Raw genomic sequence first — 115,343 nt, forward strand, 5'->3', positions numbered from 1 at the left:
ACACTTCCTGGTTGTTTTTTAATGAGAAAAAGAATAACCAGACAAGCGGAAACAATTGAAAGACGGCAACCATGATTAGGATAAGGTAAAGCAGGCTATATCCCATTTTCTTAGCTGCCCCAGAACCGGAATGATTTACTTTTCTGTTAAGCTGGCTTGGAGTGCTTGATATCATGAAATATTCCCTCCTTATGAGTATTGGATCGTTTCTTTTGTAGCAGTCAATTTCCGAATGATCCAAGTGACCACAAGACAGATAATAAGCAGGAAGAAACCAATTGCACTGCCATATCCAAAGTTATAGGATTTGAAAGCTTCGATGTACATATACGAGGCCATAACCTCACTTGCTCCATTCGGTCCGCCGCCTGTCATTACATAGATCAGATCAAAATACTTGAGTGAACCAACCACGGATAGAACGATGGTTACTTTAATCACTTCCATAATGAGAGGAAGCTTAATTTTCCAAGCAATCTGCATGGCATTCGCACCATCGATCTTGGCTGCTTCTTCAAGCGAAGTCGGAATATTTTTTAGTGCAGAGTAGTAAATAAGAATGTAGAATCCTGCATACTGCCAAATAATTGGGATAAAGATCGCAAAGAGAACGAGTGACGGTTCTGCAAGCCATGCAGGGGGATCGCTTACGCCTAAAGAAACTAGAAAACTATTAATAATCCCATTCGTTGGGTTATACATTCGAAGCCAAAGCTGCGCAATCGCTACAGAAGAGAGCAGCATAGGAATTAAATAGATTTTACGAAACAAATTTGCCCCTTTAATGCGTGCGGAAACGACCATTGCAACAATTAAATAGAGTATGAGACTAAGACCGGAGAAGACGGCAAGAAGCAGAGAGTGCCAGGCACTGTTCCAGAACTTGCTGTCCTGTATCAAGGCTTGATAATTATCGAGACCGATGAATTTCATAGCTCCAATTCCATTCCATTCATTCAGTCCATAGTAACCTGTTAGTAGAATAGGAATATAGACAATGCCTAGAATCAATAACAGGGATGGTAACACATAAAGCGCAATGACTTTCTTATTCGACATCACTTGATCCATAGATGATGACCCCTTTCCGTAGTGTATAAACACTTCACAGCCTCGTTACCGAGACTGTGAAGTGTTTTGTTTATGCGAAGTTCTTGGTGTTACTTGCTGCCGGAAAGTACTTTGTCATGCTCTGCTGCAAATGTTTCAGGAGTGATGGCTTTTCCGAATAAGGCTTGAATCTGATTTAGATGTGTTTCAGCCGCATTAGCCTGCATCTGAACATCCGCATACAAAGTGATGCTAGTTGCCTGGTTCATTTCGTTAAATAGATCGATGTAAAGCTGTGGAAGGGTAAGGGAAGCTGTGTCTACTTTAGTTGCCGGGATTACCCCTGCACCTGTCACGGACTGTTCTCCCCATTTGCTAACAAAATATTCAGTGAACTTTTTGGCTTCGTCTTTTACTTTGGAATCCTCAGAGACGAATAGTCCTACTCCAGGTCCTCCAACCCAGCTGTTAATATCTCCTTTTCCGCCTTCTGCTTCAGGGAACTTAAAGAACCCAACACTGTCACGGAATTCTTGAGGGATATCTTCGTTTGTAGTAAAGTTTGGAAGCTCCCAGGTGCTCATGACATACATAGCTGCTTTGCCGTTTAAGAATTCGGATTTGGCTTCTTCATTAGAGAGACCGTTAAATCCTTTAATAAAAGCATTGCTGTCCACGAGCGACTGAACCTCAGTTGCTGCTTTCATCAGTCCTTCATCTGCAAATGACCCTTTTCCGTTAATTGCTGAAGCTAGAGCTTCCTGTCCTGCAAAACGTTCAGCAAGGAACATGTAGATCAGTGATCCAGTCCAGCGGTCTTTGTTGCCAAGCGCAATCGGAGCTACTCCGTTGCTAGTTAACGTAGATATGATTTGTTTTAACTCTTCATAGGTTTGCGGGATTTCTAGACCATATTGTTCAAAGATCGCTTTATTATAAAATACGGGCGTAATATTAAACTCTAAAGGAAGACCATAGGTTTTACCGTCTATGGCAAAGGCTTCCGTTGTTCCTTCAACAAATTTATCTTTAAGTTCACCCTGCAAAAGATCATCAATCGGCGTAAAGAGACCGCCTTCTACGTAAGGTGTCATAAAACCAGCCGCCCAGGTTACCCCGACATCCGGCAATTCATTAGAAGCGGACAGAACCTTAAGTTTATTCTTATATTGTTCGTTATCCAGCACCTCTGTTTTGATGGTTACATTCGGATGTTCATTCTGATATTCCTCAATAATTTGATTAACAATTTTATTCTGTCCTGCCGAAACGCCTTCAGGCCATAGATGCATAAATGTCACTGTCGTTTTATCACCTTCTTGTGAACCTCCGGCTGATCCTGATCCGCCGCCGCTGCAACCAGCAGCTACAAGCATAAGACATAACGAAAGAATAAGTGTGACCCACTTTGTGTTAGGTTTAGTCATATGTACATCCCCCTTGTTATGGATTACTTCGTCGGTTTGAAACCGCTTAACTGAATTGTAGCAAAGTTATTGTAAGCGCATAACGGAAGAGGTTTTAGAACAAGTACCACTTTTATTGGATCTTTTCACCGATATTGTCTATTACTTGTCTGCGGTATTTTGCGGGACTTGTATTTTCAGATGATTTAAATACTTTTACAAAATACTTCGAAGTTTGGTAACCGACTTGTTCGGAAATCTCCGCAATGGAAAGCCTTGTCCCTGCAAGTAATTCTTTAGCACGTTGGATTCTTTTCCGGGTCAGATAATTACTGAATGTAAGCCCGGTTTGTTCTTTAAATAGTACACTTAGATAACTGGAGTTCATATGAAGGACCAAGGAAAGATCACGCAAAGAAACAGGTTCATGAAGGTGCTGATCTAAATATTGAATTGCTTCTTTGATTGGTTCGCTGTACAGACGGTCTTCTTGGGCTGTCTCAATGAGTTTTGCATCAACCAGGCGCTTCATTTGTTCAATCTGATCAAAATCGTTATTCCGTTTCAGTGCGAGTTCAACCGCCGCAATTAACTTCTTTTTATCAATCGGCTTGAGTAAATACTCGACTACCCCGTACCGTAATGCTCTTTGGGCATAATCGAATTCTGCATGTCCTGAGATGACAATCACAGAAGGATGATGAGGTGAGTCTCCCAGTTGTTCAATAAGCTCAAGACCACTGATTTCCGGCATCCTTATATCTGTAATAATGAGCTGTGCTTTGTAAGAGGAGAGCCAGTCCAGCGCTTCAACTGCACTGGATGAGGTGATGATTTCGTGATGACCCGAAGACCATATTTCCAGCGTTTTTCGAATTCCTTCCCTGGTTCTTGGTTCATCATCTACAACGAGTATCGTTTTCATCAAATGAATCCCTCCCTGTTTTCATTTGGCAGAGTCAGCGTAATTGTGGTGCCTTTTCCTTTTGTACTCTCTATGTGTATTTCACTCCGCTCGGACCCATAACATAACTTAAGTCTGCCGTATACATTGGCTAGTCCAATGCCTTTCCCTTTTGCAGAAGTGGAGAATCCCTCCTTCATCGCCATATATAAATCAGTAACTTGATCTTGGTCCATGCCAGGGCCCGTATCTGTCACGCTGATCATGGTGTAGCCAGGTTTAATAGAGGGGGTTACTCTAATCTCGATGTTTCCTGGCTCAATTTGTTGTTCAATGCCGTGGAGTATTGCATTTTCTACGAGCGGCTGAACCAGCAGCTTTGGTATAGGTATCGCCTTCAGGGAAGGGTCACAACTTATATTCCAGAAGAGCCTGTCTCCCATTCGTATGTCCATAATAGTGAGATAACGTTCTGCATGAGTTAGTTCATCTTCGATGGTTACCCAGTCATCTTCCTCATTCTTAGTGATGACATAGCGAAATAGACCCGACATGGCGACAACGGAATCTGCTAATTCTTCTTCCCCTTTTTCATCGAGGGCCCAGTAGAATGCCTCTAATGTATTAAAAAGAAAATGGGGATTAATTTGAGCTTGGAGTGCTTTCAGTTCTGTACGGCTTTGTAAGATTTCCTTTTGATAGACAACCTCGACTAGTTCATTCATCGTTTCCACCATCTGATTATACGAATTGCTGAGTTCTATAATTTCTAGTGTGGATGAGCTTGCAGCCTCACTTGGCTGCAGTGTACCAAACTTGGCAGATCCTCGCATCGCTTTGATCACTTTCAGAATCGGTTTCGTAATTAGCGTGGATAAAATAAAGCTGAGAATGACAAACAGCAGGGCACCTCCAATGCCAGAAAATACAATTACGGTCCGCAGCACGCTGATTCCTTCTGCCATATAATTAGAGGGGGATAAAATAGTAAGATTCCAACCTGTTTTTTCGGAATGTTTATTTACTAAAATATAAGATTCACCATTAATCTGAACTGACGTTTGATTACTGTTCTTTGACACGATAGATTCTACCTCAGGATTACCAGGAGAAATGGATTTTCCGTTCTGATCATACAGACTTATGATCTCCAAATTTTTATTACTCGCATGACTGCTGTCGTCTAGTTGAAAGTAGTCTTTATCTATCCGTACGACAAGGTAACCCGCTTTAGTAAAGGATTGCTGAATCAGACGAATATTGCGAACGGCTATTACACTATGGGCATCATTAGGGTCAATCCCAAACCACACGAGGCGTCCTTGAGCTTCATCTGCCTTGTCTACTACCTCTCTTGCTACACGCTCGCTCAGTAAAACATCATCAAGCGGCAGCAATCTTCGGTAATCATTGGTGTAAATTTCGATGGACCGAATAGAGGTCGCATAAGCTTCTAGTTTACGAACTTCTTCCTGCAGATACTGTCTTTCCTTGAAACCTAGTTTCTCCCCAGCCAATTCTTGTCCCAACCATCGCTGAATGGAAGCATCTGTAGCGACCTGAGAAGTCCAAGTATCGATCTGGCTGAGCAGAACGTCCAGTCTTCCTGCAGCCTGAACCGCGGTTTGCTGAATATGACTTTCTGCATTATTTCGTAAGAGGACGGAGACCTGGTTATACATAAGGAGTCCGACAGAGCCGAGTACTAACATCATGACACACATGGAGCCGATAAAAATTTGATTGCGGAGTGTATTCATTTTCTTGGCAGGGAACATATTTCTCGTCCTTCCTTCTGCAGATGAGTTGTAAGTGCTTACAAAAATGTAGGCTTATCATATCTTGTTGTGACCTTAGAGACAATTCAAATATTAAGCGGTTCATCTTAGGGAAACAATAGTCTAGGACTTCCCTGCTTGAAAAGGAAAAGTGGTGGATGGAAAGGGTAACTAAAGCGGCGAAAACAACGGAAACAACGAAAACAACGAAAACAGTGAAAACAATCTATATAACGATCATAATGAACATAGCGAAATAACGAATATATCGGAAATAACGAAAAATCAAAACATCAAAACATCAAAACATCAAAACACCAAAACACTTCAAGCCTTCAAAAATGATACCATCAACGAAAAGACCCCAAACTTATGCAGGGGTCTTGTTCATTCTATGTAATCAGGATAACGGACTAGCTATATCAGCACAGCTAGACCATCTAAATATTATAAAACTGTTTTGTGTTCTTATAAAACAGTTCTGCCGCGATTTCAAGCTTAACCCCAGTGACATCACACCAGGCACGAATCACGTCTTTTACCATCCGGGGATGGGTTTTATGAGCGGCAAAAGGCCCCTCAAAAGGCCATGGACCATCGGTCTCTGCCATGATTTGTTCATGCGGATATTTGCTTGCCAGATCCTGAATTTCTTTTTCATACACAAGATCCGGTGTAAACGAAATATAATACCCATTCTCGGCCATTCTGCGGATGGTATCATCGGACCCTTTAAACCAGTGGAAATGGGCTTTTTTTACTTGATGCTTCTCCAGTAAATCACAAGCGATATCTGCATCCTCATACACGGCATGGAGAATAATTGGCTTATTATGCTTCTTAGCAAACATAATAAACTGCTCCAGCATGGAGATATAAGGGTCCATATCAAAAGGCTGTCCTGCTTTCTCCGCTTCTAACCTTGAATAGTAGGGAAGTCCAACCTCCCCAACAGCGATCATGGAATCCGTGTGATTCTCCATCCAATCCAGCAGTTCATTCAGCTGCTCTGGACTTGGAATGGGTTGCTCTGGATGATATCCATAGGCTGGATAGATTATATCAGGCGCAGCTGCAGCAGCTCTCTCTATTTTTTGGCAAGAGGCGAGCTGGGTTGATACCGCAATTAGGGCTTTCACTCCATTGGGAGCAAGAGACAACCGCAGCGGCTGTATATCATCCTCATACTGATCGAGGTGAATATGTGCATCAATAACCGGACATCCAAAATCTTCGGCTTGCTGCAAGTGTTCTTCACCTCCTTGTCTAGATTACAATGAGCGGCTTCGTTCTTTTTCCGCACGTAACCAGCCTGACATCTGTCTCTTTAATGCAAGAAAGTCAGGGTTTTCGGTAATTTCTTCTTGTCTTGGTCTCGCAAAAGGAACCTGAATCTCATGAAGAACGGTGGCAGGCCGGCTGGAAAATACATAAATTCGATCAGACAGTAGTAACGCTTCTTCAATATTATGAGTAATAAAAAGCACCGATCGGCGGTACTGTTCCCATATACCGAGCAGCCATTCCTGCATCTCGCTTCTTGTGAGCGCATCGAGCGCACTAAACGGCTCATCGAGCAGCATGAGCTCCTGAGGACTCAGCAGCGCGCGTACAAAAGCGGCCCTCTGCTGCATCCCGCCAGAGAGCATATGGGGATAGGCATGTTCGAAACCTTCAAGGCCTGCTTGTCTAATCCAGTGGAGGATCTCATCTTCATTAAGCTTCCCGCTCTTAGCAGCATGCTTTTGAGGAGCGACCTCACTAGAAAGCTTAATATTATCTAAGATTGTACGCCAAGGAAAAAGGGCCGGTTGCTGGGGCATATAGCTGATATGCCCTCGTTCTCCTGTTACCACTTCTCCATTCATATGAATACTTCCTGCCCCGGGAGCAAGAAGACCGCCAATAATTTGGAATAGAGAGCTCTTGCCGCTGCCGGAAGGACCGACAATAGAGACGAATTCTCCCTTCTGAACCGTAAGAGAAATATCGTTAAGGACCTGGAGATTTTTCTTCTTCTCTCGGAAGGAGAGAGCGATCTCTCTGGCTTCTAGAGCGGGTACATTCATATGCAGTTATCTCCTTTCCACTCCGAAATGAATTGTTCATTTGCTGAAACTGCTTCAGAAATCGTATTTAAATATTATTTCGTATCTGCTCCTCGCCAGCGGACAAGTATTTTCTCCAGCAGAGCGATCATCGCAAATAAGACCAGACTTAAGAGGACGATAATTGCCATCGCAACAAACACGCGGTCGGTACGATAGGCAGACTTTTGGAGCATCATATAATAACCGATGCCTCGATCGGTTCCAATCCATTCCGCAATGACAGCACCCATTACGCTGTAGGTAGCGGCAATTTTCACGCCGGAAAAGACCGATGGAAGGGCATGGGGTACTTCTAATTTTCGAAAAATTTGCGCTTTACTTGCTCCAGCCATTCGCATGTAGTTCATCATTCCCCGATCGGTCTGCGTCAGTCCATCCATGGTAGATACGGCAACAGGGAAGAAGCAAACCAGCGTAATGACAATGATTTTCGGAAGCAGCCCAAAGCCAAACCAGATCATGAGCAGAGGAGCCAGAGCGATCGTCGGTATATTTTGACTGAGAATAAGCAGCGGATATAAGGCCGATTTCAAGAACGGGACCAAATGGAGCAGCATCGCTGTAAGAAGGCCGACACCCGTACCAATGAAGAATCCAAGTAAAGTCAGCTGCACCGTAGCCCAGGTATGCTGGGTGAGACTTGCAGCCTCTGCAATCGCTTCTTTTGTAATATCAGCCGGGCTCGGCAGGATCCACTTCTCAATATGAAAAAGCGGCACGGCAATTTGCCACACCGCTAAGAAGAGGATGACTGCCATAAGAGGCGGCCATACGCTTTTCCACCAAGAACTCATGGGCGATATTTCTCCGTAAGACCTTCCATACTGATTCCGCCAGGATAATGAGCGATTTTAATCTGAGAGATTACACTCGGACTGCCTGCTTCAATCAGTACTTCATGCATTTGACGGACCAGCTCAAGCAGCTCTGGAAGTTCTCCTTCGAGTGTGGTCTCGAGCGGATTGACCTGGTATGTAAGTCCGGACTGCTGAATAACTTCAATGGCCTTGTCTACATAAGGAATGGAATCTTCTCCATTTGGTGTTTTCGGTATGACCTGAATGCTGAGTAGTGTTTTTGCCAAGATGAATCACCTTCTCTTTCTTCACAAGTAGGAAACAACCCAATTATTCAGTTGGTAAAAATTCATTTGTGTACGCTTTTTCTACTTCCAGCGGTTGATCGAGAAGCCCGTGCTCTACCATCCAATCGGAGTAGTTCTGCCATACTTCTGCTTTTTGCTCACCCCAGCGAGAAGCATCATCCTGATATTTAGGACTCAGCCATTTCTGACTGGCCAGCACTAGATCTTTATCGAGATCGGGCACAGCAGCGCTTAGAATACCGGCTGCCTCTTCTGGATGTTCGATCGCATACTCATAACCTTTCGTAGTTGCACGCATAAATGCTTTTACAAGTTCCGGGTCTTCGTTAATCGTCTTTTCATTCGAGATCAGAACCGGTGTATAGTAATCAAGCTTTTCAGAGTAATCTTTGACATAGAACATATCAATAGCCTCACCGCGCAGTTCCGCTTCAATTCCAGTCCAGCCATAGAAGATCCATGCAAAATCAATATCACGCTTGATCGCTGTGAAGAAATCGGCATCGCCCATGTTCACGTTTTTGACCTTATCTACGTCGCCGCCTTCGAGACCCATGATCGTATCAAGAACGGCAGAATCGATCGGAGAACCCCAGCCGCCATAAGTTTTGCCTTCAAAATCTTTAGGTGACTTGATGTTCCGATCAGCAGGAGCAGCAAAGCCGGATGTATTGTGCTGGATTACCGCTGCGATAGACACAATAGGGACTCCTTGGGTACGAGCCTGAGTGACACCTTCCTGATAACTTACTCCAAAAGGCACTTCACCAGAAGCGACCATGGTATCTGCACCCGCTTGTCCAGGCTGAATAATCTCAACATGTAATCCTTCTTCTTTGTAAAATCCTTGATCTACCGCCGCATAAAGACCGGTATGATTCGTGTTTGGGGTCCAATCTAGGACGACCTTAATATCGCGGAGTGATTCACCCTCTGTGTTTTCTCCTGCCCCGCTTTGTGCTCCCGAGCTGCCATTGCCGGCATTACCACAGGCGGTAACAATGGTAAGCATAGCAAGCAGCAAGAACATACCTAACTTTTTCTGCAATGTTTCCCTCTCCTTTAGATATCTTAGATGTCTTTAGAATGCACCTGAAAGCTACCTTTTCATCATAAAAAAAGCATCCCAGATCGGGATGCTCTTGTACGTAAGGGAATGGGTATACTTCTTCATGTAATAGTAAGCCCAAAAATATATTTCTCCATTCCTACGCTGGCATTATCCAGATCAGGTTACAGGGTACGTATCTGCACGTATTTCACGGATACTATCTCAGCCGGCTTCACCAGCACCCCTTGAGTACATTATAAAGTTAAGGTGTTACAACCATGTATTATAGTCTTATATCAGAGGCGTGTCCAGATGATAAGACAGAGCAGGGGGTAACGTCTAGGCTAATAGATAGAGAAAACATAAATTCCAAAATTATAATTTTTGTTATAATATGTATTTATAGGATATTGAAATTTCGTTCGTTTATTCAAATATAAACATGGGAGCTGTTTACGTGATTGATAAAAAAGTGTTTATTGCAGTGGCACTTTCTCTTATCTTACTTTCAGGGTCTACACTACCATTATTCTCAGAGTCTGTAGAACAACTTATTGAACGATCTGACTCATCAGATGTTGAATTTGATGAAGGTTCAATAGCTCCGCTAACTCTATTAACAGATGAGACAGGCACATTTTCTAATGGTGAACGTAAGACTACATTTACTTATGTTCAAGGATACGATTTAAGATTTAACGTTGAAAATACAGAAGGAGCTGCTTTTAATTGGACTTTAATTGACCAAGATCAGCGTATTATTAGGTCCGGAAAAGTGGCGGAAGGCAAATCCTATCTTGAAACAATTTCTTCCCTAGAAGATGAACATACTCTGAGAAGTGGTATTTATACTGTGTCGATGATAAGTATAGACGGTACAAACAGTAACTATAAGGTATCTGCGAGTGCACTTCATTAATTGGTTCACATCGAAGGAATAAAGAGGTTGCGAATCGGGGAAAGCTACATTATAATTATGCCAACTGAAAATCGGTTACAATGCCAGTGAAGAGATTCCAACTCGGAGGTATTTTCGTTAAGGGAAGATGGACTTTCCCTAAGTTAATCGGCACCGCCCGTTATCGCGGAACCAAAGTGATTGAAATGTACACAGAGCCGTGTTCATTTCAATAAATTGGGTGGCACCGCGAGCATATCGAGCGCTCCTCGTCCCCAGGGATGAGGGCGCTCTTTGTCTTTTTTTATAAAAATAACGACAGGGATGTGAGCGGTGTGCTGGATATAAACTGGATACGAGAGCATGCAAACGAGGTGGAGGAAGCTGCAAGACTGAAGAATATGAGCCTTTCGATAAAAGAGCTTATAGACACGGATGATAGAAGAAGAGAACTCATAACTAAAGTAGAGAAACTGCGCGGGCAGCGAAATAAAGGATCGCAAAAAGTCGGTCAGCTTATGAAAGAAGGAAGAAAAGAAGAAGCAGAGCAGCTAAGGGGCGAGATTAGGGAGCTTGGCGGCAGTATTGAACAATGGGACAAGGAATTGTCTGAGACGGAGAAAGAGTATGAAAGGCAGATGCTATTCGTTCCAAATATCGTCTCGAAGGACACCCCAATTGGGAAGTCGGATGAAGATAATGTACTTGTGCGCCAAGTAGGTGAAGTAACAGTAAGGGATTTTGTCATCAAGGATCATATCCAGCTAGGGGAACTGCATGATCTGTTTGATGTCCCTCGCGGCGTGAAAGTCAGCGGTTCGAGAAGTTATTATTTAAAAGGAGACGGCGTATTACTACACCGAGCCGTTCAGCAGCTGGCACTGGATATCGTGATGAAGCACGGATTTATGCCGATGGATGTACCGATTATGGTACGCGAAGAGGCTCTCATCAATACCGGTTTCTTTCCTACCGGACGCGATCAGACCTATGCGCTCGAGGAAGAGGATAAGTTCCTTGTCGGCACTTCGGAAGTTCCGCTGATCTCGTATTACGCAGGGGAAGTGGTCGATGTAACAGAGCCGATTCGCCTGGCTGCGGTATCGACGAGCTTCCGCAGCGAGGTGGGGTCGGCCGGACGGGATGTCAGAGGACTATACCGTGTTCATCAGTTTGCTAAAGTGGAAATGGTGGTTCTAACCGAAGCAAATGACGAGGTGTCGGAGAGAGTTCATCAGGAGATTACAAGTTATGCCGAACAGCTGCTAGAGGCGCTAGAGCTGCCATACCGAGTCATGGCTGTCTGTACGGGGGACATGTCGCAGAAAACGTACAAACAATATGATATTGAGACCTGGATGCCAAGCAGGCAAGCTTATGGGGAAACCCATTCGTCGTCGAACTTACATGACTTTCAAGCACGGCGTTCGAACATTCGTTACCGGGATCAGGATGGGCAATTAAAATACGTGCATACGCTGAACAATACAGCAGCAGCCTCGCCAAGAATTCTAATACCGCTGCTGGAGAATCATCAGCTGGAGGATGGCAGCATCTATATTCCGAAGGCGCTTCGCCCTTATATGGGGGGCAGAGAGATCATTACCTGTACCGCAGTGCAAGGGTAAAATACGGTTCAACTTTCGAGAGACGGGTACACTATAGTAACAGTTATTTTTACTATAATTACAAACTTCGCTCTTGAAAGGAGACAAATACAATGAGTAAAACAGATCTTGAACGTGCAATTATAGCGGACATAGAAAATAATCATTTTGGTTCCTTGGCTACCGTAGAGGGAGGAAAACCGAAACTAAGATACATGGCTGTTTTTAATGATGGTCTAAATATTCATATGGCAACAAACCGCTGCACTCATAAGGTGGAGGAACTGGAGGATAACCCGAATGTGAGCCTGCTGATGGGTTATGAAGCCGGAGGCACCAAAGACATCCTTGAGATTGAAGGAACCGCAAGTGTAACGAAGGACGAAAGTCTGCGTAAGAAACTGTGGAATGATGAGTTTAGTAAATGGTTTAGCGGACCGGAAGATCCGAACTATGTCATTTTGGATATTACCCCAAACCGGATTGAATATACAGGACAAGGGCAAGAAAAACAGGTATGGGAAGCATAAGTATCACATGACCTTTACAGCCTGATGTCAGAAGAGAAGGAAGGGCGATCGCATAGATCGTTCTTCTTTCTTTTTTGTATAAAAAGCCTCCCTCAGAGTTGTTATTTTAGTTAAAATTACACTTTTATACCAGTAATAAATAGTTTAGAATATCTGTCAGAAGTATATTATTTCCAGTAGTATTGGAATGAAAATTTGGAGGGGTTCTTTTGAGATCACGTAAACCATTATTAGCAGGTCTGACTACCGCTGCTCTACTGTTTCAATTATTCGCCATCCCAGGACAACCTGTCTCTGCTGCAGATGCAGCCAAAGTAAAACTTCGTATTCTGGAGACAACGGATATCCACGTGAATCTGCTCGATTATGATTACTACAGTGATCAGGAAATTGAAACGTATGGTTTGGCAAGAACCGCTACTCTTATTAAAAAAGCTCGGAGTGAAGCGACCAATAGTCTTTTGTTTGATAATGGTGATCTTATTCAAGGCAATCCGCTCGGTGATTATGTAGCCAAAGTGAAGCCGCTAAAGGGTGCTGAGGTCCATCCTGTATATAAAGCGATGAATCTGCTGGATTATGATGCAGCAACGCTTGGGAACCATGAGTTCAACTATGGTCTTGATTTCTTGAATCAAACGCTGAAAGGCGCTGAATTTCCTTATGTGAATGCCAATATTTATAAAGATGACGGCGATCAGGATGAAAGCAACGACGTGAACTATTTTAAACCTTATGAAATTATGGAGAAGAAAGTAAAAGATGAATCGGGTAAGGAACATACATTGAAAATAGGCGTGATTGGACTTGTTACTCCGCAGATCATGCAGTGGGACAGTTCTTCCCTTACGGGTAAAGTTATTGCGAAAGACATTGTAAAGACAGCGGCGAAGTTTGTACCTGAAATGAAAGCAAAAGGGGCAGATCTGATCGTGGCCCTTGCTCATACCGGTTATGATCAGAATCCGCCGGCAGATATGGCAGAGAATGCAGTTCTTCCGCTGAGTGAAGTGGATGGTATTGATGCCATTTTGTTCGGACATGCCCATAAGATTTTCCCGGGAAGTGCATTTGCAGATCAAAAGGGCGTAAATCTTGAAAAAGGGACGATTAATGGTGTTGCCGCTGTAGAACCTGGTGCTTGGGGAGATAACCTTGGGGTTATTGATTTACAGCTGGAGCAGGCAAATGGAAAATGGAAAGTAGTAGATTCCAAATCCGTATCAAGCCCAATTTACGATGCAGCAAACAAAAAGGCATTTGTCGAAGCAGATAAAGAGATCGTAGCTGCTATATCGGATGAGCATAAAGCGACAGTGGATTATGTACGCGGGCCGGTAGGAACGACAACGGCGCCGATCACGAGCTATTTTGCGCTTGTTCAAGATGACCCTTCCATTCAGATTGTAACGAATGCACAGAAATGGTATATCGAAAACAAACTGAAAGGCACTAAATATGAAGGTACTCCGGTTTTGTCTGCAGGTGCGCCTTTTAAAGCAGGCGGCCGTATGGGAGCAGATTACTACACCGATATTCCTACTGGAACGATTGCGATAAAGAATGTAGCCGATCTCTATGTGTACCCAAATACACTTCATGCCGTTGAAGTAAACGGAGCAGAGATTAAAGAATGGCTCGAATGGTCTGCAGGACAGTTCAATCAGATTGATCCGAATAAGTCAGGGGAACAAGAGCTGGTTAATCTTGATTTTCCGACGTATAACTTCGACGTTATTGACGGCGTAACCTACGAGATTGATGTAACTCAGCCGAGTAAATATGATGCCAAAGGAAATGTAGTGAATGCTTCAGCGAGCCGCATCAAGAACCTTCAGTTTGAAGGGAAAGCAATCGACTTGCAGAAGAAATTTATCGTAGCAACAAATAACTACCGTGCCGGATCTTCCAAACTTGCGAATCCAGATGGAAAGCGAATTGTCCTTGCTGCTCCCGATGAGAGCCGCCAAGTCATCATTGATTACATTACCGAGAACAAAACGATTAATCCATCTGCCGATGGAAACTGGTCCTTCGCAGCAGTAAGCGGAAACCCGGAAGTTATTTTTAACACAGCAACAGAAGCGAAAAAATTAGTGGAATCCGATCCAGAGCTGAGTAAAGTGATGACGTATCTTGGTGAAGGAAAAGATGGATTTGGTAAATATGCATTGAATCTGGCAAGTGATAAAGCGGCTGCACCAGCACCAGAACCGAATCCAGCACCAACGCCAACGCCAACGCCGACACCAACACCAACACCGGAAAAACCAGCGACCCCAGTACAACCGTCTAAGCCGGAGAAGCCGTCCAAACCGGAAGCAAGCAAAGACAAAGTACATGTGGTGAAAAAAGGGGATAACCTCTACCGTATTGGCTTAAAATATGGTGTTGATTGGAAAACGATTGTAAAAGCAAACCAGATTAGCGATGTATATACACTGCAAGTAGGCCAAAAATTGATCATTCCCGCATCCTAATGGATAACTGATTTTGATTATTGCTAGAGTTGATTAAAGCCTTGCCCTCTGTCCGAGTGATTCGGCGGGGCAAGGCTTTTTTAGATTGGGGCGGATAACGGGGGAAGTCTAGTATTCTACACAGGTAAGAAAGATGATGAATATAAAAGTTCTAAGTTACTAAGTCGTTTTACGTCAGGGTCGTTACATATATGCCAAGCGGTGTACTTGCGCTGCCCGCCGTCATATATTTGAAGGAGTAGGAGCTTGCGCCTGGCGGAACAGTGACATCGGCAATGGGACTGGCCTGTGTGTTATTACGAAGAAGGGGTATACCGTAGGTTTTACCATCAATGAGTGCTGCCCCGGCAAATGCTCCACCGCGCGGGTTCACCCGAATACGAATTACAGCATCCTGGTTCGTCTCATTCAGAATCGGAATATTTACTTGATAGATGGCTCCGAATTGTCCCCGATTGGTCATGGATGCCGGCAGCGTGCTGCTGTCCGCAGTGAAGAGCAGGTCGGCTGGCAGTTCTCCCGTTAGCTTCGTGCCCGCACAGGTACGGTAGTTAGCGCTTTGTCCAACACGATATAGAGGGGTAGTTGCGTCTGTTTCAGAAAAAGTCCAGCTGCCGCGAGGGTGGGCTTGGGGGGCAGGCCGAGGTGGGATCGGAGCGGACGTAATCTCGCGAAGATCTTTATCTTCTACTTTGGAGACTACGGTTCGTATCTCGTAATTCTGTCCGCCTTTGCCGCTCGCGTGTTCTACCGTGAATTCGTAGATAAACCCTGCAAGCACGTCATCTTCAACTATGAACTCCTCAATAAGCGCAACTCCTCTGCCAAATTTATAAGGGTCTACGGGCTTAATGCGATCGAGAGTGCCGCCTACACATGACTTCGCAAGACATTGACCGACATCAATAATCCAGTGACCTGTGGAGGGACTTAGCTTCAGATCTCTTTCGATATGACGAACCTCGATTTGCTCCTCATCCTTGTTTTCAATCGTAACGCCAATGCGTACCGGAGCACCTGTACGATTGTAGTGCCATCCAAAGATGCGGTGTTTCATTGACCGTTTGGAAGTCACCACCACATCATGCCATAGTGTCGAAAACGGCTCTGTCAAAATCTCTTGTGTCAGTGTCTCTGGGTTGTCACTAAGCATTAATCTGCGCTCGTCGCCCGCTTTGGCGGAGGCAATATCAATATTAATGTTCCCCGGTACCATCAGTGTTTCAACAGCCAAATTTTCTTGTTTGCAGCTCATATTATTCCTCCTCGTTCTACTCTCATTTTTTGTGGCTCACTAATATAGGAGTTGAGGAGAGTGAAAATACAACCTGATTTTTAAAAAAAATAAAAAAAGTGAGGTCACTGACCCAATTTAGTAGTTTTGCTTGTTCTTATTGATATAAACGAAAATGCTGCCAAATACACTCAATGAAACCGTGAGATATAACAATAGATCGGGTACTATTTTTGTTGGAATGACGTCAATTAAATGAAGAACAATGAGAGCGATCATACCTAAATATAAAAAATGGAACAACATACTATTTGATTTATATTGAATCTCCTTGCCTCTCTCGTCTTTTCCCTCTGCGCTTGATTGGAACCTTAATAGATACATTTGGCTAATGATGATCAAAACAACAAATAACAATTTTACCCACAACATAGTTATTGCTCCTCTCTATAATCAAAAACATCGGTAAGTGGTTTCTCAAGAGCATTCGCTATTTTAAAAGCAAGAATTAGAGAAGGATTGTATTTATTTTTCTCAAGAGTTGCGATCGTTTGTCTACTAACACCCACCTTCGTTGCAAGTTGTTCTTGCGTCCATCCTTTTTCCGCTCGATAGACTACTAATTTATTGTTTAACAACAAGACCACCTCTAGTACTCAATGTAAACTATTTCTTACAAAATGTAAATTATTTCTAATTCCTTTGTTTAAGTCGAAAGACCTAGAGAAGAAAGAGCAGGAATAACTACTTTTTAAATTGGGACTTGGAAGAAAAAGGCGGAGCGATTATAATAACATCAAATAGGGAACAAATGTTCCTATAATTACAAAAAAAGAGGTGTTAGTTATGAGCAGTTCCGTCCACTATTATCAAAAAGAGCTCAAACGAATTGCATGGCGTCTTCAGTATCGTGTTCGTGCCGAACGCCAAAGAGAGCTTCCGCTCAAAACAGAGCTGCTGTTAATCTCGGCTTTATCTCCTGAACAAGAGATCGAATCAAAACTATTCATCGAGTATATTCTCGGACTCATTCCCTCGGATACGGGACAAAAAGTCATTCGTTTATTTTATTTGGAAGACCAAAGTGAAGCAGAGATTGCAAAAGAACTGAATATTAGTCAGCAGGCGGTGAACAAATGGAGAAGAAAAACAATCCAGAGTCTATCGGAGAGAATGAGTTCCTGAGACTTGTTTATGAAGTGCAGCAAGGGGATCCGGCTGCCATGGAAAAGCTGCTTGATATGTTTGAATCTGATATGCGGCTCTTAAGCAAATATATTCCCATGCCCGAAGAAGATGCTCTGCAGAGCATGAAGCTTGAATTTATCACACTGATTAAAAACAAAGTGCTCGATCAGAAGGGGTCGTCAGATGAGGAAGAGTAGAAAACGAAGTACCCGCTGTCTATGAAGACCGCGGGTACTGTGCTGTTTTTATATGAGTATGTGATGAGTAGAAAAGAGCCTATACGGTCCTCTTAAGAGAGATGATGCATGGACGATTCTCTTACCATTAGCCGATGGGGAATGATATGACGTTTATTGAACAAGGACTTATCCTCATCTTGTATGGCCTGAATGAGTGCTTGTGAAGCAACATATCCTAGATGATAGATACCAATATCTACACTGCTTAGCGGCGGGCTGTACAATTCGGACAAGGGATTGTTATTAAAGCTGACAATACATAGATCAGAAGGGACCTTGAATCCAAGCTCATTCAAACCGCGAAGGACTCCGAAGCTGACTACATCATCAATGACAACAAGCGCGGTAGGTCGTTCGGGTAAATTCATAAAGAAGGACATGGCTCGGTATCCGCTCTCCTGTAAGAAATCATCTTCCACAATCCAATCTGCTTTCACGGCTAGTCCTGCTTCTTTCATGGCTAGATGATAGCCCTGTAATCGGTCTTTAGATACCATTAAATTTTTGGGTCCGCTCACAAAACCGATTCGTTTATGCCCGAACGAAATCAGATGACGTGTAGCATCATAGGCTGCTTGTATATTATCCGTATCAACAGATAAAAGATCGGGAAATTGTTCTGTTCTTCCAACCAGTACAAATGGAAAATTCTCTTGATACAAAAATTCAACAACAGGGTCATTCTGCCTGGAATAGAGCAAGATTGCTCCATCTACCCGCCCGCCATATACCAGTCTTTGGACAGCTTCGACTTCTTCTTGTTCGTTCGCACCTGAACTGATGACAATATCATACCCTGATCGATTCGCCTGGGTGACAATTCCCCGAATCAGTTCCATAAAAAAGGTATTGAGGAACAGCTCTTCAGCCGGTTTGGGCAAGATCACCCCAATACTCTTGGTTGTTTTGGATACAAGACTTTTTGCCATTATATTTGGATGGTAGCCAAGTTCCTGCATAATATCGCGTACTTTACTAGCTGTTTTCTGACTGATACGAGGGTGGCCGGAAAGCACACGGGATACAGTGGAAGGAGATACACCCGCCAGTTTTGCTACGTCTTTGATTGTTACCGCCACTTCTTTTCACTCCTTAATGAAACCGTTTGCTTTGTATCGATATGGTAATCCATTATTTACCGGTTTGTAAATGGAGATTTTTTTAAGTTTATAACCATTGTGGCATCCTTTTAACAGAAAATGAAATTATTTTTATATTTTTTTAGCAAGAAAACCCTTATCTTATCCCTATTTCATTGAAAAAACAGAGAAAACAAACGATAGACATTGTAAACAGAAGTAAATAATGGATTAACTTGGTTGAATGATGGAATATGGAGGAATTTGAACTATGCAAACGTTTTAACAAAATGGTTTTGTCGGTTATGATTAATTTGATAATAAAGCGCTTACCTACCAATATTTATATGATTTTTGGATACATACGCTGATGACTTATCCGATGAAAGCAGAAATTTACGAATCAAGACAAACGTTTGCACAACGGAGGACATCTTTGATTCTTTGATTCTGATTTCTGAAAGGCAGTAAATAAACAGAGGATCTCTGCCGGATTCGGATAGGTTCAGTGAGCTTTTGTTGCTGTGTTCATACAGTGACGAAAGAAGGTGTATGCGCAGCAAAAAAAAGGGGAAGGGATGATTTCTAATGAAAAAAGGGAAAAAGTTCAGTTTCATGTCACTCTCACTTGCAATGACGGTTTTGCTTGCAGCATGCGGTAGTGGAGGCAGCGATGCTTCTAACAATACAGGAGAATCGGGAACAACCCCAGATAACGAAGCACCACCTGCTGAAGTCGAAGAACTTACACCGGAAGAAGGTGCGATGCTTACGATTTGGGACGGCGGAGATCAGAAGGGGTTTGTAGAACAGGCAGCCGCTGCTTTTGAAGAGAAGTATGGAGTCAAAGTATCTTACACAGAACTTGGTGCAGATAAAGCGATGACACAGATGGTTACGGATGGACCTGCGGGTGTTGGTGCTGACATATTTGCTGGTGTACATGATCAGATAGGGCAAGGAGTAACCGCGGGTGTTATTATGCCGAACGACTGGTTTGAAGAAGATATCCGAGCAAGAAACAGCGAACTCGCTGTAAATGCTTTAACTTATGAAGATATTCTATATGGATATCCGAAGTCTGTAGAGACAACGGCTGTATTTTACAATAAAGATTTGATTGATGCCGTTCCTGCTAATTGGGATGAGATTAAAGAGTTTGCAGCTACTTTTAACGATACGAAAGCCAATAAGTTCGCGATTATGTGGGATGTAGGGAACGGTTATAGTTCTTATCCTTTCTTCGGGGGATACGGTGCTTATGTCTTCGGTAATGATGGTACGGACCCAACCGATATCGGTCTGAATAGTGAACAAGGCGTAGAAGCAGCTGCTTTCCTTCAGTCACTAAAAGAGCTAATGCCGCTTAAATCTTCCGACATTAATGGAGATATTCGTAAATCCTTATTTACTTCGGGTAAACTCGCCATGAATATCAGTGGTCCTTGGGATGTCGGTTCTCTGAAAGAAGGCGTTACGAATCTGGGTGTAGGGGTATATCCTGCTCTTCCTAATGGCGATCCTATGAAACCTTTCTCTGGTGTGAAGAGTTATTTTGTAAATGCGTATACAAAGTATCCTAATGCAGCAAAACTGTTTGCTGATTTTATTACCAATGCAGAAAACCAAATGAAGAACTTTGAAATGACAGGGGCACTTCCGTCAAATACAGAAGCAGCAGGAAGTGATGCTGTGAAAAATGACGAGATCGCTTCGGCCTTCCTTGCTCAGTTTGAAAACTCAATTCCGATGCCTTCCATTCCTGCAATGGCTCAGTTATGGTCCCCAATGGAAGCCGCACTGTCCGACTTATGGAATAACGGTAAGGACCCTAAAGCAGTGATGGATAACGTTGTAGAACAAATGAAGAGTAACATTCAGACCGGATCTTAAGCAGTTACAAATTTATCGTTTTAATAAATTTTGAAATGGATCGAAATAGCTAGCAGATAAAAAGAAACCACCGACGGAACTTAAAAACTCCGGAGGTGGTTCATCACCATTTTGCGGAAGGAAAGGCTGGGAGCATACGATGAGCAAAGGACAATCCCCCACCATGATGTCAACCGGCAAACCGCAATCTGCCGGAGCAAGCCATGCCCGTAATGGGACCATACTTTCAGCATTGTTTATGGGACTTGGACAATTCTATCACCGTCAGTGGGTGAAAGGTGTCATTTTCATGCTTGCTGAGGTCATCAGTATTTATCTTATCATTGCACAGTTCGGAGCGAACCTATGGGGACTTGTAACACTGGGTGATACCCCTTCTCGAATGGAGAAGGTAGGAAGACTCTATCAGAACGTCCCTGGGGACCATTCGATTTTTATGATGATTTACGGACTTGCTGCCTTAATCTATATCGTGCTTTTCGTATTATTCTATATTGGTAACATACGGGATGCCCGGGCAGTTGGTCAGCTTCGGGATGAAGGGAAAGAAGCACCTTCTTTCCGAGATACGACAAGGCATCTCCTTGATAAAGGTTTTCCTTATCTGCTGCTTTCACTGCCAACCATTGGCGTACTCTTTTTTACCATTCTTCCGATTATGTTCATGATTCTAATGGCCTTTACCAATTACTCTGCGCCGGATCATATTCCGCCAAAGAACCTGGTAGACTGGGTTGGATTTGAGACATTCAAGAGCCTCTTTACCCTGAAAGCCTGGAGTAAAACGTTCTATGGTGTTTTGACCTGGACGATTATATGGGCTGTCGTAGCTACAGTGACTACTTATTTTGGCGGTATACTGGTTGCACTCCTAATTCAGCAGCATGGGATTCGCTTCAAAACGATGTGGCGTACGATCTTTATTCTTCCTTATGCAATACCGCAATTTATCTCTTTACTTATTATGAAAAATATTCTCAACTCCCAGTTTGGGCCTATTAATCAGTATCTCGGTATGCTGGGGCTCGGGCAAGTTCCATGGCTTAATGATCCGTTTATGGCGAAGGTGACCGTTATTCTCGTTAACATGTGGATCGGGATTCCTGTATCTATGATTCTAGTGCTCGGGGTATTAACGGCCATTCCAAAAGATTTATATGAAGCTGCTGAAGTAGACGGGGCTTCTGGATTCCAAAAATTCCGCAACATCACGATGCCATTCGTTCTGTTCCAGACTGCGCCGATTCTGATTATGCAGTTTGCTGGGAACATCAATAACTTTAACGTAATCTTCCTGCTTACAGGCGGTGCACCCGCGAATGGGGATTATGCATTTGCCGGAAGTACGGACCTGCTCGTTACTTGGCTATACAAACTTACACTGGATAATCAAAGATATAACTTCGCCTCTGCGATCGGAATTCTTATTTTCTTAATCATTGCCTCGTTCTCAATCTACAACTACCGTAGAAGCCGTTCGTTTAAAGAGGAGGATATGATTCAATGAAAAGAAAAAAACGGATTAAGCTTACCTTCAGTTATATTTTGCTGATACTCATCGCGATTGTATGTATTTATCCCGCTTTGTGGATTGTAATGTCTTCCTTTAAGGTAGGGGACTCGTTATATAGTGAGACTATTATTCCTGAAAAGTTCACTATACAGCATTATATAGACCTTTTTATGCCGAAAGCTGATAAAGATATTCCCTTCCTGAAGTGGTACGGAAATACGTTGAAGATTGCAGTTACAAGCATGATACTTGGAACGATTATTCAAGTACTCACGGCATATGCCATGTCTCGTTTCCGTTTTAAGGGACGTAAGACTGCGATGTCTGTCATTCTTATTCTAGGGATGTTCCCTGGATTTATGAGCATGATTGCCGTTTATGTTATGTTGCTGCAGATGAACCTGCTTGATTCGCCGCTCGCGCTGATTCTGGTGTACACTTCTGGTGCGGCACTCGGAATGTTCGTAGCCAAAGGATTCTTTGATACCATTCCCAGAGCGCTCGAAGAGTCGGCTTTGCTCGACGGAGCAAGTCATATGCGAATCTTTGTAAGTATTATTTTGCCGCTCTCAAGACCCATTATCACGTATATCTCACTCATGACTTTCAGCGGTGCATGGGTGGACTTTATTTTTGCAAGGCTTATTCTTCGGTCACGCGAAAACTGGACACTTGCTGTTGGACTTTATGAACTCGTAAATAGTTACTCCAGTACGGAATTCACTTTATTTGCTGCGGGTTCTGTTCTCGTAGCCGTACCCATCACACTTCTCTATATGTTCTTGCAGCGCTTCCTCGTTGATGGGCTGACAGCAGGCGCTACGAAAGGGTGATACCTATTCTTAAGGATAAGTTCGCTTGGAAAAAATGGATGAGTGCCAGCATATTAATATGCTCTCTGTGCTTTACAGCCGCCTGCAGTGAAAAGGGCGACAATAGGGACAGCACTGATGCTCAGGAGCAGGCCGATCTACCTGCTTCTCCCGCTTCGGATTCTACAGCTGTTATCGATGAACAGCCGGGCCGGGTATATTATGAAATCTTTGTTCGATCTTTTTATGACTCAGATGGCGATGGCATTGGAGATTTGAACGGCATTACAGAGAAGCTGGATTATTTAAATGATGGGAAACCCGGTGGCGACGATCTTGGAGTAGAGGGAATATGGCTTATGCCCATTAACCCCTCGCCAAGTTATCACGGATATGATGTCACGGACTACTACGAGGTTAATCCTGAATATGGCACAATGGAAGATTTACAGCATCTATTAGAAGAAGCACACAAGCGCGGGATGAAAGTCATCATGGATCTGGTCGTTAACCATACGAGCACAGAACATCCTTGGTTTGTGGAATCCGCTTCATCTTTAGACAATACACATCGTGCTTGGTATAAATGGGAAGAAGATCTGAATATAGATCCATCTGGACTTAGTGCTGCGGGCAGCGGCCCGGCATGGCATGAGAAGAATGGAAATCATTATCTTGGAACCTTCTGGAGCGGTATGCCGGATCTGAACTTTGATCTGGAGGCCGTTCGAGAAGAGATGAAGAAGATCGGAAAGTTTTGGCTTGAACAAGGTTTTGATGGATTCCGTCTGGATGCAGCAAAACACATCTACGAGGATTTACAGAGTGATCGCAGTCCCGAAACGACTGCCAAAAATGTAGCATGGTGGCAGGAATTTAGAGCGGCGATGAACGAAGTGAAAGAAGATGCTTATATTGTAGGGGAAGTATGGGAGAATTCCCCGGTATCTATTGCCCCTTATTTAGAAAATGCATTTGATTCCGGTTTTAACTTTGGACTTGCCGATCAAATTATTCGCACAGTAAGCAGTGAGCAAAACGGCGGTTTCTTGATTCAATGGAACCGCAACTATGAGCTTTTCGCCGAGAAATCACAAGGTCAATTTGTGGATGCGATCTTCCTTGCCAACCATGATCAGAACCGTGTGATGAGTCAGCTTAGCGGGAATAAAGATCATGCACGTATGGCCGCAGCGATCTTGCTGACGCTGCCGGGTAATCCATTCATATATTACGGAGAAGAGATTGGGATGAAGGGCTCAAAACCAGATGAAGAAATTAGGGAGCCTATGCTGTGGAGTAAAAACAGCAGCGGCAGCAAGGGACAAACGACTTGGGAGCAGGCAAAACATAATCAGGATGATGATGCTGTGAATGTAGAGGCGCAGCTTACAGACCCGTCATCGCTTTTATCCTTGTACCGTAATGTAATTGAGTGGAGAACAGGAATAGCAGCATTGCGAGATGGTGCGGTAGAAGATTATTCTGTAGAGGATGATCAAGTTCTTTCTTATATAAGAGCCACGGCAAGTGAGCAAGTGCTGGTTGTTCATAATCTATCTAGTGAAGCGAAAGAAGTAAGTTTGTCTGAAAAAGAGCCTCATTTCTCTGCAATACTGCATCAGACGGATGATCAAGCTAGTCTCCAGAACGGTACAATAAGCCTTCCTCCGTATAGTACAGTTGTATTGAAGTAAGAATAAAGTAATCAGTATAAAGTAATTAGAATAGAGTAATAAGAATAAAAACCTTGTCTCCCGTATGGAGGTAAGGTTTTTTGTAATGATTAGAAGCACTGAATATATAAAATTTGCCATGTAGGAAATGCTTGAATGATCGGATAGGGCTGCGTTTGCAGGAACACAGTTACCGCCGGATTAGTGAAGAGTACAACCCCTAAACGAACAGTCAGATTAAAAGGGTTAGGGCCTGTAATGATAACGGCCCAGCGATTTGTACAGAATGGGAGCGACCAAGGGAAACGTGCACTACGATAATCGGAAAGCTGAGATTCTGATTCCGATTCGGTAAGTTCCGCCTCGTTATCTTCCTCCCTAGGTCCACCAAGACCGGGCAAAATATTCCCGAGGATATTGCCGGGATTCGAAAGGCCGCCCATTCCTGGAGCCGGACTTAAGGGACCAAAAGGCCCTCCACCTGGAAATCCGGGGAACCCACCGCCTGGTCCACCACCTGGTCCACCGCCTGGTTCACCACCTGGCCCACCGCCTGGCCCACCGCCTGGCCCGCCACCCGGTCCGCCACCAGGAAACCCGCCAGGAAAACCACCTCCGCCCGGTATCTGCCAAGGTGATCCGCCGGGTCCCGTTTGCTGACCGGATTGTGCTACAAGCGTTTGGGCCTGCGCTGGATTAGAAGTTAGCATTTGATAATGCTGTAAAGCTTGGTATGGCGGGGAAGGCAGCGACCCGAGAAGGTTAGCAGGAACGGCCTGCGTTGCACCCGGTGTAGCCGTTAAACTCCCGATATTTATGGATCCTAATAAAGATTGGAGCGGAGCACTTCCTCCCTGACCAGGTGTCAGTGGAGCAGGTATAGGAAAGGTGGAAAAAGACAAAACAATCAACTCCCATTTTCGAATATTGGTTCATAGCCTATGGTCATATATATGAACCGCAAGTGGGATGGGTGCATCAGGATGTAATGAAGTTCCAAAATGCAGAAGCAGCTGGTGATAAATCTTTTCTTCTATATAAATAGGTGCAAAGTCTAGTATCTTGTTTTTCCAAACCTGGAATCGGCATCGAGCTGATATGGACTGAGGTAAAGGAGAGCATACTCGCAGGTAAAAAGGTAAACGCATTCCCTAAAGAGACGGTCTTCAGCGCTGCTTGCGGTGTAGCCGCAGATATCCTTTTCCATAAGTGAATATTGGTTTGTTCCGTAAATTGTTCTGTGTATTTATCAAGTAATCCTTGGCTTTCATAGTCAACGAATAAGATTTGAGAGAGATCACTGGGCTTTACAGAATCGCTCATTAACAGAGGATGATCCTTTGCTGATACAAGCACGAGCTGATCTTGCTTCAATAATACATAATCACTCGATTCCGGTTCCTGAGAGAGGGGCTGTTTTTCGGTACGTGCAAGTAGAAAAGAATCTTCTACATTTCCTTCTCCAGACGAATCTCCAATTAAGCTGCTTCTCACTGTAATTCCTGGATACTCTGAAGCGAAACGACTCATCACCTCAGGCAAAACATTTTCAGCGGCGAGTGAATCGGTATGGATGAGAACATCTCCTTGTCCAAGCGAACTGAATTGCTGAACTGTTCGTTTAACCGTATCGGTAAGTGCAAGAATTTGTTTGGCATGAGGGAGGATCGCCTTTCCTGCCTCGGTTAACATCATTCTTCCTTGCTGAGCAATGTATATGGGGACGCCCATGTCCTTCTCTAAGCTTTTCATATGGAAAGAAACCGTTGGCTGCTTCATTTGAAGTTCTCTAGCGACATCCGTTACTTTATTGTAGCGATCAATGAGAACGAGGATCTGAAACTTGATTACATTTATATTCATGGAGTGGTACCTCACTTCTGCTTCATTCATTTTACATACACGGTAGCTAAAAGGGATAGAAAACGATGAAAGAGGAAAACCTCTGGTAAATACACGCTGTTCGATCTTTCTGATATAGATTAATTATATCAACCCATAGATAAAATATATACATATTTAATAACAAGTTTACAAAACATAAATTTTATATTGATGCACTGGTTTTACAATAAAAACATAGTCAAACGTGGTAAACAAATAAACGCCACACACAATTTGGGGGAGGACAACCTAACATGTTCAAGAAAGCAAAGAAATTTCCTTTACTAGTGACAACACTCGCAATGACTGTCGTACTAGCCGCTTGCGGTTCTGGCTCTGATTCGACTGGTTCTGGAAATACAGATAATACAGGAACAAAATTAAGTGGTTCGATTCTTGCTGTTGGATCTTCAGCACTTCAACCGTTGGTTGATCAAGCTGGACAAGATTTTATGGAAGTGGAAGGAAATGAAGACATTACCGTTCAAGTCCAAGGCGGCGGTAGTGGAACAGGACTTACTCAAGTTGCAGATAAACAAGCAGATATCGGTAATTCGGATGTGTTTGCAGAAGAAAAATTAGATGCAGATCAAGCGAAAACTTTGGTTGACCATCAAGTGGCTGTTGTAGGAATGTCTGCTGTAGCGAATAAAGAGGTAGGTGTTACTGACCTGACTCAAGAACAATTGGTTGATATTTTCACTGGTAAAATCACGAACTGGAAGGAAGTTGGCGGAGCAGATCAAAAAATCGTTATCGTTAACCGCCCAGCAAGTTCAGGAACTCGTGCTACCTTTGAAAAATATGCTCTAGGTCAAAGTGCACCTGATTTACAAGGAGCTATTCAAGAAGATTCTTCCGGTACAGTTAAGAAAATCATTACGGAAACTCCAGGGGCAATCGGATACCTTGCACTGTCCTACCTCGATGATAGTATCACGGCCATTAAATATAACGGGATAGAAGCTACCGTAGAGAATATCGAATCTGGTACGTATCCGGTGTGGGCTTATGAACATATGTACACGAGCGGTGATCCGAATGAAGTAGTGAAGGCTTTCCTCGACTACATGTTGTCTGACGAAATTCAAGACACTTATGTTGTAGACCTTGGTTATATCCCAGTTAAAGGAATGCAAGTTGTGCGTGACGCGGAAGGTAATATTACCGAGAAATAAGGTAGAGTACAATTTTTAATTAATGAGATATAGATCGATAAGAGGCGGGCTGAATTATTGCTCGACCTCTTTCGTTCGGTTTTTAGATAAGATGCAGAATTATACTAAAATGATTTAAAAAGGATGGTTCTTGATGAGTGTAGCGAACACGGATCATGCGCACAAACCTCGCCCGAAACGGGAAAAGCATTATTATGAAGATTGGATCGGTAAAATATATACGTCCATCTGTGTAGTCTTTCTTATTGTAGTTATTATATCGATTGTCTTTTTCGTTGCTTCTAAAGGTTTAACTACTTTTGTGAAAGACGGAGTGAGTCCACTAGAGTTCTTTACATCGGGAAATTGGAATCCGACAGGGGATGAACCTGCCTATGGCGCACTTCCGTTTATCGTAGGTTCCTTTACAGTAACGATTCTGGCTGCACTGATTGCAAGTCCTTTAGCATTATGTGCTGCTTTATTCATGACTGAGATTGTACCAGGTAAAGGAAAGCGAATCCTGCAGCCAGCGATTGAACTTTTGTCGGGTATTCCGTCGGTTGTTTATGGATTTGTTGGACTTACCGTTATTGTCCCACTGATCCGTTCGATCTTTGGAGGTACAGGCGTCGGTATTTTAGCAGGCTGTCTTGTGTTATCCGTCATGATTCTGCCTACGATTACGAGTATTATGGCAGATGCGATTACTTCTCTGCCTGGTGGTCTTAGAGAATCTTCCTATGCACTGGGTGCAACTCGCTGGCAGACGATAACAGGTGTAGTCATTCCTACGGTACTGCCTGCGCTCTTAACAGGCGTTGTTCTCGGAATGGCACGTGCCTTCGGTGAAGCACTTGCTGTACAGATGGTTATTGGTAATGCACCGCATGTTCCACATTCACTTTTGGAATCTGCATCCACACTCACCAGTGTAATTACACTTAGCATGGGGAATACAGCTTCAGGTTCTGTTCATAATAATGCGCTGTGGAGTATGGCGCTTGTGCTTCTTCTTATGACCTTTATCTTTGTATTACTTGTTCGCTTGCTTGAAAGGAGAAATCGGGTATGATGAAGCCGAAAACAGTCGATCGCATTGCTACTGGTGTTATCGTTACCTTTGCACTTGCGATTGTGGCCATCCTGGTAGGTCTTCTTGGATTTATTATTTTCCGCGGAATTGGACATATCAGTTGGGATTTCCTAACTAGCAAACCACAAAATTTACGGGCTGGCGGCGGAATTGGACCACAGCTATTTAACTCTATATACCTTCTCATCCTTACGCTGATCATTACGATCCCGCTTGGCTGGGGAGCCGGAATTTATATGGCTGAATATGCGAAACCAGGTAGAATTACAAACATGATTCGCTTGGTCGTTGAGGTATTATCCTCTTTCCCGTCCATCGTAATTGGTCTTTTTGGTTTGCTTGTTCTCGTAAATACATTTGGTTTTGGATTTTCTTTGCTGTCAGGTGCACTTGCACTTGCCGTATTTAACTTGCCGCTTATGGTTCGGACAACCGAGCAAGCTTTTCGTTCGGTTCCTAAAGCACAAAAAGAGGCTGGACTTGCCCTCGGGTTATCAAAGTGGAAGATTATCACTTCCATTCTGCTTCCTGTAGCTTTACCTGCCATGATTACAGGAACGATTCTTGCAGCAGGCCGGATCTTTGGGGAAGCGGCTGCTCTAATGTTTACTGCAGGGATGAGTAGTCCGCCGCTCGACTTTACGAATTGGAATCCTTTCAGTGAGAGATCGCCGCTGAATCCGATGCGTCCTGCAGAGACACTTGCCGTACACATCTGGAAGGTAAATAGTGAGCAGCTCAAACCAGATGCTGCTGAGATCGCAGCGGGTGCTTCTGCTGTTCTCGTGATTATGGTTCTGCTATTTAACTTATTCGCTCGCTGGTTTGGGCGGTTTGTTTATCGCCGAATGACTGCTGCGAAACGCATGGACTAATTGTTTTTTTGTATATAGGGAGGTACAGCTGTAATGGCACAACAACCATTTAGTACAGAGGATCTAAGTGTTTTTTACGGGGAAAAAGAAGCGGTAAAAAAAATCAGTATGGAGTTTCCTGAGAATACGGTAACGGCACTGATTGGTCCTTCGGGATGCGGGAAATCTACCTTTCTTCGTTCATTAAATCGCATGAATGATGAGATTGCGGGTGCTAGAGTTACAGGTCATATATGGATGAACGGACAAGATCTGAATGCACCGGGAACTGACGTAATTAAACTTCGCCAACAAATCGGAATGGTGTGGCAGAAGCCGAATCCTTTTCATAAGTCGATCTATAATAATATCGCGTTCGGACCGAAGTATCGTGGAGTGAAGAATAAGAAGCAGCTCGATGAGATTGTGGAAAAAAGTCTGCGCCGCGCAGCGCTATGGGATGAGGTAAAAGATCGGCTCAAAGATTCAGCCCTGGCACTATCTGGTGGGCAGCAGCAACGTCTATGTATTGCTCGTGCATTATCAGTGGAGCCGCAAATTCTTCTGCTCGATGAACCTGCATCAGCACTTGATCCGGTATCGACAGGGAAGATCGAGGAACTAATCACAGAACTCAAAAAAGAGTTGCGTATTGTTATTGTGACTCATAACATGCAGCAAGCAGCACGGATTTCAGATTATACCTCGTACTTCTACATGGGGAATCTGATTGAACGTGATGTCACAGAAAAGATTTTCTCAAATCCGGCGAACCAGTCTACTCAAGAATATATTATGGGGCGTTTCGGTTAAAATAGATTTTAATAACAAACAATTTCAAATGAATAGGAAGACATGGCAAGGCCAAGGTTACCTGGAATAGGTGACCTTGGCCTTGTTGCCATATCATCTATATGATCATTTTTCATTCGCGCTTAGTTTTTGCGAGCTCTGGCTTGTCCGCCTTTGCTTCCAATCTCTTGATAGAATTCTTTGTCATGGTTTTTGGAAGTGGCTTCTCCGCCTTTTTCACCAATCTCTTGATAGAATTCTTTGTCGTGGTTTTTAGAAGTCGCTTCTCCGCCTTTTTCACCAATTTCTTGGTAGAACTCTTTGTCATGGTTTTTAGAAGTTGCTTCTCCACCCATACGTCCTGCTTCTTCACGGCTCATTTTTTGGTTTTTGTTGTTTTGTGTCATCATTAATCTCTCCTATCTGATTTGGTATTGTAGTGTGTTACATCCTATATTTAACCCCCTCCTCAGGATTAAAACATTTGAACGAAATTAGTACTCTTTCTCCATCGCTGCCTCTCCTTTCATCCTACATCATGGTATAATCTGCAGCAGTTTCATGCTTTTCAAGGGTTAACCTCTTCAGGTGCTTTTTTATTGGGCCTGCCATCATGAGGGTTATGCTTATGTATACAACACCTGATATAGCTATCTATTTGAATACAGCTTCGTTTTTAATCTCGGCTGTGATTTTTCTGTTTCAACCTAAACTTGTTGTGAAGAAGGCGGATTCTACCGGAAGTAGAAGTTTAACGGTACGGATGGTTGTGAATGACTGGGAAGAGGTACTGAAGTTTTGGCGTTGTTGCTGAGATGTTTTCACTTAGGCTTGTCTATTTGTCCATCTCGGTTGTGCTTATCGTTCTTTCTCTTGTGTTATGGCAGTAAGCCTGGAGTAATCGGCAACCTCATATTACGAAGAAAAAGGGAACGTAAACCATTCAAGTTGATGCTGCATAGAGCAGGTACGCAGCGGGAATAGTAGGGGAAATAAGTAAGAATAGACGGATAATTACTTAGATGGAACCCTTCGTTTGATGGATGTTAGAGTTATTATTGACACCGCCAACTTGTTTCAATTAACCTGAGAATTGCTATATTGGTAAGTGGCGAAACATTCAAACACCAAGGACAGAGAAGAGTGATATGATCTTCTTCTGTCCTTTTTTGCGGGAGATTGCAGGTCGTTTGTTCCTATGGTCTTCACGTGTAATACATGCACCTTGGGGGAGTACAACATGAGATTTAAAGACGTTTTTTCTATTATCGGACCCGCAATGACGGGACCGTCGAGTTCCCATACCGCAGGAGCGGTTAAGCTTGGACGAATTGCTCGGCAGTGGCTTGGGGAACAACCTGCTGAAGCAAAAATGACGTTATATGGTTCTTTTGCGGATACATATCAAGGTCATGGTACCGATCTAGCTCTTCTAAGCGGTCTAATGGATATGGCTACCGATGATCCCCGTATCCCTGATGCAGAAGAGTGGGCAGAGAAGCTTGGCATGCAGTACGAGATTGTGACAAGCGGACTTCCTGCTGCCCATCCCAATACAGTGAAATTTGAATTAAAGGTACATGATCAGATCTGTTCCATGATGGGAGCTTCGATTGGAGGCGGCAGCGTTGTCGTATCTCATCTTAATGATTTCCGAGTACAGCTGACGGGGGATTTCCCTGCGCTGGTCCTTCGCCATCTTGATAAAGCAGGGGTCATTGCTTCTGTTACTTCCATCATCAGTGAGTCGGGAGTTAACATTGGCTTTATGCAGGTAGACCGAAAAGCACGAGAGGGCGAAGCATTAACTGCGATGGAGCTGGATACCGTTCCTTGTTCTGAGGTGCTGACAAAACTTATTCAGCTTCCACATGTGCTGGATTGTAAAGTAATCGATTTGAAAAAGGGGCTAATATAAGGATGCGTTTTAAACATCTAAGAGAACTTCATGCCATTTGTACCGAAGAAAACAAGACACTTGGCACCTTAATGATTGAAGAACAAGTGAAGGAAACAGGCACTTCTGAGACAGAAGTAGTTCAGCAAATGGCTGATTATTACGAGATTATGAAACAAGCTGTTCATAAAGGAATGACGGAAGATACAACTTCCCGCAGCGGTCTCACTGGCGGGGATGGTCAGCGTGTTCGCGACTATTTACAAAATAACCAAAGTTGTTCGGGCGATGCTTCCGCTCTTGCCATGGCATATGCACTCGGTGTATCTGAAGTGAATGCATCCATGGGGCGAATTGTTGCGACTCCTACAGCCGGCTCGGCTGGAATTATTCCAGGTGTGTTTCTTAGTGCACAAGAACGGTTTGGCTGGAGCGATGAACATATGGTGAATGGACTGTTTTGTGCCGGTGCGATTGGATATGTGATTGCGAATAACTCCTTTATTTCAGGCGCAGAAGGAGGTTGCCAGGCAGAAGTGGGTTCGGCTATCGGAATGGCAGCCGGTGCGATGGTGGAGCTGCGCGGAGGAACTCCTGAGCAGGTTGTTCATGCGGTAGGGATTGCGCTGAAGAACACACTGGGACTGATCTGTGATCCAGTAGCAGGACTTGTTGAGATCCCTTGTATTGTTCGTAATGGCTTAGGTGCAGTAACTGCACTGGCGGCCGCAGATATGGCACTGGCAGGAGTAAGAAGTGCAATACCTTCAGATGAAGTGATCGATGTGATGCTGGAAGTGGGAAGTGCGATGCCAAGTCGTCACCGAGAAACTGCGCAAGGCGGTCTTGCTCAAACGCCGACAGGTCGGAAGATCGCTGAAAATTTAGCTAAGCCCAAGAAAACAACACAAGACAGAGAAGTTAGCTCTAAAGAAAACAATCAATAAGTTGGTTGACGAAAAAAAGCCGGAAAACGAAACGATGAAAGTTTCGTCTTCCGGCTTTTTATATAGAATTGTTTTGATTCTAACCATAAAGAAAGATTATTTGTTCATCAGTTCTCCAAGCAATTTGATCGAGTGGAGTCTCGCTTGATGATCATAGATCGGTGTAGTCATCATGAACTCGTCCGCACCCGTTTGAGCAAGGAAACGTTCAAGTTGTTCGCGAACACTGTCCTTACTGCCAATCACCGAATAGCTGAGTTGATTTTGGACGATCGCTTTCTCTTGCATGTTCCAATCGAGTTCTTTCACCGGTGGCTGCATGAGTCCAAAGCGTCCACGGATCATATTAAGGAATTGTTTTTTATGTGAAGTGGATAAGTAATGAGCTTCTTCATCCGTATCAGCCACAAAAGCGTTTAGAGCAACCATCGCATAAGGCTTATCCAGCACTTCAGATGGTCTAAAGCTTGACCGGTAAATATCAAGCGCAGGCAGTAAGTAATCTGGAGCGAAATGGCTCGCAAAAGAGAATGGGAGTCCTTTTCGTCCGGCAAGTTCTGCACTGAAACCGCTCGAACCAAGCAGCCAAATCGGAATATCTAAGTCTCGTCCAGGATAGGCATGCACTTGCATAGATGAGCTTGAAGTCGGATGGAAGTAATTCTGCAGTTCTTCAAGACGCTGCGGAAAATCTTGTCCGTCACTGCCAGGTCCCCGGCGCAAGGCGCGAGAAGTCAGTTGATCAGATCCAGGCGCGCGGCCAAGTCCAAGATCAATCCGTCCAGGAAATAGAGATTCGAGTGTACCGAACTGTTCGGCAATCACAAGCGGAGCATGGTTAGGAAGCATTACGCCTCCAGAGCCAACGCGAATTCGTTTGGTTCCGCCTGCGATATGACCGATGACAACCGAAGTAGCTGAACTTGCGATCCCCGGCATGTTGTGATGCTCTGCAAGCCAGAAGCGGTTATAACCCACTTCATCAGCTAGTTTTGCAATATCCAAGGAATTTTGTAGTGCCGTCCGGATATCGGAGCCTTCTGTAACGGTGGCTAGGTCAAGGATCGAGAAGGGGATATCTTTTAACGATTTGCTTTGTGTTTGTGATTCAGTATTCATGTGTGTACCTCCTGTACGCTAGGATTGTTTCTTCCTATATATAAGTCATTTGTGAATATGTAAATCGTAATCTGACTATTATAACATAAAATATAGATATATATATGTATGTGTGACAGTAGGCTAAAGTAGAGGGGATTTCGGTATTGGTCATTTTATGGAGGGGTATGAACGTTTTACATATCTAATACAGTGAAATGATTATAACTGATTTAATAAAAAGGCTTTAGTAATGAAAAAAGTCGTCAGTTCTCTCTTGCTACAAAAGAGTTGACGACTTTTTTGATCTATTTCTGTGTTATTTTGAATCAATGATTTGAATCTCTTTTGCAGTAATAGTAGGAGGCATGGTATCCAATTGTTCGTTTTCGGCTTTGAAGCGAATTCGGGAACCCACCTTTATATCTTGGATAGTAACATCCGTTTCGCTGACTTTTTCTAGCCCTAGCCAAAATAGGTCATATTTTTGAGATCTAATGATGTCTTGAGATGATTGCTCAGTTATCTTGTTTAAATTAGCCGCTATTTCAGAATTATTCAAATCTTCAGTGATTAATATTTGTTTGACAGTAGTTCTTTCATGCTTACCTAACACTATGGCTTCCATTGTAAGAGTAGAATCGGTATGTTGCTTTACGCTATCGTTACTTATAGATTCGACATTATGACAGGAGCCAACTAATAGAAAAGATATGATTAGTACAATAAATACCAAGCGCATAATCTTACCTCCTTATTAATACAAGTAAAGACGATAGGCAGGTAACAGAAGTTGCGATACTTTCAATTTCTTTTAGGTGATGTACAAAACCTATATACTTCATATCCAATTCAGAACAAAACAAAAAACTGAACGTGCGTGCTGATTTGTCATAACGAGTGGTGTCATTATATTAGAGTCTAATTTAGACTCATGAGACCTCATTAAGCTAACGGGCAGGATAGCGTGGAATACCTGTTATATTTGACCAATTAAAAGTAGTCCACTTAATAACACCAGACCACTTTTATAGTATTGCAGGAGAACATGGTCTACTTGAAGAACTTTTGGATATTGCGAAAAAATTCAAGATTAACCGTAATAGAGGGAGCAGTGAGCAGTTTGCCAGTTGGCAGCTGCTCCCTTTTATTATGCAAACCGGCAGGTTATTTTAAAATGAGAATAGAGTTTTAAAATGCTGAGCAAAATAAACGAAAAATCCAAAGGTGATCCGTTTGAAAATAAAACAAAGCTTATGCATTTTAGTCTTAATCGGTATAGTGTTAGCAAACTCAACTTTAACTTCAGCATCAAATGCAGGGATTAGTGAAAGAGAAAAACAGCTCGAGGAAGCTCTATTACAACAGTTGCATTCTTCTATAGTGTCAGCACTCAAGAGTATTTACAAAACAGAATATATTATGATTGGATGCAAACAAATTTCTTCAATAAATTCACTTGTCACACTTAAAAATAAAGATAAAGAAAGCAAAAGCATAAGTGCAGATGCAATGCACGGAGGAAAATACTTTGAACTGACCATTAGCTTATGTGATGTAGGACCAGAAGAGGACTATGTTGAACTGTACTTCAAGAATGATACTGCAGGGGCTAATTACTATCTGGTACACTATAAAATCACACCTAAAGACTGAACTAACTAAAGACTGAACTAACGAAAAAACGATAGTGGAGGGGCTTGAACATAGAAGTTCCTTTTTTCCATGTTAAATCTCATAAGAGGAGTGATTTCATGACCAAATATACTTGTCCATGTTGTGGGTATAAAACTCTTGATGAAGAACCACCTGGAACATATGAGACTTGCGATGTTTGTAATTGGCAAGAGGATGCTGTAATGAATGAAAACCCAGATTATTGGGGCGGTGCGAATGCAGTATGTTTGAGGCAAGCACAAAGAAACTTTATGAAATTTGCGGCTAAGGAAAAGAAATCTTTAGACAACGTAGTTCCAAGAAACGATTACGAACAAGACCCTTCATGGAAACCAGTGTGGGAAAATGAAGTAAACCTAGATGAAGCGAAACTTGCGGAAATACAAATCGACGGTAATGTCATAGATAAAAGGTTTCAGGAGTCAATTAATATTAATGACTTTTTAGACGCATATACTGAGTTTCTTGAAGCAAAGGGATGGGGCTTTGGTGGTGAAATTAAGCAAAGAAGTACCCAGATTGAAAAACCAAAACGTTGATTTGATAAATGCAATGATAGAACGGAAGTTATTCAACTAACTGTAAAACGTTAGTTGAACGACAATAGCGGCAGACTAAGACCTCATTTATCGAGTCTTGGTCTGCCGCTGCTTCTTTTAATGGATCATTCTAAAATTATCATTGACCACTTGTGGTTTTAATTGATTGAAACTAAAATTGTTTTCTACCAATTCTAAAACGCTCTATTTCAACAGCAGAGAAAAAATTATCCTCTCCATATAATATATTGCTTCCAATCTCTTATACGCTATGCATATGCAAGAGGAACTAAAAGGTATATGCAAAAACGCTACCGTGAGAATAATTATACAATGGTCATTATGGCTACGGACAAAGAAACAGATACATCAATGGCAACTGAAAAAATTATGAGAAAAATAATAATGGGGAAAGACCGAAGCTAAATAAAAGCGATTGGTAATAGGAAGGGATCATATTATGGAATTTTACTTCACTGGAGAAATTATGGAGGATGTAGAAAAGGCCTATTCTGAGATCGAGAATATTGTTTTAAAAAAATTAAATACATCACTAAACTCACAGGATTACGGTCCTGGCTTAAAAATATTGGGGATAATTTTTATGATCGCAAGTGATGAGCTTGTTGAAGAGGGTCTTTTTAATGAAAAAATAACTTACTTGAAGAAAGATAAGGACTCTGATATTCGTCTGAGAATTGATCATGCGACTTTTAGGGAAGTTGATCTTGATTCTCAAATAAGGTTACTAGTCGATAATTTGATTAGAGCTGTTAGAGAAATAAAGAAGAAATTTAAAGAGGACTTCGATTCTGAAAGGTTAGCAAAGGATATTGATCGTTTGTTTAACTAAGCTATAATTAATTATGAAATAAAGACAGGTTAAACCACGAGTGGATTTATTTTATGAATGGATTTTCTTTTATAAATTCTAAAAGCTGCTCTTTCAATCAAAATTTTCACAAATCACTGTAGTCCAACTTAGGTTTAATTAGAAAAAGTAAGCAACCGATCAACAGACCGGTTGCCTATTCCTGCACCCTAAACGGAGGGCACCGCGAATTACTTTTTCTTTAATTCCTCTCTAGTGTAGGCATCAGAAATTATCAATTTGCTTATGTGTTCACGCTAGCTTCCTAATCTTCTCTTCTTATTTGATAATTTCATTCACTATAGTTAACTTTCCGTATTATAAATGGACTCCCAGCAGAAACTCCTGTACTATTACCTTTTGATTCTAATTGAATGAGGATGATTTTTTTGGCAAGTGCAGCAGTAGTTTTTGCATCAATTCTTTTACCTATTTTTCTTTATATGTCTTTTTACTTTTTGCTTGATGGGAAACAGCCACAAGCAAGAAGAATATTCATCTCCCTTAGTTTTAGTTTAACAATATGGTCGATGGCAATAATTATGATTGCAAAAAATTAGAAGGTCTATCGACCTTCTTTTTATATTAGGATCAAAGTTTATTTAGATATTTTTAGAGTAGTTGTGTAATTCCCCAGATGACCAAGATACTCAAAGATTGGCGTGTGACCATATTCTTTAACTACAAATACTTGTCCTGTTATAACATCCTTGTATGTATCTCTTATCTTGCACTGGCTGGCTTGGATCAAGTTCTAATATCTCATTCCTCCACTAAAGGAAAATTCTAGTTATTAACATTAAATAAAAATGCCATTATCCCTAAAAGTAAAGGGTCTAATCCAAATATTGATTGAACTAACGAAAAAACGTTAGTTGAACGACAATAGCGGCAGACTAAGACCTCATTTATCGAGTCTTGGTCTGCCGCTGCTTCTTTTAATGGATCATTCTAAAATTATCATTGACCACTTGTGGTTTTAATTGATTGAAACTAAAATTGTTTTCTACCAATTCTAAAACGCTCTATTTCAACAGCAGAGAAAAAATTATCCTCTCCATATAATATATTGCTTCCAATCTCTTATACGCTATGCATATGCAAGAGGAACTAAAAGGTATATGCAAAAACGCTACCGTGAGAATAATTATACAATGGTCATTATGGCTACGGACAAAGAAACAGATACATCAATGGCAACTGAAAAAATTATGAGAAAAATAATAATGGGGAAAGACCGAAGCTAAATAAAAGCGATTGGTAATAGGAAGGGATCATATTATGGAATTTTACTTCACTGGAGAAATTATGGAGGATGTAGAAAAGGCCTATTCTGAGATCGAGAATATTGTTTTAAAAAAATTAAATACATCACTAAACTCACAGGATTACGGTCCTGGCTTAAAAATATTGGGGATAATTTTTATGATCGCAAGTGATGAGCTTGTTGAAGAGGGTCTTTTTAATGAAAAAATAACTTACTTGAAGAAAGATAAGGACTCTGATATTCGTCTGAGAATTGATCATGCGACTTTTAGGGAAGTTGATCTTGATTCTCAAATAAGGTTACTAGTCGATAATTTGATTAGAGCTGTTAGAGAAATAAAGAAGAAATTTAAAGAGGACTTCGATTCTGAAAGGTTAGCAAAGGATATTGATCGTTTGTTTAACTAAGCTATAATTAATTATGAAATAAAGACAGGTTAAACCACGAGTGGATTTATTTTATGAATGGATTTTCTTTTATAAATTCTAAAAGCTGCTCTTTCAATCAAAATTTTCACAAATCACTGTAGTCCAACTTAGGTTTAATTAGAAAAAGTAAGCAACCGATCAACAGACCGGTTGCCTATTCCTGCACCCTAAACGGAGGGCACCGCGAATTACTTTTTCTTTAATTCCTCTCTAGTGTAGGCATCAGAAATTATCAATTTGCTTATGTGTTCACGCTAGCTTCCTAATCTTCTCTTCTTATTTGATAATTTCATTCACTATAGTTAACTTTCCGTATTATAAATGGACTCCCAGCAGAAACTCCTGTACTATTACCTTTTGATTCTAATTGAATGAGGATGATTTTTTTGGCAAGTGCAGCAGTAGTTTTTGCATCAATTCTTTTACCTATTTTTCTTTATATGTCTTTTTACTTCTTGCTTGATGGGAAACAGCCACAAGCAAGAAGAATATTCATCTCCCTTAGTTTTAGTTTAACAATATGGTCGATGGCAATAATTATGATTGCAAAAAATTAGAAGGTCTATCGACCTTCTCAGATTGTAGACAAAAGGCATTCGGAATGTATTCATTCTGAGTGCCTTTTGTCATTTCTACTTCTTTTCATGAATAAATCAGGTGGAAACCCGCCTGATTTACGCTGGAATTGGTCTGTTCCACGACCATCTGGCGATTTTCTTCAAATTCATGGCAGCAAACGTAAGCATCGCCTGCATGGACAATTTTTTTAGCCCTCGCAGGGTTGTCCATCGCATGCCATGCTTTTCTTTTGCATCTGCAAATACCCGTTCCACCGTTTCTTTTCGTTTTGCATAGATTTGTTTTACATGCTGGTGGTGTCTTAGATGCTCTACTTCTTCTAAGTGGTTTTGCCATACATGTCGCGTCACTACTTTTTGGTGGTTCTTGCTCCCTGTACACATGGATAAATAATGACACGATTTACAAATTTCTTTTGGAGATTTGTATTCTCGGTACCCCTCTTTATTGGTGGTCGAGTAAGGTAATACCACGTTAGCAGGACATAAATAGGCGTCAAAATATTCATCATACACGTAGTCATCTTTTCGAAAACCTTCTTTTTGAGAACGCGGACGTGTATAAGGCAGCGCCGGAGTAACCCCTTGCTCCAACAAATATTTGCTAATCCAAGGTGTTTTGTAGGCAGCATCGGCTGCCACTGCTACAGGTTTCCCAATCTTTTCTTTTACCATTTCTACGAGGGGTGCAAGCAAGTGGCTGTCATGTTCATTTCCGGGAGTGACGATGTTACCGAGTACAAATCCGTTTCGGTCTACTGCTGCGTGAAACGAATAAGCAAATTGTTTGGTCCGTTCATCTTTGACATAGTAGCCGCTATCGGGATCTGTAGTGCTTTGTTTAATTTCCTTTTCTTCTTCTTTTTTAAAAGAGTCCGGAGGAAACGGCTTTTTATCATGGTCGTCCCGATCTTGGTTAATTTCCTCTTCCAGTTTGCGTTGATATGCTCTTGTTTCTTTGCGTACAACCTTCTTTTCGAATTTCCGTTTATTCGCACTCGCTTTTACGTGTGTAGAATCGATGAAAACATGCTCCGCGCTGAGTAAATGTTTCTCAGCTGCAGTCCGCAAAATACGGTAGAAAATCTGTTCGAATAGATCTGTATCTTTAAAACGACGTTCGTAGTTCTTTCCAAAGGTAGAGAAATGCGGAACTTTATCATAAAATCCATAGCCCAGAAACCAACGATACGCCATGTTGGTTTGAACTTCTTCGATCGTTTTTCGCATGGAACGAATACCAAAGGTATATTGAATAAGAGGTAATTTAATTAAGATGACCGGATCGATGCTAGGTCGTCCAATTTCCGAATAATGATCCTGAACCAAGTCGTAGATGAAAGAAAAGTCGATCGCCGATTCGATTTTGCGAACCAAATGATCTTCTGGAACGAGTTGATCTAGAGCAACCATTTCAAGTTGGTCACGTTGAGTGGAGGATTGTTTCGTTAGCAAGATTGTCACCTCAAATAAAATAGTTGCTTCTATTGTAAAATAAAAAAGACTGCAGGCAAACTAGTTTAAGCTAGTTTGTCTACAGTCTGAGAAGGTCTATCGACCTTCTTTTTATATTAGGATCAAAGTTTATTTAGATATTTTTAGAGTAGTTGTGTAATTCCCCAGATGACCAAGATACTCAAAGATTGGCGTGTGACCATATTCTTTAACTACAAATACTTGTCCTGTTATAACATCCTTGTATGTATCTCTTATCTTGCACTGGCTGGCTTGGATCAAGTTCTAATATCTCATTCCTCCACTAAAGGAAAATTCTAGTTATTAACATTAAATAAAAATGCCATTATCCCTAAAAGTAAAGGGTCTAATCCAAATATTGATTGAACTAACGGAAAAACGATAGTTCAAGAAGAACAAGTAAGCAATCGATCAACAGATTGGTTGCTTGTTCTTTAAGTTATTGGGCAGGATAATGCAACGTTAGTTGAACACAGCAGGGAGCAGCTTGCAGTTGGCAGTTGCTCCCTTAGGGTATGTGTGAACTGCTAAGGAAGGATAGTAAATTATCCTTCGAGAATATATGATGCAATGAAGTTAATAGAGATTCCCTGGAGGTAATATAATGTTGAACAAAGAAACTGTAGTAAAACAACTTGAACAAGTAGGATTAGGTCAATATGGACATGCCATTGCAAACTGGGCTTTTCCTACAGCTCAACTTTTTCTTAAACCTGTATCTGACATTATGATTCCTATTGGAGGAAGCAAGGTAGGAGGTAATCCTGATCTTCCTGATGATATAGAATGGCCATTATGGAAAGATTATGATATGACTTTTATTGCTCAAATTAACTTGGCAGATTGTCCAGTAGATATTTCTCTTCCTAAAAGTGGGTTGCTGTCTTTTTTCTATGCTGTAAAAGCTATGTATGAGGACGATGACTTTTATAATGATCCTCACACATGTCGAGTAATCTACATCGATTCAGACCGCCTCTCGAAAATTTCACGAAGAAATATTCCTAATAATTCAATTGATTCAGAAATAATGAAGCCGAACAAGATTTTATATGAAACGAGTCTATCTGTACCAACTGCTGAGTCAGCTTATTTGAAAAGTTTGGGGTTAGACTGGAATGGTAACAGAGATGATTATGATAAGTATTGGAAATCATTTTTACCGCATTGGTCAAAGGAAGGGTACGTAAACAGACTTATGGGTCATCCTGATCAAATGCAAGGCGATATGCAAGTCGGTTGTGAAATAGCCGTTGGTCCGTACAGCTGGGATGATCTGAATAATTCGGATATTCGTGAGAAGGTTGTTAATTCCGCATTAAAATGGCGTTTACTACTACAAATTGATTCCGAAGAAGAAAAAACCGGAATTATGTGGGGAGATGTTGGAAGGATTTATTTTTGGGTTCATGAGGATGATCTTACTGATTCATGCTTTGAGAGAGTAGTTTGTGAAATGCAGTGTGGCTAAACTAACGGAAAAACGATAGCTGAATACAGCAGGGAGCAGCTTGCCAGTTGGCAACTGCTCCCTTCAAAGTAAGCAACGATCAATGAACTGGTGCTTTTTCTCTTAGCTACTTTTGGCAGATTAATTCAACTTTTTAATCACTAAAAGCGTTATATCTAAGGGACATAGCTATTGTGTAGGAAGAACAAGCGAAAAATTAGTTTCACAAGTATTATCTGTTTTTGAGAAGAAAATACCGGGATTGGTTAAAGCTAGACAAGATAATAATTAAATCATCAATTCGTATCTTCCCTAATAAAACAGTATCTATATTGGTGTATAAAGTTGAGGGGAATTCAAACCAAATTTACAGATTCGGTTCTTATCTTAATCGGACGGAAATAGATGTGACTATCTATTAGCTCAGGGATCTTTCACTATAATAAAAGTGAATTTTGATTGGTAAGGAGGATTTGTATGAAAAAGAAGATTTTATTTATTTTTAGTTTAAGTGTTGTTAGTGCTTTAACTTTAGGTGCCATTTACTCTTCAGCATTAGATCCTTTTACAAATTCAATACGAAAAGTCGAATCTCAACTTGAGTCAAACAAGCAACTACAAGATAAAGTATTAGTTGAGATTGGAGATATCAAGGTGACAAATGTAGAGTTGGCAAATTTAAAAGCTAACAAATTAGTTGAAACAAATCCTGTAATAGATGAATCTACACTACTTAAAGAAATTGTAGTTGATAAGTTATTCTTAGAATTAGCTGATGATGAAGGAGTTACTGCAACATATGAGGAAGGAAAAAAAGAAGCAGAAAGAATGCGTGCTCTGTTGGCAAAACAAAGTAAAGAAGTACAGGATACTCAGAAAAATTTCATAGAATTAAGAGGTCTAACAGAAGAAGAGTATTGGACTGAATATGCTCCTTCAGAATACCAAGAACAACTAACATTACAGAACCTTGGTCAGTTGTTAATCAAACAAGGGAAAATCGGTGTTGATAAAGATAGTAATACTAATTTAGGACAAGATTTAATTAAATTTAAGGAGCAGCTCCTTACAGATGCATTATCTAAGGGTGATGTAAAAATTGTAGATAATAGTATCAACTTCTAATGTCGAAGGGCAAGAACATATATACAACAGAAGTTTCATATTCTGCCGCTTTTTTATTTATTAAAAGGTTGATGGAATCAACCTGAAGACCATTGAACTAACGAAAAAACGTTAGTTGAATCTACAGTTTATAATCCTTCTATTAGTAGCAAACTAGAATTAATCGCTCTAGTAGGAGGTTATATTATGATTTTAAGTGAACTTTGGCGTCATTATGAAGCAGACAAGCGAATTCAGGGGTTTAGTCCAAATACATTGAAAGCATATGCTTTACAGCTCAGGATGTTGGTTACAGATCTTGGGGATATAGATATCTCCGAAGTAACTCTTAACCTATTGAAGGGATATCTAGCAAAGCAATCCAATCGATTAAAGCCTAGTAGTCTAGGGCACCGCATCCGTTTTGTACGATCCTTATTCCGTTTTGCATATGAGGAAGCCTATTTACCGACAAACCCTTCATTTAAATTACGTGAGCCCAAGATGGAAAAGCGAATTCCTAAGTTTTTGATGGAGGAAGATGTAATTCATCTAAAGATTTCTTGTCAGACTCATAGAGAAAGAGCTCTACTAGAATTTCTCTACAGCACGGGTTGCCGGATTGGAGAGGTTGAGAAATTAAATACGGAGGATTTGAACTTGGAGAATTGCTCTGCCATTGTAAATGGGAAGGGTTCAAAGCAAAGAGAAGTTTACTTCACCACGGAGTGTAAAGTATGGTTGAAGAAGTATTTAGCAAGTCGAGAAGACTCCTGCAAAGCCTTGTTTGTGACGGATACCCATCCTGTTAAGCGAATGGCCATACCAACGCTAAGGTGGGTATTAAAGAGATTGGCAGATCGAGGAGCCGTGGAGGCTAATGTGTATCCCCATCGATTCCGACATACTTATGCATGCCAGCTGCTTGATAACGGGGCACCATTAGAATTTATTCAAGGTATGCTGGGTCATGAAAAATCCTCAACTACGCAAATCTATGCTCAGCTTCGTGGAGAGCGTCGGAGAGAATTGTATCGACGTTTTTTTTAGAAATAAAGGCAGATTATATGTAAGAGATCCAACCCGAATTATTCCACTTAGAAAAAAATAATACCAAGATAAGACTAACCTTTGCAATGAGTCCTTATTAAAAAAGAAAGGACTGCTGTAAAGACAGCAGCCCTTAATAATACTTATATTATTCCGCTTTTACGAGGATTTTAACTTGGCTCTTTTCTTTTAGCAAACCTTCAAAACCTTCCTCAATCACATCATCAAGTTTAATGCGTTTTGTTACCAATTTGTCAGCAGGGAAGTAGCCTTTTTCCATGAGGCTGATTACCGCTGGGAATACATCACGGTATCCGATAATGCCGGAGATACTGCGTTCTTGCATGACAATTTTATTAGGCTGAATTGGTGCTTCTTTTTCAAAAATGCTGACGATCATGAGTTCTCCGCCAATTCGAACAGCTTCGAGTGCTTGTTCGAGTACAGGCGGCACACCTGTCACTTCAAATACGACATTAGCACCGCCATCTGTTAAGCGGTGGATTTCTTCCACTACATCAGGAGTTTCTTTCGGATTAATAACTTGTGCTCCAAGTTCTATAGCTTTTGCGCTGCGCTCAGCAGAGAGTTCCACTGCATATATTTCGGACGCACCAGATGCTTTTAGCGCCTCGATTACGAGTAGTCCAATGGGACCCGCACCGAAGACAACGGCTTTGTCGCCAACTTTCAGTTTGCTTTGACGAACTGCATAAAGGGCAACAGCAGAAGGTTCCACCAAAGCACCTTGTTCATAGGAAACGGTATCTGGAATTTTGTGAACGATATGCTCATCCGCAGCAACATATTCAGAGAAACCGCCTCCGCCGCCGGCAAGACCGAGGAAGCCCATTTTGTCACAGAGGTTGTATTTACCTTGGCGACATGCTGTACATTGACCGCAGTTGAAGATCGGTTCAACAACGACGCGGTCTCCTTTTTGCAGACGGGTTACGCCTTCTCCAACTTCAACGACTTGTCCAGAGAATTCATGACCCATGACAACAGGCGCTTGCTCTCCCGTAATCGGATGAGGTTTGTCAGCTGGAATAAAGATCGGACCCGCCGTATATTCGTGCAAGTCGCTGCCGCAAATCCCGCACCACTCGACTTTGATTTTTACTTTCCCAGGTAGAGCTTTTGGTTCCTCGATTTGTTCCACTCGCAGATCTTTCACACCATGCCATCTAAGCGCTTTCACAACGAATCATCTCCTAAATAGAAAAGTTAGCTTGCAAGCAAAATCCATAAAGCAGCCTGCTGTTTTTCAATTATGTTCTTCATGTATTGCTCTACTTCCAAGAAATATCGCTTTGCATGATGTCCTCAAAACAATATTTTTGGGAAACGTTTCCGATTCAAATATGTCATATAATTTATATAATGTCAATTTCAAAATCCCTTCTCGCGAGATATATAAGTTGATTCCAATCTAAAGCAAGGTAAGAAAATGGCTCTATCTCACGATGATTGATCTGGAGGATATCTTGATAAGATAGCAGCTGTGATATAATAAAAATAGAATCCTACTTCATCTAGGAAACAGGAAACGATTCCAGTTCAAAGAGAGGTTGCCGAGTGCGTGAATAATAATAAAGATCAGAAAATTACGATAGAGGATGTAGCTAAAAAAGCGGGAGTTGGAATAGCAACCGTCTCGCGGGCTATTAATAATACAAGCGGCATCAGTGCCAAGACAAAGGCGAAAGTGCTGGAAGCCATTGAAGAGCTTGGGTTCACCCCGAACACTTCGGCACAAAGTTTAAAAGTACGCCACACCCACCAGATTGCACTTGTGGTATCCGATATTCGTAATGCCATTATGCCGGAGATTGCTTGGTCTGTAGAGCAGACGGCCAAACATTATGGATATCGTGTAGTCCAAATCAATACTTCAGGAAATGCGAGGGCGGAGCTTGAAGCAATTCACGAAGTGAAAAAACTCCATGTAGATGGAATGATCATTCTTCCGCTTGCTTACCCCAAAACGCTGGGAGATCTGATTAGTAAGTCTCCTGTACCGATATCTATTATTAATTATGGAAAAAAGCTAGGCCCTGAATATAAGGCAGATATTGTGTGTATGTCCAAGCAGGAAGGGAACCTTGTCATGGAGCATCTGCTGAAAATGGGACGGACGAGGATTGCTTATGCCGGAGCAGCCAAAGATATGATCGAAGAGCGGTATTTTGCCTATGAGCGTGCGCTTCCGCAAGTTGATATTTCATTAACTTATTTCGGGGATGACTTTTCACTTCAGACCGGGATGGAGGCAGCTAATTATTTTTATAGCCTAAAGGAAATGCCAGATGCGGTCTATGCTTGTAACGATATGATTGCGATTGGGATGGTGAATCGTTTCAAGGAACTAGGCGTACGTGTTCCCGAAGATGTAGCCATTGTGGGTATTGATAATAATTCGTGGACGACACTTACATCCCCTCAGATTAGTTCGGTCACGATCTTAGGCGATGAGTGTGCTCGTCTTGCTACGGAACTGCTCATTAAGCGAATTAAGGAGAATAATCAGGCTCCCTATGAGAAAGTTGAGTTTGAACCAAGACTGATCGTGAGAGAATCTAGTGTACCGATGAAAAGAACTCCATTACAGTAAGAAGGCGAAGAGAATTCTCCTCGTAAGTGGGAAAAATAAAATGATAAACAGGGAATCACGCCAATTGCGGGATTCTTTTCTTTTTATCTAAAATTTCGAATTCATATTCAGTTCATTATTTTTCGGTATGATTTAGGTTTCTCACAGTTAGAATACATCTAGTAAAATACATAAATTTCAGCTCTCAAAGTAAACTTTAGGTTTACACGGGGGATGCTGATGAGACAGGCTTGACTTAAAAATGGGTATTATTGATTTTCTTTGATCAATGTGATGAAACGGGTGGTTTCACCTTTAGTTGCTTCAGCTATATATGAATTATAGGGAGGACTTTTATATCATGGCTAAAATTTTGGTGGTAGACGATGAAGCTCATATTCGAGAACTTATTGAATTATTTCTGAAACGGGAAGGTTTAGATGTCTACCAGGCAAAGGATGGAGAAGATGCGCTCAACATGCTTGATTCCATGAAGCCGGATCTTGTAATTATCGATATTATGATGCCGGGTATGGACGGCTGGGAACTATGCGGTCACCTAAGGGCATGGAGCGATATTCCGATTCTTATGCTTACGGCTAAGGGAGAAACCGAGGATAAAGTGAAAGGTTTTGAACTTGGTACAGATGATTATATGGTTAAACCTTTTGCACCCCAAGAGCTGGTCGTTAGAGTAAAGGCTCTGCTCAAAAGATACCGGGTCTCCATGGATCAAACGGTAAAAGTAGGGAGACTTACACTAGATCGTCCTTCGTTCCAGGTGATATCGGAACATTCTTCTGTGACACTGCCTCTTAAGGAATTTGAACTGCTCTATAAACTGGCCAGTTATTCAGGGATTACTTTTACGAGAGAGCAGCTCATTGAAGATATTTGGGGGCTTGATTACGAGGGAGACGAGCGAACGGTAGATGTTCACATTAAAAGACTGCGGGAGCGGTTTCCTGATCATCAGACGGGTTTTCGGATTGTCACGATTCGGGGGCTTGGATATCGGCTCGAGGAACTTGTATGATTCGCAGTTTGTATGTGCGGGTTGTGCTTACTTTTATTGCAGTCACTGTTATTAGTTTATTAATTTCATCATTCATCGCTTTTCGATGGTTTGAAAAGGATGTAAACCGCGATATGTCTGCTGAACTGATGAAAGAAGGAGCGAAAGTACAGCAGTTGTATGATGCGTGGCAGCCGGAAGACTTATCTGTATTTGTTGAGCAGACTTCAAGCCTCATACGGGAGCTCCATATTACACTGGTTGGTCCAGATGGACAAACGATAGATAGTGAAGATAAGGGACAGAATCCACCAATCAAAAAGGGGAATTATGCGGAAAAAGTGGACACGGTACTGAGCGGAGCAAATGCGATTATCCAGGAGGAGAGCCAACAAGGAGGCCCCATGCGTCCGGTTGCGATTGGTGTACCTTTACAAACGACAGATGGGGTATACGCCATGTTCTTACAGCCTAATCTAAAACCGCAGCGTGAAAATTTTAGGCGGAATAATACCATGATTAATTTGACATCTTTGCTTGTCGGCAGTTTTCTTATCTTGATGGCTTCGCGTTTTCTCGTAAGCCCGCTGAAGAAGATGACCAGTGCTACAAGGCAAATTGCCCGCGGTGATTTCAGAATCAATCTTCGTATGAAACGCAGAGATGAGATTGGGGAGCTGGCAGAGAGCATTCAGCTTATGGCGAGTGAACTCGGTCAACTGGAACAGATGCGTAAAGATTTTGTATCAAATGTATCTCATGAAATGCAGACACCGCTTACTTCCATTCACGGTTTCTCGCAGGCGCTCACGATTAGTGAACTTAGTGATAAAGAGCGGATTCGGTACGCAAGTATTATTGAAACGGAAAGTGAACGTTTATCCAGGCTCATTCGCAATTTGCTGAAGCTGTCATCTCTTGACTCAGACAAGCATCCTTTTCAGATCGAAGCATACAGGCTTGATCGTCAGCTGAGAGACGTCATTTTAACTTTGGAACCGATATGGACCAGCAAGTCGATCACCTTTCATCTTCATTTGCAGGAGCTCGTAATTCAGGCAGATCGAGATCAGCTCAGTCAGGTATGGACTAACCTGATTCATAATGCACTGAAGTTTTCTTCCGAAGGAGGCAGCATCGAAATTTCGATGACCCGAGAACGAGGCTATGCGGTTGTTGCGATTAGAGATTATGGAGAAGGGATGGCTAAAGAAGATTTACAGCGGATCTTCGAGAGATTTTATAAAGCTGATGCTTCTCGTAATCGCTACGAAGGCAGCGGACTCGGATTATCGATTGCGAAGAAGATTATTGATCTTCATGAGGGCCGAATTCAGGTGGAATCCGAGCTTGGAGTTGGGACGACTTTTAGAGTGTATCTTAGATTGTAACAGGGGATTTCATATAGTGTGGATATCTTATAGGAAAGGCCTCCACCATTCATACTCAGTTCATAATGATTCCGTATAGTGACCTATAAGAATCATAGGGGAGTGAGAGAGGTAATGGAAGGGCAGGTCATGTATTCTATCGTGGTTCCCGTATATAACGAGGAAGAGATAATCCAGGTTACGTACAGCCGGCTAACGAAGATTATGGAACAGACGGGACAACCGTATGAACTTATTTTTGTGAATGATGGCAGCACAGATCACACGATGGATATTTTGACACAGGCTGCTCTGATCGACTCCTCCGTTCGGGTTATCGAATTCTCACGTCGTTTTGGTCAGCAAATGGCACTAACAGCAGGAATGGATGCTGCAAAAGGGCAGGCAATTATTGTTATGAATGCGGACCTGAAAGATCCGCCGGAACGAATCCATGACATGATCAAACTTTGGAATCAAGGGTATGATGTCGTAAATGCTAAACGAAGAGAACGCGGGAATGATACAGGAAGGAAACGAGTGCCAGCAGCTGTGTACAACCGTATCCTGAAAGGTTTGACGAATAATAATGTTCCTGTAGTTCCAGATGATTTCCGGCTGATTGACCGGAAGGTGAACGAAGCTCTGAAGTTGTTTCGGGCAAAGAATCGAACCCTTCGGGGGCTCGTCAGCTGGGCAGGCTTCAGACAGTTTGAGCTTGAATATGATCAAGAGGAACAGAATGCAGGGCAAACCAAGCATCCATTACGTAAAAAGATACAATTAATAGTGAAAAGTATAACCTCTTTCTCTGATAAACCTCTCAAAATGGCATCATATGCAGGGGGGTTCATCTTCTGTATGAGTTTTGTCAGCTTGCTAGTAACCCTATGCTTACCAATGTTCACGAATATCAAGGTAGCTGGGTGGGTATGGCTCCTACTGGTCACTCTCTCGCTTAATGGGATTATGATGATGATCCTCGGAGTAATGGGAGCGTACATGGTTAGAATTTACGATGAAGCAAGGGACAGACCTTTATATATTGTGAGGGAGAAGATAGGGTTTGATGAGCGGGGAAGGAGCCAGCCAGTAGAAGTGGATCATACTCCAAAAGTTGAAAACGATGGACTTCCTGATGCTCTTCCTTCTTTTAACGATACCTCCTCTTATCATAGATAACAGTGCCAATCACTGTTTAAGCATATATATAGAAAAGACCCTCTATAAGATGATCTGTATAACAGATATCTTAAGAGGGTCTTTGTTTGTATAAATCATTAAATGATGAATTTGATCCGATTAAATAAATAAATTAATGCCTGATTGATCTGCTTGACCGAGATAATATCCTACTCCGCCTATTTTCACACCATCAATGAGTTCTTCTTTCTGTATTCCCATCACATCCATAGACATCTGACAGGCCACGAGCTCAATCCCTTGTTCTTTAGCGGTTTCCATTAAATCCTCAACGGACGAGATGTTATTCTTTTTCATAACGCCGCGAATCATCTTCGATCCAGCTCCCATCATATTCATGCGGGATAAAGGAAGCTTACGACTGCCGCGCGGCATCATGAGCCCAAACATTTTGCCGAGAAAATCTTTTTTCACTTGCACAGATTCGGATTTACGAAGGACATTCAGTCCCCAGAAGGTGAAGAACATGGTGACTTTCTTGCCGCTTGCTGCTGCACCGTTTGCGATGATGAAGGAGGCAATGGCCTTATCTAGATCCCCGCTGAATACGACCATGGTTGTTCCTTCGGGCGTTTTAGCAACACTCGCGACGTTACTTGGTTCCGCAGATCCATTTGCTGTGTCTTTGCTGTTTATTTCTGTTTCCTTTTTCTTTAAAAGTGCTTTGATCTGCCCATCAGGTAATCGCTCCACCTGAAGCGCGTCATGGTTAGACATGCGTGCAAAGGATTTGACATCTTCGTAAAAGCCGGGATCGGTTGCCGTAATTTGTAGCACTTGTCCTGGGCTCAGACCATCCATAGCTCTTTTGGCCTCGATAAGAGGTCCGGGGCAGGATAAGCCGCAGGCATCCAGATGGAAGTCAGCAGAAATGTTATTTTCAGATAATTGCTTTGTCCCATTTGAATGAGCTGCATCTACGGAGTTCGTCGCTGCAGGTGCAGGAGTGGATGCAGGCGTAGATGTTAATGTTGATGTTGGTGTTGATGTAGATGAAGATGTAGCAATTTTCTTCTCCGGTTTAAATGTACTCATCTTATACGTCTTGTACCCTCCTGTCAGATTGCGAACACGATAGCCATGCTGCTGTAAAATGCGGGCAGCGGTGTATCCGCGCAGACCAACTTGGCAGTATACCCAAATTTCTTTGTCACGATCCAACTCATGCATACGTTCTCTCAGCTCATCCACCGGAATATGCAGGGAACCAGGAATATGTCCATTCTGATGCTCAATTGAAGATCTCACATCGACCAGTAAAGACTCGCTAGAATTCCTGTCACTCAGTTCTTCTGGTGTAAATACATTCATTCGTCCTGTCACTACATTCTCCGCAACATAACCCAGCATATTTACAGGGTCCTTAGCAGAGGAGAAAGGAGGAGCATAGGCCAGATCGAGTTCGGTGAGGTCAGTAACAGTTCCGCCAAAATGGAGAACGGTCGCGATATCATCTATACGCTTGTCCACACCTATTCTTCCCACGGCCTGTGCTCCGAGAATCACACCTTGCGGATCAAACAAAAGCTTGATCGTCATTGGTGTTGCTCCAGGGTAATAAGCTGCATGTGCATTAGGATGCACATAGACAGTGTGATAGTCGGTATCGAGCTCTTTCAGCTTCTTCTCGGTAAGTCCGGTTTGGGCACCAGTCAGTTGAAATACTTTAATAATGGATGTTCCGTGGCCGCCTTTATAAGTTGTTTTAAGTCCGGCAACTCGGTCTGCTGCAATCCGGCCTTGTTTATTGGCGGGGCCGGCAAGCGGGATGGCGGTAACTGCTCCGTCTTCATGAATCTCTACGGCATCACCGACTGCATAGATATTTGGTATGTTGGTTTCTAGTGCCGTATTGACCTGTATATGACCGCGGCTTCCAAGGGCAATGCCGCTGTCTTTCAGAAAACCGGTATCTGGTTTCACACCCACGGCGAGGATGACAAGGCCACTCGTGAGCACTCGGCCGCTGCGGAGAGTAAGGGTGACTTTGCCGTTTGTGTCTTTAAAGGACTCTACCGTGTCCTGAAATAACAACTCCACTCCCTGTTGCTCCATTTCCTGAGCCATTATATTCGACATTTCGCGGTCAAATGTACCGAGAAGTTGATCCGCTGATTGGACCATCGTTACTTCAAGTCCAGCTTCCTTAAGGTTCTCAGCCATTTCCACCCCGATATAACCTCCGCCTACGACGACAGCTGTTTTTGTCTCAGGAGAGATCACCTGTTTTTTAATCCGATCGGTGTCTGGAATGTTCCGAACCGTATGGATTTGGGGGTGATCAATGCCTGGCAGAGCAGGGCGAATCGGTGCAGCACCTGGGGATAGGATGAGGGCATCATAACTCTCTTCATAAGTTCCTTTTTCTACACTGCGAACGGTCACTGTTTTTCTTTCGGGATGGACAGCAATTACCTCGCTCTTGGTACGAATATCAAGATTGAATCGCTGAATCATCGCTTCGGGTGTCTGCACAATAAGCTTAGAACGATCAGTGATCGTATCTCCGATATAGTACGGTAATCCACAGTTAGCAAATGATATGTATTCATCTCGTTCAAACATGATAATATGTGCTTCTTCATCGAGCCTTCGGAGCCGTGCAGCTGCGGATGCCCCGCCTGCTACGCCTCCCACAATGATGACTTTTTTACTCATTTATTTGTCCTCCTGAAAAAATAATTCCATTAACCCTTTTACGCGGGGGTCTTTTACTGTATAACGAACTTCAAGTCCATGCCGCTCCGTCTCAACGATGCCCATACTGCGTAGTTTCTGCAGATGCTGGGAGACTGTAGACTGTGGCAAACCAAGACATTCCTGCATGTAAGTCACATTACAGTGGCCTTTCGAGAGTAAACCTCTAACGATACAGAGTCTGACAGGGTGAGCGAGTGCTTTGAGACATTCGGACATCTCGTTATATTGTTTAATATCGTTATCCATCATTTCATTCCACCTCAGCAATTTATGTATCACTATATCGCAATATTACGTTATAATGATATTGAAGTCAAACGTTAAGCAAAAGAAAACCCAAGCACTCACATTTCTGCGAAGCCTGGGCTTAGGTTTCGATCTCGCTTTGTATGTTCTTTATCCCTTCACTGCTTGAAGAACGGCATACCCATAGGCAGGAACCACAATGGAGAGTTCTCCATTATTCACCGGTTGTTCCATACCAGAGAAGAGGTCAATATATTTATCAGATTTAACGGATACATTAAATTGCTCCGGTTCCTCCGATTTACTCATTAGCACAAGGATATCTTCCTTATCGTTTTTCCGCTCAAAAACGATTCTCTTCCCTTGTGGTTCGGCTTCAATGAACTGAATCTCGCCTGTCCGAAGCGCAGCATGGTTGAGACGGAGATGGATTAGTTTTTGGTAGAAAGAGAATAGTTCCCGGTCTTGCTTTTTTTCGTCCCATTCCATGCATTTACGGCAGTCTGGATCAAATTCTCCGTCCATTCCGATCTCGTCTCCATAATAAATGCACGGAGCGCCAAGATACGTAAACTGGAAGAGTGCGGCAAGTTTCATTTTGCGCTTATCTCCATTACAAAGGGTTAGTAGACGAGCGGTATCATGACTATCCAGCAAGTTAAAGGCAACTTCAGAAGCCTGGAGCTGATATCTAGATAACTGGCGACCGATCGAGTTAGCGAACTGGTAAGCATCCATCTTGTCGATTACAAAGAAATCATTAACCGCGTTGGTGAATGGATAGTTCATGGAGGCATCAAACTGATCTCCTTGCAGCCATGGTGAAGATTCGTTCCACACTTCTCCAAGAATATAAGCTTCAGGGTTCGCTTTTTTAACCGTACTGCGGAACTCACGCCAGAACTGATGATCGACTTCATTCGCTACATCAAGACGCCAGCCGTCTGTTCCCACTTCTTTGATCCAATATTCAGCTACCTTAAGTAAATATTCCTTCACCTCTGGGTTTTCGGTGTTAAGTTTCGGCATCAGCGGTTCAAAAGAAAAAGTCTCGTAGGTAGGAATGCCGTCTTCCACATCAATCGGGAATTTACGAACATGAAACCAATCTTTATATTTGGAATTCTCACCGTTCTCTAGTAAGTCGACAAAAGGCTTGAACGTACGTCCAGAGTGATTAAATACAGCATCAAGCAATACGCGGATTCCGCGTTCGTGGCATAAGTTGACGAGCTTCTTAAGTGTATCTGCATCACCAAAGTGACGATCCACTCGCAAATAGTCTTCTGTATCATATTTATGATTAGTGGTTGCTTCAAAAACAGGGGTAAAGTAGATGGCTGTGATCCCCAGTTCAGATAAATAATCGAGATGATCAATTACGCCTTGAAGATCACCGCCAAAGAAATTATCTCGTTCCGGCTTACCGCCCCAAGGGAGGACTCCTTCCGGGTCGTTACTTGGATCTCCGTTAGCAAAACGCTCAGGAAAGATCTGATAAAACACGGCATCTTTAACCCAAGCGGGCGGGGTGAAGACATCAACCGGATTAATATAAGGGAATTCAAACATCCGGTCTGGAGTTTCCGGTTCTTCTTCTAAAAATTCATTTTCGTCCATCCATATCGATTCATTATCACTCTCCAGATGGAAGGCATACCGTAACCGGTGATAAGGCGGTTTAACTTCGCATGTAAAATAATCAAACATAGAATCAGATGTCCATTTTCTAAGCGGAAGATACATTTTTGTTTTCTCCCAGTCATATTTGTCACCGGCAAGAAGCGTGATTTGGTGGACATCATCTCGTTTGGTGCGAATCCGGATATGGATCGTATCTTTGTCATATGCGTAGGCCCAGTGCTGTTTTGGGTGATGATAGATAGCTTCTAATAACATGAGAGAACCTCCTGAGTAGTAATGATGGTGTACTAAATTTTATAAAGAGTAAATCAATTTCATCATACCTCTAGTTACTTTCATCAGAACTATATATAGATCGAAACGGGTTCATTTGTCTATATATATATAGTTACAATTCATCGTTGAAGAGTTATGAATCTGGGTGTAGCTGGTATCATCGGAATTTGGTTCAGAGAACATTCAATCTGTTTTATCTTTACCCACATTAAAAAAGGTACAACCTAAAGAGAGGATCATTCTCCGAGGTTGTACCTGAAAGTCATCAGATAACATTGCCTTTAATTTATGTTTCTTCTACATTATGTATGAGATGTATGAGAAGATACGATTTCATAATATACCATTTTAGTTAATTTATGCAATATTGAATGAGGAGTTAAGTAAGAATGGTTGAGTTTCATCCGGCCTTCTTATTCAATCGAAGTACCGGATGAGGAGAGCTGAATCCATTTCATAACTCATTAAAAAGATAAATTTGCAACTATATATAGACAAATAGAACCATTTTGATATATATACTCCTGATTACAGCAACGAAAGGTATTTTTGAAATTGATTCGGTTATAATAAATTTTTGATATTTGTCCGAAGGACCTGGCAGGAGTATTCGAACAGTTTCATTTCCTCTTCTGCTAGCTGAAGCTCGATAACCTCTTCGATTCCTCTGCCTCCAATTATGGCAGGAACACCAACGCATATATCTTTTTGTCCGTACTCTCCATCTAGAATAGAAGAAACGGCGATAATCTTATGATCATCCGTCAGGATGGAACGAGTAATGAACGCTATGGCACTGCCGATACCGAACTGAGTCGATCCTTTTCGGGTGAAGATCTCCCAGCCTGCATCCCGTGTCTTGCGGGAAATATCAGCAAGATCAAGATGCTTAAATCGTTCCTTATGCTGATCAAGGATATGAAGAATAGGTTTACCGCCGATCGTCACATGAGACCAGGCTACAAATTGAGACTCTCCATGTTCTCCAAGTGCATATCCATGGACACTGCGCGGATCGATAGAGAAAATTTCCGAGAGGATGGTTTTCAGTCTTGAAGAATCAATGGAAGTACCTGTTCCAATAACTTGGCTTCTCGGTAGACCAGACAGTTTCCAGACGAGATAAGTAATAATATCCACGGGGTTCGCAGCGACTACAAACACACCTTGAAATCCGCTTTCCATAATAGGAGCCACAATTTCTTTTGTAATCGTAACGGCTTCTTCTAATATATCTAGACGAGTCTGACCTGGTTTTGGGTTAGCCCCCGCCGTAATAATAATGACATCCATATCTTTGCAATCCGCATAGGTTCCAGCATGTACCTTTGTCCGTTGGTAAGTAAAATCCATGCTGTGTGACAAATCAAGCGCTTGACCGAGTGCTTTTTCATAGGTTCGCCCGATCAGCATAATTTCACCCGCGATGGCTTGATTAATCATTGAGTATGCTGCACTCGAACCGACAAGACCTGCCCCAACAATCGCCACTTTTCCTGTTCTGCTTCTCATCGCCCATTGCCCTCCCGTTATAAACCGCACATGAAGAATAGAGAAACGAAGTTTTCTCCGTTTTATTATCCTTATATTCTATGCATGCATCTATTTAACGTTACATAAGATAACATAATTTTTGTGTATTTATCAATAATCAAACAATACCACCCATTATTTAGGAGGTAACCTCACATTCTAATGACAGGAGGGAGCTAAAGGATGGGAAGAACAGGGGAAGGTTCTGTCGAATGATAACGGAGAAAAGTCATAATTTATACCCGACAAAACTTCTTACGATACCGCATTCTTAGAAGAATTACGCCAAAGGAAATAAGATGAAAAGAACGAATTTAGAGTATAACAAGATTTATAGAGAGTCACCTGTGAGTGAAACGTCTCTATAAATGCTTGTCCATTAAATTAAGTACTCAGCTTAATGAGAATGATGTAACGAACGAATCCATTAGATAAGACTGTTGCTCGCGCAAACAACAGTTCTTAAGACGCCCTTATCCATTAGTTGACCAACGCAGGCATGGTTCATGACGAATGTTTTTACAAACCAATTGATTGTAAAATCCGGGAGGTAATGAATATGAATATGCATTTGAATGGTAACGAAACAGGAGCAACGACGGAGACTGCAAAAGAACTGGGCATTGGAGCGAGCACACTTCGTAAATATGCGGCGGCACTCGAAGAGCAAGGGTATCATTTTGAACGTGCGGCAAACAAGTCTAGATTATTTGGTAACCGTGATATTGAGCGGGTGAAAACTCTCATGACACTTCTCCGTGAGAAGAACCTGCCATTGCAAGATGCGGCTGTTATTGTCATGGAGATCGGCAGTGAAAAAGCGGCTGCTGCAAAAGAGATCGTGAACCCGGCATTGGCACACCATGCGGCTGCAACGGTTCAGACGCATTCGTCTGTAGAGCAGAAACAAGTTCTTCAGACGGCAGAGGTGACTTCTGCCCAAATGGAACAAATGAATGTAGAATGGCAGATGCTCCAAGAGCGTATGGTGGAGCTTGAGCGAGAGCATGCAAAACTTCGTAAACAAAACGATGACCTGCAAGTGCTGGTGGAAGAACAGCAAACATGGATGCGGGAGAAACTGGAAGAGGACCGAGATCGCCAGCTGATTACGAATCTACGCAGCTATCAAGGACGGAAACAGAAGGCAAAGACCAAGGGGCATTCCCTCCGAATGTTATTTGGATTGCTTCCGAAAAGCAGGAGGGAGGCATGATGATGAGAGGGGGCATGGTGAAAATGCAGATGCAGAACAAAGCATTATCTCGCACCCATCGTAAACAGTCTCTTCGCTCACTTTATCGTCAGAAAGATTCAGTCCAAATTACAGGGCCTCCGGTAACTCAGGGTTTTTATTTTTAGATATTTAGAGTTACAATAGAAAGGAGGATTCGATAAAAGCGACAAGGAGAGCCACAAATGATTATTCTAAAAAGTAAAGACGAGATTCAATATATGAAGAAGGCTGGCGAGATTCTTGCCGCTTGTCATAGAGAGATTGCAGGGCTCATCCGCCCAGGCATTCAAACTCAGGAGATTGATGCTTTTGCAGAAAGCTTTATGAAAAAACATGGTGCAACACCAGAGCAAAAAGGGTATAACGGATATCCATATGCGACTTGTGCCTCGGTTAATGACGTGATCTGTCACGGTTTCCCTGGGAAATACGCGCTGAAAGACGGGGATATCGTTACCATTGATATGGTTGTTAATCTCGATGGCTGGCTTGCGGATTCCGCATGGTCTTATGCTGTAGGTAATGTATCCGAACCTGCACAGAAGCTGCTGGATGTAACCAAAACATCCCTTTATAAAGGAATTGAAAAAGCCGTTATCGGCAACCGGATCGGGGATATCTCGAATGCGATTCAGGTATATGCGGAAGCAGAAGGATTCTCTGTAGTACGTGAATTTATTGGTCACGGAATCGGACAAGACATGCATGAAGAACCGCAAGTACCTCACTATGGTCCTGCCGGACGCGGTCCGCGTCTGAAAGAAGGCATGGTAATTACAATTGAACCGATGCTGAACATCGGAACCTATCGCAGTAAGCTAGACAGTGATGGCTGGACTGCCCGGACACAAGATGGCGAATTGTCTGCTCAATATGAGCATACGATTGCGATTACCGCAGATGGTCCTATTATTTTGACTGAACAATAAATACAAGCCGGTAAAGAGATGTGAGGAGAAGAGACGTACTTTTCCCATATACTTTAGGCAGTAAAGAGATCATAACGTAAGAAACAGGACTCCTTTTATCCTCCACATAAAGAGAGCCCTGTTTCTTTGTGTTTTCTTTTATTATAGGCGGCCGGATAGTTAGATTACGCACTGACAATAATAGCAACATACCCTAAGATGAAGCGGACACACTGCGAGAGGGCAGGTGTAAGTATGGTTAGAAAGGATGTCTGCACAAATTGAATAGCCGTAAAAATAAACGTACATTGGGAAGTCCTCTGTTATGGGGAGCAGGAATTGTCGTTATTTTATTGATAGTACTAGCAGTAATCAGTGGAAGTGAGAAGGAAGAAGAGTCAAAGGTACTCACGGCGGTAACGAACGAAGAAGTGTCCACCTTTTTGGAGCATGGTGAGTCAGGGTTTCTATATGTGGGCCGTCCTACATGTCCATTCTGTCGTGAGTTTATGCCGGTGTTAGAGAATGCTTCACAAAGTACAGGTCAGACGGTGTATTATTACAATACAGATGAAGGCCGTGAGCAAGATGAAGAAAAATTAGGGGCATTATTAGACCAGCTTAAGATTGAATCTGTGCCTGCTCTTCTCTATATAGAGAATGGCAAAGAAGCAGACCGGTTAACGCCCGGAACAATAGATGAGGAAGCGATCGTTGCTTTTTTAAATAGCAAAAAGTAAAAAGCTCTAGAAATTGAACACATCCGGTGTTCGATTCCAGAGCTTTTTTTATCCACTTAAGAACTCATGGTAGACTCCTTGACCCCAAAAGTTTCGTTGTAATGCCGCAGCATATACAGCCGCCAGTGAAGCAGCATCCCAAAAGCCAAAACAAAAAATAAGGCTCCTGTCTGAACTACGGTTATATAATTCTGTATGAATTCATGAAGTAGTAAGCGAACCGTAAGCAAACCGAGCAAGATGAACATAAAGCTTTTGGAGCTCGAAACATAGATCTGCCCATCTCTTTTCTCGAACTTGGTGCTTTTAATGAGCGGGTATGCAAATAAAAACCAACCAACCAAAAAAGCAACAATGGCCCATAGAAACGGGATGTGCGTTTGCGGCACGATAAACATCATAAATCCGGTGCTCATACCAAGGGGCGGAATGATAATCTTCCGTTTGGTAATGGGTCTGTTTGCTGCTTTCATACGAATAAAAATAGCACTAAGCGCAATAAAGATCATACCAATGGTTGCTGCAATTTGTAAAAATGAAGAGCTTATCGGCACGTATAGGACCTCTCTTTTGCGTGAAATCAAATTTATCTTCATTATATCATATCTCAATGAAAACACTCTTACCTAGTTGTTTTATGATTTGGATGTGAACTAAGCTTCTTTTCATTTCTTACCACCCGAATTATACTTAGACTGTGCTTGCCAAAGCAATAATAGATAAAGATATAAAGGATGGTGAATGCGTGGAATCTGATATCTGGAAACCTGCCGTAATCCTTGGGATTTTGGTGCTGATTTTAATCCTTGTTAATTATCCGTGGATTCAGTGGAGAGCAAACCCCAGTCGGACGATCGATATTGCGATTATTGATAAGTCAGTATCGGATCTGAATTATAACGAGCATAAAGGTCTAATTTGGATTTTAAACCAACAAAAGATAAAGGACCGAACTGGTCACGCTTATGTTAATGAGGAGAGTTATTACGGATTCAACCCAAGTGCTGTTAATCATATTCAGTCCCTTCCTTCTACGCTGCGAGGGAAAGATCTGATTTATGCAGCAGATACATATGGTATATACAAAAAGGAGCAACAAGCAGATCGGTCACACAAACAAAAGTTAATCTATGGCGGAATGAAATCAGAAGATGTCCAGAAAATACAGTATGCGACAGCAACAGGGACGACTTTTGTTGGTGAATATAATATTCTTGGTGACCCTACAGATAAGGAAGTCAGACAACAACTTGAAAATATGTTTGGTATAGAATGGACGGGTTGGAAGGGCAGATATTACAAAGAATTAGCGAATGTGTCTACACTTTTGAAACAGAAGTACACTCTCGTAGCTGGAGAAAAATGGACCTACCAGAGAGAGGGAATCATATTCATCAATGAAGAAGAGAACATGGTGGTGTTGGACAGCAGCGATTTAGAGGCTAGGTCATTTGGAGTTGAATTCTCGGAAAAAGGGTACGAATGGAGCCAGGTGAAAGGGAAAACAAGCTATCATGGATGGTTTGATATTGTAGAACCTCGCACAAGGGCTGAGGTAATGGCAGAGTATACGATGGATCTGTCACAGTCTGGAGCAGAGAAGTTAACAGCGGCGGGGATTCCCGATCATTTTCCTTCCATTACTCGGTTTGATCATACAACACATTATACTTATTATTTTTCAGGAGATTATGCAAACCGTGTGGACACGCCCTACCCTACTCAGTATATAGGCTGGGATGCAGTCATGAAGTTTTTTATTCCAAGAACACATCAAAATGCATTCTACTGGGAAGTATACGTACCGGTTATGAAGCAGATTTTCAGTGAGATTAAAGCATCGTCGTGAGAAACAGATCATGAAAACAGGTCATTAAAATAACAAGGTGGCCTGTCTTGACAAATGAAACTGTCACCATTATAGTAACATTTTTACATGTGTTTCCAGTAGGTAGTAAATCATGGTTTGATTTTAGGGGGGTTGCGTAACATAATAGGGTAGAAACAGATAAGCACGGTAAGATTATGGGAGGGCGGATAATGAACAGTGAGTTTACCATTGCGGTGCATGGTCTGTTGTATCTGGGGGTCCGAGAAGGACGTATTGCGAAAAGTGAAGATATTGCCGAAAGCGTGACAACTCATCCAGCGAGAGTACGGAAAGTTCTAAGTGTACTCCGTAAGCATAGATATGTGACAACCAAAGAAGGAGCCCATGGAGGATATATGCTTAGCAGCAATCCCCGTGATGTTAAGTTAGGAGATTTATACCGACTATTTGCATTCGGTTCTTTTGCACCGCACTGGCGTTCTGGGGACGAAAGTTCGAATTGTATCGTTTCTTCGAATATCAAAGAAGTTATGGGTACGATTTATGAGGATGGAGAACGGGTAGTAGAGCGGTATTTGGATAGTATCACCCTTGAAGAAGTACAGAAGAGGTTAATAGAAAAGGAAAAGCATCGTGCGAACCGTCTCTAAGTAAAGGGAGACGGAACACGCAAAGTCTGGCTGAGAAGCCGGGCTTTTTTTATTTTAATTTTCCTTTATTAGATTTTATAATACAATAATTACCATGAGATAATGGAAATGGAAGGAGCGTTGCGAGATTTATGAAGGAGTATAGTCTTTTTCTACATAGGAATGGACAGTTGCTGTTTACGTTAGCCTATAGCTTAACGAGAGATTTAGATCAGGCTGGAGAGTTGCTTGCAGAAGGGGTAGCCGTTTATTGGTCTGAGCTAAAAGAAGACGAACAACAGAATGAAAGGTTATCTCTGTTACGAGAAAAAATAGAGGATCAGGATCATATTTTTGTCTCACAAATGTACGAGATTTTCTCAGCTTTGGTACATAGAAGGTTCAATATAAGAGAAATGAGAATCTAAGTAATTATGGAATAGAGCATCAAATGATCAGTGATCGGTCGCTGGCTATGGAGGAGTCCATATCTACACTGAAAAATGAACTTCGTTCCCTATTTCTATTAAGCTATTTGTTCGGCTGGGAGAAGGAGAAAATTGCGGCTCATACCGATTTAACAATACAAATCGTAGAGAAGAAACAGAATGAAGTAATTTCTATTCTAAACCGCAGTATGTCATCTCGTTCTGGAGAGATCAGTCCTCTTTTTCTAGATCGCCACTTTGAGAAAGAACGAGCAGCAATTGCTAGTGTGGAGAGAAAGCTCATTAGAATTTCCATTGAAAAAGGACTTTCTCCAGTTGGATTGAAGAAAGGGAATAAATGGAGGGCGAGAACAAGAAAGAAAGCTTGGTTTCTTGGCATGGCTGGAGCGATTCTAGCAGGGGTACTTCTGTTGTTGTTCCTTACAGGTTTTCCGAAGTCCGTATCACTAGATCACTCGAAGGATAAGCTTGCTCCTATTCCGGATGGTCAGGTCACTATGATCAAAGCAGATGGAAGTTATTTTAAGAAAGCTGCAGCTCAGGAGGAAACTTTATTAAAGAGGTTAGAATCAGACTCAGAACAGCCCAAATATCTTGGGTATACAGTACGGCAGAAAGGAACCCGTCTGACGATTGATGGAATGATGACCATGGGGAGCGAAACAATCATCTGGTATTCCCTCGAAAATGAGGAGGGAGATAGAACGCCCAAAGTGATAAGCGGGACTTTGGATTCCGATTTTGGAGGCTCGGCAGGGGTCCTTCGAGATCATAGAGAACTGACGACAAAAGTACCGTCTAAAGTCCAGGGACAGATTATTTTTGATAGATTAGACACGTTTGACTACAAACCCGAAATGAAACAGCCCCTTCCTGCTGTATTGAGATTAGACGTATATCTAGGCTCAGAGAAGTCGGATTATACGGCTTATCAAATTGATATTCCTGGTGGAGAGGAAGATAATTTCGCCATAACCATTAAGCCAAATCAGCAAATTGGATTCGGCGAATATAAAATTACATTAACCGAAGTGAATTATACCAAGTATGTGACCGAAGTGAAGTGGGAGTCTGATCCTGCTAATCCCAAAGATATTGATCATTTACTAGAACCCATGCTTCTGATGAAGGTAGAAGAAGGGGATCGCCATTTTCCTTCCATAAGAACAAGTGCAGATGGAAGAACGATTTATTTTCCTACATTAGTATATGAGGGCTATGTTAACCCTACTGAGTTTCAAATAAGCGGTGCGTTAACGGCACTAGAAAATCAAGAATTCATTGTAAATACGGATCAGGGTGAATTATTAGATGCACCTGCATCGTTTGATGGGACTTACGAGATCGAGAAAGATGTAGATAAAGGAACCATCACTTTTCATTACACGATTACTGATCAAGAGAAATGGCTGTTCCTTGAGAATCAGTATAGAGAAGAGATGAATTAGGTAATAAACATGATGTGCTAGAGAAGAAACGGGTGCAGAATCAGTTCTCTTACACCTTAGCTGATCAAGAATATAGTCAGCCTGTGCATTTCATCGTTATGGGCTATCCAGATCAAATTGTACAGGAAGCAAAAGTGATGATTTTTGAATAAAGGGCATTCACGACAAGGAGGAATTCGATATTGAGTTCATACCATTCATATCAAGATGAAGAATTAACGACAGCTGTGAATCAGGCAGATTTCGGGGCGTACGCGGAATTGGTAGATCGAAAAAAAGGAGAGTTATATCGGATTAGTTCTGCTCTTACGAGAGAACACATACGGGCAAAGCAGTTGCTCCAAGATACAATTGCTGCAGTCTGGTATGAATGCAGGAAAAGTAAAGATCAAGAAAAGGATATATCGCTTCTTTTCATGCAGACGCTGTTAGTACTAGACAAGAAGAGGCAAGGCAAGAGGCGGCAGAATCTGTCTTCTATAGAAGAAGTCTCAATGGAAGCAATCTCGAAGGAAACAACCTCGAAGGAAACATCGTCGGTGGAAGGAAGTTCGATGAGGGGAATTTCTATGGAACCAAGAGATACAGATGAGAGCCCAAGCGAATCTCTTCCAGTAAAACAGATGATAAGCCAGCAGTCGAAGCAAATAGAGCAGGCGATTGATCGCATGTCAGCTTCCGTAAGGCAAGTGTTCCTGCTCACCTATCTTGCAGAGAAAGACAGCTCTGAAATTGCCTCATACACAGGGAAGACTGAAAAGCATGTGACTCGTTACTTGCAGCAAGCGATGACGATTATCGCAAAGGAAATTGGAGAAAATAGTGGAGATATGCTTTTATCTTTACTGCGGAAGCATTTTGAAGATGAGAGAGAAACAATGCGATTAAACCTAGCTGAAAAGAATTGGGATTCTGCTGTGCAGCAAGGTTTGCAGGATGCAAGGAAAGGCAAGAAGCCGCCGCGGCGTACGAGGAATATAGCAGGCTGGTCTATTAGTGGGATCATTGCAATTCTTGCCGTCACACTCCTTGTTCTCCATCCTTGGACTCCAGAAAAAATCCATGAGGCATTGAATCGGGAAGGAACACTCGTTGTACCTGATCTGAGTTCTATGATGGAGACAGGTGAGGAGGATAATCTTATCAAGGAAAAAATAGATGACGGTGATTATGTAGAGCTGGGACAGGCGATGGAGACAGATAACGGTGTGCGTCTCATATTGGATGCAGCCATGACTTTTGGCGAAGAGAAGATATTTTGGTATACGCTTGAAAAGGGGAAGTCACAAAGTATTCCGTTTATATCAAAGGGCGAAGTTATGGATGCAAGTGAAACAGACGTAATTGGGAAAATTCAAGCAACTAACGACTTTACAAGTGAGAGCGATTCATCCTTGAAAGGGATGATGATATTAACTAAAAATGATAGATCTCTGCTGAAGTCTACGGAAGGAGCACTATTAAAGTTCGTAATTGAAACTCAGGAGGATCAGCGTAACCGTAACTATAGTCTCTCTACGCCTTATCCTAAACTGCCGGAAGAGGAAGCAAAGCATGTGATACTGCACGATAGCTTTACTGTGGAGGGACAATCTTTTGAATTAACTGAGCTGATTATGACAACAGAGTATACTCAAGTGGGATTGAAACCAGATCCTGAGAACAGGTATAGTATCGACAGTATAGATAGCATTGTTCTAGAAATAGAGACTGACGATAACCTTCGTGGATATGGAGCTTTTGAAATGGGATTCGATTATCTTCTTTTTCCATCCATTTATTATGAAGAATTTGATCATCTCCGGCTTAGCATGGAAGATACTTTAGCAAATGACGATCCTGTTCTAGTGGTTAATACAGACAACGGAAAGATCGTCTTATCACCTAAAGATGCAGAAGATGCTACTACCGAATTATCTATTGATCAAAGCACGATCGAAGATGGTTATTTTACAGTCCATTTTCCGATATGGGAAGGAACTAATTATAGTATTTCGTACCGATATGAAGATGCAGCAGGTAATACCTTCTTTGTTCAGGATTATAAATATAGTGAAAAAGGCCGGCCTGCTTCTTTAAAACTGAGTGATTTTAGCCATGTGCAGCCATTAACCTTTCATTTAGAATTTAACTCAGATACCACCATTGATAGCCAAACCGGAACCCGAATCAGTATCCCCCTCATTGATTCTTCAGTTAACACGAAGGAGTGATTGAAAGATGGCAAAAATAAATCGAGGGCGCTACACAGCGAAAATGGAACAAGGATATGCTGTTCTTATCATCGGCATGCGAGTGAATAAACTATGGGCGATATCGTCTTGGCTGCCTGTATTCACCGCCATGGGCCGAATGATTCGTGAGCTGTATACACATAAAGAATGGGGATTCTTATCTGCTGAATTCATGTTTACCGCGCGGGGTGTTACCGTCATCCAGTACTGGCGCTCGTTTGGCGATATGGAGCGATATGCTAGGGAAGGGAGCATTCATCTAAAAGCCTGGCGTGAATTTAACCAACTCTCCCGTAAAACCGATGCGGTAGGTGTTTACCATGAGAGTTACCTCATTGAGCCGGGACAATATGAAAATGTATACGTCAATATGCCGTCCTTTGGACTTGGAAAGGCGGGAAACTTGATTCCAGCTGACCCGCATCAAGCGGCAAGGGACCGGCTAGCGCACACCGATAAGCAAGAAGAATAGATCTTTTGTTACAAAAATTAGGGAAAAGCAGCTTTTATATGGTTAATAGAACAGTAACTGAATCAATTTCATAATACCTTTAGTTGCTTTAATCAGAGGGATATATAGATCAAAATGGTTGTATTTGTCTATATATAGTTTCAAATGTATCGTTTTAATGAGTTATGAAATTGATGTAACTAGACTAGCTATGAAAGAGGTGCGATTCAGATGACGAACGAACAAGCGCAAACAGCTGAAGAAGTATTATTTTATACAGGAACGTATTCGACAGCAAAGAAACCGAGTATTTTTCTTATCGCAGCCAATAAAGCAACCGGTCAAATGCGTGTAATGAATCAGATGGACGGCATTGACCAGCCTTCTTTTGTAGCACTGCATCCAAGTGGAGAGAAACTGTATGCAGTAAGTGAAAAAGCGGAAGGGGAACTGTTTACCTACCAAGTGGATGCTTCTACCAAGCAACTTCATCTCTTAGACCGGAAATCAACAGAAGGTGCAGACCCGTGCTATGTGTCCGTTGATGCAGCCGGTCGCTATGTCTTTGTTGCTAACTATTCGAGCGGAAGTGTTAATGTATTTAGCTTAGATGATTCAGGTCTTCCGCTAGAAATGAGTGCCAAGATTCAGCATGTAGGGGAGGGATTTCGTAAAGACCGCCAAGAGGGACCGCATGCTCACTCAATTCTGCCAAGCGCTGACGGTAACTTTGTCTATGTATGTGATCTTGGTTTAGACCAGCTCATTGTCTACCGTAACGAGGATGGCAAGCTTTCGACTCATTATGAATTAAAATTACCTGCCGGATCAGGACCTAGACATCTTGTCATTCATCCGTCTGAGAAATTCGCTTATGTTGTGAATGAGCTGAATAGTACGGTTACAGCCATGACCTATAACAAAAATCGCGGGGAATTCCAAATTACGCATCATATCCCGACACGTGGAGAGAACGCGCAAGATGAGAATACAGGGGCAGATATCCGAGTATCTCCTTGCGGTCGTTTCTTATATGCCTCAAATCGAGGCGATGATACGATTTCTCTTTTCCATATTAATGAGGAAACAGGGGAGCTTACAGCCATAGAACAAGTATCTACAGGAGGGAAAACCCCGCGCAATTTCAATCTCCTTGCGGGAGGGCTGCTGATTGCTGCTAATCAGGGGACGAATAACCTTGTTTCTTTCCGCATAGACCGTGATACAGGCAAGCTCTCAAAAACCGGATTTGAATTAGAACTGCAATCACCCGTATGTATTGAGCCGCTAAACTAAAGAACATGATTACGAAAACATAAACTTTGCCTTTGGGTAAAGTTTATGTTTTTTTATGCTATTTTACAGATTTACGAATAGGACGAACCTTCGCACGATATATTGACCAACAAGCAGGTATCCTAGCGGAGGTGTGTGTCGGCAATGCCCTATATTTTAAGATATAACGGAACTACAAATGGATCGATTACGTTTACCGGAAATACACTCGGGCTTAATAAAGTAGCCAACCAGAATAATCAGGGAACGACAGGCTCCATTGGAGCATTTAGTACATTAAATACGACACTTCGAGCTGGAAACTTTCCCTTAGGTACGACACTGAATTATACACTGAACGGTTCGAGAGCAGTTCTTGACATTCCGAGCGGTGCATCGGTGCTGTATGCTGAATTAATCTGGTCAGGTTCCTACGATGCGGGGGGAGGGAGCGTGCTTGGTGCTGTAGGGAATCCGATCTCTTTTTCGACACCTATTGGTACAACCGCCGTATCTCCTGACCCGGCAACCGCACAAAATACCGCGCCGATCCGCAGCAACTATGTAAATTCAGCTATTGTTACTGCCTTGGTGCAGGAAGGAGGGCCAGGTACATATGCAGCAGGTACAGTACCAGCTACGGTAACAGCGTCAAATAATAATGATAATTTTGCTGGCTGGACACTGGCAGTGATCTATTCAAGCCCTTTTTTACCTTCCCGAAATATTAGTTTTTATGTAGGTGCAGAGATTGTAAATCAGGCGCTTGGAAGCACAACGACGACCATTGGCGGATTTGCTACCCCAGTAACTGGAACGGTGAACGGCCGCCTGTTGGTCAGTGCAAGTGAAGGAGATCCGCAGCTCGTAGGAGATCAACTTAGATTTGGACCTACCATAGCTACGCTGGCTCCCATATCCGGTCCTAACAACCCGGTGGATAATTTTTTCTGCTCACAGATTAATAATGATCAAGGTTTGCTTGATACTAGGGGAACGTTTGGAACACTTAACAGTCCTCCGGGAGGGGCTACGATTGGGGCAAGACAAGGCTGGGATATTACAAATGTGAATGTATCTTCCTCACTAACTAACTCACAAACGACGGCTGTGATTCAGGCTACTTCCCAAGGGGATGCTTACCTGGTGAATTCACTTGGACTACAGGTGGATGTGAATGCTCCATTTTTTGTGTTTACGAAAAGCTCAAATACCTCATCTACCCTTGTAGGAAACTCTATTCAGTACACATTAACCGTTAGCAATACGGGTACGGCTGCTGCTTCACTCGTCTTACTTAAAGATAATTTCCCTTCGTCAGGAAGTTTTGTACCGGGTTCTCTCTTTGTGAATGGAGTAAACCAACCGGGTGCAGATCCCGTGACAGGTGTTGCTCTTGGGACAGTGAATCCAGGACAGACGCGTACAATCGTATACTCTGTTCAAATTGTGTCAAGGCCTGCTGGATCAGTACAATCGAATGTAGCTGAAATCTCCTATAACTTTCAAAGTTTACCTGGCGGTCCTATCTTCCAAGGTACCTCTCGATCCAATGGAAACATCGTATCCATCGGCAATCAGCCGCCAACTACACAAAATTATGCCGTGGTAACCAACGGAAACACAGCTGTTTCCGGCCAAGTTACGGGCAGCGACCCTGATGGCGATCCGTTGTCGTTCACTCTCAATTCCGTTCCTACGAGTGGAACCGACCTAGTAAATACAGATGGTACCTATACGTATACCCCGAATCCTGGGTTTGCAGGAAACGATTCATTCACGGTACTTGTAAGTGATGGATTCGGAGGGACTGCTGTATCTACGGTGGCAGTGACCGTATTAAATCAGCCGCCAATCGCAAATAACCTCGATGTGACCACAAGTAAGAATACGCCGCTGAGCGGTCAAGTAACCGCCGCCGATCCGAATGGTGATGGGTTAATTTATAGTCTGAACTCGGCTCCGGCAAACGGCACGGTTACCATAAATCCAGACGGAACTTTTGAATATATACCGAACACAGACTATATAGGGAATGATTCCTTCACTTTCCTCGCTGCCGATCCGAATGGAGGAACAGCAATTGGGGCTGTGACGATCCACATACTCAATCGTCCGCCGATTACGCAGAATGTAAATCTGACGACACCTGCAAATGTGGCTGCGTCAGGTCAGGTTACGGCCAGTGATCCAGATGGAGATCCGCTCACCTTTACACAAAACACTTCTCCTGTGAACGGTACAACACAAGTCAATCCGGATGGAACCTTTACGTATATTCCGAATCCTAGTTTCATAGGCACCGATTCTTTTACCGTGCTTGTAACGGATATTAGCGGGGGCACAGCGGTATCTACTGTAACGATTGAGGTTGTTAATTTACCGCCTGTAACAAATAATCTTAATCTCGCAACAGGAGAGAACATCCCCGTATCAGGTCAAGTAACCGCTACCGATCCGAATAGTGACCCACTTACATTTGCTTTGACGGGGGCTCCGGCTAGCGGAACTGCAGTCGTAAATCCGGATGGTACGTTTACGTATATACCGAATCCGGGATTCGTAGGTACCGACACATTTAATGTGGTCGTCAGTGATGGAAACGGAGGCACGGCAATCTCTGTTGTAACGATCCAGGTAACCAACCAACCACCTATTCCGCAAAATTTGACCTTAACAACTGCGGGGAATACACCGGCATCAGGTCAGGTTGTAGCAACCGACCCGAACGGCGATCCGTTAACGTACAGTTTGAATTCAGCACCGACTAACGGAACAGTAGTGATCAATCCAGATGGAACGTTTACGTATACACCGGGTGCGAATTTCTCGGGAACGGATGCTTTTACGTATCTTGTATCGGATGGGATTGGAGGCACAGCGGTAGGTAATGTGACCATTAATGTGCTGAATCAGCCGCCATCCACGAGTGATGTTTCCCTTTCGACGATCCAAAATATGATGGCTACAGGCCAGGTGATCGCCACGGATCCCAATGGGGACCCGTTAACGTATACTTTGCAGTCTCCTCCTGTAAGCGGTACGGCAGTTGTTAATCCAGATGGAAGTTTCGACTATACACCGAATACCGGTTTTACAGGACCTGATTCTTTTACTGTACTGGTGTCTGATGGATTTGGAGGAACTGCGATTGCAACAGTGACCATTAACGTGGTTAACCAGCCTCCTATAGCACAAACACAAAATTTCTCTACGGTACAAAATACAGCCTTATCTGGACAGATTATTGCGACGGATCCCGATGGTGATGCTCTTACTTATCAGCTGTCATCTCTTCCGGTAAATGGGACGGCAGTCGTAAACCCAGACGGTACGTTTACGTATACCCCAGCTACCGGGTTTGTAGGCACCGATTCCTTTACTGTTCTTGTTAGTGATGGAAAGGGTGGAACGGCAGTGGGAACGGCTATTGTCAGAGTAGCGGATCAAGCGCCGATAGCACAGGACTTGGCTATAACGACGAACGTTAATACACCGGTAGCCGGTCAAATTCTTGCAACCGATCCGGATGGAGACCCGCTTACGTATACATTATCTGTACCACCTAGTAATGGGGTTGTTGTACTGAACTCAGATGGAACCTTTACGTATACACCAAATTTCAACTTCTTCGGAATTGATAATTTCTCTGTGTTAGTGAGTGATGGAAAAGGAGGGACAGCTACCTCTAACGTGCAAGTGGGTGTTCCGGTTGCTGCGCCTGTTACATCCGATGTAACGCTGAATACGAACACAAATATTCCGGTATCCGGCCAGGTGATAGCTACCGATCCGCAAGGCGAGACTCTGACCTATACTGTATCAGCTGGACCTGCGAATGGCTCTGTCGCTTTGAATTCGGCGGATGGAACCTTTACGTATACCCCAAACCCGGGGTTTGCTGGCACGGACACTTTCTCTGTGCTTGTTACGAATACAAGCGGGGTTTTCGTTACTTCGGTCGTAACCATTAACGTAGATAACCAGCCTCCGGTGGTACCAGATTATTCTCTTGACACCGTACAGAATATCCCGGTTGGTGGTCAAATTATAGCTACGGACCCGGATGGAAACGTGTTAACGTACTCACTAGCTATTGCACCAACACAAGGTACAGCGTTGGTAAATCCGGATGGAACCTTTACGTATACGCCGAATCCAGGTGTCGTCGGGACGGACATTTTCTCTGTACTGGTTAGTGACGGAAGAGGAGGCACGGCAACCTCTGTAGTCACAGTTAACATTATTGATCAGCCTCCTGTAGCCGAGGATCTACTCCTTGCTACACCGAACGGAATCAGTGTATCTGGTGCTGTTACGGCAACAGATCCGGATGGTGATCCGCTTACGTATACGCTGAATGCAGCCCCTGCTTTTGGCACAGCGGTTGTGAATCCAGACGGTACTTTTACCTATACACCGAATGCAGGCTATGTTGGAAGAGATAGTTTCACCGTGTTAGTCGATGACGGAAAAGGCGGAACCGCGATAGTAACCGTCCAGATTGATGTCACGAACAGCCCGCCCATAGCGGTAGGAACGAATGTGTCTACTACTCAAAATACACCAGTAGCTGGAGCTGTGACGGCAACCGATCCAGAGGGTGACCCGCTTACATTTAGTTTACTCACACCTCCGGCAAACGGGGTTGTCACCGTAAATCCAGATGGAACGTTCACTTATACACCGAATGCAGGTTATGTAGGTCCAGATAGTTTCACTGTACTCATTAGTGATGGCCTAGGCGGAACAGCAATAGCGACGGCTACTGTTAATGTAACGGATCTCCCGCCGGTAACGTCCGATGTAAGTGTTTCGACGTCTATTAATTTACCGGTATCAGGGCAAGTGACAGCAACCGATCCGGAAGGTGACCTGCTTACGTTTAGTCTTTTATCACCGCCGGTAAATGGTACGGCAGCAGTGAATCCAGATGGAACCTTTACGTATACACCAAATCCAGGTTATGTAGGTCCTGATGCGTTTACCATTCTCGTGAGTGATGGAAAAGGAGGAACGGCGGTATCAACGGTCAATGTTCAAGTGGTTAATCAGCCGCCGCTCACCCAAAATTCAACTGTATCCACAGTGCAGCCAATACCGGTAACAGGAGCAGTTATTGCAACCGATCCCGATGGAGATCCGCTCACCTATACGGTACATTCACTACCTGCTAATGGAACACTGATCTTGAACCCGGATGGAACGTTCACGTACACACCTGCGGGTGGGTTCTATGGCACCGACTTCTTCACTGTAACGGTCAGCGACGGAAGAGGAGGAGTTGCAGTAGCCGCAGTTACAGTAAACGTGAATGCGAGTCCTCCTGCAGTTCAAAGTCAGAACCTTGAGACCGGAGTAAATGTACCGATATCGGGTCAAATCGTTGCTGTTGATCCAAATGGGCTGCCGCTCACTTATTCTTTGCAATCTCCACCCATTAATGGAACCGTAACGGTGAACCCGGATGGTACATTCACTTACACTCCAAATCTCGGTTATGGCGGGCAGGATAGCTTCACTGTACAGAGTACTAATTCTGCAGGGGGTATAGGTATAGGTACAATAACGCTAATGGTAGTCAATCTTCCGCCGACTGCTACAGGTGCTAATGTATCGACGACTGAGAATATTGCCGTATCTGGAGCCATATCTGGAGCCGATCCCGATGGAGATCCGCTTACCTTTACGATCAATTCTCCTCCGACGAGTGGAACAGCGATCGTGAATCCAGACGGTACGTTTACGTATACACCGAATACCGGATTTGTAGGCAGTGACTCGTTCACCATTTTAGTTAGTGATGGAAACGGAGGAACAGCGATAGCTCCGGTTACTGTTCAAGTGACGGGCCGGCCTCCGGTTACAGAGGATCAGGTGATTTCAACAAGTCCAAATACGCCGGTTAATGGACAGATTATTGCTTCCGATCCCGATGGAGATCCGCTCATCTATCTCCTGGGTTCTTCTCCGACGAGTGGAACGACCCAGCTGAATCCAGATGGAAGTTTTACGTATACTCCGAACGCTGGCTTTGCAGGCACGGATTCTTTTACGGTATGGGTGAGTGATGGAAAAGGAGGAACGGCCGTTTCCACGGTAACCATTAATATTCCTGTTCTTCCGCCAATCGTAAGTGATGTTACATTTACGACGTTTGCAGGAAATCCAATAAGTGCTGTGCTCACGGCAGTCGACCCTGAAGGCTCGGTAGTTACCTTTACTCTGAGCATACCGCCTGAACAAGGTGTGGTTACGGTGAATCTAGATGGAAGTTTCACGTATACACCGGGTCCAACATTTGTAGGTACCGATCGGTTTACAGTTATTGCAGCAGATGCGAATGGTGCATCCTCCAATATCATTGTGACCATTCAGGTTGTTACCGGCACGCCGAGTGCACCAGATGTCTCACTTTCTACCCTTATCAATACTCCAGTTAACGGCGTAGTCTCAGCGAGCGCCCCAGGAGTTCTGAGCTTTACGCTCTACACGTTATTGCCGGCAAACGGCACCGTCGTTATCAACCCAGATGGTACGTTTACGTATACCCCGAATTCAGGATTTATCGGGACAGATCAGTTTAGCGTCATTGTTACCGATCTATACGGTCAAAATGCAATTTCTACCGTGACAGTAACGGTAGAAGATGATATCCCGTTTGCTAATCCGGTAAGGGTAGCTACGGTTCAAGGGCAGGCGGTGAATGGAGCTGCGATTGCGATTGATCCAAGTGGTCTTGCATTTATCTATTCTTTAGGAACTCCTCCTCAGTTCGGTACGGTAGTTGTAAATCCAGACGGTACCTTTACGTATACGCCAAATTCTGATTTTATAGGTACCGATCGTTTTACTATCATTGCAATAAACAGTGCAGGAGAATCCGTATCGATTCCTGTTAGCGTAGAAATAAGTGCTTCCGGACCGGTAGATGGACCGATTACAACGGATATCGGCATTGGAACAGCGCAAGATCAGCCTGTATCTGGGACCATTCTTGCGAGTGACCCGGCAGGGCTACCGCTGATTTATCAGCTTGCAGGTCTTCCAAATTCAGGATCAGTAGAGCTGAATCCAGATAGAAGCTTTACGTATATTCCAAACACAGGTTTTACGGGAACGGATACGTTCAGTGTGAGGGTCAGTGACAGCCTTGGACTCAGTGCTCTGTCCATCGTTACGGTTGTTGTATATCCTTCAGGCAATCCAAACTCGGTGAATATTCAGCTTACTACGACAGTAGGAACCCCTGTAAGAGATGCGCTGCCAGCGGGTCAGGGAAGTTATATTTTACGGAGCGGCCCTTCACGGGGTAGAGTAGAATTACGACCAGATGGGACTTTTGTTTATACACCAGATGCTGGATTCACCGGAATTGATGAATTTACGATACAATTCACGGATCTGGCAGGTAAGATTACTTTGTTCCTTGTTTCCGTAAAAGTGACAAAGGAAAGCAACACCTTAACCCTTCAGCTTCGTACAGAAGAAAACCGACCTCTATCAGGCAATTTAAATACGATTGGTCTCGGTCTTATTGTTACCGCACAGATCATAGATAACCCGAACAATGGAAGACTTGTACTCAATGCAAATGGAACGTATATCTATTTCCCTGATCCTGATTTTACAGGCCCAGATCAATTCACATTCATCGTAACGGATGCCCAGGAAGGTATTTATACGGTCATTGTCAATGTACTAGTCTATCCGGAAGGGGAAGAATAGAAGAAGATTTCATTTTAGATGTTGATAAAAAAGGAACCCGGAAGCCTCGATTATCGAGACCTTCCGGGTTTCTTTTTTGGGTTTGACTTTTTCTTTTTTATGGGATTCTTTTTAGAAGGAAGGAGGGGGACAGTTTTATGTTTTGATCTATTTTTTGAAATCCCTTTTGTTTTCCTAGCAGGTTTCCTTGCGATTGGCACGTTTATAGACTCTGGCTTAGATGAGGAAGGGGAAGATGGTTCCACCGGAATCATCGGTTTGGCTTCCATATGAGAAGATTCGGCTTCCTGAGAGCCGAGCATGGAGAGATGCTCCGTATAGTAGACCTTTTCAATCTCACGCGCATTCTGAAAAGATAAACGCTGCTCGCTCACATACTCCGGCTCCTCCCAACTTCTTTGTTTTAGATAGGTAAGCTCTTCGGGAGAGATCTCTTCTTTCACAACAACAAGCTGGTACATGATTTGGTAGGCCACATTAAGCTGGCTTTGTCTTAACAGACTGAGCTCCAGTGGATCGTACGCTTTATAGATGGGAAAATAAAAAAACTCTAGGTGCAAGAGCCGAAAATCTATTCCTATCTCCTGCTCCGCTTCGGTAAGGGACCAGGCTGTATGTTGACGAAAGAGATACTCTTCCTGGTCTACATGATAATGAGGATCCTGCGTCCAGTAACGAGGGGAATGCTCGTTGAAAAATTGTTTAAAATGAGGGTTTGTCATGTGTGCTGTTACATGCGCATAAGGCGCTATAATGCATACAACCGCACCATGTTTACATACACGATATATCTCTTTAAGAACAGGCTGCAAATGATGAACATACTGCAAACTGTGGGAAGCCATGATGTAGCTGACGGAATTATCTTCGAACGGCAGTGGCTCGTTTATGTCATGGATGATATCCACTGCATCGTAAGGAAAGCGGTCAATCCCTATACATCCAGGCAATTTTTGATTGCCACAACCTAGATCCACTCTCATAAATAAACCTACTTTCTGTAGTCCCCCTCACTGTATTCATACACTGCCTCCAAGCACTACCTCTTATAGCTGTATTCGGAAAGTACCCCTGATGTATGAGCATTTATCCAGACAGACGACCCATTCTTACTAAGCGGCAATGTACTTTGTTCATTTCTATCTATCTCGCAGCAGAAAGTGTCATTAAATTAAGGAGCGAGACCTATATAAGGAATAATTAGATTAGAATATAATATGAACCACAATATAAAGCGCTTACATTCATTGATAGTTTTACCACCATCCTAATTGCCTTGGAGGGATACGTAGTGAACAGGAAAATGAGAAAAAGTGTACGGAAATTAGGAATTTGTATTTTAGCAGCAGGGATATGTTATTCAGCAGTTGGCTTTTCTGGACAAGCCCAAGCCGCAAATCCAAGACAGATGGAATACCTGGACCGAGGTGTAGTTGCTGTAAAGACAGATAATGGGGTATTTGTGAGCTGGCGGTTACTGGGCACAGAAGGATCTGGCGTAACGTTTAATGTATACCGAGATGGTGTGAAGGTGAATGCAACACCAATTATGAACAGTACGAATCTTCAGGATTCGGCAGGTACAACCGGTTCAAAGTATACAGTGAGGGCTGTCGTTAATGGAGCGGAGCAAGCTGCGTCCACTGCCGTAAGTGTATGGGGATCCCATTATTTATCGGTTCCACTAAGTAAACCGGCAGGCGGAACAACACCGGACGGAGTAAATTATACGTATAGCGCAAATGATGCGAGTGCAGGGGATCTGGATGGAGATGGTACATATGAGCTTATTGTGAAATGGGATCCTTCCAACTCGAAAGATAATTCTCAAAGCGGCTACACAGGAGAAGTGTTTATTGATGCTTATAAGCTGGATGGAACCCGTTTATGGCGGATTGGTCTTGGCAAAAATATTCGGGCAGGTGCGCATTACACTCAGTTCATGGTATACGATTTGGACGGGGATGGAAAAGCAGAGGTTGCCATGAAAACAGCAGACGGAAGTAAAGATGGTACCGGTGCTGTGATTGGGGATGGAACGAAAGATTATCGTAACAGCAGCGGATACATTTTGACTGGTCCCGAGTACTTAACGATCTTTAATGGCTTAACTGGAAAGGCACTTACAACGGTAAACTATGACCCGCCGCGTGGTACAGTAAGCAGCTGGGGGGATAACTATGGGAACCGGGTCGATCGTTTCTTGGCAGGAATTGCGTATCTCGACGGGGAGAGACCAAGTCTCGTTATGGCTCGCGGCTACTATACTCGTTCTGTCCTGGTTGCCTATGATTATCGGAATGGACAATTAACAAAACGCTGGACTTTTGATACGAATACTTCGGGCAACAGTGCGTATGCAGGGCAAGGAAATCACAGTCTCAGTGTAGGAGACGTCGATAATGATGGAAAAGACGAGATTATCTATGGTGCTATGGCCGTGGATGATAATGGAACGGGACTTTATACGACGAAGCTTGGACATGGCGATGCCATGCATCTTAGCGACCTCGATCCAGATCGTACAGGAATGGAAGTATTTCAGGTGCATGAAACCCCTTCGGCTACAGCGGGAATTGAATTTCGTGATGCGAGAACAGGCACGCTCATCTGGGGAATTCCGACAAGTGCTGATATTGGACGAGGGATGGCTGCAGATATTGATCCAAGATATAAAGGAGCAGAGGTGTGGGCTGCAGGATCCATGTACACTGCAAAAGGACAGCTGATCAGCAATAAACTGCCTTCCACGAATTTTGGAATCTGGTGGGATGGCGATCTCAGCCGTGAACTGTTAGATAATAACCGGATCGATAAGTGGAATTACGACACTTCTACAGTAACAAATCTGCTTACTGCATCGGGTGCGGCCAGCAATAACGGCACGAAAGCTACACCCGCACTGCAAGCAGATCTACTCGGAGATTGGCGGGAAGAAGCCGTCTGGCGAACAACGGACAGTACTGCACTCCGAATCTATACTACCACGGCTCTAACCGAAACGAGGATTTATACGCTGATGCATGATCCTGTGTATCGTCTTGGTATCGCATGGCAAAATGTGGCCTATAATCAGCCGCCTCATACGAGTTTTTATCTCGGCACAGGGATGGATACTCCTCCTACACCGAATATACGATTGACGGCAGCGCCATAAGACAGACATGCAAATCTTGTTATCATGAAGAAGTGAATCATATCTGGAATCGTTTAGAAGACTGCATAGGTGCGGTCTTCTTTTTGTTATGAGCTGTTCATGCCCTTATATAAGCGGAATATGTGATTATTTGTCAAAAAGAGATCATTTAACATACAGCCACTATAACTGTTAAAAAATGTTTGACAGCCGCAGTCTGCCTCATTACAATGTACATAACATACTAAACAGGTAGGAATAAATGTTAATGCAAAACCTACCGCACGGACGAGGAACGTAAGGCAGTATAGATCCGGCAGACACGTACATTCCAAGACGGTTTGACCTGGATCTATAGGCTTTCGTTCCTCCATTTTTATATCTCATACTTATTAAGCTGGGGCAAAGGGGAGATTGTAGATGAATAAGAGGATTCGCAAAGGTCTTACAATCAGTATGGCATTATTATTAACGGCTTCGCTGGCAGCCTGCGGCGTAGATAATACACAATCTGCAGGCGGTGGAGGTGCTGGAAAGAAATCGGGAGCCATTGAATTGTTAAACGTTTCTTATGACCCTACACGTGAACTGTATGAGCAGTATAACAAAGCTTTTGCTGCTTACTATGAGCAGGAGAAAGGGCAGAAAGTGACGATTAAACAATCCCACGGAGGATCAGGTAAACAGAGCCGTTCTGTTATTGATGGTTTGGATGCAGATGTGGTGACACTTGCCCTGGGATACGATATCAGTGCTATAGAAGAAAAAGGCCTCATTAATCAAGGCTGGCAGGAGAAATTCGAACATAACAGTGCTCCTTATACATCCACTATCGTATTTCTCGTTCGTAAAGGCAATCCCAAAGGGATTAAAGATTGGGATGATCTGATCAAGGGCGATACACAGGTCATTACACCGAATCCACAAACATCCGGCGGAGCAAGATGGAACTATCTGGCTGCATGGGGTTATGCACTGAAAAAGAACAATAACGACGAAACCAAAGCAAAAGAGTTTGTAGCTGAACTATTTAAACATACACCGGTTCTTGATACAGGAGCGCGCGGTTCAACCACTACATTTGTAGAGCGTAAGATTGGTGATGTGCTGCTGGCTTGGGAGAATGAAGCTCTGTTGTCTGTAAAAGAACTGGGAAAGGACAAATTTGATATTGTCTATCCTTCGGTCAGTATTCTGGCAGAACCGCCCGTTGCTGTCGTTGATAAAAATGTAGAGAAAAAAGGTACACGAGAGGCCGCGGAAGCTTATCTTACCTACCTGTACAGTGAAGAAGGGCAAAAAATAGCAGCAGACAATTATTATCGGCCTACACTGGATACTGTAGCTGAACAGTATAAAGATGCCTTTCCGCAGATCGAACTGTTCACCATTTCGGATGTATTCGGCACTTGGGAAGAAACACAGGAGAAACATTTCAGTGAAGGCGGTATTTTCGAGCAAATCTACACACCAGGCAGCTAAAGCTTTGGCACGGCTGACCGGACAAAAACCGGAGGCGAGAAGGGATGAACAGGCATGAGTAGTAGTGGAGTGGGAACTTCCAAAGTAAGGGTCCTCCCTGGTTTTGGAATATCAATGGGTTTTACAGTTCTATACTTAAGCCTCGTGGTACTCATTCCACTGGCTGCACTTCTGTTTAATTCAACAGGTCTTACATGGGGCAAGTTCTTCGAAATGGCCAGCAATCCTCGGATTTTGGCTTCTTTTAAAGTCAGTTTTATGACTGCTGGTTTTGCTGCTTTTGCAAATTTGTTTCTAGGTTTACTGCTTGCATGGGTGTTAGTACGTTATGAGTTTCCTGGCAAAAAAATATTTGATGCGATAATTGATCTGCCCTTTGCGCTGCCTACGGCAGTCGCCGGTGTGGCACTTACCGCTTTGTATTCGCCTAACGGCTGGATCGGCTCCCTGCTTGATCCTCTTGGCATCAAAGTTGCTTTCTCTCAGCTAGGCATTACGCTCGCGCTTATGTTTATCGGAATTCCGTTTGTCGTACGGACGGTTCAGCCTGTTCTAGCTGAACTGGATACTAGTTTAGAAGAAGCAGCGGCAACGCTGGGAGCAGGACGCTGGCTGACGTTTCGCAAAGTGATTCTGCCTGAACTGATTCCGCCTCTTCTGACCGGGTTTGCGCTGGCATTTGCAAGGGGAATTGGGGAGTATGGTTCGGTCGTCTTTATCTCGGGAAACATGCCAATGAAGACGGAAATTGCTCCACTGCTCATCATGACACAGTTGGAAAAATTCGATTACGCCGGAGCTACCGCTGTCGCTTTATTGCTCTTGCTCGTATCTTTCGTACTGTTACTTCTCATTAATACGCTGCAGCGCTGGAGCCGCAAAACATCCCGAAGATAAAGAAAAGGAGGAATCCATCATGGCAGGAACCGTACCTTTAGGAACAGGAGCTAAAGTACAGACAAAAGCATCCCGGGGAGCAAGCGAAGCTGCCTGGGTTAAGTGGACACTCATTGGAGCGGCTGTACTTGTGATGGGCTGGCTCCTTATTTTACCCCTCGTTATCGTAATCACGGAAGCTTTAAAACAAGGAGTGGGCGTATTTATCGCAGCTCTTACGGAGCCGGATGCACTCGCTGCATTGAAACTCACTTTAATCGTAGCGGCAATTACCGTGCCTCTAAATACTATTTTTGGAGTTATGGCTGCTTGGCTTATTACGAAGTTTCATTTTCGAGGGAAGGGGCTGCTGATTACATTAATTGACCTTCCGTTCTCGATCTCCCCTGTAGTTGGCGGACTTATGTTTGTGCTTGTATTTGGGGCAAGCGGCTGGTTGGGTCCTTTGCTGGAGGCATGGAATACGAAGGTGATTTTTGCGGTACCCGGTATTATTCTAGCGACGTTATTCATTACTTTTCCTTTTGTAGCAAGAGAGCTTATCCCGCTCATGGAAGATCAAGGAACACAGGAAGAAGAAGCAGCGGTAATGCTTGGTGCCAAAGGGTGGAGAGTGTTTTTCTCAGTTACTTTGCCTAACATCAAGTGGGGATTACTGTATGGGGTTATTTTATGTAATGCCAGGGCAATGGGGGAATTCGGGGCTGTATCTGTCGTATCCGGGCATATCCGGGGAGAGACGAACACCTTGCCACTGCATGTTGAAATTTTGTATAACGAATATCAATTTTCAGCCTCTTTTGCTGTAGCCTCTTTGTTGTTGTTGCTGGCTCTGGCAACGCTCATATTGAAAAGCTTCTTTAGTAGGAAAAGTACACATTGAACCTAATCCCATAGAGGGCAGTGGCCTAATATAAACAGGAGGCGTTTGTAATGGCGAAACCGCTAAAAGTGGATGAAGTGTGGTTGGAACGGATTTCTGAATTACTGAATGGGATGGAGTTCGGCTCTGTATCGATCGTGGTGCACGAAGGTCAGATTGTACAGATCGAACGTACTGAGCGGAAACGATACGATAATAAGGCGGGGGCACGTACTTCGTCAGCGGGTAATGCGGGGAAGACTTCTTCTGCGGGGGCGGGGAAGGTGTAAGTGGTATATTCTGTGCTCATAGTTGGCCGGAATGGTGTATGTAGAGAGACGGGAAGCGATCTTTCGGCACTCACCCGTAGTCTAGAGGTGGCGGGAAGCGATCTTTCCGTGCTCATGCTCCACTTGTTTTGGCTGGACGTAAGTAGAATCGAGGAAGTAAATGGTCCAGCCAAAGCCAAAAGTCGCTATGATCTCGGAATGATCTTATTCCCTGGAGTCACGTTTGTGTAGGGAGAAAAAGGGTAAAGCTTCCTCCCCACGTGTGGGAGGGGTAAAGGACGTCGCTGTTTCCCGGGGGTAAACAGCGAGTCATAGAAGGAAGAAGGGAGGCAGGCTAATTAGCTGCCTTTTTTGTTATGTGAGAGGAAACGAACTTTCCGTGCTCATGCTCCGCTTGTTTTGGCTGGACGTAAGTAGACTCGGGGGAAGTAAATGGTCCAGCCAAAGCCAAAAGTCGCTATGATCTCGGAATGATCTTATTCCCTGGAGTTACGTTAGGAAAAAAGGGTAAAGCTTCCTCCCCACGTGTGGGAGGGGTAAAGGACGTCGCTGTTTCCTTCGGGTAAACAGCGAGTCATAGAGGAAAGAGGGGAGGCAGGCTAGTGATTAGCTGCCTTTTTTATGTGAGTCAGATAGTGTGTGAACGGCAATGCTCAATTAGTTTTGCTCTACTACCTCATCCCATTTACCAGGGGTTATCTCTTTATAGAGATAAGTTTTGTCTTCGAAAGTTCCCTCTATATAACGATATCCGTCTTCTACCCACTCTTTGGTCACGTCCATATAAAATGAATCTGAACTGTTGTCATATATTACTGTGTATTCGCCTCTCGATAATACAACCTCGCGCTTCTTCGGGTAAAAGGAATGATAATCTATGCTGCCTAGCTTCTCTCCCCAATATCCCGCAATTCCACCTTGATAATGATGAGAGCTAATTGTTCTGTATTTAAACTTCAGCCACGTCCTTGGATCAAAATCAAACTCAAAATATGTATTGGGTGTTACGGTGATATAGGATACTTCTCCCACGGGGTATCGTGCTTCTACTTCTTGATAAATAATGCTTTTTACAATGATTTTATAGGTGCAATAAAGAAGGACGAAGATAACAGCAAAAATAACGGGTAATTTGGTTTTGCGCTTTAGGCAAATGGCGAGAAGCAGTCCTGCTGCTAACGGAAACCATACCCACGGATCACCTAACGTCAGGGCCTCCATGATCCACAGCTTGTCACTAAAAGGATAAAGCAAAGGGATATCGTGCCCCATATAATCTAGAAACAAATGCCCTCCGATAGCCGAAGCTGTAGAAGCTCCCCACAAACGCCAGAAAGAAACTTTTCTAAGTAAAAGTTTAGCGATAAGTGCGATCCATAACACAACGATTGGAGCAAATAACAACGAATGTGTCCATGGTTGTGAATCTCGTCCACCAAGTAAGTCAGGAGCAATGCCGCTTAGTCCACCTATGAAAATGTAAGAAATACGCTGTACCCATGTTCCTACCGGGAGCAAGATGTAGGAGATAGCAGCCCCTAGAAGGGCGTGGGATAAAATATGAAAAAATAAATAGAGATGTTCATCCAAGGTAAATGGTCAGCTCCTTTTTTTAAGCTACCTATATAACAATGGAACCTCTTAAAAGGTTCATATAGAAAAGATCCTGGCCTACTTTAGCAAAATAGGCAGGATCTTATTAGGTTTCATCTCTATTAGATTTCATCACTCTATAGCAACAATGTTGATTGTCGAAACCATAGGAATGAGGGTTAAGCATGAAATTAGAGGTGAATTCATGTAAATTGATGAGAATTGATGTAAATTCATGAGAATTGATGTAAATTCATGAGAATTCATGTGAATTCATGCAAATTTATTACCTTTGCTCTTCACCTAATATGCCGCATCCTGCTGCTCATTCTTCGGCAGCCAAATCCGGTAACGTCCGCTGAGGGCAAGCAGAGCGAATAGATATAAGCAGTTGTCATAGTAACGTCTATCTCCCGTACGAATCGGAGTTTGCCAGAATAGTTCCACAGCGGCTCTTGCATGTTCATGGTTAGGAACGGCTAAGGCTGCCACTGCATTCGTAGCGATTAAGCCCACAGGATGAAGCGACTTCTCTTCAAACGGCTCTCCTGCCACTGTATAACGCCGATAATCTTCCGGATTTTTGTCTGAGAAAAAAGTTAATATTCGCTCTGCAATCCTGCTTAATTCAGGGTCGCTTCCAAACCATTCCGCATCTACTCCAAGATTTGCTGCGACACGGTATGAATCACTAAAAAAGTGTCCATAGCCACGCTCGTTGTTTGGCGTTCCATCGTAATAGGAGTATTCAGGAGCAAGCCCGGTTTCTGGATGACAAGCAGTAGGTAGATACTTCCGGCTGGCCACAGCTGCTTCTTTCCAAAATAAGCGATCTTCCGGATTGGCCCACTCCGCAAAAAGCTCATAGAAATGAGGAAGATGGTACGACGGATCTGTAAATTCACAGTTCGGTACAAACTTAATTAATTTGTTATCAGGATTCCACATGGGAGAACCGTAACCGTCTTTTTCACCTTTATGAATGCAGGTATGAAGCAGATCTCGTGCTTGCTGTCCATAATTAAAAGGGGCTTCATCCTTATCTCCCCAGCGATGTGAAGCGAAAAAAAGAGCGAGTGCGAAGAACTCTTCTCCATCTGGAGCAGGACCATTTGAATTCCGCGATCCATCCGGCAGACAGGACCACGCGAAGTATCCGGCATTAGGCCCTTCTGTAATAAACATATTTTTCATGGTATAGCGCCATAATCTATCAAATATATCCTGCCGATCCATCTGAACAGCCATCATCATGCCGTATGACATTCCTTCTGTCCGGACATCTAAGTTACCCGTATCCAGTAAGTAGCCCATATCCTCTTCAGCTTCATAATAGATCCGAGTATCTGGTGAATCCCCGAACAACTGCCTCCAGCAAGTTTGGATCCGATCTTCAATCTCAGGAAGAGCATAATTGTACGTTTGCAGCAAATTACGATATTGACCCGTGAAAAAAGCACCTTGCCTATGGATTGTTGACAATCTTACCAGGCCTCCTACAAGATTATGATATTGTACTCAACCATCATAACTCACAACTTAATTTATTTGGGATAAATGGGAAAATAAAGATAAAAAAGAATCCTTCCCTAGTTCCACACAGGGGAAGGATTCTTTTAAATGTAACTTCGTTTGCTATCAAGGTCTTATCTATACTATTCCCTATCCTTATCTTTTACCAAGTCTTGATCTTTTTTTGCTTCTTCTATTGCTAGGACCTCTGCATGATGGATCACGGGGCGATTCGTCATCAAATCGGGATGACCTACATAGGGCCGTTCCTTACGTGAAGGGGGCTTACTGAGTCTAAATCCAAGCAGGAATAAAAGAAGCTGAACCCCAAGCACATAGGGAGCTGCAGAAAGTCCGATCAAGTGGAACAATGCGGCGAGAATGATAAGAATCGATAACATAATATTCGTAAAACCTGCATCTGTTCGAGGTTTGGACAAAGCGAGAATGTAGATATACGCTGTAGTGATGAGCCCGGAAACGAATCTAGCTGAGATGACAATCCAATCGTATACCGATGGCGTGCTAGCTGAATCGATTGCCACAATAAACTGGTAGACTAAAAACGCGATTCCCGTTGCCGCAAGAGGGGCGAATAAAGGTTGTACAATCTGCCACAGGGCTTGTCCCCAGCTAGGCGAATGCAGTATAGACAAAAGCTGATTTCGCTCTGCGGCGAGCTTCGTCATTTCACGGTCCAGTCCACGCTGCAACAGTTCCAGTCTGGATTCATCTCTATCATTAAGGCAAGCTTGAATCTGTTCTTGCACATGAGGGTTTAAACAAGGCGCTGATTTACTTTCCTGAAGAGCAAGGATAAGGGCACCATGAAAAGGTTCTCCCGGCAGGCCTTCGCGCTGTAAACCAAGTGTGATTTGGCCGGCCAAACGAGAATAGGCATAGAGTGTGTCTTGCAGCTCATCCACTCGCCTATATTTGTTCTGTTTCAGCGTTGAAGCATGATATATGTATAACCACAACAGCAGAACAATAAAAAAGGCAATGAGAGCAATTGTAGGTACTGATAACGGAACTATAGTCATACCTGCTAGCATGTTCAGGCTTCTTCCTCCTTCCGTACAATTCTTTACTTCTTTCACTATTGCATATGAAAACTAGGTTTTCAAGTCATATCCCATAGAACTGGATAAGCATTGTTTTCCATTGCCCAAAAAGGAACGCACGTTTTCATTTAACCTAAAAATCAATTACAATATCAGAAATGAATAGTCCTTATTCTTTCTATTTAATAGAAACGAACGAATGGAAGTAGATAACAAAAACTCTCAGAAAAGAGGTGGACACAAATGTTGATAACCCATGAAACTCCATCAATAGAGTCCTATCTGAATCTGCGCCGTGCTGCTGGGCTAAGTAGCATGAGTAGGGAAGGTGCTGAAAAAGGGCTGCCTTCGACTTTATTTGCGGTCAGTCTAATGGAAGGCGGCCAATTAATTGGAATGGGCAGAGTCGTCGGGGATGGCGGATTACAGTTTTTAGTATGCGATATTGCTGTTCATCCAGAGGAGCAGGGCAAAGGATACGGAAAAACGATAATGAAAGAAATTAAACACTATATCGATGAACAAGTTCCTGCTGAGGGGATTGTATCTCTAATAGCAGATAAGCCGGCAGATCGATTATATGAACAGTATGGTTTTCTACATGCTGCCCCAGACTCACTCGGTATGTGGTTCAAACAGAGGCAGCTGTAAGAATCTTTGTGTAAATAAAAAAGAGGATTAATTGACAAAGTTACATAACTGTGAAAAGATGAAGAGGTAACAAAGGTAACAAATCCGATCAAAAAAGCGGATCATTGAAATAAACATAAGCTATATGATGAATATACAGAGATATTAACATAAAGAGAAAAACGGGGCCCCTTTGAATTCTGACGGAGATGTTCAGAAACAGCAAGGAGGGCCTTTTCATTATCAAAAAAGGGGATGTTGCCAGCATATTTTGGTCGGAAAATATGAGGAGGCTATGTTCATGGTAAGGGATAATTACAGCTACTTAAGTCATCTGGAATGTCCGAAATGCGAACGTATCTACTATTCAACTGAGGTACAGCAGCTATGTTCCTGCGGTTCTCCGCTGCTAGCTCGCTATGAGTAAAGATTGGGATCCTGCCTCGTTAAAAGACAGAGAAATGAATCTATGGAGATATCACGAACTGCTGCCCGTACAGCAGCCGCAGCATATTGTTTGCCTGGGTGAAGTTATGACACCGCTGCTGCGTATGCCGAGTCTCGGTATGGATATGTCGATTCCAAAACTTTATATGAAGGACGAAAGTCTTATGCCAAGCGGGTCATATAAGGCTAGAGGAGCCGCTGTAGGGATTTCGAAGGCAAAGGAACTAGGCATAGAGCGGTTTGTAATGCCTTCTAACGGAAATGCTGGAGCAGCTTGGTCATTATATGCTGCCCGGGGAGGACTGAGCTCTTCGGTAGTAATGTCGGTTCAAGCACCGCCCATTACTCGGGATGAGTGTATCGCGGCAGGAGCCGAACTTCTGCTGGTAAAGGGAATCATAAGTGATGCAGGGAGAATTGTCGCAGACAAAGTGAAGCGTGAAGGAATATATGATACTTCAGCGCTAAAGGAACCTTATCGGATTGAAGGTAAAAAGACGATGGGTTTTGAAATTATCGAACAAATGAATTTCGAGGTCCCAGATGTAATCCTTTATCCAACGGGTACGGGGGCAGGACTCATTGGGATTCATAAAGCACTGCAAGAACTACAGGAGATTGGCTGGATATCAGGTCCGCTGCCTAGGCTCGTAGCTGTTCAGTCCGAAGGTTGCGCCCCTATTGTGAAAGCGTGGGAGAATCAGCAGACCGAAACTATGTTTTGGGAGCAGTCTAGTACGGAAGCGCTTGGCATTCATGTTCCTAAGACCATAGGAGATTTCCTTGTGCTGGATGCAATCTATCAAACAGGCGGGGTTGCCATCTCTGTAACGGAAGATGAGATATTGAAAGAGCAGGAACAGGTTACAAGAATGGAAGGGAGTTTTCTATGCCCTGAAGGAGCTGCCGCCTTTGCTGCAGCACGAGTGCTTCGGTCCAATGGCTGGATTGAAGAGGAAGAAAAAGTGGTGGTGCTGAATACTGGATCAGGACTGAAGTACCCAAGAATATCAAGTAACGAAGACTTGTTTCTGAATCCAGAGGAGGCCTTGACATCCTATCCTATTAAGGAGCAGGCTCCATCGATCATTAAAGGATAATGGAGTTCATAGATTAAGTGAGGACTATCTTTCTATTCTTGTAAAGAATAGAGATGGTTCTTTTTTAATGAGAAAATGGTGAACTTTTGATATTTGAAGAATCTTCTTTATAATAGGACATACCGTTTTAATTGTTGGTTAAATGGATTAATACATAGTGTGAAAGAACTGTACAGGGAATTTACTAATGAAATGGGGAATGAATAATGAAGTTAATTATATTTGGTGCATCAGGTACCATTGGACAAGCGATCTTGCAAGAAGCTTTGAGACGAAAACATGAGGTTACGGCGGTTGTTCGCAATCGATTTAAACTCAATGAAAAACACGATCTGCTTACGATTGTAGAAGGCGATTTGCTGAATCCTGGATCCATTGCTGAACTAGTCAAAGATCACGAAGTGGTAATCAGCGCTTACGGCCCTAAGTTTGGAGCAGAGCAGGAATTGGTAGAAGTGGCTCGCGCTCTTGTAGAAGGATTACACAAAGGCGGAGTAGAGCGACTAATCGTGGTTGGCGGAGCAGGAAGCTTGATGACGGACGAAGGAATTCCACTTATGGAAACACCAGGATTCCCAGAAGAAGTGAAGCCTCTTGCGATGGCGCATCAAGATGCTTATCAAATCTATCAAGAATCAGACCTTGACTGGACGTACCTGAGTCCTGCTTCTACTATTGAGCCTGGAATCCGTACAGGTAATTTCCGAATTGGTACGGACCGATTAGTAGTGGATGAAGACGGGCAAAGCCGGATTTCTGTAGAAGATTATGCGGTAGCTCTTCTTGACGAAGTAGATGACCCTTATTTCAGCGGTTCAAGATTTACGGTTGCTTATTAACGATCAGTAGTAGATGAAAGACAGAAAAAAAGCGAAGACAAGTGCTTCGCTTTTTTTTATACCATTTTGACAGGAGGAGAAGCAGTGTGTATGTAGTTACAGCAGAACAAATGAGAGAACTAGACGAGCATGTAATAGGATCTTGGGGTGTTCCCTCCGTTTGTCTGATGGAGAACGCAGGTAAGGCACTTGCAGAAGAAGTGCTCCATTTCTGTCAGAACCGGCAGTCAAAAGAGCAGGTAACTAACGGAAACCCGCTTATATCTGACGAGGCAAGAGTAGCTTTTGATCGGTGGAAGGGAACCCGTGGACAGATTAGTAACGATGCTTTTAGCCGAGGGGAGAAAACGTTCGCAGAGCACTGGTATATCCTAGTTGGAAAAGGGAATAACGGCGGGGATGGACTCGTAGCTGCTCGCCACCTGTGGGAAGCTGGGGTGGGGATCACTCTTGTCTTTGCCGAGTGTCCGAAGGGGCTAAGCGAAGAGGCTCTGCTTGAGTATTACACAGCGGAAGCGATGGGGATTCCATCTATCCTATTTACAGAACAGGGAGATGTCACATTCACTGGAGGAACAGGAATTATTGATGCTTTGCTTGGTACAGGCAGTAAAGGGGCTCCGCGACATGCGTATGCTTCTTTAATACAGGCAGCAAATGACAGCGGGCTTCCCATCATTTCGGCAGATATTCCAAGCGGACTCCATGCGGATACGGGGACTCTTTATGAGCCGCATATTCGGGCAGAACGGACAGTATGTTTCGCACTGCTAAAGCGGGGACTTACACAGTTTCCAGGTGCAGAAGCCGCTGGGCAGATTAAAGTGCGTTCAGTCGGGATTCCGCCTCAGCTTGCAGAAGGACGATTTCGTGAAACTGTCTATTTACTAACAGAAGATGTACTGTCAGAGAAGCTGAAAGTAGATCTTACGCAAAGACGAGCGGAGGATGGGCATAAAGGAACCTATGGTCACGTCCTGCTTGTGGCAGGCACGCTAGCGATGAGCGGGGCGGGACTGCTCAGTTGCCGGGCGGCACTGCGATCCGGCTCTGGTCTTGTTACATGGGCGCTGCCTTCCGAACTGCTCCCGCATGTCATTGGCGCAGTGCCTGAGCTCATGCTTGCCGCAGCCGCAGAGGGTATGCATGGAACATGGAATAGGGCATCGGCTCAGAATATTATCAAGCTTGCAGAGAATCGGGATGTTATCGCGATTGGCCCTGGGCTGGGACGTTTTGAAGAGGATACCGACTGGCTGAGTCAAATCTATAAAGAGACAGACCTGCCGATGGTTATTGATGCGGATGGGCTGAATATGTTGGCAGAGGCAGGTTCGGACTTTTTTAAACATATAGACTCTAGAAAAGCCCCCGTTATCTTAACCCCGCATCCAGGAGAAATGGCGCGTCTTGCCGGTGTGTCTACCCAAGAAATTCAGCAGAACCGAATAGATCATGCTCTGTCCTATTCAGCGAAATCAGGAGTCACACTTGTTCTAAAAGGATCAAGGACGGTGATTGCTACGCCCGAAGGGAATGCGTACATTAACATGACCGGTCATGCCGGAATGGGAACAGGCGGTACAGGAGATGTACTAACAGGAGTCATTGCCAGTCTGCTTGCTCAAGGTTACAGTGCTGAACAAGCCGCTGCATTTGGGGTATACCTGCATGGTAAAGCCGGAGAGACCGCAGCAATGATGCGTACTCACCCAGCAGGGGTGATGGCGGGAGATCTGACCGAGTATTTGTGAAGAAGACGATAAAAAAGAAATGGTTACAGGGGAACCATTCTAGTTCTTAGGTTGACAGTACAGGGATATAATTGGTATTATTTTCTAATACCGACGTAAATAGTAGGATTTATCAAGATACAGCACAGTAACAATAAAAATAGATAACCTTGAGGTGAATGAAGCATGGCTAAAATTGCAGTAATTAATGGGAGTCCTTCCCTGACTTCACGATTGAATGCAGTTATTGAATATGCAGAGCGCGAACTTAGAGAAGCAGGCTTTGAAGTAGATCGTATCAACGTGGCAGAGCTCCCTGCGGAAGATCTGATTCTAACTAAATTTGAGAGCGAACATATTGTAAAAGCCAATGGGATTGTTGCAGAAGCGGATGCAGTGATTGTAGCAAGTCCAGTGTACAAGGCATCATATACCGGTGTCTTGAAAACCTTTCTTGATCTGGTGCCTGAACGCGGCCTTGCCGGAAAAACGATTCTTCCCCTGTTCATCGGTGGAAGCCTGGCTCACTTGCTGACCATCGATTATGCTTTGAAACCTGTTCTATCTGTACTTGGCGCACGGCATATTCTCGCTGGAATTTATACGGTGGATGCTCAGGTGGCTCGTAATGACCAGGGCGGTCTCGATATTGCCCCTGAACTGTTAGCAAGGCTCGAAACGGGAATTGAGGAATTTAAGGAAGAGATTCAGCTTCGTGAAACTCAAAAAAGTGTAAAAGGTTAATAGGAATTATAGGAAAGAGCTTGCCGGATCAGCGGTAAGGCTCTTTTTTAAAATAAGGATTAGCAGCCACAACACCACATAACGGGCTGGTTATATATGGTATACTAGGCTTGTAATTTGTGATGGAGGGAGAAATGACGATTGAGTATTCAAGGAATTAACCATTTCTGTTTTTCTGTATCTGATCTTGCCAAATCAATTGCATTTTACAAACACGTTTTTGATGCTGAGATTGTACTGGAAGGCCGAAGATTGGCCTACTTTGATCTACATGGTATATGGATCGCATTGAATCAGGAAGACGTCCCTCGTAACTTTACTGCCCCGACGTACACACATATTGCATTTACGGTCGATGAAGAAGACCTGCTGCCACTGCGTCAGAAGCTTAGCGAAGCAAATGCGAAAATCTTGCCGGGCCGTGAACGAGATGCGAAGGACAAAGAATCCATTTATTTTCTAGATCCAGATGGACATATGTTTGAATTTCATACAGGTACACTGCAAGAACGCTTGAATTATTATAAAGAAGATAAGAAATATATGACGTTTCACCGCTAAGAACGGCTGCTTTTTATACAAGTAAATAAAAATGAAAAGAACCCTATAAAGTCACTTTACTAAGTGTCCATATAGGGTTCTTTTTCTTTCAGGAAGCAGCTATCTTATAGATCGTCAAATCCGTTGTCGTCTCCGACTTTACCGTAGTTACGGGATTTCGCTTCAAAGAAGTCTGTTTTTGTTGCATTTAGCGCTTCATCAGAGAAAGGCTTGATCCAAGGCATACTGTTTACATCTACGCCATCATATAATTTCTCAAGTCCCATGAGACGCAGACGTTTGTTAGCTGTGTATTTAATGTAATCTTCTAGTTCTCTCAGGTCGATACCGCGAACATTGCTGAGTGTATAGTGCGCCCAGTTGGTTTCCAGTTCAACCGCACGATTAATCGTGCGATAGAGGTAGTCGCGATTTTCTTTCGTATCCAGTTCCGGATAGTCTGCAAGCAGCTGTTTGAATACCTCAGCAAAGAAGTAGCAATGCTGATTCTCATCCCGCTGAATGTAAGAGATCATCTGACAAGTACCCATCATTTTCTGATCTCTTGCAAGGTTGTAGAAGAAGGCAAACGTACTGTAGAAGAAGATTCCTTCTAGAATCAGATCCGCTACGAGCGCTTCATAGAACGATTGAGGCGTCGGTTCGTCACGGAAGTTCTGGTAGATATCAGAGATAAACCGGTTGCGCTCTAAGAGCACAGGGTCATGCTTCCAGTATTCAAAGATTTCTTTCTGCTCATCCCAAGAAACCAGGGAAGAAAGAACATAAGAATAGGACTGATTGTGAACGACTTCTTGCTGAGCAATAATTGCAGAGATCGCCTCAAGAGAGGAATCCGTCAGATATTCTCTTACATCACCCACAAACATCGTTTGCATGGAATCGAGTACAGCGAGCAGGCCGATGTTGATTTTGAACGTACGTTGCTCTTCTGGGTCAAGTTGTGGAAATTGCTGCGCATCTTTAGACATAGGGATCTCATCTGCGATCCAGTAGTTCAATAAGAGTACTTTGTACAATTTATACATATGCGGCATCCGAATGTCATTCCAGTTCAGGATCCCGGAGCTTTCCCCGTTAATGATACGTGTTGATTTATTTGGCGCTTCTGTATTAAAAATGTTTTGGACTTTCATAGTCATGATACTTCCTCCTTAAGATTCGCAAGATTCACATTCGTTCTCAATGGTAAGAGCACGGCTTCGTACGTAGTAAGTGGATTTGATACCCGCTTTCCATGCGTGAAGGTGAAGTTCCAGGAATTCTTTTGCCCGTATATCAGGACGAACATACAGGTTAAAGCTTTGTGCTTGGTCAATGTGGCGCTGACGTGCAGAAGCCATATTGATGGAAGCATGTTGATCCAAGTTAAATGCCGTTTTATAATACCAAATTGTTTTTTCGGAGAGATCTGGTGCTGGGTTCGCGATTTTGTAAGTTGTTTTCTCTTCATAAGAGAGAAGTTCGTACAGCGGATCGATACTAGCCGTAGAACCAGCAATGATGGAAGTCGATGCATTTGGAGCAATCGCCATCATCCAGGCATTCCGAACACCATGTTCTTTCACTTCAGCAGCAAGTTCATTCCACTGTGCTGTCGTTACAAACTTACCTTCACGAGTACCGTCCGTATAGTTACGCTGTGTGAAGTAGTTGCCATTCTCCCAATCAGAACCTTCGAATTTCGGATATTTCCCTTTTTCTTTGGCAATTTCCATACTGGATTTGATGGCCAGATAGCTGATTTTTTCGTATAGATTATCATTGTATGTGACAGCTTCTTCCGATTCCCAGCGGATACCTTCGAGAGCAAGCAGATGATGAAGTCCGAATGTACCAAGACCGATGGCACGGTACTGACTGTTTGTATATTGTGCTTGCAGTACTTCAATGTTATTGATGTCAATTACATTATCAAGCATACGCATTTGGATAGGAATCAAGCGATCCAGCACATTATTTGGTACAGCGCGAGCAAGATGAATGGAGTTCAGATTACATACTACGAAGTCGCCTGGTTTTTTGGTAATAATAATCCGTGTTTCGCCGTCTTTAGTTACCAGTTCTTCTTGTTCAATGACTGTTGCAGATTGGTTCTGCATAATTTCCGTACACAGGTTGGAAGAGTAGATCATTCCTTTGTGACGGTTCGGGTTAGCACGGTTTACCGTATCGCGATAGAACATGTACGGTGTACCTGTCTCCAGCTGAGACTTCATGACACGTTTCATAATATCGATCGCAGGAAGTGTAATCCGGGACAATTCCGGGTGGTTCGACGCTTCTTCATATTTTTCACGGAACGAACCTTTGCCGAATTCTTCATCGTAGAAGTCTTCGAGTCCAAGAGCACGGCCATTCTCATCTTTCCAGCCCATCACTTTTTTCACTTCATGAGGGTCGAACAAATTCCACTCTCCGCGCTGTTCCACGCGTTCCATGAATAGGTCAGGAAGTGTAATACCATGGAAGATATCATGCGCACGCATCCGCTCGTCCCCGTTATTCAGTTTCAGATCAAGGAACGCTAAGATATCTTTATGGAATACATCAAGATAGACAGCAATAGCGCCTTTACGTGTACCGAGCTGGTCAACGCTTACGGCTGTATTGTTCAGCTGGCGAATCCAAGGGATAACACCGGAACTCGTATTTTTGTGTCCGCGGATATCTGAACCTCTAGAGCGAACTTTACCCAGGTACACGCCGATACCGCCGCCCATTTTACTGAGGCGTGCTACGTCTGTATTGGAGTCGAAAATACCTTCGAGCGAGTCGTCAACCGTGTCGATGAAGCAGCTGGAGAGCTGTCCTGCCACTTTTTTACCTGCATTAGACAAGGTTGGTGTTGCTGCTGTCATGTACAGGTTACTCATTGCCCAGTAAGCTTCTTTAACAAGCTCAACTCGTTTTTCTTCCGGTTCTTTATGCATCAGATACATGGCAATGACCATATAACGTTCCTGCGGAAGTTCCATTACTTTTCCATCAAAATCATGTGCGAGGTAACGCTCAGTCAGCGTAAGCAGTCCGATGTAATCAAACAACAGGTCATTTCTCGGTTCGATTGTACGTCCTAGATCTTCAATCTGTTCTTTGGTATAGCATTCAAGCAGTTCTTCACGGTAGATGCCTTTTTTGACCATACTTGTGATCAGGGGCTGGAAAGCACCGTAAGGCTTGTCTGTGTATGCTTTGTATCTGCGATTGTTAGCCGCTTTTTTATATAAAGAAGTGAGCAGCGAACGGGCTGCAGCAAACTTCCAGTTAGGTTCTTCTTTCGTTACAAGTTCAAGAGCAGACATGGAGAAGGCACTGCTAATTTCTTCACCGGAAACTTCATCACGGCGGAGTTTAGAGTGTACACCGCGTACGAGTTTATCTTTATCGAGCATAGGAAGATCTGCCAGGATACGATCTGCGTAAATAGAAATACGATTCTCGTCAAATTCGAGCTGACGGTTGTTTGGTTTGGTAACCACTTGTGGCATGGAGAGCCCTCGCTTTCTTCTTCAAAATTTACATCAAACAAAAAGCATTTCCCAACCCCAAGGTCAGACAAATGCCAATAAACCCTTATTTCCCCGCTGCAATCCACCGATTATCCCACGATGAATCGGTAAAAAGGAGCACTGATGTTGTGTAAGAAAAATAATAAAAACAAACTTTGTCAATCACAATTTTCTTTTGGAGCATTACCAATAGTCTGTAATAGAGCGGGGATTTTTCTATCAAAAATAACTTGACAAAAATAATAGTGTTCTTTTCGCCGAATTTAGCTGTCACACTACATTTGGATATGTATATTAACAGTACCCCAATATATTGTGTTTGTAAACAGTCTAGTGACTTTGAAATGCAATTGCGATTATAGCAAAAAAGCCGAGATACCGCAAAGGAAAAGGGATGGAGGATTTGTGTCCGAAGTTCAAAAAAAATTTTTTGTGCATGGTTTCGCCATGATACAATATGCTTATCGTTTATATGGGGATAATCAAAAGGGAGGTTTGTTCAATGGCTATAGCAGAAGTAACTATTATTCCGATCGGAACGGGAAGTACCAGTCTTAGCAGTTATGTAGCTGACCTGCAACGAGTGCTCGCTGAGCAGCCAGGCATTACGTACGAATTAACGTCAATGAGCACGATTATTGAAGGAGATATTGCGGATGTACTCGCGGCGATTGCAGTGCTGCATGAGACTCCTTTTGCAAATGGAGCTCAGCGCGTCTCTACCTCTGTTAAAATTGATGATCGAAGAGACCGGGCCTCATCCAGTAAGCAAAAACTGAAGTCTGTCAGAGAGAAGCTCCAATAAAGGTGAACCGAAGTTCCTTATAAGTCCAGGGTCTTTACGCAGCTTCATGAGCCTAATTTTTACTTTTTCTCCTTTGAACCCAGTCATCTTACCGAAAGCCGCATAAGATAAACTGTACCAAAGGAAAAAGGAGGAATTATAAATGAGTGAAGTTGGATACGGAAGTTATGGTGGAGGAAACTACAGCGGTGGTAACTACGGCGGTGGATACGGTGGTGGATTTGGTGGAGGTTTTACATCCACAGCGGGAATCCTTGTTCTATTCATCCTTTTAGTAATCATCTCTAAAGCATTCCTTTCTTACTAATATTTGATTAAGATTTCCCGGAACCCGTTATTGCTAATTAGCAATAACGGGTTTTTTTACGCTAATTAAGGGGAGGTTTCCGAAGAGGGACTGGAATAGGTGCTTCAGGCGGAGCACTTCTTAGGACCATATTCTATGGGGAAGTGAGGGGTGCTAAACGTATCTTGTATGGCAATGGCAATAGTGTCTGCTGTTGGTCTAGAGTTTGTTTCGTAAACAAGAATTGTCCTAATTCGTTCGTTACATAAAAAATGCCAGAAAGTGAAGCCTGAGCTGTTCATAATGAATCGCTCAGGCTTCACTTCCGGCAAAAAAGGAAATCATGTCATCTATGTATGGTTCTATTCTTTATACTGCTTTGTTAGTTTTCTTCCAAGTTAGAAGTGTGCCGATACAATCGTAGAAGCGTGTTTAATATGATCAAGCGGTACAGGAATCTTCCCCTGATCGCATGTAATCACAAGATTTTTAGTATCATTGTTGATATCTATCTCGCCTACATAGGTGTTTCCGTTCTGCAGTACGAGACACACGGTATAACCTTTCTCCTCTGCGTATCGTAACGAGTGTAACAGCATGTGATCCCTCCATCTCAAAGATACAGACTGCAATATATCTCACCATCTGGTCGTATATGATATTTATGGAACATAAATAAGCCAGTGGATAATATTTACAATATATAATGTACCATCTTTATTTTTGTGAAGTAAATGAAAAATTAAAATATGGATGACAACGTTTTCACCTCAGCAGATTGATATCTTCACTCTCGTTATAATTGGGATCGTTATTACTATACTGTTTCCAGGCTACGTATAAACCTATTCCAGAGACAATAAGCCCAAGAATGGCGGCAATGAGGGTAAGTTGGTCCAAGGTAACAAGGTTGGAATCCACATTGTTGTTATTTTTTCTGCTGGCATTTTTGTTTTTGGCAGTGGCCTTCACTTCGTTCACCTTCCCGCATCCCAAGTATTCTTTCTTCTATATCTTATGTTAGGAAATGGTATGAGTTCGTAAAAAGGGTAGTTCCCTAAGCCTTAAAACAAAAAGTGTGACTGTTCATTTTGTAGTCAGATTGTGGGTTGTGAAGGAAAGGAATTGATTTATAGGCAGAGCGCCCAAATTAAAGAAAGTTGGATAGTGCCCATTCCAAACCCGCTTTAACGACATAAGTTAGGGTATAGGAAGCGGGAAGGAGGAGTTCAAATGAGTGGATACGAATACTGTGGTGGCAACAATGGTTGTGGAAATGTTGGCGGATCTGGCTACGGAGGCTGGACATCGATAGGAGCAATTCTTGTACTGTTCATTCTCTTGGTTATCATCTCTAAAGCATTCTCTTGTTACTAATATTCTCTGGCTTTTAAGTAAAAAGAAGCTGTCCTGTTTTCAGGGCAGCTCAGACTGTAGACAAACTAGCTTAAACTAGTTTGCCTGCAGTCTTTTTTATTTTACAATAGAAGCAACTATTTTATTTGAGGTGACAATCTTGCTAACGAAACAATCCTCCACTCAACGTGACCAACTTGAAATGGTTGCTCTAGATCAACTCGTTCCAGAAGATCATTTGGTTCGCAAAATCGAATCGGCGATCGACTTTTCTTTCATCTACGACTTGGTTCAGGATCATTATTCGGAAATTGGACGACCTAGCATCGATCCGGTCATCTTAATTAAATTACCTCTTATTCAATATACCTTTGGTATTCGTTCCATGCGAAAAACGATCGAAGAAGTTCAAACCAACATGGCGTATCGTTGGTTTCTGGGCTATGGATTTTATGATAAAGTTCCGCATTTCTCTACCTTTGGAAAGAACTACGAACGTCGTTTTAAAGATACAGATCTATTCGAACAGATTTTCTACCGTATTTTGCGGACTGCAGCTGAGAAACATTTACTCAGCGCGGAGCATGTTTTCATCGATTCTACACACGTAAAAGCGAGTGCGAATAAACGGAAATTCGAAAAGAAGGTTGTACGCAAAGAAACAAGAGCATATCAACGCAAACTGGAAGAGGAAATTAACCAAGATCGGGACGACCATGATAAAAAGCCGTTTCCTCCGGACTCTTTTAAAAAAGAAGAAGAAAAGGAAATTAAACAAAGCACTACAGATCCCGATAGCGGCTACTATGTCAAAGATGAACGGACCAAACAATTTGCTTATTCGTTTCACGCAGCAGTAGACCGAAACGGATTTGTACTCGGTAACATCGTCACTCCCGGAAATGAACATGACAGCCACTTGCTTGCACCCCTCGTAGAAATGGTAAAAGAAAAGATTGGGAAACCTGTAGCAGTGGCAGCCGATGCTGCCTACAAAACACCTTGGATTAGCAAATATTTGTTGGAGCAAGGGGTTACTCCGGCGCTGCCTTATACACGTCCGCGTTCTCAAAAAGAAGGTTTTCGAAAAGATGACTACGTGTATGATGAATATTTTGACGCCTATTTATGTCCTGCTAACGTGGTATTACCTTACTCGACCACCAATAAAGAGGGGTACCGAGAATACAAATCTCCAAAAGAAATTTGTAAATCGTGTCATTATTTATCCATGTGTACAGGGAGCAAGAACCACCAAAAAGTAGTGACGCGACATGTATGGCAAAACCACTTAGAAGAAGTAGAGCATCTAAGACACCACCAGCATGTAAAACAAATCTATGCAAAACGAAAAGAAACGGTGGAACGGGTATTTGCAGATGCAAAAGAAAAGCATGGCATGCGATGGACAACCCTGCGAGGGCTAAAAAAATTGTCCATGCAGGCGATGCTTACGTTTGCTGCCATGAATTTGAAGAAAATCGCCAGATGGTCGTGGAACAGACCAATTCCAGCGTAAATCAGGCGGGTTTCCACCTGATTTATTCATGAAAAGAAGTAGAAATGACAAAAGGCACTCAGAATGAATACATTCCGAATGCCTTTTGTCTACAATCTGAGCTGTCCTGTTTTCAGGGCAGCTTCTTTGTTTGCGTCTTATAACGGATCTAAACAAAATATTCAAGTTCAAGGCAGGAGCCCGGACGCCGGAAATCCTTTTTACATATGTATAGGGAGAAGCCTAATAGGCGATATAAGGGAGGAATATCTAATGAATGAACAATATAGTTATCCGATGAATTCCAATTATATCTCAGGTTATCCTGTTAGCGGTTATGAACGGATGTATCAGACCTACGGAGGTAACTGGGAAGAACCTGTACAATCCTATGTTATGCCGCACAGTAACTCTTTACCGGTTCATAAGTATGCTGACGATTTGGCGGGAATCCTCCTCGTATTATTTGTTTTACTTGTTATCATCTCCAAGATCTTTCTTTAAGAGGTGCTAAAATTGGATAGCCCCCGTACCTAGGGTCCGGGGGCTGCTATGTGCAAGGTCGCCCGCGTCGTGTCGATCGCGAACAGCTTGCGATTATTTAATTGATTTAACCTGTGGTTGCTAAATGCAGTGCTGCAATAGCTAACGATTCCTCTGGTGAACGGTGTTGTTCACACTTGCCGAGAATAACTGACTTTCACACAACAAAAGCCCTACCTCTCTTTTGTCCTTGCGGCTCCGAAGACCGCGCCAGTTTGAATGAAAATAAAATCTAAAATCTTTGTTTGGGTTATAACGCGATTCTTACTTCATGAGGTTTAATGAAGGAATTATTCTACTTTGAGGAATATGAATGGGGTTAAATACTACAATGCTTTTCATTATATCATAGTACAAGCTATAACACAAATATATACGGCCTGATATACCAATATGATATATTTTCGGATTCATGGAAATCACTACTGGTTAATAATATAACAAGCAAGTAACGACATCCCTAGAGCTCAGGGTAATGGATTACAACAGTGAGAAACAACAAAAACATTACTATAAATGACGAGGAGATGAACGATCATGGATAACAACGTATTTAAAGGAAAATGGACACAAATGAAGGGTGAAGCTAAAAAACAATGGGGTAAACTGACAGATGATGATCTGGATGTAATCAATGGTGAGAAAGACAAATTGATTGGTAAACTCCAAGAAAAATATGGTCACACGCGTGAACAGGCGGAGACTGAATACAACAACTGGAGCAATACAAACGTACGTTAATAACGTAGTTTGTTTACAAATGAGAAGAGGATTGATTCTGCGGAATCGGTCCTCTTCTTTGTTTATGTAGAATTAAATCTCAACATGGTATGATTTCTTTTATAATTAGAGATATGAATTTTGCTTCTAAAGAAGGGAACGATGAATTTGCTCGGACAGACTCGTAAAGCAATTGTTATTGGAGCAACCGGAATGGTTGGTCAGCAACTGGTTACTGGGCTGCTTGAACAGCATTCCTATACAGAAGTCGTTATTTTAGTGAGAGAATCACTAAAGCTTACTCATCCTAAGCTCATACAAGTGATCGTAAACTGGGATGAGCTTGAGAAATATGAATCTGCCTTTCATCAAGCCGATGATTTATTCTGTTGTTTAGGTACAACGATTAAAAAGGCAGGATCACAGGCTGCTTTTCGTAAAGTAGATCTCGAATATCCCGTAACCGCTGCGAAGATAGCAAAGCGTCATGGAATAAAACAATTTATTGGGATTTCTTCGATGGGTGCCAACGCCAAATCGCGTGTTTTCTATTCCCGAACCAAAGGCCAGTTTGAAGAAGAGGTGAAGAAGACAGGAATCCCTTCTATTCATTTCGTACGACCTTCACTGCTTCTTGGAGATCGGAAAGAACATAGAACAGGGGAGAAGATGGGTGAGGTTTTCCTTAGGCTCTTTGATCCGTTATTAAAGCTTGGAAAAGGGCGGCAATTTCGTGCGATACCAGGCTCCCTTGTAGCAGCTGCTATGATTCGTATTGCCTTACAGGAACAGAAGGGGATACATATCTATTCTAATCATGAGATCAGAGAGATCGCAGAATCGCAGCCGCTGTCCCAGAAATAGACAAGCTACGCACATTTGACTACAATAACGTATAGAAAAGTATGGAAATTTTGAAGGAGGTTCATCCGTATGAGCAAAAACACGATCACAACTGAAAAAGCACCGGGTGCCATTGGGCCATACAGCCAGGCTGTAGAAGCAGGCGGGTTTATTTTCACATCAGGACAGCTTGGTATTGATCCGGCGACGGGAGAGTTTGGAGCAACTGTAGAAGAGCAGACCCGTTTGTCTCTGGAGAATGTAAAAGCGATTCTTGAAGCAGCTGGGGCAGGACTTAACCAAGTCGTAAAAACTACGGTCTTCTTAAAAGATATGAATGATTTTGTCCGTGTTAATGAGGTGTATAGTTCATTCTTTGAACAGCCATACCCAGCGCGCAGTGCAGTAGAAGTCGCTCGTTTACCAAAAGATGCGCTTGTTGAAATCGAGACGATTGTAGTAAAAGGGTAAGATCTCATTCCAATGATGTTTTATTACAAAAATAAAAAAGACTGCAGGCAAGCTAGTTTAAGCTAGTTTGGCTACAGTCTGAGACCATCGCTTTGGTGATGGTCTCTTTTTGCGTTCTTATTTTTTTCTCCGTAAGAAAATCCATACTGCAAATAAGAAAATGACAATGGCGAGCCCAATTGCTGTATAGGAGACTGCCAGGGTATCTGATTGTTTTACTCCGATAGCAATATAGGCCCATACGAACACAAGCGGCAGGATGAAGTCGTTATATCGATAGCTGACTGCAAAGGCAACGATGCTGCCGAGCAGCAGAAGAATGATAGCCCATGTTTGATCGCCAAGGTTGAATCCACTCCAGCCGAGTTTACTCAGCCATACAGTGATGTTAATCAGCGTTGCTACGCTAACCCATCCTAAGTAGATGCTAAATGGAAGTTTGACAAACCAAGTTTCTCCCGGTGTTGGAGATGGAATATCTCGTGTACGCACATACATTTGAATCAGTGAAAACAATAAAATAAGAATGACAAGTACGGACCAGCCAATCTGGAGATTCTGCCATAGAATGATCCAGCCCGCGTTCGCTAAACAGCTGATGAAGAACCAGATTCCAACCTGTGCTGTGGTATTTCGATTTTTTTGAGAAGGCAAAAACTGAAAAATAACAAACCCGGCAAGGAGAAGATAAATGACTGACCAGATAATAAATGCATATCCAGCCGGAGTAATTAATACCGGATAAAGTTCAGATACCTCCTGTGTTGTTCTTCCCCCGATCGGTAATATATTCGCGAGTGCGTTGACGACAATAACAAGAATCAAGCCTGCTGCATTTAACCATTTGTAAGCGTTGTGGTTGCTGTTACCTTGCATACGATGACCTCCTGTACTTAGTTTTGGAGAGGGTGAATATGTACTGACCAACGAGTCATGGAATACTTACCCATCTCTTAAAAAATTCAATCAAAAGAAATGCTTTCCTTGCAGGTGCTCTGCCGAAGTATAAGGCGGCAAATCACTTCATAATCAGGCATGATCGTGCTCTATTTTCTATATTATGTAATTATATCCGTGAAATATCATTCAATTTCCTTTAAGTGGGTTATATATAAAATAAAGTGGTTAAAGAAAGGGGAGTTCATCCATGAACCGAAAATCTTCACAGATGATGCAGCAGTTTATTTTCGTTGGTCCTGCTCTATTTTTCTTTATGCTCATCATCGCAGCACCGTTTCTGCTGGGGATGTATTACTCCTTCACGGAATGGAGTGGTGCCTCAAAAGATCCCGTTTGGATTGGGTTTGCTAACTTCACCAAAATATTTACAGACGACCCGGCATTTCTGAAATCGTTTACATTTACCGCTTTGTTTACGGTGGCAGGGGTCCTGCTCACCAATCTGATTGGATTTTTTCTTGCTTACTTTTTAACAAAACCGCTGAAGACGAAAAATCTGCTGCGAACTGTATTTTTTATGCCGAATGTTATCGGCGGGCTCTTGCTCGGATTCATCTGGCAATTTATATTTGTCCGCGGCTTTGCATCGGTGGGCGAAGTGACGGGGCTTGCATTCTTTAATCTGCCTTGGCTTGGGGATGAAACGACCGCTTTCTGGGCCATCGTCATCGTGTTTGTATGGCAGACCGCAGGATATTTAATGGTAATTTACATATCTTCTCTAAACAATGTACCGACAGACGTGCTCGAGGCTGCTCAGATTGATGGGGCCACCCGTGGACAGATCTTAAGAAGTATTATCGTTCCGCTCATTATGCCGGGAGTTACGGTCTGTCTATTTCTTGCCATCTCTTGGTCGTTTAAGATGTTTGATCTAAACCTCTCGCTGACAAAAGGAGGACCCTTCCGCTCCACGGAGTCGCTTGCGCTGAATATTTATAATGAAGCATTCGTGAACGGAAGATACGGGCTTGGTACAGCGAAGGCACTTATTTTCTTCATCGTGGTTGCAATCATTACCAGCATCCAGGTTCGTCTGACGAAAAGCCGGGAGGTGGAAGCCTAATGGAAACGAGCAAAAACTACCGTTTTTCTACCTTTTTTACCGAAATCATTATGATTTTAATCGCTCTATTGTTCCTCGTTCCGTTCTATTTCCTGTTTGTAAACTCGGTTAAAAGTTTTGGTGACCTGCTGACGAATGCGGCAGCATGGCCAAAAGCTTTTGAATGGGGCAATTATCAGCGAGCATGGGAGATTACCAAATTTCCAAAAGTATTATTCAACTCTCTATTTGTAACGATTGTCAGCAATTTACTGCTTGTCTTATTTAGTTCTATGACCGCCTACCGAATGGTAAGGCACAACAGCAGGTTTAACCGTATCCTCTTTGCACTGTTTGTGGCTGCCATGGTCATTCCTTTTCAGTCGATCATGATTCCACTCGTTAAGGTAACAAGCACCGTTGGGCTGATGAATAGTCACTATGGACTGATTATTTGTTACCTCGGTTTTGGCATACCGATATCTGTATTTCTGTTCCATGGTTTTGTGAAGTCCGTTCCTATTGAGATTGAAGAGGCAGCAAGAGTGGATGGCAGCAATGCGTATGGGGTATTTTTCCGAATCGTATACCCTCTTATGAGGCCGATGTATGTGACGATTATTATACTGAACACGCTTTGGATCTGGAATGACTACCTGCTTCCGTCCATTATTCTGCAGAATAGTTCACTTCATACCATTCCGATTGCCACGTATGCTTTTTTTGGACAATACACGAAGCAGTGGGATTTAGCTCTGCCTGCGCTGGTGCTTGGCATTACACCAGTCATTATTTTCTTCCTTCTGATGCAGAAGTACATTATTCAAGGAATCACCGCAGGTTCAGTAAAGGGATGACAGCTCATTTTATAATATACAGGAGGGGTTTATATTGAGAAAAAAAGGGATATTTGCACTCACTTCAATATTACTGTGTTCTCTCGTTGTTGCAGGCTGTGGTGGAGGTAAGGAGTCTGCTGATGGAAAGAAAACGATTAAAATCTTTCAATATAAGGTAGAAATAGCCGAAGCCTTTAGCCGTTTGATTACGGAGTATGAGACAGAGCATCCAGATATCAATATTGAGATCGAAACGGTGGGCGGGGGCAGTGACTACGGGGCTGCATTAAAAACAAAATTTGCCGGTTCCGAACATCCGGATATTTTTAATGTAGCCGGTTACCGTGAACTGGATACTTGGATCGATAGTCTAGAAGATCTCTCAGGAGAACCTTGGGCAAACGATGTGCTTGATGTGGCCAAAGAACCAATGACCAAAGACGGCAAGCTGTATGGTCAACCTTTGGGACTTGAGGGATATGGATTTATATATAATAAAGATTTATTTAAGCAAGCCGGGATTACCGAATTACCGAAGACGCTTAGTCAGCTGCAGGCAGCAGCGCAGAAACTTCAAGATGCAGGAATTATTCCCTTTTCGAACGGATATCAGGAATGGTGGGTACTTGGCAATCATAACGTAAATGTACCGTTTGCAAATCAAGCCGATCCAGTTGCTTTTGTCCAGGGATTGAATGAAGGAACGGAGAAAATTCCAGGGAATCCCGTATTCGAGGATTGGATCAAGCTGCTTGATTTGACACTGCAATACAGCAATAAGAATCCGCTGACCACGGATTACAATACCCAAGTGACGACCTTTGCTACAGGAGAAGCAGCGATGATGCAGCAGGGTAACTGGACACAGGTGCAAATCGATGGAATTAACCCTGATCTGAACTTAGGTATACTGCCGATGCCGATTGGAGATGATGCGGATGCGTCTGATAAACTTTTTGTCGGTGTACCCAATTACTATGTGGTGAACAAAGAGTCTGCTGTGAAAGAAGAAGCAAAAGACTTTCTTGAATGGCTTGTGACGTCCGAGACAGGGAAGAAATACATGACCGAGGAGTTTAAATTCATTCCTGCCTTTAAGAGTATTACGACAGATACCGAAGTGCTTGGCGATCTTGCTGCTGACATTATTCAGTATAGTGATGATAATAAAGCACTTAGTTGGTACTACAGTCGCTTCCCAGAAGGAGTGCCGCAAGAGTTTGGTGCTGTGATGCAGGCCTATGTTGCGAAGCCCGATCCTGTTAAGTTACTTGAAGATCTGCAGAAGAGTTGGGACAGCCTGAAAAAATAAAACGAAGGAAAATGATCTCGTTTATTCGGGATCATTTTCCTTTACCGTGTTTTTATTTCTCCTCCTTGAACATACTAAGCTTATCCATTTTGTTCAAAAGCTGGAGGAGATGATCAGATGAGAAAGTTTGTTTTTGTATGTGTAGTTGCAGTGCTTTTCTTCATGCAAACTGCTATTGTCATGGCAGAAGGACGCACGGATCATTCGAATTATTTAAATCCATCACTTGTGAATTTACTGCGGCAGGGCGGATATATTTTGTATGTAAGGCATGGAGAGGCAACGGTTGGAGAAGATCAGCCTAATTACGTACTCAGTGATTGCGCGACTCAAAGAAACCTTTCAGCACAGGGTAAACAACAAGCTGTCCTTTATGGGCAGAAGGTGAGGGATTTACAAATTCCATTGCAAACACCGGTTATCGCAAGTCCTTTTTGCCGAACAAGAGAAACTGCTGAACTCGCTTTTGGAGCGGGAAATGTTCAAGCAGACCCTTTTTTGACGAAAGTTTATAAGCTAAGCGGTCAAGTAAGTGCGGAAGAACGAGACAGTACCCTAGCTGAACTAACTTCCATTTTAGAGAAGACTCCTCCTGATGGCATGAATAAAGTCATCGTAGCCCATAGTTTTCCGCCGGGGGTTGGGCTTGGGGAGATTCCTTACTTAGGAACGGTCATTATCAAACCAAAAGGACAGGGAAATGGATATGAAATCGTAGATCTAGTTTCCTTTAACGAGTTATTAGGTTTATAATGTAAATTTACCGTATGAAATTACTTTTCAATGTAACTCATAGATATCACATAAAAATCGGTTCAAGCTTTCAGGCTATAACCGATTCTTTTTTTGTCTCCTATAGAAAAAAGTATGGTTTTGATTTTTAAAATGAACGATTTTCGTATATGATGAAGAGTAACAATCTAAAAGGGCTAACGGGTGACTTGCGATGAATCAACCATTATATGGAATTTGGCTCGGAGACGTATTTTTTTGTTTTTCTGGAGAAACGTCGGAACCCAGGGTCGATGCCTGGAGCCATGGAATACGTAAAATGAAGCTAAAAGGCGGTACTTACCGCCCGTTTCAACATGCAGCCTTGCGTCTTGCGGAACTCAGATGGCAGACGAACAAGGTACAGACCTCAAGTGTAGATCCAAACAAGAAAAAACGAATGGGAATGGGACGGACGCTGGAAGGACTCGCGCTCAGCCCCAAAGACGCATTCGAATTATTAATACACTGGAACAAAGAAGAGGCAGCCGGAGCAGGATTTGAAGCCGGAGAAGAAATGGAATATTGGTCGAAAGCAGCTTTATTTGCTTTGGAATTACTGCTCCGAGGTCAGATTGCTCCGGGGGTCGCTCCGGTGACAGCAACAAGCGGAAGAAGACGAGGAAATCAATCTGCTGTTAAGGGTGCTTGGCACCCGAGACTTAGAGAGAAAGAAGACATAGAACGCTTTGCGATCCTTGCAGAATCCATCCCTCCCATTGCACTGACAGCTACCGTTGTTTACGCGGATACGGAGGCAGGGTCTGTGAAGGAAGCAGGCGCTGCCGTGCTTTACTCTTTCCTTAGTCAAATGATCCATGCGCAAGTTTCTTCCGAAATTGCTGCGGTGGAAAGCAGCTTGTCTAAATACCGTGTAAATTATCGCAGAGGATATTCCCCATTATCAGAACTATGGTGGAACAGTCTGCTTACCGGTTCGCGGGAACTAAGCGTCCAAGGAACAATTCAAGAAATCGAAGAATTGTCTGACGCGGTTAGTGAGGCAGGAGAAAGTTCTCCTCCGCCGATAGAGAATGAATCTTCGGGTCCTGCTGCCGGGAAACTGCGGCTGGGGCTTCGGTTAGAGCCCTCAGAAGTAGGTTCTGAATGGAACGTTAGTTTTTGGGCTGAAAGTGAATCCGAATCTGATTTTCGGGTTCCGATTGAAGCGATATGGTCCCACCCTTCTCAGGAGGTAGACCGCGGTATAACCGTGTATGAATCCGTACAAGAACAGATGTTAAGGGAGTTTGGCAAAGCATGTGAACTGGCACCTGCGCTAGGATCCGGATGGAGCGGACCTCCCACATCTGTCAGAATGAATACCGAAATGTTCTATGATTTTATGGCGAATGCTGTTCCTAAACTCCAGAAGAGCGGCGTGACGGTCATGATGCCTTCAAGATGGAGTAAGGAAGGGAAACGAAAAACAGGACTTAAATTAAAAATGCTTCCGCACCCAGGCCGCGTCGGATCTGTAAAGCGATCCTCGACACTCGGGATGGAGCAGCTGGTTGCTTTTGAAGCAGAGGCCGTACTGGATGGGATTCCGGTTTCACAAGAAGAACTTGCAAGACTTGCAGCATCCACATTTCCTTTAGTCGAATTCCGCGGAGAATGGATTGAGATTGATCCTAAAGAAATCCGGCAGGTTCTTCGCTTCATGAAGAAGAATGAAGAAGGTACGATGGCATTATCCGAATGGATGCATCTAGTCGCAGAGGATGAGGAAGATGCGAACTGGAAAGGCCTTTCTATCTTTGGTGCAGAATCCTACGGAATGTTGTCCTTCTTGCTTGAAGGGCAAGTACTCAAAGGAATAGAGCCTAAATCGGTACCTCCTTCTCTGCATGGTAATTTAAGACCTTATCAAGAGCGGGGTTTCCAGTGGCTGTCTGCTATGCGGGACCTTGGGTTTGGGGTGTGTCTTGCTGATGATATGGGCCTTGGAAAAACCATTCAGGTTATTACCTGTCTGCTTGACTCCAAGCTCGCAGCGAAGGAGATCAGAGAAGCAGAACGTAAGCTTGAAGGAATGGTAGAAGATGAATTTGATACAGAGGGTCCTGCACTCATCGTGTGTCCTACTTCACTGCTGGGCAACTGGCAGCGGGAACTCGCACGATTTGCTCCGGACTTCAAATTATATATCCATCACGGTACCCAGCGTTTGCACGGCGACCGCTTCCGTGAGCAGGCAGAAGAACATGATATTGTCCTGACGACGTATCATCTGGCTGGCAGGGATGGAGCAGATCTTGCTTCTGTTCATTGGTCTTCTGTGGTGCTTGATGAAGCGCAGTACATTAAGAACTATCGCACGAAGCAGGCGCAAAGCGTGATGAAACTGTCCGCACCGCACCGCATTGCGATGACAGGAACACCAGTGGAGAACCGGCTTAGTGAGCTATGGTCTATTTTTCAGTTTCTTAATCCAGGATATCTCGGTACCGCAGCTTCATTTCGGCAGCGTTATGTAGCTGGCGGCGAGGAAGGGGCACAGTCCCTTCGTGAACTGCATAAGCTCGTGTCTCCGTTTATGCTTAGAAGGCTCAAGAGCGATCCTGATATCCGTAAGGATCTTCCGGAGAAGCTGGAACTGAAATCGTATTGCTCCTTAACGGTGGAACAGACGGCCCTTTATAAAGGGGTAGTTGATCAATTGCTTACAGGGATTGAAGGTCAAACTGGTTTTACACGAAAAGGTGTGGTTCTGTCCTCTCTAACTAAACTTAAGCAGATTTGTGATCATCCTGTACTGCTGGAGCCAAATCGCAAAGAACAGAGCGGACGGGTGGAACTGTCAGGCAAGCTGGAACGTCTGATGGAACTTACCGATGCCATTCGAGATAATGGAGAATCAGCACTTATCTTTACGCAGTATGTGTCCATGGGAGATATTCTGGTGAATCAATTGACTCAGCGTTACAATGAGAAACCGTTCTTCCTTCACGGAGGAATCTCCAAAGCGGAACGTGATGCGATGGTGGATCGTTTCCAAAAAGGCGAAGGTCCGTCTATCTTTGTCCTCTCCTTACGTGCGGGCGGTGTCGGTCTTAACCTTACTCATGCGAGTCATGTCATTCACTATGATCGCTGGTGGAATCCTGCCGTAGAGAATCAGGCAACAGACCGTGTATTCCGGATTGGACAGAAGAGAAACGTTCAGGTCCATAAACTGATCTGCCAAGGTACGCTGGAAGAACGAATTGATGAACTGATTGAGAGTAAGAAACAGCTGTCTGAGCAGGTTGTAGGTTCAGGTGAAAACTGGCTTACAGAAATGTCGGACGATGAACTGAAAGGGCTTGTTACCTTACAGGGAGAAATGTGGATGTAAGTCATGGATTTTCATATAGGAAAGGGTGAGGTGAAGGTGAACATCGAAGTAAAGGAATTTCAGCTGGAGCCTCACGGATGGAAGGCAATCGTATCTAGTAGAGTGAGGGATTCAGAAGATAACGAGATGGAATGCAAAGGGCATGTGAACCCCCTTGATGACATGGAGAAAAGAACGTTGCTTGAGCAGTTAGCAGAGTCTGGCTATCTTGTGTACACACTGATGGAAAATAAGCCGTTGCCGCCTGAAGAAGCGGCAATCCTAATCCCCTTCGCTACAGAGATGCAGGTAACCTGCACCTGTGAGAGCGAAGTATGCGAACATGCAGAAGCGGCTAGAATAGCAGCCGCTTCCTGGGCAGCCCGTGAGCCGCTGTCCCTCTTAAGCCTGCTAGGCATTACACGCACAGCGCTCCTTGACAGTGTATTCGGCTCTTGGGCAGCCGAATCAGAAGGGAAAACACTGCCTCAGGCAGCGCTGCTGCAGCGACCGGCTGCGCGAGCGGGCGGCAATGTCTCCGCGATCATGGATTACATCGCGGAGAGTGTCCAAGACAGCGCGCTCCACAAGCCTGGCCAGCGGCTGACAGAGGTGGAGCTGCATCTGAAGGCACCCTCCAAAATGGTGCCTCCCCCAAGCCTTGTATCGTTGCTGCCTCAGGCACCTACGGATGCTGCGCTGACTCATTTACGAGAACAGCTGTCCAAGCGGGCGACAGAATGGGCACCCCGCTTGGCCCAGACAAAGTCCGGGAGCAAGACGAAGTAAATACGATCATGACAGAGCATAAGAGATCTGAGTCTCATGACAATCCATGTCAGGGGACGTCAGCGTTCTTTTGCTCTGTTTATTTTTAGTCTACAATAGAGCGTGGACAAGCTATATGTGGATGGGGGAGTAATCGATGATAACGACGAAGATGAAAAGGCACCGCTGGACAATTGCTCTGCTGTCTACACTGTTAATGGGTTCGGTTTTACTCACGGGCTGTGAAGAAGGTGGACAAGGACAGAAGGAAGGTCAGAACTTGAATGCTCCGGCGACAAGTGATACATCTGAGGAAGTGACTCCAGATGGAACAAATGACAATAAGACAGATGGAACGGAAGATAATAAGGACGGTATAGAAACCGGTAAAGAAGATACAGAAACAGACAGTGTCATGGCTTTACGTGCACAAAGTTCACTGCAGAGCAGTATTCAGCAAGAAGGTGACCGAAGTGTTGTAACCAATGCGGAAGCAGTGACGGTCATTGTGAATAAAGAGCGGAGCCTTCCGGAAGGGTATGAACCGGACGATTTGGTTGAACCGAATGTTCCTTTTTCTTTTGACGGGCCTCATGAGAAACGTCATCTACGGAAGGAAGCTGCGGCTGCCCTTGAAGAATTATTTGCGGCAGCGAAGGAAGATGGTATAGAACTCCGAGCGGTGTCTGGTTATCGCTCTTATAACCGCCAAGTTTCCGTGTATAACAGCAGTGTAGAGCGTAACGGTGAAGAATATGCGGCAAGAGTAAGTGCGAAACCAGGCTACAGTGAACATCAGACAGGGCTTGCGATTGATGTATCTAGTCCAAGTGTCGGCAATGTAATTGAAGAAGTGTTTGGCGACTCAGAAGAAGGCAAATGGCTGGAAGAGCATGCGCCGGAATACGGCTTTGTGATTCGGTATCTCAAAGACCGGGAAGATATTACGGGCTATGTATACGAGCCGTGGCATATCCGCTATGTAGGCAAGGAGTTAGCGCCGGATATCGCAGAGAGCGGTCTTACCCTGGAAGAGTACTTTGATGAGGCAAATATTAAACTATAATAGGAATAAAAATAGAAGAAGGCAGCCCAGCGGGGCTGCCTTTTTGAATACAGGGACACAAGATATCAATGAGTCCATATTCAGAATGGTTTGTTCAAGTTGGTTTGTTCAAGTACGATGTTTCAAAACATAGCTGAATACGGGTTTATTCAGCTGCTTGTTCTACAACCAGTTTCATCGCATTTGCAATAGGAGGAAGGCTGCGAGTCGTAATGCCGTTATAAACGCCAATTACGTAGTCCTTTTCCTTAAGTGTAGAAGGATCAATTGCTTCTCCTTTGGGATCTACTACTTTCGTTTCTGAACTGATGTTAAATACGATGCCGCTAGCCGGCGATTCGTCTATGCCCTGACCTTTAAGGAGGATACTGCGTTCACCATTTTCATTAGTCGTTACTTCACTGATTGCACCTTCAGCAATAACAAGATCCGCTTTTGCCTGCTCGGTTACAGTAATCTTGTATACCGGAGATTGCGGAGGAAGGCTGAGCGTTGCAAACATCGCGTGTTCAGCTTCAACCTGATCGCCAACTTTGAGATCTTTAAACGCAAGGGCATCACCGCTTGCAAGTGCAAACTGCGTTTCGTCACTTACATGAAGAATGATTCCTTTCGCACCATTTCCATTGATATGAACGGAAAGTTTACCTTCTTCCGAAGACAACGAAGTGATTATTCCGCTTGCTTTTATTACTTCTTCTTCTGATGTATTCGCTTGATCTGTAGTAATTATAATTTGACTCCCTTCTACCGATACGTTGCCGTACAGAACCTCGCTGACAAAGTTCAGAGGAACATACTGCGTGTTATTGACTATCTCAGGTGCTTGTCCTAATCGAACGAGCATCTTATTTACATTATAAGCATCTTCCCCTGTCATAATGGAAGTCCACTTAATTCCTTTGGTAAGCTCACTTGCTTTAGTTTCTGGTACCCATTTTACTTCCATTCCAAGTGCTTCTGCTAGAGAACGTACAGGAATCATGGGTTGTGCAGCTGTTGATACTTGGTAACCATCCTCGATAGCCTGTCCATTCACCGTAATCGTAAATACCTCTTTAAGATTACTTGAGATCGGCACTGGAGTACTCGCATCTGCATATGCGTAGAGGGAACTACCGCCTAGAGCAAGAGTTAGGGCTGCCGCAGCTACGCCGGTTTTCATTCTTTTGTTCATGTGTCTTCTCTCCTTCGTTGTTGTTTTGTCATAAGACGATGACATCTTTCAGACGAAAAACACGGGAGTAAGGTTGCACTAGCGTAAAGGGCCTAGTAGGCGATAATCTGGTTTCTGCATACTTAGTATGTATTTAACCTGCTCAGAAATAACGAACAGAGATTTAGATGAAAATATAAAAAAGTTGACCAACGATTAAGCTTTAGGGCGATGGATAAGAATTCAACACACGTTAATGATAGTAAAGCATAAAGTACGTGCATAAAGTACGACTAACAAAAGATACATTAATTGCAAATGATACGGAAAGTTAAGGTTCAATTTTTACATTAGCAGCATACCAATGCCCGTTCTTAAGCTTCAAATCCATGCTCACCGGTTCCTTAAATCCGAATTCAGTCTCATCGTATGCGTGCGTTACAAATACTTTGGCAACAAAAAAGAAATGGAGCGGAACCGCGATACCTATGCTGTGTTTGGAAGAATCATAGGAGAATGCAGCAGTAGTCGCTCCACTGGTAACCGGATTTATTCTATTGAAGACAGACGGATCCATGTATTCTTGCTCAGTAGGATCTGCTGCCATGGCTTTATCCAGAATCGTTTCAGTATCTTTCGCAATCCAAAAGCCAAATAGAATGTACAGTAATGCAAATGAAGCGGTAAAAGCCATAATCCACACTTTTTTATTCATATTTTTCCTCCTTAATCATTGGTAGATAGTATAAACCTTTCTAACTTTTCGATCAAATTATATACTTTTTTATAAAAATATGGGTATAAGCACTAATAAACGGACTTGCGAGAAATAGTTCAACGTCATAAACAAACGAATATCACAAACCCAGGAATGTCACAAACCAAGGAATGTCACAAATCAAGGAATATCACAAATCAAGGAATGTCAGAAACCAAGGAACATCAACACAATAA

Annotated in this window: 101 protein-coding genes, 3 pseudogenes and 1 riboswitch (1 of these 105 cut by a window edge); of the genes and pseudogenes, 67 read left to right on the forward strand and 37 right to left on the reverse strand. The window is 43.2% G+C overall.

What is annotated here, in order from left to right:
- From QPK24_RS01900 to QPK24_RS01945, 10 genes are all read right to left on the reverse strand, one after another.
- Window positions 1–175: the 5' portion of a carbohydrate ABC transporter permease gene (locus QPK24_RS01900; protein ID WP_285745701.1), read on the reverse strand. The gene continues 710 nt to the left of window position 1, outside the view; the window shows 175 of its 885 coding nt (coding positions 1–175); it begins with the start codon at window positions 173–175; the stop codon falls past the left edge of the window.
- A gap of 14 nt (window positions 176–189) precedes the next feature.
- Window positions 190–1,071, reverse strand: a complete 882-nt coding sequence (locus QPK24_RS01905; RefSeq protein ID WP_285745703.1) for a carbohydrate ABC transporter permease — start codon at window positions 1,069–1,071, stop codon at window positions 190–192.
- 89 nt (window positions 1,072–1,160) lie between these two features.
- A complete protein-coding gene (locus QPK24_RS01910; protein ID WP_285745705.1) occupies window positions 1,161–2,477 on the reverse strand; it encodes an extracellular solute-binding protein in 1,317 nt (438 codons plus the stop codon).
- Window positions 2,478–2,589: 112 nt separating this feature from the next.
- Complete coding sequence (locus QPK24_RS01915) at window positions 2,590–3,381, reverse strand: response regulator transcription factor (protein WP_285749019.1); 792 nt, start codon at window positions 3,379–3,381, stop codon at window positions 2,590–2,592.
- Window positions 3,381–5,138: a cache domain-containing sensor histidine kinase gene (locus QPK24_RS01920; protein ID WP_285745707.1), complete on the reverse strand. Its 1,758-nt coding sequence runs from the start codon at window positions 5,136–5,138 to the stop codon at window positions 3,381–3,383. Before QPK24_RS01920 ends, QPK24_RS01915 begins: the two co-directional genes overlap by 1 nt.
- A gap of 440 nt (window positions 5,139–5,578) precedes the next feature.
- A complete protein-coding gene (locus QPK24_RS01925) occupies window positions 5,579–6,385 on the reverse strand; it encodes a TatD family hydrolase (protein WP_285745709.1) in 807 nt (268 codons plus the stop codon).
- Between the two features lie 24 nt (window positions 6,386–6,409).
- The gene (locus QPK24_RS01930) at window positions 6,410–7,207 is read right to left on the reverse strand and encodes an ABC transporter ATP-binding protein (protein ID WP_285745711.1); all 798 of its coding nucleotides are present in this window, start codon (window positions 7,205–7,207) and stop codon (window positions 6,410–6,412) included.
- Window positions 7,208–7,281: 74 nt separating this feature from the next.
- Window positions 7,282–8,043, reverse strand: coding sequence for an ABC transporter permease (locus tag QPK24_RS01935; protein WP_285745713.1), 762 nt, complete (start codon window positions 8,041–8,043; stop codon window positions 7,282–7,284).
- Window positions 8,040–8,333: a thiamine-binding protein gene (locus tag QPK24_RS01940; RefSeq protein WP_285745714.1), complete on the reverse strand. Its 294-nt coding sequence runs from the start codon at window positions 8,331–8,333 to the stop codon at window positions 8,040–8,042. The genes QPK24_RS01935 and QPK24_RS01940 overlap by 4 nt, the downstream gene beginning before the upstream one ends.
- A 43-nt stretch (window positions 8,334–8,376) precedes the next feature.
- Window positions 8,377–9,402 (reverse strand): ABC transporter substrate-binding protein, encoded by a 1,026-nt coding sequence (locus QPK24_RS01945; protein ID WP_407082945.1) that lies wholly within the window; start codon window positions 9,400–9,402, stop codon window positions 8,377–8,379.
- Window positions 9,403–9,542: 140 nt separating this feature from the next.
- A riboswitch (TPP riboswitch) is annotated at window positions 9,543–9,661 on the reverse strand.
- 201 nt (window positions 9,662–9,862) lie between these two features.
- Between QPK24_RS01945 and QPK24_RS01950 the strand changes: the two genes are divergently transcribed.
- The 4 genes from QPK24_RS01950 to QPK24_RS01965 all read left to right on the forward strand — a co-directional run bounded on the left by QPK24_RS01950 (window position 9,863) and on the right by QPK24_RS01965 (window position 14,920).
- A complete protein-coding gene (locus QPK24_RS01950) occupies window positions 9,863–10,324 on the forward strand; it encodes a hypothetical protein (protein ID WP_285745715.1) in 462 nt (153 codons plus the stop codon).
- A gap of 314 nt (window positions 10,325–10,638) precedes the next feature.
- Window positions 10,639–11,931 carry a serine--tRNA ligase gene (serS, locus tag QPK24_RS01955; protein ID WP_285745716.1) on the forward strand — a complete coding sequence of 431 codons (1,293 nt, stop codon included), beginning with the start codon at window positions 10,639–10,641 and terminating at the stop codon, window positions 11,929–11,931.
- Window positions 11,932–12,023: 92 nt separating this feature from the next.
- Complete coding sequence (locus tag QPK24_RS01960; RefSeq protein WP_285745718.1) at window positions 12,024–12,440, forward strand: pyridoxamine 5'-phosphate oxidase family protein; 417 nt, start codon at window positions 12,024–12,026, stop codon at window positions 12,438–12,440.
- Between the two features lie 209 nt (window positions 12,441–12,649).
- Complete coding sequence (locus tag QPK24_RS01965; RefSeq protein ID WP_407082946.1) at window positions 12,650–14,920, forward strand: bifunctional 2',3'-cyclic-nucleotide 2'-phosphodiesterase/3'-nucleotidase; 2,271 nt, start codon at window positions 12,650–12,652, stop codon at window positions 14,918–14,920.
- 169 nt (window positions 14,921–15,089) lie between these two features.
- Here the strand turns inward: QPK24_RS01965 and QPK24_RS01970 are convergent, their stop codons facing one another.
- From QPK24_RS01970 to QPK24_RS01980, 3 genes are all read right to left on the reverse strand, one after another.
- Entirely contained in the window at window positions 15,090–16,175 is a 1,086-nt protein-coding gene (locus tag QPK24_RS01970; protein ID WP_285745720.1) for a hypothetical protein, read from the reverse strand.
- 117 nt (window positions 16,176–16,292) lie between these two features.
- Window positions 16,293–16,586 (reverse strand): hypothetical protein, encoded by a 294-nt coding sequence (locus QPK24_RS01975; RefSeq protein WP_285745722.1) that lies wholly within the window; start codon window positions 16,584–16,586, stop codon window positions 16,293–16,295.
- Between the two features lie 2 nt (window positions 16,587–16,588).
- On the reverse strand, window positions 16,589–16,792 hold the full coding sequence (locus QPK24_RS01980) for a helix-turn-helix transcriptional regulator (protein WP_285745724.1): 204 nt from the start codon (window positions 16,790–16,792) through the stop codon (window positions 16,589–16,591).
- 208 nt (window positions 16,793–17,000) lie between these two features.
- Here QPK24_RS01980 and QPK24_RS01985 point away from each other — a divergent pair, with 208 nt between their 5' ends.
- Window positions 17,001–17,339 carry an RNA polymerase sigma factor gene (locus tag QPK24_RS01985; protein WP_160036003.1) on the forward strand — a complete coding sequence of 113 codons (339 nt, stop codon included), beginning with the start codon at window positions 17,001–17,003 and terminating at the stop codon, window positions 17,337–17,339.
- Complete coding sequence (locus tag QPK24_RS01990) at window positions 17,291–17,539, forward strand: helix-turn-helix domain-containing protein (RefSeq protein WP_285745726.1); 249 nt, start codon at window positions 17,291–17,293, stop codon at window positions 17,537–17,539. Before QPK24_RS01985 ends, QPK24_RS01990 begins: the two co-directional genes overlap by 49 nt.
- Before the next feature lie 92 nt (window positions 17,540–17,631).
- Here the strand turns inward: QPK24_RS01990 and QPK24_RS01995 are convergent, their stop codons facing one another.
- Window positions 17,632–18,660: a LacI family DNA-binding transcriptional regulator gene (locus tag QPK24_RS01995; RefSeq protein ID WP_285745728.1), complete on the reverse strand. Its 1,029-nt coding sequence runs from the start codon at window positions 18,658–18,660 to the stop codon at window positions 17,632–17,634.
- 588 nt (window positions 18,661–19,248) lie between these two features.
- On the opposite strand from QPK24_RS01995, the gene QPK24_RS02000 reads away from it, so the two are divergent.
- From QPK24_RS02000 to QPK24_RS02015, 4 genes are all read left to right on the forward strand, one after another.
- Window positions 19,249–20,553: a sugar ABC transporter substrate-binding protein gene (locus tag QPK24_RS02000; protein ID WP_285745730.1), complete on the forward strand. Its 1,305-nt coding sequence runs from the start codon at window positions 19,249–19,251 to the stop codon at window positions 20,551–20,553.
- 166 nt (window positions 20,554–20,719) lie between these two features.
- Window positions 20,720–22,060 (forward strand): carbohydrate ABC transporter permease, encoded by a 1,341-nt coding sequence (locus tag QPK24_RS02005; protein ID WP_285749025.1) that lies wholly within the window; start codon window positions 20,720–20,722, stop codon window positions 22,058–22,060.
- On the forward strand, window positions 22,057–22,899 hold the full coding sequence (locus tag QPK24_RS02010) for a sugar ABC transporter permease (protein ID WP_160036011.1): 843 nt from the start codon (window positions 22,057–22,059) through the stop codon (window positions 22,897–22,899). The genes QPK24_RS02005 and QPK24_RS02010 overlap by 4 nt, the downstream gene beginning before the upstream one ends.
- Entirely contained in the window at window positions 22,896–24,575 is a 1,680-nt protein-coding gene (locus QPK24_RS02015; protein ID WP_285745732.1) for an alpha-amylase family glycosyl hydrolase, read from the forward strand. The genes QPK24_RS02010 and QPK24_RS02015 overlap by 4 nt, the downstream gene beginning before the upstream one ends.
- A gap of 89 nt (window positions 24,576–24,664) precedes the next feature.
- Here QPK24_RS02015 and QPK24_RS02020 read toward each other — a convergent pair whose 3' ends face one another.
- Both QPK24_RS02020 and QPK24_RS02025 read right to left on the reverse strand, forming a co-directional pair.
- Window positions 24,665–25,456, reverse strand: a complete 792-nt coding sequence (locus QPK24_RS02020) for a hypothetical protein (protein WP_285745733.1) — start codon at window positions 25,454–25,456, stop codon at window positions 24,665–24,667.
- 76 nt (window positions 25,457–25,532) lie between these two features.
- Window positions 25,533–26,417, reverse strand: a complete 885-nt coding sequence (locus QPK24_RS02025; RefSeq protein WP_285745734.1) for a LysR family transcriptional regulator — start codon at window positions 26,415–26,417, stop codon at window positions 25,533–25,535.
- A gap of 275 nt (window positions 26,418–26,692) precedes the next feature.
- Here QPK24_RS02025 and QPK24_RS02030 point away from each other — a divergent pair, with 275 nt between their 5' ends.
- The 4 genes from QPK24_RS02030 (at window position 26,693) to pstB (ending at window position 30,358) form a co-directional block, all read left to right on the forward strand.
- Window positions 26,693–27,616 carry a phosphate ABC transporter substrate-binding protein PstS family protein gene (locus tag QPK24_RS02030; RefSeq protein ID WP_285745735.1) on the forward strand — a complete coding sequence of 308 codons (924 nt, stop codon included), beginning with the start codon at window positions 26,693–26,695 and terminating at the stop codon, window positions 27,614–27,616.
- A gap of 133 nt (window positions 27,617–27,749) precedes the next feature.
- Window positions 27,750–28,670, forward strand: coding sequence for a phosphate ABC transporter permease subunit PstC (gene pstC, locus QPK24_RS02035; RefSeq protein ID WP_285745736.1), 921 nt, complete (start codon window positions 27,750–27,752; stop codon window positions 28,668–28,670).
- A complete protein-coding gene (gene pstA / locus QPK24_RS02040) occupies window positions 28,670–29,566 on the forward strand; it encodes a phosphate ABC transporter permease PstA (RefSeq protein WP_285749027.1) in 897 nt (298 codons plus the stop codon). The genes pstC and pstA overlap by 1 nt, the downstream gene beginning before the upstream one ends.
- A 33-nt stretch (window positions 29,567–29,599) precedes the next feature.
- A complete protein-coding gene (pstB, locus tag QPK24_RS02045; protein ID WP_160036021.1) occupies window positions 29,600–30,358 on the forward strand; it encodes a phosphate ABC transporter ATP-binding protein PstB in 759 nt (252 codons plus the stop codon).
- Window positions 30,359–30,483: 125 nt separating this feature from the next.
- Here pstB and gsiB read toward each other — a convergent pair.
- A pseudogene (gsiB, locus tag QPK24_RS02050) lies at window positions 30,484–30,744 on the reverse strand (glucose starvation-inducible protein GsiB); the annotation flags it as partial.
- Between the two features lie 833 nt (window positions 30,745–31,577).
- On the opposite strand from gsiB, the gene sdaAB reads away from it, so the two are divergent.
- Together sdaAB and sdaAA are read left to right on the forward strand one after the other, a co-directional pair.
- A complete protein-coding gene (gene sdaAB, locus QPK24_RS02055; RefSeq protein ID WP_285745738.1) occupies window positions 31,578–32,255 on the forward strand; it encodes an L-serine ammonia-lyase, iron-sulfur-dependent subunit beta in 678 nt (225 codons plus the stop codon).
- A gap of 2 nt (window positions 32,256–32,257) precedes the next feature.
- The gene (gene sdaAA / locus QPK24_RS02060) at window positions 32,258–33,181 is read left to right on the forward strand and encodes an L-serine ammonia-lyase, iron-sulfur-dependent, subunit alpha (protein WP_285745739.1); all 924 of its coding nucleotides are present in this window, start codon (window positions 32,258–32,260) and stop codon (window positions 33,179–33,181) included.
- Between the two features lie 96 nt (window positions 33,182–33,277).
- Here the strand turns inward: sdaAA and QPK24_RS02065 are convergent, their stop codons facing one another.
- Both QPK24_RS02065 and QPK24_RS02070 read right to left on the reverse strand, forming a co-directional pair.
- On the reverse strand, window positions 33,278–34,300 hold the full coding sequence (locus QPK24_RS02065) for an LLM class flavin-dependent oxidoreductase (RefSeq protein WP_285745741.1): 1,023 nt from the start codon (window positions 34,298–34,300) through the stop codon (window positions 33,278–33,280).
- 298 nt (window positions 34,301–34,598) lie between these two features.
- Window positions 34,599–35,021 (reverse strand): hypothetical protein, encoded by a 423-nt coding sequence (locus QPK24_RS02070; RefSeq protein ID WP_285745743.1) that lies wholly within the window; start codon window positions 35,019–35,021, stop codon window positions 34,599–34,601.
- Between the two features lie 494 nt (window positions 35,022–35,515).
- Here QPK24_RS02070 and QPK24_RS02075 point away from each other — a divergent pair, with 494 nt between their 5' ends.
- The 4 genes and pseudogenes from QPK24_RS02075 to QPK24_RS02090 all read left to right on the forward strand — a co-directional run bounded on the left by QPK24_RS02075 (window position 35,516) and on the right by QPK24_RS02090 (window position 39,040).
- Window positions 35,516–35,935 (forward strand): hypothetical protein, encoded by a 420-nt coding sequence (locus QPK24_RS02075; RefSeq protein WP_285745745.1) that lies wholly within the window; start codon window positions 35,516–35,518, stop codon window positions 35,933–35,935.
- Window positions 35,936–36,033: 98 nt separating this feature from the next.
- Window positions 36,034–36,294 (forward strand): annotated as a pseudogene (locus QPK24_RS02080) (CPCC family cysteine-rich protein); the annotation flags it as partial.
- Window positions 36,295–36,955: 661 nt separating this feature from the next.
- Complete coding sequence (locus tag QPK24_RS02085) at window positions 36,956–37,348, forward strand: Imm44 family immunity protein (protein ID WP_191805066.1); 393 nt, start codon at window positions 36,956–36,958, stop codon at window positions 37,346–37,348.
- 1,299 nt (window positions 37,349–38,647) lie between these two features.
- On the forward strand, window positions 38,648–39,040 hold the full coding sequence (locus tag QPK24_RS02090) for an Imm44 family immunity protein (protein WP_191805066.1): 393 nt from the start codon (window positions 38,648–38,650) through the stop codon (window positions 39,038–39,040).
- Between the two features lie 695 nt (window positions 39,041–39,735).
- On the opposite strand, the gene QPK24_RS02095 is transcribed toward QPK24_RS02090, so the two are convergent.
- Window positions 39,736–41,094 (reverse strand): IS1182 family transposase, encoded by a 1,359-nt coding sequence (locus QPK24_RS02095; protein ID WP_285744158.1) that lies wholly within the window; start codon window positions 41,092–41,094, stop codon window positions 39,736–39,738.
- A 625-nt stretch (window positions 41,095–41,719) separates the two neighbouring features.
- Here QPK24_RS02095 and QPK24_RS02100 point away from each other — a divergent pair.
- The 3 genes from QPK24_RS02100 to QPK24_RS02110 all read left to right on the forward strand — a co-directional run bounded on the left by QPK24_RS02100 (window position 41,720) and on the right by QPK24_RS02110 (window position 44,719).
- On the forward strand, window positions 41,720–42,586 hold the full coding sequence (locus tag QPK24_RS02100; RefSeq protein ID WP_225229581.1) for a YwqG family protein: 867 nt from the start codon (window positions 41,720–41,722) through the stop codon (window positions 42,584–42,586).
- Window positions 42,587–43,042: 456 nt separating this feature from the next.
- Window positions 43,043–43,690, forward strand: coding sequence for a hypothetical protein (locus tag QPK24_RS02105; RefSeq protein ID WP_285745749.1), 648 nt, complete (start codon window positions 43,043–43,045; stop codon window positions 43,688–43,690).
- Window positions 43,691–43,876: 186 nt separating this feature from the next.
- Window positions 43,877–44,719 (forward strand): tyrosine-type recombinase/integrase, encoded by an 843-nt coding sequence (locus QPK24_RS02110; RefSeq protein ID WP_285745751.1) that lies wholly within the window; start codon window positions 43,877–43,879, stop codon window positions 44,717–44,719.
- A 148-nt stretch (window positions 44,720–44,867) separates the two neighbouring features.
- Here QPK24_RS02110 and QPK24_RS02115 read toward each other — a convergent pair whose 3' ends face one another.
- Window positions 44,868–45,920: a 2,3-butanediol dehydrogenase gene (locus QPK24_RS02115; RefSeq protein WP_285745753.1), complete on the reverse strand. Its 1,053-nt coding sequence runs from the start codon at window positions 45,918–45,920 to the stop codon at window positions 44,868–44,870.
- A gap of 381 nt (window positions 45,921–46,301) precedes the next feature.
- Here QPK24_RS02115 and QPK24_RS02120 point away from each other — a divergent pair, with 381 nt between their 5' ends.
- The 4 genes from QPK24_RS02120 (at window position 46,302) to QPK24_RS02135 (ending at window position 50,879) form a co-directional block, all read left to right on the forward strand.
- Window positions 46,302–47,333, forward strand: a complete 1,032-nt coding sequence (locus QPK24_RS02120; RefSeq protein ID WP_285745755.1) for a LacI family DNA-binding transcriptional regulator — start codon at window positions 46,302–46,304, stop codon at window positions 47,331–47,333.
- Between the two features lie 340 nt (window positions 47,334–47,673).
- Complete coding sequence (locus QPK24_RS02125; RefSeq protein WP_213533014.1) at window positions 47,674–48,348, forward strand: response regulator transcription factor; 675 nt, start codon at window positions 47,674–47,676, stop codon at window positions 48,346–48,348.
- Window positions 48,345–49,718 (forward strand): sensor histidine kinase, encoded by a 1,374-nt coding sequence (locus QPK24_RS02130; protein ID WP_285745758.1) that lies wholly within the window; start codon window positions 48,345–48,347, stop codon window positions 49,716–49,718. Before QPK24_RS02125 ends, QPK24_RS02130 begins: the two co-directional genes overlap by 4 nt.
- Before the next feature lie 114 nt (window positions 49,719–49,832).
- Window positions 49,833–50,879, forward strand: coding sequence for a glycosyltransferase family 2 protein (locus QPK24_RS02135; RefSeq protein WP_285745761.1), 1,047 nt, complete (start codon window positions 49,833–49,835; stop codon window positions 50,877–50,879).
- Window positions 50,880–50,999: 120 nt separating this feature from the next.
- Here QPK24_RS02135 and QPK24_RS02140 read toward each other — a convergent pair whose 3' ends face one another.
- The 4 genes from QPK24_RS02140 to QPK24_RS02155 form a co-directional block, all read right to left on the reverse strand.
- Entirely contained in the window at window positions 51,000–53,558 is a 2,559-nt protein-coding gene (locus QPK24_RS02140; protein WP_285745763.1) for a CoA-disulfide reductase, read from the reverse strand.
- Window positions 53,559–53,846 carry an ArsR/SmtB family transcription factor gene (locus QPK24_RS02145; RefSeq protein WP_213533010.1) on the reverse strand — a complete coding sequence of 96 codons (288 nt, stop codon included), beginning with the start codon at window positions 53,844–53,846 and terminating at the stop codon, window positions 53,559–53,561. It lies immediately after the preceding gene.
- A gap of 150 nt (window positions 53,847–53,996) precedes the next feature.
- Window positions 53,997–55,745 carry an alpha-glycosidase gene (locus QPK24_RS02150; protein WP_285745765.1) on the reverse strand — a complete coding sequence of 583 codons (1,749 nt, stop codon included), beginning with the start codon at window positions 55,743–55,745 and terminating at the stop codon, window positions 53,997–53,999.
- A gap of 585 nt (window positions 55,746–56,330) precedes the next feature.
- Window positions 56,331–57,278 carry an L-lactate dehydrogenase gene (locus QPK24_RS02155; RefSeq protein ID WP_160035021.1) on the reverse strand — a complete coding sequence of 316 codons (948 nt, stop codon included), beginning with the start codon at window positions 57,276–57,278 and terminating at the stop codon, window positions 56,331–56,333.
- 580 nt (window positions 57,279–57,858) lie between these two features.
- Between QPK24_RS02155 and QPK24_RS02160 the strand changes: the two genes are divergently transcribed.
- The 4 genes from QPK24_RS02160 (at window position 57,859) to QPK24_RS02175 (ending at window position 60,184) form a co-directional block, all read left to right on the forward strand.
- Entirely contained in the window at window positions 57,859–58,515 is a 657-nt protein-coding gene (locus QPK24_RS02160) for a MerR family transcriptional regulator (RefSeq protein ID WP_285745769.1), read from the forward strand.
- Window positions 58,512–58,661 (forward strand): hypothetical protein, encoded by a 150-nt coding sequence (locus tag QPK24_RS02165; protein WP_160035025.1) that lies wholly within the window; start codon window positions 58,512–58,514, stop codon window positions 58,659–58,661. The genes QPK24_RS02160 and QPK24_RS02165 overlap by 4 nt, the downstream gene beginning before the upstream one ends.
- Before the next feature lie 57 nt (window positions 58,662–58,718).
- Entirely contained in the window at window positions 58,719–59,465 is a 747-nt protein-coding gene (map, locus tag QPK24_RS02170) for a type I methionyl aminopeptidase (RefSeq protein ID WP_213533002.1), read from the forward strand.
- A 260-nt stretch (window positions 59,466–59,725) separates the two neighbouring features.
- Window positions 59,726–60,184 carry a thioredoxin family protein gene (locus tag QPK24_RS02175; protein ID WP_285745773.1) on the forward strand — a complete coding sequence of 153 codons (459 nt, stop codon included), beginning with the start codon at window positions 59,726–59,728 and terminating at the stop codon, window positions 60,182–60,184.
- Between the two features lie 56 nt (window positions 60,185–60,240).
- On the opposite strand, the gene QPK24_RS02180 is transcribed toward QPK24_RS02175, so the two are convergent.
- Window positions 60,241–60,738 (reverse strand): CcdC family protein, encoded by a 498-nt coding sequence (locus QPK24_RS02180; RefSeq protein ID WP_407082947.1) that lies wholly within the window; start codon window positions 60,736–60,738, stop codon window positions 60,241–60,243.
- 191 nt (window positions 60,739–60,929) lie between these two features.
- On the opposite strand from QPK24_RS02180, the gene QPK24_RS02185 reads away from it, so the two are divergent.
- The 9 genes from QPK24_RS02185 to QPK24_RS02225 all read left to right on the forward strand — a co-directional run bounded on the left by QPK24_RS02185 (window position 60,930) and on the right by QPK24_RS02225 (window position 76,229).
- Window positions 60,930–62,033 carry a hypothetical protein gene (locus tag QPK24_RS02185; RefSeq protein WP_285745775.1) on the forward strand — a complete coding sequence of 368 codons (1,104 nt, stop codon included), beginning with the start codon at window positions 60,930–60,932 and terminating at the stop codon, window positions 62,031–62,033.
- Between the two features lie 191 nt (window positions 62,034–62,224).
- Window positions 62,225–62,665 (forward strand): Rrf2 family transcriptional regulator, encoded by a 441-nt coding sequence (locus QPK24_RS02190; protein WP_285745777.1) that lies wholly within the window; start codon window positions 62,225–62,227, stop codon window positions 62,663–62,665.
- A gap of 131 nt (window positions 62,666–62,796) precedes the next feature.
- Complete coding sequence (locus QPK24_RS02195; protein ID WP_285745778.1) at window positions 62,797–63,072, forward strand: hypothetical protein; 276 nt, start codon at window positions 62,797–62,799, stop codon at window positions 63,070–63,072.
- 23 nt (window positions 63,073–63,095) lie between these two features.
- Complete coding sequence (locus QPK24_RS02200) at window positions 63,096–64,541, forward strand: hypothetical protein (protein ID WP_285745780.1); 1,446 nt, start codon at window positions 63,096–63,098, stop codon at window positions 64,539–64,541.
- Window positions 64,542–64,555: 14 nt separating this feature from the next.
- On the forward strand, window positions 64,556–64,693 hold the full coding sequence (locus tag QPK24_RS02205; protein WP_285745782.1) for a hypothetical protein: 138 nt from the start codon (window positions 64,556–64,558) through the stop codon (window positions 64,691–64,693).
- 30 nt (window positions 64,694–64,723) lie between these two features.
- On the forward strand, window positions 64,724–66,754 hold the full coding sequence (locus QPK24_RS02210; protein ID WP_285745784.1) for an RNA polymerase sigma factor: 2,031 nt from the start codon (window positions 64,724–64,726) through the stop codon (window positions 66,752–66,754).
- A gap of 7 nt (window positions 66,755–66,761) precedes the next feature.
- Window positions 66,762–67,247: a DUF4188 domain-containing protein gene (locus QPK24_RS02215; protein ID WP_285745786.1), complete on the forward strand. Its 486-nt coding sequence runs from the start codon at window positions 66,762–66,764 to the stop codon at window positions 67,245–67,247.
- Window positions 67,248–67,457: 210 nt separating this feature from the next.
- The gene (locus QPK24_RS02220) at window positions 67,458–68,522 is read left to right on the forward strand and encodes a lactonase family protein (protein WP_285745788.1); all 1,065 of its coding nucleotides are present in this window, start codon (window positions 67,458–67,460) and stop codon (window positions 68,520–68,522) included.
- A gap of 144 nt (window positions 68,523–68,666) precedes the next feature.
- Window positions 68,667–76,229, forward strand: a complete 7,563-nt coding sequence (locus QPK24_RS02225; RefSeq protein WP_285745790.1) for a beta strand repeat-containing protein — start codon at window positions 68,667–68,669, stop codon at window positions 76,227–76,229.
- 50 nt (window positions 76,230–76,279) lie between these two features.
- On the opposite strand, the gene QPK24_RS02230 is transcribed toward QPK24_RS02225, so the two are convergent.
- Window positions 76,280–77,212 carry a class I SAM-dependent methyltransferase gene (locus QPK24_RS02230; RefSeq protein WP_285745792.1) on the reverse strand — a complete coding sequence of 311 codons (933 nt, stop codon included), beginning with the start codon at window positions 77,210–77,212 and terminating at the stop codon, window positions 76,280–76,282.
- Window positions 77,213–77,532: 320 nt separating this feature from the next.
- On the opposite strand from QPK24_RS02230, the gene QPK24_RS02235 reads away from it, so the two are divergent.
- The 6 genes from QPK24_RS02235 (at window position 77,533) to QPK24_RS02260 (ending at window position 83,127) form a co-directional block, all read left to right on the forward strand.
- On the forward strand, window positions 77,533–79,386 hold the full coding sequence (locus QPK24_RS02235) for a rhamnogalacturonan lyase (RefSeq protein WP_455430335.1): 1,854 nt from the start codon (window positions 77,533–77,535) through the stop codon (window positions 79,384–79,386).
- Between the two features lie 399 nt (window positions 79,387–79,785).
- Window positions 79,786–80,847 (forward strand): sulfate ABC transporter substrate-binding protein, encoded by a 1,062-nt coding sequence (locus QPK24_RS02240; RefSeq protein ID WP_285745794.1) that lies wholly within the window; start codon window positions 79,786–79,788, stop codon window positions 80,845–80,847.
- Window positions 80,848–80,901: 54 nt separating this feature from the next.
- Window positions 80,902–81,744, forward strand: a complete 843-nt coding sequence (gene cysT / locus QPK24_RS02245) for a sulfate ABC transporter permease subunit CysT (RefSeq protein ID WP_285745796.1) — start codon at window positions 80,902–80,904, stop codon at window positions 81,742–81,744.
- A 19-nt stretch (window positions 81,745–81,763) separates the two neighbouring features.
- Complete coding sequence (gene cysW / locus QPK24_RS02250; protein ID WP_160035063.1) at window positions 81,764–82,627, forward strand: sulfate ABC transporter permease subunit CysW; 864 nt, start codon at window positions 81,764–81,766, stop codon at window positions 82,625–82,627.
- A gap of 50 nt (window positions 82,628–82,677) precedes the next feature.
- On the forward strand, window positions 82,678–82,896 hold the full coding sequence (locus tag QPK24_RS02255; protein WP_285745799.1) for a YezD family protein: 219 nt from the start codon (window positions 82,678–82,680) through the stop codon (window positions 82,894–82,896).
- Between the two features lie 12 nt (window positions 82,897–82,908).
- On the forward strand, window positions 82,909–83,127 hold the full coding sequence (locus QPK24_RS02260) for a hypothetical protein (RefSeq protein ID WP_285745801.1): 219 nt from the start codon (window positions 82,909–82,911) through the stop codon (window positions 83,125–83,127).
- A 426-nt stretch (window positions 83,128–83,553) separates the two neighbouring features.
- On the opposite strand, the gene QPK24_RS02265 is transcribed toward QPK24_RS02260, so the two are convergent.
- From QPK24_RS02265 to QPK24_RS02275, 3 genes are all read right to left on the reverse strand, one after another.
- On the reverse strand, window positions 83,554–84,486 hold the full coding sequence (locus tag QPK24_RS02265) for a metal-dependent hydrolase (RefSeq protein WP_285745803.1): 933 nt from the start codon (window positions 84,484–84,486) through the stop codon (window positions 83,554–83,556).
- A gap of 306 nt (window positions 84,487–84,792) precedes the next feature.
- The gene (locus QPK24_RS02270) at window positions 84,793–85,962 is read right to left on the reverse strand and encodes a family 8 glycosyl hydrolase (protein ID WP_407082981.1); all 1,170 of its coding nucleotides are present in this window, start codon (window positions 85,960–85,962) and stop codon (window positions 84,793–84,795) included.
- Between the two features lie 182 nt (window positions 85,963–86,144).
- The gene (locus tag QPK24_RS02275) at window positions 86,145–87,056 is read right to left on the reverse strand and encodes a hypothetical protein (RefSeq protein ID WP_285745807.1); all 912 of its coding nucleotides are present in this window, start codon (window positions 87,054–87,056) and stop codon (window positions 86,145–86,147) included.
- A 252-nt stretch (window positions 87,057–87,308) separates the two neighbouring features.
- Between QPK24_RS02275 and QPK24_RS02280 the strand changes: the two genes are divergently transcribed.
- The 6 genes and pseudogenes from QPK24_RS02280 (at window position 87,309) to fosB (ending at window position 93,119) form a co-directional block, all read left to right on the forward strand.
- On the forward strand, window positions 87,309–87,716 hold the full coding sequence (locus QPK24_RS02280) for a GNAT family N-acetyltransferase (protein WP_285745809.1): 408 nt from the start codon (window positions 87,309–87,311) through the stop codon (window positions 87,714–87,716).
- Between the two features lie 280 nt (window positions 87,717–87,996).
- A pseudogene (locus QPK24_RS02285) lies at window positions 87,997–89,242 on the forward strand (threonine synthase).
- A 206-nt stretch (window positions 89,243–89,448) separates the two neighbouring features.
- Window positions 89,449–90,081 (forward strand): NAD(P)-dependent oxidoreductase, encoded by a 633-nt coding sequence (locus QPK24_RS02290; protein ID WP_285745811.1) that lies wholly within the window; start codon window positions 89,449–89,451, stop codon window positions 90,079–90,081.
- A gap of 86 nt (window positions 90,082–90,167) precedes the next feature.
- The gene (locus QPK24_RS02295) at window positions 90,168–91,835 is read left to right on the forward strand and encodes an NAD(P)H-hydrate dehydratase (RefSeq protein ID WP_285745813.1); all 1,668 of its coding nucleotides are present in this window, start codon (window positions 90,168–90,170) and stop codon (window positions 91,833–91,835) included.
- Window positions 91,836–92,000: 165 nt separating this feature from the next.
- On the forward strand, window positions 92,001–92,558 hold the full coding sequence (ssuE, locus tag QPK24_RS02300; protein WP_285745815.1) for an NADPH-dependent FMN reductase: 558 nt from the start codon (window positions 92,001–92,003) through the stop codon (window positions 92,556–92,558).
- Between the two features lie 141 nt (window positions 92,559–92,699).
- A complete protein-coding gene (fosB, locus tag QPK24_RS02305; RefSeq protein ID WP_285745817.1) occupies window positions 92,700–93,119 on the forward strand; it encodes a metallothiol transferase FosB in 420 nt (139 codons plus the stop codon).
- Window positions 93,120–93,223: 104 nt separating this feature from the next.
- Here fosB and QPK24_RS02310 read toward each other — a convergent pair whose 3' ends face one another.
- Entirely contained in the window at window positions 93,224–94,255 is a 1,032-nt protein-coding gene (locus QPK24_RS02310; RefSeq protein WP_285749035.1) for a ribonucleotide-diphosphate reductase subunit beta, read from the reverse strand.
- Window positions 94,256–94,273: 18 nt separating this feature from the next.
- Window positions 94,274–96,610, reverse strand: coding sequence for a ribonucleoside-diphosphate reductase subunit alpha (locus QPK24_RS02315; RefSeq protein WP_285745819.1), 2,337 nt, complete (start codon window positions 96,608–96,610; stop codon window positions 94,274–94,276).
- 523 nt (window positions 96,611–97,133) lie between these two features.
- Here QPK24_RS02315 and QPK24_RS02320 point away from each other — a divergent pair.
- Both QPK24_RS02320 and QPK24_RS23550 read left to right on the forward strand, forming a co-directional pair.
- Window positions 97,134–97,436 carry an MTH1187 family thiamine-binding protein gene (locus tag QPK24_RS02320; RefSeq protein WP_285745821.1) on the forward strand — a complete coding sequence of 101 codons (303 nt, stop codon included), beginning with the start codon at window positions 97,134–97,136 and terminating at the stop codon, window positions 97,434–97,436.
- A gap of 142 nt (window positions 97,437–97,578) precedes the next feature.
- The gene (locus QPK24_RS23550; RefSeq protein ID WP_160035090.1) at window positions 97,579–97,743 is read left to right on the forward strand and encodes a sporulation protein YjcZ; all 165 of its coding nucleotides are present in this window, start codon (window positions 97,579–97,581) and stop codon (window positions 97,741–97,743) included.
- Window positions 97,744–98,120: 377 nt separating this feature from the next.
- On the opposite strand, the gene QPK24_RS02330 is transcribed toward QPK24_RS23550, so the two are convergent.
- Window positions 98,121–98,321: a hypothetical protein gene (locus tag QPK24_RS02330; protein WP_160035092.1), complete on the reverse strand. Its 201-nt coding sequence runs from the start codon at window positions 98,319–98,321 to the stop codon at window positions 98,121–98,123.
- A gap of 166 nt (window positions 98,322–98,487) precedes the next feature.
- Window positions 98,488–98,703, reverse strand: a complete 216-nt coding sequence (locus QPK24_RS02335) for a hypothetical protein (RefSeq protein WP_285745825.1) — start codon at window positions 98,701–98,703, stop codon at window positions 98,488–98,490.
- Between the two features lie 252 nt (window positions 98,704–98,955).
- Here QPK24_RS02335 and QPK24_RS02340 point away from each other — a divergent pair, with 252 nt between their 5' ends.
- The 6 genes from QPK24_RS02340 to QPK24_RS02365 all read left to right on the forward strand — a co-directional run bounded on the left by QPK24_RS02340 (window position 98,956) and on the right by QPK24_RS02365 (window position 103,153).
- Window positions 98,956–99,099, forward strand: coding sequence for a sporulation protein YjcZ (locus tag QPK24_RS02340; RefSeq protein WP_201450726.1), 144 nt, complete (start codon window positions 98,956–98,958; stop codon window positions 99,097–99,099).
- A 139-nt stretch (window positions 99,100–99,238) separates the two neighbouring features.
- Window positions 99,239–100,597 (forward strand): IS1182 family transposase, encoded by a 1,359-nt coding sequence (locus QPK24_RS02345; protein ID WP_285744158.1) that lies wholly within the window; start codon window positions 99,239–99,241, stop codon window positions 100,595–100,597.
- Between the two features lie 252 nt (window positions 100,598–100,849).
- On the forward strand, window positions 100,850–101,080 hold the full coding sequence (locus QPK24_RS02350; protein ID WP_285745828.1) for a hypothetical protein: 231 nt from the start codon (window positions 100,850–100,852) through the stop codon (window positions 101,078–101,080).
- A 576-nt stretch (window positions 101,081–101,656) separates the two neighbouring features.
- The gene (locus tag QPK24_RS02355) at window positions 101,657–101,860 is read left to right on the forward strand and encodes a CsbD family protein (RefSeq protein ID WP_191800091.1); all 204 of its coding nucleotides are present in this window, start codon (window positions 101,657–101,659) and stop codon (window positions 101,858–101,860) included.
- A 141-nt stretch (window positions 101,861–102,001) separates the two neighbouring features.
- A complete protein-coding gene (locus QPK24_RS02360; protein WP_285745831.1) occupies window positions 102,002–102,703 on the forward strand; it encodes an oxidoreductase in 702 nt (233 codons plus the stop codon).
- Window positions 102,704–102,772: 69 nt separating this feature from the next.
- Window positions 102,773–103,153, forward strand: coding sequence for a RidA family protein (locus tag QPK24_RS02365; RefSeq protein ID WP_213532969.1), 381 nt, complete (start codon window positions 102,773–102,775; stop codon window positions 103,151–103,153).
- 117 nt (window positions 103,154–103,270) lie between these two features.
- On the opposite strand, the gene QPK24_RS02370 is transcribed toward QPK24_RS02365, so the two are convergent.
- Window positions 103,271–104,029: a TspO/MBR family protein gene (locus QPK24_RS02370; RefSeq protein WP_285745833.1), complete on the reverse strand. Its 759-nt coding sequence runs from the start codon at window positions 104,027–104,029 to the stop codon at window positions 103,271–103,273.
- A 271-nt stretch (window positions 104,030–104,300) separates the two neighbouring features.
- Between QPK24_RS02370 and QPK24_RS02375 the strand changes: the two genes are divergently transcribed.
- From QPK24_RS02375 to QPK24_RS02405, 7 genes are all read left to right on the forward strand, one after another.
- Window positions 104,301–105,179: a carbohydrate ABC transporter permease gene (locus tag QPK24_RS02375; protein ID WP_285745835.1), complete on the forward strand. Its 879-nt coding sequence runs from the start codon at window positions 104,301–104,303 to the stop codon at window positions 105,177–105,179.
- Window positions 105,179–106,015 carry a carbohydrate ABC transporter permease gene (locus QPK24_RS02380; RefSeq protein ID WP_285745837.1) on the forward strand — a complete coding sequence of 279 codons (837 nt, stop codon included), beginning with the start codon at window positions 105,179–105,181 and terminating at the stop codon, window positions 106,013–106,015. Before QPK24_RS02375 ends, QPK24_RS02380 begins: the two co-directional genes overlap by 1 nt.
- 34 nt (window positions 106,016–106,049) lie before the next feature.
- A complete protein-coding gene (locus QPK24_RS02385) occupies window positions 106,050–107,309 on the forward strand; it encodes an ABC transporter substrate-binding protein (RefSeq protein ID WP_407082948.1) in 1,260 nt (419 codons plus the stop codon).
- Window positions 107,310–107,426: 117 nt separating this feature from the next.
- Window positions 107,427–108,062: a histidine phosphatase family protein gene (locus tag QPK24_RS02390; RefSeq protein WP_285745839.1), complete on the forward strand. Its 636-nt coding sequence runs from the start codon at window positions 107,427–107,429 to the stop codon at window positions 108,060–108,062.
- A gap of 193 nt (window positions 108,063–108,255) precedes the next feature.
- Window positions 108,256–111,420 carry a DEAD/DEAH box helicase gene (locus QPK24_RS02395; protein WP_285745841.1) on the forward strand — a complete coding sequence of 1,055 codons (3,165 nt, stop codon included), beginning with the start codon at window positions 108,256–108,258 and terminating at the stop codon, window positions 111,418–111,420.
- A 3-nt stretch (window positions 111,421–111,423) separates the two neighbouring features.
- Window positions 111,424–112,188: a hypothetical protein gene (locus QPK24_RS02400; RefSeq protein WP_285745843.1), complete on the forward strand. Its 765-nt coding sequence runs from the start codon at window positions 111,424–111,426 to the stop codon at window positions 112,186–112,188.
- A gap of 151 nt (window positions 112,189–112,339) precedes the next feature.
- The gene (locus QPK24_RS02405) at window positions 112,340–113,233 is read left to right on the forward strand and encodes a M15 family metallopeptidase (RefSeq protein WP_407082982.1); all 894 of its coding nucleotides are present in this window, start codon (window positions 112,340–112,342) and stop codon (window positions 113,231–113,233) included.
- Between the two features lie 145 nt (window positions 113,234–113,378).
- Here QPK24_RS02405 and QPK24_RS02410 read toward each other — a convergent pair whose 3' ends face one another.
- Both QPK24_RS02410 and QPK24_RS02415 read right to left on the reverse strand, forming a co-directional pair.
- Window positions 113,379–114,410, reverse strand: coding sequence for a copper amine oxidase N-terminal domain-containing protein (locus tag QPK24_RS02410; RefSeq protein ID WP_285745847.1), 1,032 nt, complete (start codon window positions 114,408–114,410; stop codon window positions 113,379–113,381).
- A gap of 310 nt (window positions 114,411–114,720) precedes the next feature.
- On the reverse strand, window positions 114,721–115,104 hold the full coding sequence (locus QPK24_RS02415) for a hypothetical protein (protein ID WP_285745849.1): 384 nt from the start codon (window positions 115,102–115,104) through the stop codon (window positions 114,721–114,723).
- Window positions 115,105–115,343 lie beyond the last annotated feature (239 nt).

Origin of the sequence: Paenibacillus polygoni (genome assembly GCF_030263935.1) — a bacterium.
Classification (GTDB): domain Bacteria; phylum Bacillota; class Bacilli; order Paenibacillales; family Paenibacillaceae; genus Paenibacillus; species Paenibacillus polygoni.

What these genes read in the sequence shown, in the direction of transcription:
- QPK24_RS01905 (WP_285745703.1), bottom strand. Translation starts at nt 1,071, where the DNA reads ATGGATCAAGTGATGTCGAATAAGAAAGTCATTGCGCTTTATGTGTTA.
- QPK24_RS01910 (WP_285745705.1), bottom strand. Translation starts at nt 2,477, where the DNA reads ATGACTAAACCTAACACAAAGTGGGTCACACTTATTCTTTCGTTATGT.
- QPK24_RS01915 (WP_285749019.1), bottom strand. Translation starts at nt 3,381, where the DNA reads ATGAAAACGATACTCGTTGTAGATGATGAACCAAGAACCAGGGAAGGA.
- QPK24_RS01920 (WP_285745707.1), bottom strand. Translation starts at nt 5,138, where the DNA reads ATGTTCCCTGCCAAGAAAATGAATACACTCCGCAATCAAATTTTTATC.
- QPK24_RS01930 (WP_285745711.1), bottom strand. Translation starts at nt 7,207, where the DNA reads ATGAATGTACCCGCTCTAGAAGCCAGAGAGATCGCTCTCTCCTTCCGA.
- QPK24_RS01935 (WP_285745713.1), bottom strand. Translation starts at nt 8,043, where the DNA reads ATGAGTTCTTGGTGGAAAAGCGTATGGCCGCCTCTTATGGCAGTCATC.
- QPK24_RS01960 (WP_285745718.1), top strand. Translation starts at nt 12,024, where the DNA reads ATGAGTAAAACAGATCTTGAACGTGCAATTATAGCGGACATAGAAAAT.
- QPK24_RS01970 (WP_285745720.1), bottom strand. Translation starts at nt 16,175, where the DNA reads ATGAGCTGCAAACAAGAAAATTTGGCTGTTGAAACACTGATGGTACCG.
- QPK24_RS01975 (WP_285745722.1), bottom strand. Translation starts at nt 16,586, where the DNA reads ATGTTGTGGGTAAAATTGTTATTTGTTGTTTTGATCATCATTAGCCAA.
- QPK24_RS01985 (WP_160036003.1), top strand. Translation starts at nt 17,001, where the DNA reads ATGAGCAGTTCCGTCCACTATTATCAAAAAGAGCTCAAACGAATTGCA.
- QPK24_RS01990 (WP_285745726.1), top strand. Translation starts at nt 17,291, where the DNA reads ATGGAGAAGAAAAACAATCCAGAGTCTATCGGAGAGAATGAGTTCCTG.
- QPK24_RS02000 (WP_285745730.1), top strand. Translation starts at nt 19,249, where the DNA reads ATGAAAAAAGGGAAAAAGTTCAGTTTCATGTCACTCTCACTTGCAATG.
- QPK24_RS02005 (WP_285749025.1), top strand. Translation starts at nt 20,720, where the DNA reads ATGTCAACCGGCAAACCGCAATCTGCCGGAGCAAGCCATGCCCGTAAT.
- QPK24_RS02010 (WP_160036011.1), top strand. Translation starts at nt 22,057, where the DNA reads ATGAAAAGAAAAAAACGGATTAAGCTTACCTTCAGTTATATTTTGCTG.
- QPK24_RS02025 (WP_285745734.1), bottom strand. Translation starts at nt 26,417, where the DNA reads ATGAATATAAATGTAATCAAGTTTCAGATCCTCGTTCTCATTGATCGC.
- QPK24_RS02030 (WP_285745735.1), top strand. Translation starts at nt 26,693, where the DNA reads ATGTTCAAGAAAGCAAAGAAATTTCCTTTACTAGTGACAACACTCGCA.
- pstC (WP_285745736.1), top strand. Translation starts at nt 27,750, where the DNA reads ATGAGTGTAGCGAACACGGATCATGCGCACAAACCTCGCCCGAAACGG.
- pstA (WP_285749027.1), top strand. Translation starts at nt 28,670, where the DNA reads ATGAAGCCGAAAACAGTCGATCGCATTGCTACTGGTGTTATCGTTACC.
- pstB (WP_160036021.1), top strand. Translation starts at nt 29,600, where the DNA reads ATGGCACAACAACCATTTAGTACAGAGGATCTAAGTGTTTTTTACGGG.
- sdaAB (WP_285745738.1), top strand. Translation starts at nt 31,578, where the DNA reads ATGAGATTTAAAGACGTTTTTTCTATTATCGGACCCGCAATGACGGGA.
- sdaAA (WP_285745739.1), top strand. Translation starts at nt 32,258, where the DNA reads ATGCGTTTTAAACATCTAAGAGAACTTCATGCCATTTGTACCGAAGAA.
- QPK24_RS02065 (WP_285745741.1), bottom strand. Translation starts at nt 34,300, where the DNA reads ATGAATACTGAATCACAAACACAAAGCAAATCGTTAAAAGATATCCCC.
- QPK24_RS02070 (WP_285745743.1), bottom strand. Translation starts at nt 35,021, where the DNA reads ATGCGCTTGGTATTTATTGTACTAATCATATCTTTTCTATTAGTTGGC.
- QPK24_RS02085 (WP_191805066.1), top strand. Translation starts at nt 36,956, where the DNA reads ATGGAATTTTACTTCACTGGAGAAATTATGGAGGATGTAGAAAAGGCC.
- QPK24_RS02090 (WP_191805066.1), top strand. Translation starts at nt 38,648, where the DNA reads ATGGAATTTTACTTCACTGGAGAAATTATGGAGGATGTAGAAAAGGCC.
- QPK24_RS02100 (WP_225229581.1), top strand. Translation starts at nt 41,720, where the DNA reads ATGTTGAACAAAGAAACTGTAGTAAAACAACTTGAACAAGTAGGATTA.
- QPK24_RS02105 (WP_285745749.1), top strand. Translation starts at nt 43,043, where the DNA reads ATGAAAAAGAAGATTTTATTTATTTTTAGTTTAAGTGTTGTTAGTGCT.
- QPK24_RS02110 (WP_285745751.1), top strand. Translation starts at nt 43,877, where the DNA reads ATGATTTTAAGTGAACTTTGGCGTCATTATGAAGCAGACAAGCGAATT.
- QPK24_RS02125 (WP_213533014.1), top strand. Translation starts at nt 47,674, where the DNA reads ATGGCTAAAATTTTGGTGGTAGACGATGAAGCTCATATTCGAGAACTT.
- QPK24_RS02130 (WP_285745758.1), top strand. Translation starts at nt 48,345, where the DNA reads ATGATTCGCAGTTTGTATGTGCGGGTTGTGCTTACTTTTATTGCAGTC.
- QPK24_RS02135 (WP_285745761.1), top strand. Translation starts at nt 49,833, where the DNA reads ATGGAAGGGCAGGTCATGTATTCTATCGTGGTTCCCGTATATAACGAG.
- QPK24_RS02140 (WP_285745763.1), bottom strand. Translation starts at nt 53,558, where the DNA reads ATGAGTAAAAAAGTCATCATTGTGGGAGGCGTAGCAGGCGGGGCATCC.
- QPK24_RS02145 (WP_213533010.1), bottom strand. Translation starts at nt 53,846, where the DNA reads ATGGATAACGATATTAAACAATATAACGAGATGTCCGAATGTCTCAAA.
- QPK24_RS02150 (WP_285745765.1), bottom strand. Translation starts at nt 55,745, where the DNA reads ATGTTATTAGAAGCTATCTATCATCACCCAAAACAGCACTGGGCCTAC.
- QPK24_RS02155 (WP_160035021.1), bottom strand. Translation starts at nt 57,278, where the DNA reads ATGAGAAGCAGAACAGGAAAAGTGGCGATTGTTGGGGCAGGTCTTGTC.
- QPK24_RS02160 (WP_285745769.1), top strand. Translation starts at nt 57,859, where the DNA reads ATGAATATGCATTTGAATGGTAACGAAACAGGAGCAACGACGGAGACT.
- QPK24_RS02165 (WP_160035025.1), top strand. Translation starts at nt 58,512, where the DNA reads ATGATGATGAGAGGGGGCATGGTGAAAATGCAGATGCAGAACAAAGCA.
- map (WP_213533002.1), top strand. Translation starts at nt 58,719, where the DNA reads ATGATTATTCTAAAAAGTAAAGACGAGATTCAATATATGAAGAAGGCT.
- QPK24_RS02190 (WP_285745777.1), top strand. Translation starts at nt 62,225, where the DNA reads ATGAACAGTGAGTTTACCATTGCGGTGCATGGTCTGTTGTATCTGGGG.
- QPK24_RS02195 (WP_285745778.1), top strand. Translation starts at nt 62,797, where the DNA reads ATGAAGGAGTATAGTCTTTTTCTACATAGGAATGGACAGTTGCTGTTT.
- QPK24_RS02200 (WP_285745780.1), top strand. Translation starts at nt 63,096, where the DNA reads ATGATCAGTGATCGGTCGCTGGCTATGGAGGAGTCCATATCTACACTG.
- QPK24_RS02215 (WP_285745786.1), top strand. Translation starts at nt 66,762, where the DNA reads ATGGCAAAAATAAATCGAGGGCGCTACACAGCGAAAATGGAACAAGGA.
- QPK24_RS02220 (WP_285745788.1), top strand. Translation starts at nt 67,458, where the DNA reads ATGACGAACGAACAAGCGCAAACAGCTGAAGAAGTATTATTTTATACA.
- QPK24_RS02225 (WP_285745790.1), top strand. Translation starts at nt 68,667, where the DNA reads ATGCCCTATATTTTAAGATATAACGGAACTACAAATGGATCGATTACG.
- QPK24_RS02230 (WP_285745792.1), bottom strand. Translation starts at nt 77,212, where the DNA reads ATGAGAGTGGATCTAGGTTGTGGCAATCAAAAATTGCCTGGATGTATA.
- QPK24_RS02235 (WP_455430335.1), top strand. Translation starts at nt 77,533, where the DNA reads ATGAGAAAAAGTGTACGGAAATTAGGAATTTGTATTTTAGCAGCAGGG.
- QPK24_RS02240 (WP_285745794.1), top strand. Translation starts at nt 79,786, where the DNA reads ATGAATAAGAGGATTCGCAAAGGTCTTACAATCAGTATGGCATTATTA.
- cysT (WP_285745796.1), top strand. Translation starts at nt 80,902, where the DNA reads ATGAGTAGTAGTGGAGTGGGAACTTCCAAAGTAAGGGTCCTCCCTGGT.
- cysW (WP_160035063.1), top strand. Translation starts at nt 81,764, where the DNA reads ATGGCAGGAACCGTACCTTTAGGAACAGGAGCTAAAGTACAGACAAAA.
- QPK24_RS02255 (WP_285745799.1), top strand. Translation starts at nt 82,678, where the DNA reads ATGGCGAAACCGCTAAAAGTGGATGAAGTGTGGTTGGAACGGATTTCT.
- QPK24_RS02275 (WP_285745807.1), bottom strand. Translation starts at nt 87,056, where the DNA reads ATGCTAGCAGGTATGACTATAGTTCCGTTATCAGTACCTACAATTGCT.
- QPK24_RS02280 (WP_285745809.1), top strand. Translation starts at nt 87,309, where the DNA reads ATGTTGATAACCCATGAAACTCCATCAATAGAGTCCTATCTGAATCTG.
- QPK24_RS02290 (WP_285745811.1), top strand. Translation starts at nt 89,449, where the DNA reads ATGAAGTTAATTATATTTGGTGCATCAGGTACCATTGGACAAGCGATC.
- ssuE (WP_285745815.1), top strand. Translation starts at nt 92,001, where the DNA reads ATGGCTAAAATTGCAGTAATTAATGGGAGTCCTTCCCTGACTTCACGA.
- QPK24_RS02310 (WP_285749035.1), bottom strand. Translation starts at nt 94,255, where the DNA reads ATGAAAGTCCAAAACATTTTTAATACAGAAGCGCCAAATAAATCAACA.
- QPK24_RS02315 (WP_285745819.1), bottom strand. Translation starts at nt 96,610, where the DNA reads ATGCCACAAGTGGTTACCAAACCAAACAACCGTCAGCTCGAATTTGAC.
- QPK24_RS02320 (WP_285745821.1), top strand. Translation starts at nt 97,134, where the DNA reads ATGGCTATAGCAGAAGTAACTATTATTCCGATCGGAACGGGAAGTACC.
- QPK24_RS23550 (WP_160035090.1), top strand. Translation starts at nt 97,579, where the DNA reads ATGAGTGAAGTTGGATACGGAAGTTATGGTGGAGGAAACTACAGCGGT.
- QPK24_RS02330 (WP_160035092.1), bottom strand. Translation starts at nt 98,321, where the DNA reads ATGCTGTTACACTCGTTACGATACGCAGAGGAGAAAGGTTATACCGTG.
- QPK24_RS02340 (WP_201450726.1), top strand. Translation starts at nt 98,956, where the DNA reads ATGAGTGGATACGAATACTGTGGTGGCAACAATGGTTGTGGAAATGTT.
- QPK24_RS02350 (WP_285745828.1), top strand. Translation starts at nt 100,850, where the DNA reads ATGAATGAACAATATAGTTATCCGATGAATTCCAATTATATCTCAGGT.
- QPK24_RS02355 (WP_191800091.1), top strand. Translation starts at nt 101,657, where the DNA reads ATGGATAACAACGTATTTAAAGGAAAATGGACACAAATGAAGGGTGAA.
- QPK24_RS02360 (WP_285745831.1), top strand. Translation starts at nt 102,002, where the DNA reads ATGAATTTGCTCGGACAGACTCGTAAAGCAATTGTTATTGGAGCAACC.
- QPK24_RS02365 (WP_213532969.1), top strand. Translation starts at nt 102,773, where the DNA reads ATGAGCAAAAACACGATCACAACTGAAAAAGCACCGGGTGCCATTGGG.
- QPK24_RS02370 (WP_285745833.1), bottom strand. Translation starts at nt 104,029, where the DNA reads ATGCAAGGTAACAGCAACCACAACGCTTACAAATGGTTAAATGCAGCA.
- QPK24_RS02375 (WP_285745835.1), top strand. Translation starts at nt 104,301, where the DNA reads ATGAACCGAAAATCTTCACAGATGATGCAGCAGTTTATTTTCGTTGGT.
- QPK24_RS02380 (WP_285745837.1), top strand. Translation starts at nt 105,179, where the DNA reads ATGGAAACGAGCAAAAACTACCGTTTTTCTACCTTTTTTACCGAAATC.
- QPK24_RS02390 (WP_285745839.1), top strand. Translation starts at nt 107,427, where the DNA reads ATGAGAAAGTTTGTTTTTGTATGTGTAGTTGCAGTGCTTTTCTTCATG.
- QPK24_RS02395 (WP_285745841.1), top strand. Translation starts at nt 108,256, where the DNA reads ATGAATCAACCATTATATGGAATTTGGCTCGGAGACGTATTTTTTTGT.
- QPK24_RS02400 (WP_285745843.1), top strand. Translation starts at nt 111,424, where the DNA reads ATGGATTTTCATATAGGAAAGGGTGAGGTGAAGGTGAACATCGAAGTA.
- QPK24_RS02405 (WP_407082982.1), top strand. Translation starts at nt 112,340, where the DNA reads ATGAAAAGGCACCGCTGGACAATTGCTCTGCTGTCTACACTGTTAATG.
- QPK24_RS02410 (WP_285745847.1), bottom strand. Translation starts at nt 114,410, where the DNA reads ATGAACAAAAGAATGAAAACCGGCGTAGCTGCGGCAGCCCTAACTCTT.
- QPK24_RS02415 (WP_285745849.1), bottom strand. Translation starts at nt 115,104, where the DNA reads ATGAATAAAAAAGTGTGGATTATGGCTTTTACCGCTTCATTTGCATTA.